The following is a 111,211-nucleotide window of genomic DNA, read 5'->3' as shown; positions in this document are numbered from 1 at the left end:
CATTTCCCAGCCACAGGTCGGCGCACGGCAGCGGTTGTCCGGTTTGCGACAGAACATCACCAATCAGCGGCCAGCCTAACGTCTGCGCCCACTGCGCAACTTTCTTACCTTCTTCAGCGCTCATGCGGCCCGCAATGACTACGCCGCGTTTTTGTCGCCAGAAAAACCAGTCGCGCTGTTTGTCGCTTTCCAGCCGACGCGCTTCTCGCAGCCAGGGTTTATCGTCCTGCCACCAGTCGCCGAGGCGCTGCTGCCAGGCAATCCCCGTTTCGTCCATATCGCCATACAGCGGTTCCGCAAACGGGCAATTGATATGAACCGCCCCGCTATGCAGGGTTGCTAACGCATTATCAATAGTGGACACCAGCCAGCTTGCCGGAATGTCCTGAGTCGGACGCGGTAAAGAGAGCGTTTGCGATGGATGCGAGGCAAACATTCCGGCCTGACGAATCGCCTGGTTCGCGCCACAGTCGATAAGCTCTGGCGGTCGGTCTGCCGTAAGTAAAATTAGTTTTTCACCGGTCAGGCCCGCTTCAATCAACGCGGGATATAAATTCGCCACCGCGGTACCGGACGTCACAATCACTGCGACAGGCTGACGGCTAACTTTTGCCAGACCTAAGGCCAGATGACCAAGACCACGCTCGTCAAAATGGGTGTGGTGGATGAATGCGGGGTTTTCCGCTGCCGCCAGCGTCAACGGTGTAGAACGAGAGCCAGGGGCAATGCAGACATGCCTGACGCCGTGGCGAGTGAGTGCTTCCAGAATGACCGCCGCCCAGCGTCGGTTAAATGCGCTTACTGACATGAGATTGTCCGGTATCAATATTGCGACACAGTATAAAGAATCGAATAAATGGATTTTTGATATGAGTCGGTAATGTGTGACTCATTAGGCTTCCATCTGTAATAAAGTACGTAAACCCGCCGCTTTGTTGTCTATTTCTTGCCATTCCTGCTCAGGATCTGAACCACGTACGATCCCTGCCCCGGCATACAGGCGCACCACGTTTGCGCTAATTTTCGCCGAACGTAGTGACACGCAAAACTCACTTTGGCGCCGTGAAAGATAACCCGCAGAACCGGCATACCACTCACGTTCAAAGGGTTCATTTTGTTGGATGAATTCACGCGCCAGCTCTCGCGGAATACCGGCGACAGCCGCCGTGGGCTGGAGTTGCATCAGGCAAAGCGTATCGTCGGCCTGATTCAGTTCCGTCCAGATGCAACGGCGCAGGTGCTGCACTTTACGCAGCCTGAGCACCTGTGGCGGCAGCACGTCGAGAGTTTGCGTACAGCCTTGCAGGCGCTGGCAAATATCTTCAACCACCAGCATATTCTCACGCTGGTTTTTATCATCTTTCATTAGCCATTCACCCAACTGCCAGGCCCGATGATCCTCTGGATGATTGGCCACGGTTCCGGCCAGCGCCTCGGTGCGTAACGCCGTATCACGTCGACGCCACAGGCGTTCTGGCGACGATCCAAGAAATGCACACTCTGCCGAAAAGGCCATAAAGAAATGGTAGCAGTTCAGGTTTAAGCGACGGCTGGAAGCCATCACGGCCGCGGCATTAACCGACTGAGAAAACTGTAAGTCGGTCGCCCGTGCCAGCACAACCTTATCGAGGTCTTCTCCTGCGATTGTTTGCGTGGCGAGTTTTATCAGATTTGTCCAGCCAGCTTTATCCGGCCAGTTCTGTTCTCCCGTCAAATTCAAGCGCAATGCAGGAAGCGGTTTTACAGGAGCAAGCGATGAGATAAAGGCAATCGCATGTGCAGCGTCTTCACGTAGCGACACGTCGCTATAGAGATGTAAGCGTAAGCTCGCCACTCCGGCGCAACGTCGCCACTCCAGCCGCGGCAGCAGCAAATTGCCACGCTGTGGCTCAAAGGCATTCAGGCCCCAGATGCGCAGGTCGGGATGGTTATCATGCTGACGTAAAAACTGCTGAGCTGATTCCAGTGAGGAAAATGCGGCGACGGCTCCCAGTACGGCGGCCTCTTCGTCGCCGTTACGCTGCTGCCAGTAAAACTGGGGCCAGACGGGTTGACTGGCCAGCCATCCTAAAGCGTCAAACGCATCATTCAGTGGGAAAGGTATATCGTAAATACGAATTCCAGGTGCTGCTGGCATCTCTTGCGATAAATGACGCATCAGACTTTCCAGCGCAGTAGTGATTGAATGCACGCGGACCTCTCCCTGTTAAAAACCTCACATTATACGGGGTACTGAGCAGAAAAAGCAGTACCCCCAGTTAGGGAGTACGTACAAATGCGATGACAGAACGGAATTTATCGCCGTGCTAACAATAATCCCATCACTAAACCGACTGTGGCGCCAACGCCAATCCCGCGCCAGGGTTTTTCGTGCACATAATCATCCGCCCGACAAACAGCTTTTTTCGCACGGTAATAGTAGCTGTCAGAAGCATGGCTGACGCGATTTCTCACCTCTTCTAACGCCCGTTCTGCCCGCGCTTTTAACTCAAGGTATTTTTGATCTGCTGGGTCGCCAGAAGAACGCAGCACCTCTTCCAGCGTTTCACTTAATAATTCCAGATCATCATCGATACGTGATTCATAAGAATGAAAAGACATTATATTCTCCCTTTCAATTGACGTACCCGCTAACTATAGACAACCTGGACTATTTGTGCCTGTTTACGCCTGATGTGCTTCCCGCGCCATTCCAACGTGTGGAATACCGTCTTCGTCATAGATATCCGTTACCGGAACAAAGCCAAAGCGCGCATAGAACGATTGCAGATGCGCCTGCGCGCCCAGATATAACGCCTTGTGTGGCCAGTGTTGCGCGCAGGATGCCAGCGTCTGGGCCATCAGCTGTTGCCCCAGTTTTTCACCGCGCAGCGCTTCGTTTACAATTACCCGACCAATCACCACCGGCTCCAGCTCGTCATCGCTTTTCAGAATCCTCGCATACGCCACCAGCTCATCGTTATGCCAGCCCAGAATATGGCGATTCTCTCCAACCAGGTCATCGCCATCCACATCCTGGTACGGACACTGTTGTTCAACTACAAACACCGCGCATCGCAACTGAAGTAGTGCGTACAGTTGTTGGGTACTCAGCTTTGCATGGTGGAGATCTTGCCAGTGAATCATTGTCTGCCCCTATGTTGTGATAACCTGAACACCCTGCCTTATTGATGGCGAAAAGTGTAACGCGAAGATGGAATTACTATTTTTAGGCACGTCAGCGGGAGTCCCCACTCGCTCACGCAATGTAACGGCAATTTTACTGAATCTGCAACACCCGACTCAGGCGGGGCTGTGGCTTTTTGATTGTGGTGAAGGGACGCAGCATCAAATGCTCACCACCCCTTTCAATCCAGGAAAACTCGATCGTATTTTTATCAGCCATCTGCACGGCGATCACCTGTTTGGTTTACCGGGACTACTGTGCAGTCGCTCAATGGCCGGCAATGTCCAGCCTCTGACGCTTTACGGGCCAAAAGGGTTGCGAGAGTTTACCGAAACCGCATTACGTCTGAGCGGCTCCTGGACCGATTATCCGATGGAAATTGTGGAAATCACCGCAGGTGAGATTGTCGATGACGGCCTGCGTAAAGTCACGGCGTACCCGCTGGCGCATCCGCTGGAGTGCTACGGTTTTCGCATTCAAGAGCATGACAAACCCGGTGCGCTTGACGCTAGCGCCCTGAAGGCGGCAGGTGTTAAAGCGGGCCCGTGGTTTCAGGATTTGAAAGCCGGGAAAACTATCGTGCTGGAGGATGGACGTACGATCCACGGCGCCGACTTCCTCGCCCCGGCCACCAGGGGAAAATCAGTCGCTATTTTCGGTGACACAGGACCCTGCGCGTCCGCCATTGAACTGGCTCGAGGTGTAGATGTCATGGTACACGAAACCACGCTGGATGCCTCAATGGAGGAGAAAGCGAACAGTCGCGGGCACAGCTCAACCCGACAAGCCGCACAGCTGGCGCTGGATGCCGGAGTGGGACGCCTGATCATGACCCACGTTAGCTCACGCTATGATGAAAAAGGCTGTCAGCGTTTGCTTGAAGAGTGCAAAGCGATTTTTCCAGACACGGAACTGGCTCACGATTTCGCCATTTTCAGCGTTTAACGCTTTATTTTTCCGCCTCAGTGCCGATAACAGTGGAAAGGCTGGCTTTCACACTGAGGACAGGATGAACAATTTCCAGAAAGATATTGATGACAGGACAAACCTAACCCTGTCTAACCGTTTTGAACTGCTGCTATTTCGCCTCGGCAAATCTGTTGAGGAGCAGAAATCAGAGCTATTTGGCATCAACGTATTCAAGCTGCGTGAAATCGTGCCGATGCCGACCTTTACACGTCCGGCTGGTATGAAGGCCCCGCTGCTGGGTATGGTTAATATTCGCGATCAGGTGATCCCGGTGATTGACCTGCCCGCCGTCGCGGGCTGTAAACCAGAGACCGGACTCAACATCCTGTTGATCACAGAATATGCCCGCAGCGTCCAGGCGTTTGCGGTGGAGTCAGTGGAAAACATTATGCGCCTGGACTGGCAACAGGTGCATACCGCCGAGAAAGCCGTCAATGGTCGCTATATCACCAGTATCGCTTGCCTGGACGACAACAAAGAGACCAACAACCTGGCGCTGGTGCTCGACGTTGAGCAGATCTTGTACGACATCGTACCGGCGAACCACGACCTGCGCGCAACCGATCTGAAAACCAATAAATTCAACATCACGCCGGGTGCGGTGGCGATTGTGGCAGATGATTCAAAAGTGGCCCGCGCAATGCTGGAAAAAGGGCTTAACGCCATGGAAATCCCGCATCTGATGCCTGTAACGGGCCAGGATGCGTGGGAAAAAATACAGCAGCTTTCCGCAGAAGCACTGGCGGAGGGCAAGCCTATTAGCGAGAAGATCGCCCTGGTACTCACCGATCTCGAAATGCCGGAGATGGACGGTTTTACGCTTACCCGCAAAATAAAAACCGACGAACGCCTGAAGAAGATCCCGGTCGTTATCCACTCTTCGCTTTCCGGTAGTGCGAACGAAGATCATGTTCGCCGAGTAAAAGCGGATGGCTACGTGGCCAAATTCGAAGTCAATGAGCTTTCTTCAGTGATCCAGGAAGTGATGGATCGCACAGCAAAAGGCATCAGCGGTCCGCTGGTGAGCCGTCAGCTATTGAACTGACCGTATTTCACGCATAAAAAAACCCGCCGAGGCGGGTTTTTTCGTTACTGCATGTAGCCTTACATCAGCGGAGTCGCTAACTGCACAATGCTGATCAGCGGTTGCGGGTAAATACCCAGCACCAGTACCAGCAGGGCAGAAATCAGCACCACGATACCGCCCGCGCTGTACTGCCAGTTGGATGGCGCATCGCGGTTCAGCTGTTGCGGTGCGCTCAGGTACAGGCTCACGGCAACACGCAGGTAGTAGTACAAACCAATCGCCGAACCGACCACCACAGCGGCAACCAGCCACCACAGGTTAGCCTGCACACCGACAGCCAGTACGTAGAACTTACCGATAAAGCCCAGCGTCATCGGGATACCGGCCAGAGACAGCATCATTACCGTCATCACTGCCGCGAGGATCGGACGATGCCAGAACAAACCACGGTAGGAGAACAGAGAGTCCGCATCCGGGCCGCGGTACGGGCTGGACATCAGGCTGACCACACCGAACGCGCCGAGGCTGCTGAACAGGTAACCGGCCAGGTAAACGCCAACCGCTTCCATCGACATCTCGCCGCTCTGCAGAGCAATCAGCGCCACCAGCAGGTAGCCGAGATGAGAGATAGAAGAGTAACCGAGCAGACGTTTAATATTGGTCTGGCTCAGCGCCATCAAGTTACCGAAGATGATGGAAGCAAAGGCAATCACGCCCAGTACAATACGTACCGCTTCGCTATCCCCTACCGGTGCGTACAGGAACAGACGCATCACCACGCCGAAGATAGCGATTTTGCTCGCCGTCGCCAGGAAGGTGGAAACCGGAGCCGGAGCGCCCTGGTAAACGTCTGGCGTCCACAGGTGGAACGGAACCAGCGAAAGTTTAAAGCCGAGGCCAACAATCATCAGACCGAAGCCCGCCAGCAGCAGCGGTTCGTGCAGCATGCCGTCGCCGAGGCTCTTACCGAGCGCAACAAACGACAGATTGCCAGACTGCGCGTACACCAGCGCCATACCGAACAGCAGGAAGGAAGACGCTGCGGCAGACAGAATGGTGTATTTGATACTGGCTTCCAGCGAACGTTTCTGACGGAACGCATAGCCAACCAGACCAAACAGCGGCAGAGAGATCAGCTCAATACCAAGGAACAGCGCCGCCAGATGGTTAGCATTAGCCAGCAGAATACCGCCGAGTGCGGCAATCAGCACCAACAGGTAGAACTCTTCCCGGTTGTCATCGTAGCCTTCCAGCCACGGGTAAGCGAAGGTACAGGTGGCAAGACTCGCCAGCAGCACCAGTCCGGTGTAGAGCATGGCGAAACCGTCAACCCGCATCAGCGGGGTGACGTCCATGGCGCCCGCCTGGCCAACAAACCAGAGCGAAACCAGCGCGGCGTTAAGCCCAATGACCGATAACGTGGCATTGAGGAAGTGATTGCGTCGCCACGCAATGGAGAGCATCACAACCACCACCGTCAAGCCGACGATCAGCAGCGGTAGCAGCGCAATCAGGTGTTGTGGAGTTATTGTCATGGCGATTTACGGCCTTGTAGTAGTAACGGAATTAACAAACCACTGCTGGATGTTGCTCATCGCAGAATGCGAGGTATCCAGAATCGGCTGCGGATAGAAGCCAAGCAGTACCAGAAGCACGACCAGCAACAGGATGATAAACAGCTCACGCAGCGACATCCCTGGCAGTTCAACACTGGCAATCTGGCTCTTCGCTTTACCGAAGTAAGCGCGATGCAACATCGCCAGCGAGTAAACAGAGGCAAACACCAGACCAAAGGTCGAGATCACGGTAATGACCGGAACCACCTGGTAGCTGCCGAACAGGATCATGAATTCGCCAACGAAGTTACCTGTACCCGGCATACCCAGCGTACACACGGCGAAGAACATTGACAGCGCAGGCAACCATTTCATTTTGCCCCACAGGCCGCCCATCATACGCATATCACGCGTGTGCAGACGTTCGTACAGCTGACCACACAGAATGAACAGACCGGCTGCGGACAGACCGTGCGCGATCATCTGAATAACCGCACCCTGGTAAGCCAGCTGGCTGCCGGTGTAGATAGCAATCAGTACGAAGCCCATGTGCGATACGGAGGTGTAAGCAATCAGGCGTTTGATATCGTACTGATTAAAGGCCATCCACGCGCCGTAGAAGATACCGATAACACCCAGCCACATTGCGATAGGTGCAAACTCCGCCGACGCGTTCGGGAACAGCGGCAGAGAGAAGCGCAGTAGACCGTAAGCCGCGGTTTTCAGCAAGATCCCCGCCAGGTCAACAGAACCTGCGGTCGGCGCCTGGGAGTGCGCATCCGGCAACCAGCCGTGCAGCGGAACCACCGGCATTTTCACCGCGAAGGCGATGAAGAAGCCCAGCATCAGCAGATATTCCACACCGTGGGACATCGGGGTATTCAGCAACTCTTCATAGTTGAAGGTCCACACACCGGTCGCTTTATAGTGCACAAACACCAGCGCCAGGATGGCAATCAACATCACCAGACCACTCGCCTGGGTATAAATGAAGAACTTGGTCGCCGCCGTGATACGCGTTTTACCGTCAGAGGCTTTATGCCCCCACAACGCGATCAGGAAGTACATCGGCACCAGCATCATTTCCCAGAAGAAGAAGAACAGGAACATGTCGATGGCAAGGAACACGCCGATCACGCCGCCTAAGATCCACATCAGGTTCAGATGGAAGAAGCCCTGGTATTTTTCGATTTCATTCCAGGAGCAAAGTACCGCCAGAACACCGAGCAGACCGGTCAGCACTACCATCAGCAGCGACAGACCATCGATAGCCAGATGAATAGAGATGCCAAAACGTGGGATCCACGGCAGGACAAACTCAGACTGCCACTGCGGAATGCCAGCGGATTGCGTCAGTGAATAGCCGCCCTGCAACCACAGTTGCAGGCCAAGCGCCAGCGTCAATCCCATGGTAATCAGCGCGATCCAGCGCGGCACCTTCACGCCAAAGCGTTCGGTCTGCCAGCACAGGAAGCCACCGATAAAGGGAATTAATATTAGCCAGGGTAGTAACATGGCGATCTTTATTCCTTGTTAAAGTCCCATCAGGACCTGATTTTCAACGAATTCTCAAACAGAAAATTCACTTCGGATTGCGGCTTTTTTTGCCCGGTGGCGCGAACGCTTACCGGGCCTACAGATTCCCGTAGGTCGGATAAGCGCGAGCGCCATCCGACATCAATCCCACAATCCTCAAACTCAACGCAGTACCATCAACAGTGCCAGCACAACGACGGCGCCGATGCTCATTGATGCGACATACCAGCGCAGATAACCGTTCTCGCTCAACAACAGGCCTTTACCTGCAAAGCGGGAAAGGATCGCCGGAATGTTCATCATTGAGTTGAGCGGATCGCGTTTCAGCAACCAGGCAACACCCAGGAACGGCTTGACGAACACTTTGTCATACAGCCAGTCGAAGCCCCAGGCGTTATACCACCAGGTACCCAGCAGGCGGCCCGGCGCACTGTTGGCAATCGATGTCACAAGCTGGCGTTTACCCAGCCACAGCCATGCTGCGATCAGGATGCCCGCAATCGCTACGATACCGGAGGTAATTTCCAGCGTCATGACGCGACCATGCTCAAGCTCGGTCGTCGCAGGCAGTACACCCTGCAGCGGCGGCACAATCAGCGCGCCAACGAAGGTGGACAGGATCATCAGCACAATCAGCGGCAGATGATGGGTAATCCCCTTCCCTGCATGAGCGTGAATTTGTTCTTTACCGTGGAACACGATGAAAATCATACGGAAGGTATACAGAGAGGTCATGAACGCACCGACCAGACCTGCGACCATCAGATTAATATGACCATTCGCCATTGCACCGGCCAGAATCTCATCCTTACTGAAGAAGCCAGCGGTAATCAGCGGCAGAGCCGACAGCGCCGCGCCACCGATCAGGAAGCAGAGATACACCAGCGGAATTGACTTACGCAGTCCGCCCATCTTGAAGATGTTCTGTTCGTGGTGGCAAGCCAGGATAACCGAGCCGGATGCCAGGAACAGCAGCGCTTTAAAGAAGGCGTGCGTCATCAGGTGGAAAATCGCCGCATCCCACGCCTGTACACCGAGAGCCAGGAACATATAACCAATCTGGCTCATGGTGGAGTACGCAAGAACGCGTTTGATGTCGGTCTGTACCAGCGCAGCAAAACCCGCCAGCACCAGAGTGATGGCACCGATAATCCCCACCAGGTGCAGGATTTCTGGGGTCATCAGGAACAGGCCGTGCGTACGTGCAATCAGGTAGACACCGGCAGTAACCATCGTCGCAGCGTGGATAAGCGCAGAGACAGGCGTCGGGCCGGCCATCGCATCAGCAAGCCATGTTTGCAACGGCAACTGCGCAGATTTACCGACCGCACCGCCCAGCAGCATCAGGGTTGCCCACATCAGCATGTTGTTACCATCTGCAAAGTGCGCAGGCGCCAGTTCCACCATTTCGCGGAAGTTCAGCGTGCCCAGCTCGTTGTAGAGGATGAACAGCGCGAACGCCAGGAATACGTCACCAACACGGGTTACCACGAAGGCTTTCATTGCCGCAGCGCCATTCTTCGGATCGGTATAGTAGAAACCAATCAGCAGATAGGAGCACAGGCCCACGCCTTCCCAGCCGAGGTACATCAGCAGCAGGTTATCCGCCAGCACCAGAACCACCATGCTGGCGATAAACAGGTTGGTGTAGGCGAAGAAACGAGAATAGCCCTCTTCTCCGCGCATATACCAGGAGGCGAACATGTGGATCAGGAAACCAACGCCGGTCACCACGGAGAGCATGGTCAGCGACAGGCCATCCAGCACCAGGTTAAAACCGATGTTGAAGTCGCCGACTGACATCCAGGTCCACAGCGGCTGGCTGTAAGCCTGCTGGCCATTGGCAAAGAAATCAACGCCAACAAACGCAGTCACCAGAGCGGCCAGACCGATCGACCCGACACCCACGGTAGCGGACAGATTTTCTGACCAACGACCACGGGAAAACGCCAGTAATACAAAGCCAATAAATGGCAGAATAATGGTTAAGGCAAGCATGTTCATCCACGCATCTCACTTACTGAATCGATGTTCAGGTTCTGGCGACGGCGATGAAGTTGCAGCAACAGCGCAAGTCCAATGCTCGCTTCCGCAGCCGCAAGGCTGATGGCGAGAATGTACATCACCTGACCATCGGTCTGGCCCCAGTAGCTTCCGGCGACCACAAAGGCCAGCGCGGAGGCGTTAATCATGATTTCCAGCCCGATCAGCATAAACAGCAGATTGCGGCGGATAACCAGACCAGTCAAACCCAGGACGAATAAAATCGCAGCGAGGATCAGTCCATGTTGTAAGGGGATCATGCGTGCTCCTCCGTTTTTCTTTTCGCGCGGTCATCAGTGCGATTGCTCAGCACTTCACCTGAACGCTCTTCGCGCCCCACGTGGAAGGCCACAACCAGGCCCGCCAGCAGCAGCATCGAAGCCAGTTCGACCGCCAGTACATACGGTCCGAACAGGGAAATACCGACTGCTTTCGCGCTAATTGGCGTCCCGTCGATGCCCTGATCGTTTACGCCCAGAATCGCGTAAACAATGACCACCAGCATGATGGCCGACAGAATCGCCGGACCAATCCACACCTGAGGTTTCAGCCACTGGCGTTCCTGTTCAATTTCAGAACCACCGAGGTTTAGCATCATTACCACGAATACGAACAGCACCATGATAGCGCCCGCGTAGACGATAATTTCCAGTGCACCGGCGAAGTAAGCGCCTAACGAGAAGAACACCCCGGAAATCGCCAGCAGCGAAATAATCAGATACAGCAGTGCGTGTACCGGATTGGTGTGGGTGATCACCCGCAAGGTTGCGAGAATGGCTATCAGGCCACAGATATAAAAAGCGAACTCCATTGCCCCTCTCCTTACGGTAACAGGCTCTTGACGTCGATAGGCTTAGCTTCGTTCTCTGCTTCGCCCTTATCTTTGCCGTCGATTGCCATACCTGCCATCCGGTAGAAGTTATATTCCGGGTATTTGCCCGGACCGGAGATCAGCAGATCCTCTTTCTCGTAAACCAGGTCCTGGCGCTTGTACTCACCCAGCTCGAAATCTGGAGTCAGCTGAATAGCCGTTGTCGGACAGGCTTCTTCGCACAGGCCGCAGAAAATGCAGCGTGAGAAGTTAATGCGGAAAAACTCCGGATACCAGCGGCCATCTTTGGTCTCTGCTTTTTGCAAAGAGATACAGCCTACCGGACACGCTACCGCGCACAGGTTACAGGCAACGCAGCGCTCTTCACCGTCTGGATCACGAGTCAGAACGATACGACCACGAAAACGGGGCGGTAGATAGACCGGCTCTTCCGGGTACATCTGCGTTTCGCGTTTCGCGAACGCATGCAGGCCGATCATCCAGATACTGCGTACCTGGGTGCCGAAACCTACGAACAATTCTTTTAAGGTCATGGTCTTTGTGTCCCTTATTGCGCCTGCCAGAGAATGACAGCCGCCGTTACCAGCAAGTTGACGAGCGTCAGCGGCAGACAGACTTTCCAGCCGAAGGACATTACCTGGTCATAACGAGGACGTGGTAACGACGCACGAATCAAAATGAACATCATCATGAAGAACGCGGTTTTCAGCGCGAACCAGACGAATGGCGGTAAGAACGGGCCATGCCAGCCACCGAAGAACAGGGTAACCATCAGTGCAGAAATGGTGACGATACCGATGTATTCACCCACGAAGAACAGACCGAATTTCATACCGGAATATTCAATGTGGTAACCGTCGGCCAGTTCCTGCTCGGCTTCTGGCTGGTCAAACGGGTGACGGTGACACACCGCCACGCCCGCGATGGCAAAGGTGACAAAACCAAAGAACTGCGGAATAACGTTCCAGATATCAGCCTGGTTGTTGACGATGTCGGTCATGTTAAATGAACCGGCCTGCGCCACCACGCCCATTAGGGAAAGTCCGAGGAACACTTCGTAGCTCAGGGTCTGCGCAGACGCACGCATCGCACCGAGCAGGGAGTATTTGTTGTTACTGGACCAGCCGGCGAACAGCACCGCGTATACCGCGAGGCCCGCCATCATCAGGAAGAACAGGATCCCGATGTTCAGGTCAGCAACCACCCAGTTCGGACTCACTGGCACGATGGCGAAAGCCAGCAGCAGCGAGGTGAAGGCGATCATCGGTGCCAGGGTAAAGATGACGCGATCCGAGAATTTCGGGATCCAGTCTTCTTTAAAGAACATCTTGATCATGTCCGCAACCAGCTGGAGCGAACCGCCCCAGCCAACACGGTTCGGTCCGTAACGGTTCTGGAACAGACCCAGCAGACGACGTTCGCCAAAGCTCATGAATGCCCCGCAGGTGACCACCACCAGCAGGATCACCACAGCTTTGAGAATGCTCAGCAGGATCTCAATCAGATCGGGTGTAATCCAACTCATTGTTGTGCCTCCTGCAGATCCTCAAGACGCGCACCTGCCAGAACCGGCGCGATGCCAGGCATGCCCATCGGTAAACCAACCTGCCCTGCCGTTAATCCTTCAGCGATTTCAACCGGCAGCGTAACCGTGTTGCCATCGTAGCTGAAAGAAACGCGCGTACCGGCATTAACACCCAACTTCGCGGCATCAGCCGGGTTGAGTTTGATGTACGGCTGCGGCATACGGGTCTGGAAGACCGGCGCACGCTGGGACATTTCGTCACTGCCAAACAGGTGATAGTAAGGCGCGATACGCCACTGACCATCCTGAGCCTGGAAGCTCGCCGGAACGGTAGTGAAGTAATCCATACCATCCGCAGAAGCTTCGATCAGGCGCACGCCCGGATCGCCATGACGCAGTTTACCGCCCACTTCATCCTGGAACTTGTTCCACGCCTGTGGGGAGTTCCAGCCCGGAGCCCAGGCAAACGGAATTTGTGAACGCGGTGCAGACGGCTGGTTGTTCCCTTCCATAGAGAAAGCGAACATAGTGTCTTTGTCCTGCGGTTGACGCGGTTCGTGTACGCTGATGTTGGCGCGCATTGCGGTACGCCCACTGTAGCGGTGCGGTTCACGCGCCAGCTTCTGTCCACGGATACGGAAGCTTGCGTCCGGCGCGGCATCTTTAATGCCCGCCAGCTGCGGCAACTTCTCAACAACCGCGTCGATAACGTGGTCGAGCTGCGTCCAGTCCACTTCACGGCTCTGCACGGTGCTGTGCAGCGAGTGCAGCCAGCGCCAGCTTTCCAGCATTACGGTGTTGCTGTCGTAGTAGGATGGGTCATAAACCTGGAAGAAACGCTGGGCGCGGCCTTCGTTGTTAATCACCGTACCATCGCTTTCGGCGAAGCTTGCAGCGGAAAGCACCAGATGGGCGTTTTCCATAATTGCCGTACGCTGATGGTCAACGACCAGTACCAGCGGCGCTTTCGCCAGCGCGGCATCAACGCGAGCGGCTGAAGCATGGCGATGCAGGTCATTTTCCAGCACCACAACAGCGTCAGCGCGGCCTGTTTCCAGCTCGGTCAGCGCATCGTCAAGGGAACCACCGCCAATCATGCCGAGGCCCATGCTGTTAACCGAGCGAGCAATCATAGTGATGCCGACGTCTGCGCCACGGCCTTTCAGCGCCTTCGCCACGTTGGCAGCCGCCTGAATCACTTCGGCGCTACCGGCGTTGGTGCCAGAAATAATCAGTGGTTTCTTCGCCCCGGCTAGTGCCTGAACGATAACGTCAATTTTGTTCTGCAGGTCACGGTCGATACCGTCAACCGCCGGCGCGTTGTTATCCAGCGCGTGGGCGATAGCGAAACCTAAACGCGCCTGATCTTCAACCGGTGCGCGATAGGTCCAAGCGGCGATATCGTCCAGACGGGTGTTATCGACGTTGGTAACGAATAGCGGATGCTTAGCACGCTGGCCGATATTAAGGATTGCTGCGATCTGCCAGTCAGCCACTTTCTGTGCCGCCGCCATTTCACGCGCTTTACCTTTCACCGCCTGACGCACCGCCAGCGCAACGCGTGCGCCGGTCTGGGTGACATCTTCGCCCAGCACCAGAACCGCATCATAAGATTCGATTTCGCGCAGAGCCGGAGTATGAATCCCGCCGTCACGCAGTACGCTCAGCGCCAGTTGCAGACGATCCAGTTCGCCCTGAGCGATACCGGTATAGAAGTTATCCGCACCGACCAGTTCACGCAGCGCGAAGTTACTTTCAACGCTGGCGCGCGGGGAGCCGATACCAATCACTTTCTTCGACTGACGCAGAATATCTGCCGCACCCTGCATCGCCTGCTCGGCGTTCAGCGTGATCAGGTCATCGCCACGACGCTGTACCGGCTGACGCGGACGGTCTTTCAGGTTCACGTAACCATAGCCGAAACGACCACGGTCGCAGAGGAAGTAGTGGTTAACGGTACCGTTATAACGGTTTTCGATACGACGCAGTTCACCGTAGCGCTCGCCCGGGCTGGTGTTACAGCCAATGGAACACTGCTGGCAGATGCTCGGCGCAAACTGCATGTCCCATTTACGGTTATAACGCTCGGAGTGCGTTTTATCGGTGAAGACGCCGGTTGGACAAATTTCAACCAGGTTGCCAGAGAATTCGCTTTCGAGCGTACCGTCTTCCGGACGACCGAAGTAGACGTTGTCATGTGCGCCATACACGCCCAGATCCGCACCATCGGCGTAATCTTTGTAGTAACGTACACAGCGATAGCAGGCGATGCAGCGGTTCATTTCGTGAGAGATGAACGGCCCCAGGTCCTGGTTACGGTGAGTACGCTTCGTGAAGCGGTAGCGACGGAAGCTGTGACCGGTCATGACGGTCATATCCTGCAGGTGGCAGTTGCCGCCCTCTTCACAGACCGGACAGTCGTGCGGGTGGTTAGTCATCAACCACTCCACGACGCTTTCGCGGAACTGCTTCGCTTCTTCGTCATCAATAGAAATAAAGGTGCCTTCGGTGGCCGGTGTCATACAAGACATCACCAGGCGACCACGCGTGTCTTCCGCGTTCTGATATTGCTTCACCGCACACTGGCGGCAAGCACCGACGCTTCCCAGCGCCGGGTGCCAGCAAAAGTACGGAATATCAAGGCCAAGAGACAGACAAGCTTCCAGCAGGTTGTCCGCTCCGTTGACCTCATATTCTTTGCCGTCTACATGAATCGTAGCCATAGTCAGCATGCTTCCAGTTGGCTCGGTCGTAACCGAGCGTTAATCGAATTTCTTATCGCGACACAGGGCTAACCCTGTGATCACCAGCGCTCTTTCAGCAGGTTCGGCTGAATACCACCAATAGCGTGGGTATTGCTGAAGGTCTGCTTGATGCCAGCTTCGAATTCTTCGCGGAAATATTTAATGGCGCTCTGCAGCGGTTCCACTGCACCCGGTGCGTGTGCACAGAAGGTTTTACCCGGGCCGAGGAAACGACACAGTTGCTCAAGTGTCTCGATATCCCCAGGCTGGCCTTCGCCACGCTCAAGCGCGCGCAGAATTTTCACACTCCACGGCAGACCATCACGGCACGGCGTACACCAGCCACAGGACTCGCGGGCAAAGAACTCTTCGAGGTTACGCACCAGAGGAACCATGCCAATCTCGTGATCGACAGCCATTGCCAGTGCGGTGCCCAGACGGCTACCTGCTTTACCAATGCTTTCGAATTCCATCGGCAGATCGAGGTGTGCTTCGGTCAGGAAGTCAGTCCCCGCGCCGCCAGGTTGCCAGGCTTTGAACTTCAGGCCATCGCGCATGCCGCCCGCGTAATCTTCGAGGATCTCACGCGCGGTAGTACCGAAAGGTAGTTCCCACAGGCCAGGGTTCTTCACACGACCGGAGAAGCCCATCAGCTTGGTGCCCGCGTCTTTGCTCTTCGAAATGTTCTGGTACCACTCCACGCCGTTCGCGAGGATAGCCGGTACGTTACACAGGGTTTCGACGTTGTTTACGCAGGTCGGCTTACCCCATGCGCCAGAGCTTGCCGGGAACGGCGGCTTGGAGCGTGGGTTAGCACGGCGACCTTCGAGGGAGTTGATCAGCGCGGTTTCTTCACCGCAGATGTAACGCCCTGCCCCAGTGTGGACAAACAGTTCGAAGTCGAAACCGGTGCCCATAATGTTTTTGCCTAGCAGACCGGCTTCGGTCGCTTCGGCGATAGCGCGACGCAGATGCACGGCTGCTTCGATATATTCACCGCGCAGGAAGATGTAACCACGGTACGCTTTCAGCGCAAACGCGGAAATCAGCATGCCTTCCACCAGCAGGTGCGGCAGCTGTTCCATCAGCAGACGGTCTTTATAGGTGCCCGGCTCCATTTCATCGGCGTTACACAGCAGGTAACGGATGTTCATGGATTCGTCTTTCGGCATCAGACTCCACTTCAGACCGGTGGAAAAGCCCGCGCCGCCGCGCCCTTTCAGGCCAGCGTCTTTTACCTGATTAACGATTTCGTCCGGTGACAGCCCGGTCAGGGCCTTACGCGCACCTTCGTAGCCGTTCTTGCTACGGTATTCGTCCAGCCAGACCGGCTGTTTGTCATCACGCAGACGCCAGGTCAGCGGATGGGTTTCGGGAGTACGGATAATGTCTTTCATTTATACCGCTCCAGCAGTTCGGGAATGCCTTCCGGGGTCAGATGAGCGTGAGTATCCTCATCGATCATCATGTTTGGCCCTTTGTCGCAGTTCCCCAGGCAACAGGTCGGCAGCAGCGTAAAGCGACCATCAAAAGTCGTCTGCCCCGGCTTGATGTTGAGTTTTTTCTCAAGCGCGGCCTGGATCCCCTGGTAGCCGTTGATATGGCACACCACGCTGTCGCAATAGCGGATCACGTGGCGACCTACCGGCTGGCGGAAGATCTGGCTATAAAACGTAGCAACACCTTCTACGTCGCTTGCCGGAATACCCAGCACATCAGCGATCGCATAGATCGCCCCATCCGGCACCCAGCCACGCTGTTTCTGAACGATTTTCAGCGCTTCAATGGACGCCGCACGCGGGTCTTCGTAGTGGTGCTTCTCGTGCTCAATCGCTTCACGCTCAGCCGCACTCAGCTCAAAAGCCTCGGTTTGTGGTTGTTGATTCTCGTGCATAATTAGCGGTCCACATCTGACATAACAAAATCGATACTACCCAGATGGACGATTAGGTCGGACACCAGGCTGCCACGTACCGCTACCGGGATCTGCTGCAGGTGCGCATAGCTCGGGGTACGGATACGGGTACGGTAACTCATGGTGCTGCCATCGCTGGTCAGGTAGTAACTGTTGATACCCTTGGTCGCTTCCACCATCTGGAAGGACTCGTTTGCCGGCATAACCGGACCCCACGAAACCTGCAGGAAGTGGGTGATAAGGGTTTCGATATGTTGCAGCGTGCGCTCTTTCGGTGGCGGCGTCGTCAGCGGGTGATCCGCTTTGAACGGGCCTTCCGGCATGTTATTGAGGCACTGCTCAAGGATGCGCAGACTCTGGCGCAGCTCTTCAACTTTTAGCATCACGCGGGTATAGCAGTCGGACACACCGCCGCCAACCGGGACTTCAAAGTCAAAGTTTTCATAGCCAGAGTACGGACGCGCTTTACGCACGTCGAAATCAATACCGGTCGCACGCAGCGCAGCACCGGTACAACCCCAGTCCAGCGCTTCTTTCTTACCGTAAGCGGCAACACCCTGCGAACGGCCTTTCAGGATGGTGTTACGCAGCGCGGCTTTCTCGTAAGAATCCAGACGTTTTGGCATCCAGTCGAGGAAATCACGCAGCAGTTTGTCCCAACCGCGCGGCAGATCGTGTGCCACACCGCCGATACGGAACCAGGCCGGGTGCATACGGAAACCGGTGATCGCTTCCACGACGTCGTAGATTTTCTGACGGTCGGTAAAGGCGAAGAATACCGGGGTCATCGCGCCGACGTCCTGAATGAACGTGGAGATGTACAGCAGGTGGCTGTTGATACGGAATAGTTCAGACAGCATGACACGAATCACGTTGACGCGATCCGGCGTGGTGATGCCTGCCAGTTTCTCAACCGCCAGTACGTAAGGCATTTCGTTAACGCAGCCGCCGAGGTACTCGATACGGTCGGTGTACGGAATGTAGCTGTGCCAGGACTGACGTTCGCCCATCTTTTCAGCGCCACGGTGGTGGTAACCGATGTCAGGTACGCAGTCGACGATTTCTTCGCCATCAAGCTGCAGCACAATACGGAACGCACCGTGGGAAGACGGGTGGTTAGGACCGAGGTTGAGGAACATGAAGTCCTCATTTTCGGTGCTACGCTTCATGCCCCAATCTTCAGGTTTGAAGGTCAGCGCTTCCATTTCCAGATCCTGTTTGGCTTTAGTCAGCTCAAACGGGTCGAATTCGGTTGCACGCGCCGGGTAGTCTTTACGCAGCGGATGACCTTCCCAGGTATGCGGCATCAGCAGACGCGTCAGGTGCGGGTGACCTTCGATATCGATGCCAAACATTTCCCAGGTTTCACGCTCATACCAGTTGGCGTTCGGGAACAGTTTGGTGAAAGTCGGTACGCGCAGATCGTTTTCAGACAAAGCCACCTTGAGCATGATATCGCGATTGCGTTCAATGGAGATCAGGTGATAGAAAACGGAAAAATCCGCGGCGGGTAACCCTTCGCGGTGCGTACGCAGACGTTCGTCCATGCCGTGTAAGTCAAACAGCATGACGTAAGGTTTCGGCAGTCTCTTTAAGAAATCGCCAACTTCCAGTAATTGTTCACGCTTGACCCAAACAACGGGTACCCCGGTGCGAGTCGCCTGAACGGTAAAGGCATCCGGCCCAAAACGGTTGCGCAGTTCGCCAATGACCGGGTCATCAAGGTGATCCCGTGTTTGCCATGCGGCGTCTTGCGCGGTTAAGTCGGTCATATTGTTCACCATTGCAAATGGTCCGTGGTGGTCGGCAGTGCTTCGCGCTATTTATGTAGTGATAAGCGAAGGAAGTGCTGCTGCCGACAGGCGCAAATTAAATCTCGTCTGGTGTACGAAGATTCGTTACAGCAATACGTTCGCCGCGTTTACGCTCGCGTTCTGACTGCATATTGGCGCGATAAACGCCCTGATCGCCAACCACCCAGGAGAGCGGACGGCGTTCTTTGCCAATGGAATCTTGCAGCAGCATCAGAGCCTGCATATACGCTTCTGGGCGCGGCGGACATCCCGGGATGTACACATCGACCGGAATAAATTTATCAACGCCCTGCACCACAGAATAGATGTCGTACATCCCGCCGGAGTTGGCGCATGCGCCCATGGAAATAACCCATTTCGGTTCCAGCATCTGATCGTAGAGGCGCTGAATAACTGGCGCCATTTTGGTAAAGCAGGTTCCGGCTACGACCATCAGGTCAGCCTGACGCGGCGATGCACGCAGTACTTCCGCACCAAAACGGGCCACATCGTGCACGGCGGTAAACGAGGTCACCATCTCAACGTAGCAGCAGGAAAGGCCAAAGTTATATGGCCAAATTGAGTTTTTACGGCCCCAGTTAACCATGTCATGCAGTTTGCCCATGAACACGTTTTTGTTAACTTCTTGTTCCAGGGGGTCGGTTACGATCTCCTGTTTTTGCAGGGGGTAACGGTCGTTCTCACCGTTAGGATCTATGCGGGTGAGCGTATAATCCATCTTAATGCCTCGCGGTTAGCGTTGACGATTAGCGATACTGTTCGTTTCCGGGTTCATACGCTCGCGGCGTGAACGCGCGGGCGTCCAGTCCAGCGCGCCAATACGCACCAGATAAACCAGACCTGCCAGTAACACAAAAATAAAAATTGCAGCTTCCACAAAGCCAATCCAACCGCTTTCACGGATAGAAGTTGACCATGCGAACAGATACAGCGCTTCAACGTCGAAGATAACGAAGAACATGGCTACCAGATAAAACTTGGCAGACAGGCGCAGGCGGGCGGTGCCGACCGAGTCGATACCTGATTCAAACGGCACGTTTTTAGATCTCGCGCGTGCGCGACCCCCTAAAAACCAGCCGCCGACGAGCATCAGGCAACACAGGCCAATGGCAACGATAAGAAAGATAGCGAATGCCCAGTGATGAGCGATGATTTCAGTGGATGTTGACATACTCATTGCTTACTCATCAAAAGTAGCGCCAAATTCTCTGCTCTTTTCGGCAGATGAACGCCACATCGATTCATGGGGAGGAATAAAAAAAACCTTACAATCACTGTGAAAAATCATTTTATACAGCTAATTGATGGGGTTTTTTACTCCTTTCTATAACCTTTTGTCAACTTTAACAAAAGTTTCCTCACATTATTTTACACTAATCCAACTTCATTAACATAAAGTGCTCTTTAGACCCATTTCGATTGCATCATCGGTCATTTTTAATGTTGTTGAATCGTGTCCGTAGTGAAGTAAAAAAGATAATACACGTCTATTTTGACAGGAATTCACCCAGATGCCTCCCCCTAAATGGGAGTATTTTCTTGATCTGTGACACGCTTTTGTTAATTCACCATAAAAAACAGCAACAATTTCTCTAGTTTTTTAACATGGAAACATTTAGCAACGCGGCTGATTATTTTTCACCCTATTGTCAGTCTGTTTTTTTACCTGCTGATTTTGTTAAGTTTTAGTATATGAATGAACAGAAAGCAGTAATATTTGCATAAAAAAAGAGCCGCTGGATGTTTTTTCATCATCAGTGGCCCTTTTTTACACTTACATTTTTAAACGTTTTTCTGTGACGCTTTACTCAAAGTCGCCTTCAACAATCAGCGAGTCATCTCCCCCTTCAGGGGTAAACTGATTGTATTGCCAAGGATTTTGATATGTCTGCATCGACTTAAAGATAGCCTGAGCTAATTCATTTTGCGTGGCCGGATCGCTGCACAACAGATACTCGGTATCAGGCAGAGGTGGCAATCCGTCCGACGCACCCAGTACGCGTAAATCCGGGCTCATCATTTCTACAGGACGCGCAGTAACGCCAAGCCCTGCTTTTACCGCCGCGCGGACCGCAGGCAATGTTGAAGCGACATAAGCCAGACGCCACGGGATCTGTGCGGCATTCAACGTCGCCAGCACGATATCGCGAAACGGGCTGGGATCGTCCAGCAGAACTAACGGCACCGGTTCGCCTTTTTGCAGGATATATTCGGCTGCGCAATACCAGTGTGTCGGTGAAGTTCGCAAATTCAGGCATTCAAAATCGTCAGGGCGATTCGTGGTTACCACTAAATCCACTTCTTGCGACTTAAGCATCTCCACCATGTAAGCATTGCGTTTCACTCTTACATCAAGGGCAAGTTTCGGATAAACCGAACTAATGCGGTTAAGCAGAAATGGGAGTATGGTGTCGGCGGATTCATCAGAAGCACCGATAGTTAACACCCCCTGAAGATTGTTAAACATCAATGATGAGCATGCCTCATCATTAAATCGCAGTATTTTCCTGGCGTAACCCAACAGTTGGATACCATGTTCGGTCAGCAGTTTGTTGCGTCCATGACGCGCGAACAACTCTTTCCCCACAAGTTGCTCAAGGCGCTGCATTTGCTGACTTACCGCAGACTGAGTTCGACATACTGCAGCTGCCGCAGCCGCGAAGGTATTTAGGTCGGCAACAGCAACAAAGGTTCTCAGCAGATCGAGGTCGAGGTTAATTATCGGACGATTTGCATTTATCATAGTTTTTCACTTACTCGCGGGTCATACCGGGTTAATGCTGTGCATTCAGAATCAAACAACTCCATTTGTAATGTGCCTCCCTTCAGTTTCGCTTAGTGTAACCAAGTGAAAATAAGGATGTATTTGGTTTAACAAACGAAACAATGCTCTTTCTGAGCTATTTTAAAACCCGTGATATTCATCGGAATATAGCAACGAGAAAGAGCCGTATTTTTAGCTGCCGGATGATTCTGACTAATGGAAAACATGTAAATTTTGTAAATTTAAAAAATAGTTAACGAACAATAATTTACACATTAAAAACTAACTTTTCAGTATGTTATGAACAACCAACAAACATTTGAATTATCGTAAAACTCGTACTACACACCATTTCATAGGAGTTATCTTAACCTAAAACCACTATATTTATAAGTGTTATTGCGAATAATTCCGGGCGAATTGGTGTTATGTCAGTACAACGGTTTTCGTATTATTAGCCCAATCAATTTGATGTCGTTTAAATAATAAATAATAATTAATTAAGAATCTCTCAATTCATTAATTATGCTTAACAATGGATTCACACCGCATCACGTAGGGATCAGACCGATAACAGAATTCGTGGATGAAACCTCAGTATTTTCGAATCGCGCCGTATCGCACAGATATCGGCTGCATTTGTTTTATAGGGCTAACTTTTTTCGACCAGACAAATCACCATACCAATACCAACAAAGCAAAACATAAATCATAAAAAACACAACAATCCAGATTATTACACTGTAATAATTGTATAATTTAGTTATTAAAAGTTAATTATCGCCCTCCTGCTTTCCAAAATCTTCTACTAAAGACCCTTCAAAACTCACCGTCGTGGGAGTACATTGTGCTGGGCTGACTTCCACGGCAGGGAGTGGCATTCACAGCTAAAAAGGTCAACGTTCATGTCCCCCATTGAAAAATCCAGCAAATTAGAAAACGTCTGTTATGACATTCGCGGCCCGGTTCTGAAGGAAGCAAAGCGCCTGGAAGAAGAAGGCAACAAAGTTCTGAAACTGAACATCGGCAACCCTGCGCCTTTCGGGTTTGAAGCACCAGATGAAATTTTAGTGGATGTGATCCGCAATTTGCCAACTGCGCAAGGATATTGCGATTCCAAAGGCCTTTATTCAGCCCGCAAAGCAATCATGCAGCATTACCAGGCCCGCGGGATGCGCGATGTAACCGTAGAAGATATCTATATCGGTAACGGCGTATCCGAATTGATTGTGCAGGCCATGCAGGCATTGCTGAACAGTGGGGACGAAATGCTGGTTCCTGCACCTGATTATCCACTGTGGACGGCGGCGGTTTCGCTCTCTGGTGGTAATGCCGTGCATTACCTGTGTGATGAATCATCAGACTGGTTCCCGGACCTGGATGATATCCGCGCCAAAATTACGCCGCGTACGCGTGGGATCGTCATCATCAACCCCAACAACCCAACCGGCGCTGTTTATTCTAAAGAGCTGCTGATGGAGATTGTTGAGATTGCTCGCCAGAACAACCTCATCATCTTTGCAGATGAGATTTACGACAAAATTCTCTACGATGACGCCGAGCACCACTCGATAGCGGCAATGGCCCCGGATCTGCTGACTATTACCTTTAACGGCCTGTCAAAAACCTATCGTGTTGCCGGTTTCCGTCAGGGCTGGATGGTACTGAACGGACCGAAGAAACATGCCAAAGGGTATATCGAAGGCCTTGAGATGCTGGCTTCTATGCGCCTGTGTGCGAACGTCCCTGCACAACATGCCATTCAGACCGCGCTGGGCGGATATCAGAGCATCAGCGAATTCATCATGCCTGGCGGACGTCTGTATGAGCAACGTAACCGCGCCTGGGAACTGCTCAATGATATTCCTGGCGTCTCTTGCGTAAAACCGCGCGGTGCACTGTATATGTTCCCGAAAATTGACGCCAAGCGCTTCAATATTCATGACGACCAGAAGATGGTGCTCGACTTCCTGTTGCAGGAAAAAGTACTGCTGGTTCAGGGGACGGCATTCAACTGGCCATGGCCGGATCATTTCCGCATCGTTACGCTGCCGCGAATTGATGATATCGAAATGTCGTTGAGTAAATTTGAGCGTTTCCTGTCAGGGTATCGCCAGCTGTAACCACGCAAAGTGCTACCGGGTTTGCATCCGGTAGCACTCTCTGCGCAAAATACCGTTACTGAAGTCACTGAGTAAGGGTCGTTATGAAGCAGAGCCACTTTTTTGCCCACCTCTCCCGTCTGAAACTCATTAACCGCTGGCCGCTGATGCGCAACGTGCGCACCGAAAACGTGTCCGAACACAGTCTGCAGGTTGCTATGGTTGCTCATGCGCTGGCCGCGATCAAAAACCGTAAATTTGGTGGTCAGGTAAATGCTGAGCGTATTGCCCTGCTGGCGATGTATCACGATGCGTCAGAGGTGTTAACCGGCGATCTTCCTACCCCAGTGAAATATTTCAACTCGCAGATTGCTCAGGAATATAAAGCGATAGAGAAAATTGCCCAGCAAAAACTGGTCGATATGGTTCCCGATGAGTTACGTGATATTTTTGCACCGCTCATTGATGAACATGCCTTAAGTGAAGAAGAAAGATCGATTGTTAAACAGGCCGATGCCCTGTGCGCCTATCTGAAGTGCCTGGAAGAACTCTCCGCCGGTAACAACGAATTTCTGCTGGCGAAAACACGTCTGGAAAAAACGCTGGAGTCACGACGCAGCGAAGAGATGGACTACTTTATGGACGTGTTTGTCCCAAGCTTTCACCTTTCATTAGATGAAATCAGCCAGGATTCACCGCTTTAAACGATTTTGCCGGATGGCGTCTAACGCCTTATCCGGCCTACAGATAACGTGATATCCGTAGGCCTGATAAGCGCAGCGCCATCAGGCGTTTACTGCGGCGGTCAAAACGGGAACAGCATAGGGATCATCACCACGCACACTGCCATGACAATCACCGTAAACGGTACGCCAATCTTCACGAAGTCGCTAAAGCTGTAGTTACCCGGCCCGAGCACCAGTGTGTTTACCGGTGAAGACACTGGCGTCATAAAGGCTGCGGAAGCCGCCATCGCAATCACCATCGCAAACGGATACGGCGAAACGCCCATCGACTTTGCCGCCGCCAGCGCAATCGGCGCCATCAGTACCGCCGTCGCGGTGTTAGAGATAAATAGCCCAATGGTCGCGCACAGCACGAACAGGCAGCCCAGCATCATATACGGGCCGTACCCACCACCAACGTCCATTAGCCCTTTCACCACCAGATCGACGCCGCCCGTTTTCTGTAACGCCAGCGCAAAAGGCATCATCCCGACAATCAAAATAATGCTTGGCCAGTGAATGGCTTTGTAGGCGCTTTCGGCATCGATGCAGCGGAATTTTCCCATCAGCAAACAAGCGATAATCGCGGCAACCGTATTAGGGATTTCATCGGTAAGCATTAACGCGACCATCAGTACCAGACAGAAAATCGCATGCGGCGCCTGGCTGTGCGCCGGAGAAGCTTCACTGACTTCCACAGGCATATTTAGCACCACAAAATCGCGCCCTTTTTGTCCAAGCAGCGTGATCAGCTTCCAGTTGCCCACCACTAAAATGATATCGCCCATCAACAGCGGCTCATCAACCACCGCCCCGGCCAGCGCCGTACCATCGCGCTTCAGCCCAACGACATTCAGCCCGTAACGCGTACGAAAAGCGATTTCCCGTACCGTTTTGCCGATCAATTCCGACTCAGGGATCAGAGAGATTTCGGCCATGCCCACATCAAGCGCCTGCTCGGAGAAGTATTCTCCACGCAGCACCATCGGTTCCAACAGTTGCTCAGCGCAAAATTCACGCAGGTCGACATCGGCCGCAGACATATCAATCAGCAATACGTCACGAGCACGAAACTCAGAAACCCCGTTTACGTCAACGATCACGCGACGAAAGCGACGCCAGCGCTCCACGCCAATCACGTTTGCCCCGTAGCGCTCACGCAGTTTCAGGTCGTCCAGACGCTGGCCTATCATAGGAGAACCCGGGCGAATCGCCAGGCGACGCGCGCGCCCGGTCAGGCGATATTCTTTAATCAGATCGCGAAAGGTCCGGCGCTTCCAGCCGTCGCCCGGCTGCCCGGAGTCTTCACCCTTCAGCATAAAACGCATCACCAGCATATAAATTATGCCAAGTACCAACACCACCAATCCCAGTGGGGTTACGCTAAAAAAGCTAAAACCATTAAGTCCTTCACGTAACAGTTCACTGTTGACGACCAGGTTTGGCGGCGTTGCCACCAGCGTCATCATGCCGCTTATCAAGCCGGCAAAACTTAGCGGCATCATCAGGCGTGAAGGGGAAATTTCCATGCGCATGGAAACACTTAAGACAACTGGAATAAAGATGGCGACCACACCGGTCGAACTCATGAATGCACCGAGTCCAGCTACGGTTATCATCAGCAACACCAGCATTTTGACTTCACTGCTACCGGCGACCTTCACCAGCCAGGCGCCCATTACTGTCGCCACACCGGTACGCACGAGGCCGTCACCGATAATGAATAAAGCCGCTATCAAAATAACGTTAGGATCGCTGAATCCGGAAAAAGCTTCTGTGATGCTCAATGTTCCACTCAGAACAAAGGCAATAATGACCAGCAAAGCGATCGCGTCCATACGCACTCTGCCAGTTGCAAACAAGACGACGGCAATCGCCAGCAATGAGAGAACCCATATCAATTCACCGTTCACAACATATCCTTGTTAAATGAGAGGGATGGACTGATTCTGCCATAAAAAAGCCCCAACAATCTGGGGCTAAATCATGATCAGGTATTTCTTATAACGACCACATTTCCGTTGGGTTGTTTGGTCACAGAAATATGTTCCAGACTGGTCAGCGAAAAATCAACCTCGTTCAGACGCGGCGTATCCGCTGGCGCGTTGACTGCGATGACATGACACCCAGCTGCCAGTCCTGAAAGCACCCCGGCGGGGGCATCTTCCACCACGGCACATTCCTGCGGCGCCAGGCCCAGAAGCTGAGCGCCTAACAGATACGCGTCTGGCTCTGGTTTCCCTCTTTTTACCCGCTCGGCGGTGACAAACACTTCAGGAGCAGGAAGCCCAGCAACACGATGGCGCGCCCGTGCGACCGGCATAGAACCTGAGGTCACAATCGCCCATGGAATACCCGCTTTATTGAGATGGTTGAGTAAATCAACAGCCCCAGGCAACGCAGTGATCCCGGCGGTTTCCGTCGCTTCGATCTGCTCCAGACGGGTAAACTCCGCGGCGATCTCTGCCTCAGATTTGCCCACCATAAAGTGTCGCAGGGAGGTAATGGCCTGCTTGCCATGAATAAAGCCGAGCACCTCGGCGTGATCGAGGCCAAAACGATCGGCCCAGTTGCACCACGCACGCTCTACTGCGGGTAAGGAATCGACCAGCGTTCCATCCAGATCAAACAGAAAACCTTTGCACTGCACGCTCGCCCCCTCAGGCATTAATGATTTGGTTAATTTCATTCGCGCTCAGGTGATACTGGCGCGGGCAAGAGTGCCAGACGTTCAACATACGCTGATATTTTTCCCACATCGGGGTCTGGGCGTTGAAGCCATGCGTACCCGCATCAAAGTGGGTATAGCGACCTTCCACATTCACCATAAAGCGAACGTATCCGAGGAAACGGGCTTCCGTTGCGGCGTCAAAACCGAGGAAAGTCACGCGGCGCTCATCAATAGCCTGTGCATCCTTAAGATTAGTCCAGGACACATGTAATGCGTGATACATCTCCATAATATCGATAATCGTACGACAGGTTTCTTCCGTCAGTTCACCAAACTCACGATCCAGCTCACGCATCTGCAAGCCGTAACCGCGTTCAATAATCGTCTGCAAACGACGATAACGCTCGGCGTTAGTTGGGTCGAGCATAGTCATCATTTTGTACTGATTCGACAAAATCAGACGTTGAGCGTTGGTCATTTCCATTTGGGACTCCTGTATCACTACTACTGCGATGAAAAAAAAGAAGGCATCTTGTGCCTTCTTTTATATGCGTAATCAGGGGTCAATTACAAATCATCAAGGAAAGTTTTATCCAGTTGTTTGAAGGCGCGCTTAAGCGTGTCAGCCAGCGCCTGGTAATCCGGCTTTCCTTCTACCGGAGAGAGCGCCTGCCCGGCTTCTTGCAATTTACCCCGAACTTCGTAGAACCAGTTGAGTATTGAAGGCGGTAGCGGCGTTACGGAACGTTTACCCAGCCACCACATGCCCTGCATCGGCAGGCTGAGCGCAAACAGCGCAGTCGCCACGGCCGGTCCCAACTGTCCTCCTAGCGCAATTTGCCAGCATAAGGTGAAGACGGCGATAGGCGGCATAAAACGGATTGCGTAACGTGTCATACGGATCACACGGTTCTCTACAAACACGGGCGCGAGGCGCTTTTCCATTGGCCACGTCTTCGCGTAGTGCTGCCCCCGGCGAAACAAGCTAAAAAAATTGACGGAACGATTATCCGGTGTCGACATGGCGGTTACCTCAACTTCACATATAAAAATTAAAAAATTTGTGCAAAACAACAACTACAAGGGACATCGTTCAAAACATTTTGTCTTTGATACCCACATTCAGGTATCCTGTGCCGGCCTGTAAGGCCTTTAGTCCAAAATCATTGAGTCGTCAAATTGACACATAGTATGCCATTGGCTGAAAAATACGCAAAATGACATAGACTCAAAGGTATTTATTCCATCGTGCCCAAAAAGACCATGGCGCATGATGTTAATCATAAACGTCGGTGTCATCATGCGCTACGCTCTATGACTCCCTGACGTTTTTTTAGCCACGTATCATAAATAGGTACTTCCATGTCGAGTAAGTTAGTACTGGTTCTGAACTGCGGTAGCTCCTCACTGAAATTTGCCATCATCGATGCAGTAAACGGTGAAGAATACCTTTCTGGTTTAGCCGAATGTTTCCATCTCCCAGAAGCACGTATCAAATGGAAAATGGATGGCGGTAAACAAGAAGCGGCTTTAGGTGCAGGCGCCGCTCACAGTGAAGCGCTGAATTTTATCGTTAATACTATTCTGGCACAAAAACCAGAACTGTCTGCTCAGCTGACTGCGATTGGTCACCGTGTTGTTCACGGCGGCGAAAAATACACCGGCTCTGTAGTTATCGACGATTCCGTTATTCAGGGTATCAAAGATGCAGCCTCTTTTGCACCGCTGCACAACCCTGCACACCTGATCGGTATCGCTGAAGCGCTGAAATCCTTCCCGAATCTGAAAGACAAAAACGTGGCCGTATTCGACACCGCGTTCCATCAGACTATGCCGGAAGAATCTTACCTCTACGCCCTGCCGTACAGCCTGTACAAAGAACATGGCGTTCGTCGTTACGGCGCGCACGGTACCAGCCACTTCTTCGTCACTCAGGAAGCGGCTAAAGTGCTGAACAAACCGGTTGATGAGCTGAACATCATCACTTGCCACCTGGGCAACGGCGGTTCTGTATCTGCTATCCGTAACGGTAAATGTGTTGATACCTCCATGGGTCTGACCCCACTGGAAGGTCTGGTGATGGGTACGCGTTCCGGTGACATCGACCCGGCGATCATCTTCCACCTGCACGACACCCTGGGCATGAGCGTTGACCAGATCAACAAAATGCTGACCAAAGAATCCGGCCTGCTGGGTCTGACCGAAGTCACCAGCGACTGCCGCTATGTTGAAGATAACTACGCGACTAAAGAAGACGCTAAACGTGCAATGGACGTTTACTGCCACCGTCTGGCGAAATACATCGGTTCTTACACTGCGCTGATGGATGGTCGTCTGGATGCCGTTGTCTTCACCGGTGGTATCGGTGAAAACGCCGCGATGGTTCGTGAACTGTCTCTGGGCAAACTGGGCGTTCTGGGCTTTGAAGTAGACCACGAACGTAACCTGGCCGCACGTTTCGGCAAATCTGGTTTCATCAACAAAGAAGGTACCCGTCCTGCGGTGGTTATCCCAACCAACGAAGAACTGGTTATCGCGCAAGACGCGAGCCGTCTGACCGCCTGATTTCACACCGCCAGCCTAGCTGGCGGTGCTGTTTTGTAACCCGCCTGAAACGGGCGGTAACGAAAGAGGATAAACCGTGTCCCGTATTATTATGCTGATCCCTACCGGAACCAGCGTCGGTCTGACCAGCGTCAGCCTTGGCGTGATCCGCGCAATGGAACGCAAAGGCGTTCGTCTGAGCGTCTTCAAGCCGATCGCTCAACCGCGTGCCGGTGGCGATGCGCCAGACCAGACTACCAGCATCGTCCGTGCTAACTCTTCTCTGCCAGCCGCTGAGCCGCTGAAGATGAGCCACGTTGAATCTCTGCTGTCCAGCAATCAGAAAGATGTGCTGATGGAAGAGATCATCGCGAACTACCACGCGAACACTAAAGACGCTGAAGTTGTCCTGGTTGAAGGCCTGGTCCCAACCCGTAAACATCAGTTCGCGCAGTCTCTGAACTACGAAATCGCGAAAACGCTGAATGCAGAAATCGTCTTCGTTATGTCTCAGGGCACCGATACCCCGGAACAACTGAACGAGCGTATTGAACTGACTCGCAGCAGCTTCGGTGGCGCGAAAAACACCAACATCACCGGCGTAATCGTTAACAAACTGAACGCACCGGTTGATGAGCAGGGCCGTACTCGCCCGGATCTGTCCGAGATTTTCGATGACTCTTCCAAAGCGAAAGTGATCAAAGTTGATCCGGCTAAACTGCAAGAATCCAGCCCGCTGCCGGTTCTGGGCGCGGTGCCATGGAGCTTCGATCTGATCGCTACCCGTGCAATCGATATGGCGCGTCACCTGAACGCCACCATCGTAAACGAAGGCGATATCAATACCCGTCGCGTGAAGTCTGTGACTTTCTGCGCACGCAGCATTCCGCACATGCTGGAACACTTCCGCGCAGGTTCCCTGCTGGTGACTTCCGCTGACCGTCCGGACGTGCTGGTTGCTGCATGCCTGGCAGCGATGAACGGCGTAGAAATTGGCGCCCTGCTGCTGACCGGTGGCTACGAAATGGACGCGCGCATTACCAAACTGTGCGAACGTGCATTCGAAACCGGCCTGCCGGTATTCATGGTAAACACCAACACCTGGCAGACCTCTCTGAGCCTGCAGAGCTTCAACCTGGAAGTTCCGGTTGACGATCACGAGCGTATCGAAAAAGTTCAGGAATACGTTGCTAACTTCATCAACGCTGACTGGATTGAATCTCTGACCGCAACGTCTGAGCGCAGCCGTCGTCTGTCTCCACCAGCGTTCCGTTATCAGTTGACCGAGCTGGCGCGTAAAGCGGGCAAACGCGTTGTTCTGCCGGAAGGCGACGAACCGCGTACCGTTAAAGCGGCAGCCATCTGTGCTGAACGTGGTATCGCAACCTGCGTACTGCTGGGTAACCCGGATGAGATCACCCGCGTTGCGGCCTCTCAGGGCGTTGAACTTGGCGCTGGCGTAGAAATCGTTGATCCAGATGTGGTTCGCGAAAGCTACGTTGCTCGTCTGGTCGAACTGCGTAAGAACAAAGGCATGACCGAAACCGTTGCCCGCGAACAGCTAGAAGACAACGTCGTTCTCGGTACCCTGATGCTGGAACAGGACGACGTTGACGGTCTGGTTTCCGGTGCCGTTCACACTACTGCGAACACCATTCGTCCACCGCTGCAGCTGATCAAAACTGCACCGGGTAGTTCCCTGGTGTCTTCTGTGTTCTTCATGCTGCTGCCGGATCAGGTTTACGTTTACGGCGACTGCGCGATCAACCCGGATCCAACCGCAGAACAGCTGGCAGAAATCGCTATTCAGTCCGCTGAATCCGCGATTGCCTTCGGTATCGAACCGCGCGTTGCGATGCTCTCCTACTCCACCGGTACCTCTGGTGCAGGTAGCGACGTAGAGAAAGTTCGTGAAGCGACTCGTCTGGCGCAGGAAAAACGTCCTGACCTGATGATCGACGGCCCGCTGCAGTACGACGCCGCCGTTATGGCTGACGTTGCGAAATCCAAAGCACCGAACTCTCCGGTTGCAGGTCGAGCTACCGTGTTCATCTTCCCGGATCTGAACACCGGTAACACCACCTACAAAGCGGTACAGCGTTCTGCCGACCTGATCTCCATCGGGCCGATGCTGCAGGGTATGCGCAAGCCGGTGAACGACCTGTCTCGTGGCGCGCTGGTAGACGATATCGTCTATACCATCGCACTAACCGCGATCCAGTCTTCCCAGCAGCAGCAGTAATCTGCCGAGTGTGCCGGATCTCTTATCCGGCAACTCATCTACTTATCAAACCGGAAATAGCTGATATTTCCGGTTTTTTTATGTCTGTTTCCCCTTTGGCATAATCTGAAATATTTGCCTGAATGCGCTGCATCAATGAATAACTATTCTTCTGTTCGCATACTTACCCTCTTTTGCGTTGCAACAGGGATAGTCTTTCATGTCAGCAGTAACAGAATCACAGCCAGCCAAAAAATGGGCGATGCCCGACACGCTGGTGATTATTTTTTTCGTCGCCATTTTAACCAGTCTGGCGACATGGGTTGTTCCCGTCGGGATGTTCGACAGCCAGGAAGTGCAATATCAGGTTGATGGACAAACCAAAACCCGTAAGGTGGTTGACCCCCATTCCTTTCGTATTCTGACCAATGAAGCTGGTGAAGAGCAGTATCACCCGGTTAAGTTCTTTACCACCGGAGATGAGCGCCCAGGCCTGATGAACTTTCCGTTCGAAGGCTTAACCTCCGGCTCGAAATTCGGCACTGCGGTCGGCATCATTATGTTTATGCTGGTCATTGGCGGCGCATTTGGCATCGTTATGCGTACCGGCACCATTGATAACGGCATCCTGGCGCTCATCCGCCATACGCGGGGCAACGAGGTCCTCTTTATCCCAGTGCTGTTTATTCTCTTCTCCTTAGGCGGCGCGGTGTTTGGCATGGGGGAAGAGGCGGTTGCCTTTGCCATTATCATCGCGCCGCTGATGGTGCGCTTGGGTTACGACAGTATCACCACCGTTCTGGTTACCTATATCGCGACTCAGATTGGTTTCGCCAGCTCATGGATGAACCCATTTTGCGTGGTGGTCGCGCAAGGTATTGCGGGGGTGCCAGTGCTCTCTGGTTCCGGTCTGCGCATCGTGGTCTGGGTGGTCGCTACGCTAATAGGACTAACCTTCACGCTGGCCTATGCGGCACGCATCAAAAAGAATCCGCTTTTGTCTCGGGTACATGAATCCGACCGCTTCTTTCGCGAGCAGCAGGACGAGATCGTGGAACGACGCTTCACGCTCGGTGACTGGCTGGTACTGATGGTACTGACGGGCGTGATCGTGTGGGTCATTTGGGGCGTTATCGTCCACGCATGGTTCATTCCTGAAATCGCCAGCCAGTTCTTCACCATGGGCCTGGTGATTGGCATTATCGGCGTCGTGTTTCGGCTCAACGGCATGACGGTCAACATCATGGCCTCCTCATTCACTGAGGGAGCACGAATGATGATTGCTCCTGCCCTGCTGGTTGGTTTTGCCAAGGGCATTTTACTGCTGGTCGGTAATGGAGAGGCGGGTGAAGCCAGCGTGTTAAACACGCTGCTGCACAGTATTGCCAACGGCATTAGCGGTCTGGATAACGCCATAGCAGCGTGGTTTATGCTGTTGTTCCAGGCGGTGTTTAATTTCTTCGTCACCTCCGGCTCCGGTCAGGCAGCGTTGACCATGCCGCTGTTAGCGCCGCTGGGCGATCTGGTTGGCGTCAACCGTCAGGTTACCGTGCTGGCCTTCCAGTTTGGCGACGGATTCAGCCATATTATCTATCCGACGTCGGCATCTCTGATGGCTACGTTAGGTGTTTGTCGGGTGGATTTTCGTAACTGGCTGAAGGTAGGTGCTACGCTGTTGGGGCTGCTGTTTATTATGTCCAGCGTGGTGGTGATTGGTGCGCAGATAATGGGTTACCATTAAAAAGCGCGCGTCCGGCCTACTCGATTTCTCGACGCAGTAGGCCGGATGAACAGAGGTTACTCAGCTTCTTCCTGCTTTTCGGCTTTCGCACCTTCATTTTTGGCGTTGCGGGTCATCCACAGCGACAGGGCTTTCAGCGAATCCGGAGTGAACTCGTCGCAACGCGCGGTAATTTCTTCCGGCGTCAGCCAGCAAACTTCGCTAATTTCTTCTTCCTGTAGCGCGAACGGTCCGTGGGAAACACAGCTAAACAGCCCGCCCCATACGCGACAGTTCTGGTCTTCAAAGTAAAACTGACCATGCTCGGCAAACGGCACGCCCGCAATCCCCAGTTCCTCTTCTGCTTCACGGCGCGCTGATTCCAGCATCTGCTCGTCAGCCTGAACAACACCGCCTGCGGTGGCATCCAGCATACCGGGCAAAAAATCTTTTGTCTCAGTGCGACGTTGAACCAGAATTTTGCCCATACCATCATGCACAACGATATACGTTGCACGATGGCGTAAGCGTTGCGCCCGCATTTGTTCCCGGCTGGACTGTGCAATGACCTCGTTGTCTTCATTCACAATATCCACCCATTCAGTACTTGCCAAACGACGCTGTTCCACCATCAGGAAACCTTCTTTTTTCTGGCGCTCTTACGGCGCGTTTATGTTTGTGGGGTAAATTACGGATTAATCTCGACCTGCGCAATAACACTTTGATCATTGAGTGCCATTACGCTGAGAACATTATCATCCAGAATCCCGTAACTTGCCGCAAAACCCCCTTTAGGGATGCTTACCGAGCCGGGATTGAAATAATAGATATCCTCGCGCAGCTCAGCAACCGGCAGATGAGTATGCCCATAAACCAGAACATCGCCCGCATTGAGCGCCGGCATATTTTGCGGGCCAAAAAGATGTCCGTGCGTCAAAAAGAGTCGCTGGTTTTCTGTCAGAATTTGCTGCCACGGCGCAGTCATCGGAAAATGCAGGAGCATCTGATCCACTTCGCTGTCGCAATTACCACGCACCGCAATAATTCGCGATGCCTGTTCATTCAGCCGTTCTGCAACCTGCGCAGGTGCATAGCCTTCTGGAAGCGCATTACGCGGCCCGTGGTTTAAAACATCACCCAATATCACCAGCCATTGCGCGCCGCTTGCAGCAAACCGTTCGAGTACGCGTTCCGTGGCTGGCAACGAACCATGAATGTCCGATGCGAACATCAGTTTCATCACTCACTCCTCGTTGAAAAGTACCTTGTAATGATACTGGATTACGGCCCGTTTTTCAGCAGGAACGCTTCGCGGAAAGCGCGATAAAACGCTGTACTGAAGCGCGCTGCCACTGGAAGGTGGCGTATTCCGCAAGCGCTTCCGGAACCTCATCGCCATTCAGGACCAGGCGATTAAGCATTAGCGCTAAATCACAGTCAGCAATACACCATTCGCCAAATAAGTTCTGCTTACCGTGGCTCAGTAAACTTCCGGCAGTAGCGAACAATTTTTCCGCACTGGCTTTTCCCGCTTCGCTTAATGGTCCTTTCTTCACGCCAGCAAAAACGACATCCGTTGAGCGTTCTTCACGGATAGGCATTAAATCGCTGCGGATCCACGCCTGAACCTGGCGCGCCCGCGCCCGTTTTTGCACATCGTGCGGATAGATACGCTCCCACTGTGGCGGCGCGAAGCTCTCTTCCAGGAATTCCGTAATCGCTGATGATTCGCTCAGCTCAAAACCATCGATCTCAAGGACCGGTACGCGGCGCGTCAAGGCGTAACCTTGCCATGAAGGTTGCAAATGTTCTCCACTGTTGAGATCAACAGTTTTCAGCGTAAAAGGCAGCCCTTTCTCTTGCAGAGCGACATAAACAGACAGCACGTAAGGGGAGAAAAAATTGGCATCTGACCACAGCGTAATTGCAGGTTTGCTCATAATGTCCTCTGAAGTGTATTAGCTTGCCTTCAAAATATAGAGTCTTTCTCTCGCTGTCACTTGATGAAAACTCAAGCACGCCAACAGGCTCTATACTTGTTATGACCCGGTTCATGACAAAACGGATGCTGAAAATGATCGATCTCTATTACACGCCATCGCCAAACGGTCACAAAATCACGTTGTTTCTTGAAGAGGCGCAGCTGCAATACCGTCTGATTCATGTCGATATCAGCAAAGGTAGCCAGTTTCACCCCGATTTTCTGCAGATCTCGCCGAACAATAAAATCCCGGCCATTATCGATCATGCCCCGGTGGACGGCGGAAGGCCCATCAGCTTGTTTGAGTCCGGAGAAATTTTACTCTATCTGGCGGAAAAGAGCGGTAAGCTGCTCAGCGGTGAATTACGCGAACGCCACACCACGCTGCAGTGGCTGTTCTGGCAGGTCAGCGGTCTGGGTCCTATGCTGGGGCAGAATCATCATTTCAGTCATTACGCTCCGCAAACGATCCCTTACGCCATTGAAAGATACCAGGTTGAAACCCAGCGCCTGTACAACGTGATGAATAAACGTCTGGAATCGTCACCCTGGCTGGGAGGCGATCACTACAGCATTGCCGACATTGCCAGCTGGCCGTGGATCCACGCCCATCAGCGTCAGCGCATCGACCTAGACAACTACCCGGCGGTCAATAACTGGCATGAACGCATTCGTACACGTCCCGCGACTGAACGCGCCATGCAGCACGCACAAAGCGAGAAGCGATGACGCAATTCGGTTCTCGTGTATCATGCAAAGGTTCATACATGGAGGAAACCTGCAATGTCACAACCTGACGCTATTATTCGTATAAAAAACCTTCGTCTGCGCACTTTTATCGGCATCAAAGAAGAGGAGATCCTTAACCGCCAGGATATCGTCATCAACATTGCCATTCACTATCCGGCAGACAAAGCCCGTACCAGCGAAGATATCAACGACGCGCTGAATTATCGCACAATCACCAAGAGCATCATTGCCCACGTGGAGGGTAACCGCTTCTCATTGTTAGAAAAATTAACTCAAGATGTGCTCGATATCGCACGCGAACATCACTGGGTCACTTATGCTGAAGTGGAGATAGATAAACTTCACGCATTGCGTTACGCCGACTCAGTTTCTATGACGCTGAGCTGGCAGCGCTAAAACGTAACCCGGGAGGCGACATGCAGATTCTGATTACCGGCGGTACTGGCCTGATTGGACGTCATCTGATCCCCTGCCTGCTGGAACTGGGGCATCAGATAATTGTAGTGACACGTACCCCTGATAAGGCTCGTCAGATTCTCGACTCTCGGGTCACGTTATGGAAAGGACTGGAAGAGCGGCAACATCTCAATGACATTGATGCCGTGATTAACCTTGCCGGAGAACCTATTGCAGATAAGCGCTGGAGCGCACAGCAAAAGGAACGCCTGTGCCAGAGCCGTTGGGGCATTACGCAGAAACTGGTCGATTTAATCAATGCCAGCGAGACGCCGCCCTCAGTGTTAATCTCCGGTTCCGCTACCGGTTACTACGGCGATTTGGGCGAAGTTGTGGTTACGGAAGAAGAGCCACCGCATAACGAATTTACCCATAAGCTGTGCGCCCGCTGGGAGCAAATTGCCAGCACTGCGCAAAGCGACAAAACCCGCGTGTGTATGCTGCGTACCGGCGTGGTACTAGCCTCTGCTGGCGGTATTCTGGCGAAAATGGTCCCGCCGTTTCGTCTTGGCTTAGGCGGCCCAATCGGTAACGGACGACAGTATATGGCCTGGATCCATGTTGATGATATGGTCAACGGAATTATCTGGCTGCTGAATAATGATCTACGCGGTCCCTTCAATATGGTTTCGCCATACCCGGTGCACAATGAGCAGTTTGCCCACGCGCTGGGACACGCTCTAAACCGCCCTGCCATTCTGCGCATTCCCGCCACCGCTATGCGGCTGCTGATGGGCGAGTCTTCGGTGCTGGTCCTCGGCGGGCAGCGAGCATTGCCCAAACGCCTGGAAGCGTCCGGTTTTGCATTTCGCTGGTACGATTTAGAAGAAGCGTTGGCGGATGTGATCCGATAATCCCGTAGCTCTATTCACGGTCGCTGTTGTGGTGGTAAGGTTATAGGCCAGATTTCCGCAATGGCGACGTTATGGCGATAATTTCGACTCCCCGACTTACCCTCTCCTTATTTAAATTTTCTGACTGGTCATTTTTCCAGAGATTACGTGAATGCCCGGAAGTCATGCGCTATATGGGTGATATTGCCCCAGCGAAAGACACGCGTCTGTTATTCGCCAGACGTCTGGCTGCACAGCATACTTTTGTCATCCGCGAGCATAACAAATCAACGCCTCTCGGTGATATTGGCCTGCAAATCAGCCATTTATACCCACACGAGGCCGACCTCGGCTACGCCATTTTGCCAGAAGCTCAGGGGAAAGGGATTGCCAGCGAAGCCGTGACGGCAGTGTGCCAGTACGCTTTCGAGCGCACGGACGTCACGGCGATAAACGCTTACGCACTCGCGGAGAATAAGGGTTCTGTTCGTATTCTGGAAAAAACGGGGTTTGTGCGTACGCAGGTACTGGAAAAGGCGTATGAGATTGATGGCATCGCCTACGACGACTGGGTGTTTCGGCTGGAGCGCGACGCGCTAAAATTGTAAGCCCGGAAAACGTAACACCTCCGGGCAGGTGATTTACTTCAACGAACCTTTGAGGAACTGCTGCAAACGTGGACTTTGCGGATTACCGAATACCTGCTCCGGGTCGCCCTCTTCCTCAATTTTCCCCTGATGCAGGAAAATCACGTGCGTGGAAACATGACGGGCAAACCCCATTTCGTGAGTCACCACCACCATGGTTTTCCCCTCTTCGGCCAGCTGTTGCATAATGCGCAGCACTTCACCCACCAGCTCAGGATCTAGTGCCGATGTGGGTTCATCAAACAGCAACACTTCCGGCTCCATCGCCAGCGCACGGGCAATGGAAACACGCTGCTGCTGACCACCGGACAGATGCACCGGATATTTGCCCTGCGCGCGCTCATCAATGCCCACTTTAGCCAGATACTTCACCGCACGGTCGCGGGCTTCCTGTTTGCTCAGCCCCAACACCTGGATCGGCGCTTCCATGACGTTTTCCAGCACCGTCATGTGGCTCCACAGATTAAAGTGCTGAAAGACCATCGTCAGACGCGTGCGCAGCAGGCGCAGCTGATTTTTGTCCGCAACCTTGAGCTGACCGTCTTTGTCGCGCACCAGACCAATGTTCTGACCACTGACTACAATCGACCCGGCGCTTGGTTTCTCAAGAAAGTTAATGCAGCGCAGGAAGGTACTTTTACCGGAACCTGACGAGCCAATAATACTGATAACATCACCCGCGTTGGCCTGCAGCGACACCCCTTTCAGCACTTCATGTTCGCCGTAGTGCTTATGTAAATCGATAACGTTTAATTTATTTTCAGACATCGTGTTACTCGAATCATTTAGAGGATACATGCTGCAACCAGCGTTTTTCCGCTTTACGGAACAGACTGATCAGGACATACGAAATAATCAAATACAGTACAGCGGCAATACCGAAGGCGGTAAACGGCTGATACGTTGCCGAGTTGATATCGCGGGCGATTTTCAACAGGTCAGGTACCGTTGCGGTAAACGCCAGCGCCGTGGAGTGCAGCATTAAAATGACTTCATTGCTGTAAGCCGGCAACGCAATACGCAGCGCGGAAGGTAAAATAATGCATCGATACAGTTTGAATGACGAGAAACCGTATGCGCGAGCAGCCTCAATCTCACCGTGAGGCACAGAACGGATAGCCCCGGCGAAAATCTCAGTGGTATAGGCGCAGGTATTCAGCGTCAACGCCAGCACGGTGCAATTCAGCCCGCTGCGGAAAAACGCGTTGAGGAAGTCCGTGCCTTTGACGATCTCCAGCGTATACATCCCGGAATAAAACACCAGTAGCTGAACGTACAGCGGCGTGCCACGAAAAATATAGGTGAACAGCCAGATAGGAAACTGGATAAATTTATTACTGGAAACGCGGCCAATAGCCAAAAAGAGCGCAAGTATTCCGCCCATCACTACTGACGAAATCAAAAGCCACAGGGTGATAGCGACGCCAGTGTAGCGATATCCGTCGGTCCACAGCAGGGATTTCCAGTATTCCTGAATAATCTCGATCACAGGTCAGCCCTCTTTACACCCACGGAATAGCGGCGCTCAAGGTACAGCAGCACACCATTAGAAACAGTGGTAAACACCAGATAGATGACCCCGCACACGACGGCAAAATAGAACGGCTCCCAGGTACTCTTCCCGGCAAGCTGGGTCGCTTTCACCACGTCTTCCAGGCCGAGCAGCGACACCAGTGCCGTAGCCTTAAGAATAACCTGCCAGTTATTACCGATTCCCGGTAAGGCATAACGCATCATCGCCGGGAACATAATGCGACGAAATATTTGTGAGCTGGTAAAGCCAAACGCCGTCGCGGCTTCAATATGGCCTTTTGGTACAGCCATAAACGCACCGCGAAAAGTTTCGGTAAAGTAGGCACCGTAGATAAATCCAAGGGTGATAATGCCCGCAACCATCGGATCGATATCAATCTGGCCGATACCGATGGCATCGGTAATGGTATTCAGCGCGATTTGTAATCCGTAGAAGATGAGCAGCATTAAGACCAGATCGGGCACGCCGCGGATTAGCGTTGTGTACCCTTCGAAAATAAGCCCCATTGCCCGGCTTTGCGACAGCTTTGCTGCTGCGCCGACAAGACCTATCAGAACCGCCAGTACCACCGAGCTGAGTGCCAGCTCCAGCGTAACAATTGCGCCCTGTAAAATAACACCTGAAAAGCCATACAACATGCTGCCTGTCCTGTCGTGTGTGGTGGAGTAGTAAGCCTCTTTTGATATTTTGTCTCGTCACTTTATGCCTGATGGCGCTTCGCTTATCAGGCCTACAAGCTTTCGTCGTAGGCCTGATAAGGCGCAGCCGCCATCAGGCAATAAGTCGATCAAAAATCTACGGGCTTTATCAGCACCTGCGGTAATTAACCGCCGTAAACATCAAAATCGAAGTACTTTTTCGCCAGCTTCTCGTAAGTACCGTCAGCTCGCATTTCGGCAAAGGCTTTGTTCAGCGCTTCGCGCAGCTCGTTATCGTCTTTGCGCAGCCCCATACCGGTACCCACGCCGAACAACTTCTCGTCTTTCACAGACGGACCGCCGAATTTGTAATCTTTACCGACTGGCTGTTTCAGGAAGCCTTCGCTGGCCGCGACTTCATCCTGGAACGCGGCGTCAATACGCCCTGCAGTCAGGTCAGAATAGATATTGTCCTGCCCCTGATAAGAGACAATCTCAATACCTTTTGGCGCCCAGTGTTCGTTGCCGAACGTTTCCTGGGTGGTGCCCTGCAGCACACCAACACGTTTACCTTTCAGCGACTCAATGGTCGGCTGAATAGCTGAATCTTTAGCGACAACCAGACGCGAGTCGGCTGCATAAAGCTTGTCAGTAAAAGCGATTTCCTGCTGACGTTTTTCAGTAATGGAAAGCGAGGACATGATGGCATCGATTTTCTTCGCTTTTAGCGAAGGGATCAGCGCGTCCAGCGGGTTTTCCACGAAGGTACATTGCGTATTGATACGTTTGCACAGCTCTTTAGCCAGATCGATATCAAAACCGACTAATTCACCCTGGGCATTTTTCGATTCGAACGGCGCATAAGTAGGATCGGTACCGATACGAATTTTTTGCGGAATGGCTGCAAATGCTGCGGTAGCACTGGAGAAAGCCAGAACCAGAGAAAGAGACAACACCAGTTTTTTCATAACTATCCTCAACAGACTGTCTTTTATAGGGGATCTTTACAGGACCAGGTGCAGTTATCGTGCCATTAATCAGGCCGACAAGGCAAAGCATTCTACCCTGCCGGCGGTATTTATTTGCATGAAAAGCGCTTAAGTATGCACTCATGCTTATTAAGTCAGCGATAAAAGCACCAAAACAGTGCACTGAATGTATTATGCACCGTAATGGTTACCCGCAATGGTGCAGTCAATTCTCCACGCCGCTGTATTAATCGCCGTAGACATTAAAATTAAAATATTTGCTCGCCATTTTGTCGTAGGTGCCGTCTTTACGCAGTTCACCCAGCGCTTTATCAAAAGCGGCTTTCAGCTCGGTGTCATCTTTGCGCAAACCAATCCCGGTTCCGTCGCCAAAGTATTTTTTATCTTTCACCGAAGGGCCTGCAAAGTCGTAGTCCTTACCGGCAGGTTGCTTCAGGAAGCCTTCGCTGGCCGCGACCTCATCCTGCAACGCTGCGTCGAGACGGCCCGCCGTCAGATCAGAATAGATAAGATCCTGGTTCGCATAGGCCACCACATCCACGCCTTTACTACGCCAGTTGTCATTGGCATAGGCTTCCTGAGTAGAGCCTTGCAACACGCCAACGTGTTTACCCTTGAGGGAGTCCAGAGTCGGTTTAATTGGGGAACCTTTCGCGGCGATCAGCCGTGAGTCTGCTGCGTAAAGTTTGTCTGAGAATGCAATCTCTTGCTGACGCTTCTCGGTGATAGAAAGCGAGGAGATAATGGCATCAATTTTTTTCGCTTTCAGCGACGGGATCAGCGCATCAAAGTCGCTGGCAACCCAGGTACATTTGATCTGCATGCGCTTACACATCTCATTTCCCAGATCGATATCAAAGCCGACAAAGTCGCCTTTGGCATCTTTAGAGGAAAAAGGTGCATACGTTGTATCTGTACCAATACGAACCGTCTGCGGAAGTGCTGCGTAGCTGGCCGCGGTGGCGGAGAGTCCTACCAGCAAAGACAAAGCAAGAACCGTCTTCTTCATACATAACCCTCAAGTGGCGTAATTTTATTATGTTTTACGTTGTGTTGTGTGTTTGCAGACTTTTTCATGCAGGTCTTATGCCATTTTCGCGTCGATGAGGATATTCGACGTTAAATATGTTAATAAAACGTTGCAATAATGTCCTGATTTTGAAGATAGCAGGTCTGACGGTCGAACCGCAGCGTTTCGTTGAGTTTTAACGAATTAAATGTTGAGGATATGATCGCGGTTACAAAATTGCCCTGAAACAGGGCAACGGATGTTTCTTTGCACGCTGATGGAACGGCTTAGGCCCCTTGCCAGCGGGTGAACAGGTCCTGCGGAAGGGTAATATCAAACTGGTCAAGCACGCGATTAACCGTTTGATTAATCACATCATCGAGCGTTTGTGGACGATGATAGAACGCCGGGACAGGTGGCATAATCACCGCCCCAATTTCTGCCGCCTGGGTCATGAGGCGCAGATGCCCCAGATGCAGCGGCGTTTCGCGTACACACAGCACCAGCGGACGACGTTCTTTCAACACCACATCTGCCGCACGGGTAAGCAACCCATCGGTGTAACTGTGGACAATGCCGGAAAGGGTTTTGATTGAACACGGCAGGATAACCATGCCGGCGGTCTGAAAAGAACCAGAGGAGATACTGGCGGCGATATCGCGCGTATCATGATTCACATTTGCCAGCGCCTGCACGTCGCGCACAGAGAGGTCCGTTTCCAGTGCCAGCGTCTGCCGGGCAGCGGCACTCATCACCAGATGGGTTTCCACATCGGTAACGTCACGCAAAACCTGCAGCAGGCGCACGCCGTAAATTGCCCCGCTTGCGCCAGAAATACCAATGATGAGTCGTTTCATGTGTAATAGCCCTTACTTGCTCAGGGCCGACTTTGCAGGAAATTACGGTGAGTTGCAAGCAAGGGTGCAGGTTGCGCCCTTGCTTGCGAGCAAACATTAACCTTCGTTGTGCATTTCAAGGTTTTCCGCTTCGTTCTGACGCAATACCGCTTTAGCATCATCATTACGCAGGGAGTCGAGGAAATCGAGATATTGCTGGTCGACGTCTTTGGTGACGTACACACCGTTAAACACTGAACATTCAAACTGCTGAATATCCGGATTCTCAGCACGGACAGCTTCAATCAGATCGTTCAGGTCCTGGAAGATCAGACCATCTGCGCCGATTATCTGGCGAATCTCGTCCACTTCACGACCATGCGCAATCAGCTCCGTTGCCGTAGGCATATCGATGCCATAAACGTTCGGGAAGCGAATTTCCGGGGCGGCAGAGGCCAGATACACCTTCTTCGCTCCGGCTTCACGCGCCATCTCGATAATTTGTTCTGAAGTGGTGCCGCGCACGATGGAATCATCCACCAGCAGCACGTTTTTATCACGGAATTCCGCACGGTTAGCGTTCAGCTTACGACGTACTGATTTACGGCGCAGCTGCTGGCCCGGCATGATAAAGGTGCGTCCCACATAGCGGTTTTTCACAAACCCCTGACGGTACGGCTTACCGAGAATACGGGCAATTTCCAGCGCGATATCGCAGGAGGTTTCCGGGATTGGGATTACTACGTCGATGTCCAGATCTTCCCACTCACGGGCAATTTTTTCGCCAAGCTTAGTCCCCATATTCACACGGGCGCTGTAGACGGAAATCTTGTCGATAAAGGAGTCAGGACGAGCGAAGTATACGTATTCAAACAGACACGGATTGCTCACCGGGTTATCAGCACACTGACGGGTAAACAGCTGGCCTTTTTCGGTGATATACACCGCTTCGCCAGGAGCTACGTCGCGCAGGAATTCAAAGCCCAACGTGTCCAGCGCTACGCTCTCAGACGCCACCATGTACTCGGTACGGCCATCGCCAATATCGCGTTTGCCCATTACCAGTGGACGGATACCGTTAGGGTCGCGGAAGGCAACCATACCGTGACCGATAATCATCGCCACGCAGGCATAGGCGCCGCGAATCTGGCGGTTGGTTGCCGCAATGGCAGCAAAAATATTGTCGGCCTCCAGCGGGTAATGGCGGAAGTTATCCAGCTCGCTGGCGAAAATATTCAGCAGAATTTCAGAATCTGAAGTGGTATTGATGTGGCGGCGCTTTTCTTCAAACAGCTTTTTACGCAACTCATGCGCGTTGGTCAGGTTGCCATTATGGGCAAGCGTGATGCCATACGGTGAGTTGACGTAAAAAGGTTGAGCTTCGGAGGCGCTGGAGCTGCCAGCCGTTGGGTAACGCACATGACCGATGCCCATATTGCCCTGCAAACGCTGCATATGGCGCGCTTCAAAAATATCGCTCACCATTCCGTTTGCTTTACGCAAGCGGAAGCAGTTGTTGGCATCAATGGTGATGATGCCAGCAGCATCCTGACCACGATGCTGGAGCACCGTTAACGCGTCATAAATCGACTGGTTTACCGGCATAACACCGGCGATACCGACAATACCGCACATACGTCTTTTCCTCGTTCAGCAACGACCCAAAGTTTATACTTTGGGCAAGAAACTTGACGAGCTTTGCAGATAGTCAAAGAACCATCTGATGATGAAACTAAACTGCGGAATCAGCTGCGACTTACCCCAGTCTTCACTTTTCGACAGACCGGTAAAGGTATCGAGAAAGAACAGTATGGCGGCAACGATCAACGCTCCACGCAAAGCACCGAAGCAGATCCCCAACACCCTGTCGGTACCCGACAGTCCTGTTTTCTCTACCAGTTGGCCTATCACAAAGTTAACGATAGCGCCGACGATAAGTGTCGCGATGAACAGTATCGCGATAGCAATCCCATTTCGAACCAGTTCGTCTTCAAAGCCCGTAAACCAGACAGACAGGTAAGTGTAGTAATGGCTGGCGACAAAGAAAGCACAACCCCAAGTCACCAACGATAATGCTTCACGAACAAAGCCACGGATCAGGCTAACCAGACAGGAAAAACCAATCACCGCGATAATGGCGTAATCAATCCAGACCATATGTGTCCCACGATTTTACGCCCTGTCGTCCTGTTCGGGGCGCATTCTAACAGAAAAAGAAAACGTTTGCGTAGGGATTTCCTTTCCACGCGTAAATAAAAATGGCGCTGAAAAAATCTTCAACGCCATACCGTTTTATGCCTCTTCGGGCACTGCCGGATAGCGGTGAAAACACCGTATCCGGCCTGAATAAGAGCTGCGCCGTAAACAGCGCAATCCCTTAATCCCTTAATTAGGGGTGTACCCCATCACGACGCCACTCAGACCAGAGATCTTCTGCAGCTCGCCCAGCGAGTTCTTTAGCTTATCTTTGGAGGCGTCCGGCCCCACGAGAATGCGGGTTATTTTACCCTGCACCGGCGTTGACGGGGAAGTATATACCCGGAAGCCCGCGCCACGAAGTTTACCCACGATCTCATTGACCTTATCCGCATTTTTCAGCGCACCAAGCTGTACAACGTACCCTTTACCAGTCGGCGCTGGCGGTTCCTCAACAGCCGGTTTTGGCGCTGGGGCCGGCGCAGGCGTCGGAGCGACGGCAACAGGCTGCGGTTTCGGTTTAGGTTTCGGTGGTTCCACAGGCGCAGGGACAGGATCTAATTCCGCGCTGTTTGCCGTCGTCAAACGTGATGGATCCAACGATGGCGCGGCAGCATCACCCGCACGCACCTCTTCCGCCGCCCCTTCCGGCGGCTGAGTCGGCAGCGCCTGCGTTGCTGCAGGCATCATGTCTGGTTCATCGCGATCACCGGGTTTAGGCACCAGTGGGATCGCTGCAAATTCATCCTGATAATGCTTTTTCTGCCCGTCAAGCAGCCCGGGAAGCACAATTACCCCGAGCGCGACTAGCACAATTGTGCCGACTAATCGATTCTGAAACTTACTCGCCACCGCTTCTCCCCACGTCTATTACTTCCATGACATGTGCGACAGTGTGAAAGGATCCACACACCAACACGGTATCTTCTGGCTTCGCCTCAGCAAGTGCTGCAGACCATGCCTGCGCCACGCTGTCATAAGCGTTGCCTTTGCCCAGGTGCTCCAGCAGTTGTTCTGCCGTTGCGCCACGCGGCCCTTCCAGGGGCGCACAGTACCAGACGTCAACCACGCTTTTTAACCAGGCTAACGTACCGGCAATATCTTTATCATGTAGCATACCGATAACCGCAAGTACACGCCCGCTTTTCACTAACTTTTTCAGACGTCCGGTCAGATACTCTGCCGCATGCGGATTATGGGCAACATCGAAAATCACTCGCGGCGACTCGCTCACAATCTGGAAGCGCCCCGGTAAAATCGCGCGTTCGATGCCGTCACGAATCGCCTGCTCGCTAACGTTCAGCCCGCTTGCGCGCAGCGCGGCCAGTGCGGTAGCAGCATTAGGTTGTGGCACCTGCGGCAACGGCAAATGCGCCAACGTTCCATGAGCATCCGTAAACGACCAGTCGTTCTCAGTGACCGCATAGCGCCAGTCCACGCCGCAGCGTTGCAAAATCGCCCCGCACTCTTGCGCGACATCCGCGATGGTGTAAGGCATTTCAGGTTCGCCGACGATAGCCGGTTTCTCTGCACGGAAAATGCCCGCCTTCTCACGACCAATACTTTCGCGATCCGGGCCCAGCCAGTCAGTATGGTCAAGCGCAATACTGGTGACTACAGCGACATCGGCATCGACGATATTGGTGGCGTCAAGGCGGCCGCCTAATCCCACTTCCAGAATAACGACATCCAGTTGGGCCTGTTTAAACAGCCAGAGTGCCGATAACGTACCGTATTCAAAGTAAGTCAGGGAAATATCACCACGAGCGTCTTCAATCTCAGCAAACGAGGCGGTATGGGCTGATTCCGGCAGTTCACTCCCCTGCACGCGTACGCGTTCCGTGTAGCGCACCAGATGAGGCGAACTGTACACCCCAACTTTATAGCCTGCCGCAGTCAGCACAGATTCCAGCGTACGACAGGTCGTGCCTTTTCCGTTGGTTCCTGCCACCGTAAACACAAATGGCGCGGGTTTCAATACACCCAGTCTGCGCGCTACCTGGCTTACGCGTTCAAGGCCAAGATCGATGGTTTTACTGTGCAGGTTTTCCAGATAAGAAAGCCACGACGCCAGGGGCGACGCGGCTTGAGGAATACGTTTATTGTCCATGATGCCTGTAATTTTATTACGTAGATTAAAGCAAAAGGCAGCGCCAGTTGGCCCTGCCCTTTTTTACTCGTCGTCTTTCAAGCTGCAGGTGTGTTGGCTGCTCTCGCTCACCCGAATCACTTGCCCGTGCAAGCTCATCCGGGTTCACTCTCTTGCCGTCTTCCTGCAACTCGAAATCCATAGAGTAAGTTATCAGGCTTCTGATTCCTGATCGGGTACCGGAGATACCACCTCGCCTTCACGCGGCTCATCCGGATTCGGCGCAGGAAGATTCATCAGCTTCGCCAGGATGCTTGCCAGTTTCAGGCGCATTTCCGGACGGCGGACGATCATATCGATAGCGCCTTTTTCAATCAGGAACTCGCTGCGCTGGAATCCCGGCGGCAGTTTCTCACGTACGGTTTGCTCGATAACACGCGGACCCGCGAAGCCGATCAGTGCTTTCGGTTCTGCAATGTTGAGATCGCCCAGCATCGCGAAGCTTGCGGAAACACCACCCATTGTTGGGTCGGTCAGTACAGAAATATACGGTAAACCGCGTTCCTGCATTTTCGCCAGCGCAGCAGAGGTTTTTGCCATCTGCATCAGAGACATCAGCGCTTCCTGCATACGCGCCCCGCCAGAAGCGGAGAAGCAGATCAGCGGACAGTTGTCTTCCAGTGCCTGCTCAACGGCACGGACAAAACGCGCACCGACCACAGAGCCCATGGAGCCGCCCATAAACGCGAACTCGAATGCCGCAGCAACGACCGGCATACCATGCAGCGTGCCTTTCATCACCACCAGCGCATCTTTCTCGCCGGTTTCTTTCTGCGCAGAAGCCAGTCTGTCTTTGTATTTTTTAGAGTCACGAAACTTCAGCACGTCTTTCGGCTCAAGCTCGCTACCCAGTTCCACAAGAGAACCTTCATCTAACAGGCTATGCAGGCGATTGCGCGCCGACATGCGCATATGATGGTCACACTTCGGACAGACCTCAAGATTACGTTCCAGCTCAGCACGGTATAAAACCTGACCGCAGCTATCACACTTGGTCCACACCCCTTCAGGAATGCTTGCCTTGCGGGTGGGAGTAATGTTGCTTTTAATTCGTTCAATCCAGCTCATTGGTGACCTTTCTGCCTGAACCCTAGTCAGCTTTGTTATAAGGGGCGCATAATGCCATTTTTGCCCCTAACAGACCATGAATGTTGCACATTAAAACATAACAGCCCGAAACTTTGGATAAAAAAGTGGTCGAACCGCTGAGTTACTTTCTATTTTGCAGCCCGTGACGCAGCACGCTTATGGCGAATTACTTCAATCACCCCCGGCAATACGGAAAGGACGATAATCGCCACAATCAGTAATTTCAGGTTTTCCTGAACGATCGGCAAATCGCCGAACAGGTAGCCTGCGTAGGTGAATAACAATACCCACAGCAGCGCGCCTACGACGTTATACATCGCAAAGTGACGGTAGGACATATGTCCCATACCGGCAACAAACGGCGCAAATGTGCGCACAATAGGCACGAAACGCGCCAGGATAATCGTCTTACCGCCATGACGCTCGTAGAACGCATGGGTTTTATCCAGGTAGCTGCGGCGGAAAATTTTGGAGTTCGGGTTACTGAAAAGTTTTTCCCCGAACAATCGGCCAATCGTGTAGTTCACTGCATCGCCCACAATCGCCGCCACAATCATCAGTGCCACCATCAGATGAACATTGAGATCATTGGTCGGCAGCGCAGAAAGCGCACCAGCAACAAACAGCAGCGAGTCTCCTGGCAGGAATGGTGTCACCACCAGCCCGGTTTCACAGAACAGGATCAGAAACAGAATCGCGTATACCCAGATACCGTATTCCGCAACCAGCTCCGCCAGGTGCACATCAATGTGCAGGATAAAATCGATAAGAAAGTAAATCAGGTCCATAGTTTTGCCTTTATACGACTCAAATTAGTCCGCCAGAAATAGCGGGCCCATAGGCGGTTTTGGCAGGTCGAACCGGTCCGGGTAATCTACTGCAACCAGATACAGTCCTTCCGCTTTCGCCGTTGCCGCTGCCAGCGTTCTGTCCTTTGCCGCTAACAGTTCTGCTATCCAGCTCTCCGGCTGGTTGTTGGCGCCAACTTCCATCAGGCTGCCGACAATATTCCTGACCATATGATGTACAAAGGCATTCGCTTTAATATCCACCACCACATATGCACCGAAACGTTCGACGTTAATGTGCATCACGTTACGCCACGGTGTGCGCGACTGGCACTGTACCGCACGGAACGAGGTAAAATCATTTTCGCCAATCAGACACTGGGCTGCACGATGCATACGCTCAGCGTCCAGCGGTTCATAATAATGGGTTACCCCTTTACCCAAAACCGCAGGGCGCAACCGATGATTGTAGATGATGTAGCGATAACGGCGAGCCGTAGCGCTAAATCTGGCATGAAAATCATCAGGTACAGCTTTCACCCAGCGCACGGCGATGTCACCAGGTAAATTCGCATTTACCCCCAGTGTCCAGGCCGCATCTTTACGCTGAGCAGTGGTTTCAAAATGCACGACCTGCCCAGTGCCATGAACGCCCGCATCCGTGCGACCTGCACAAAAAACATTAATGCGTTCATTCGCCACCTGAGAAAGCGCTTTTTCCAGTTTTTCCTGAACGCTACGCACTTCGTTCTGGCGCTGCCAGCCATAATATTTGCTGCCGTCATACTCAATGCCCAGCGCAATTTTATGGGTTGACGGCTGTTGCTGGTCAGACATTAGTACAGGTACTCCTGCACCAGTTTTTCCGCAATTTTCACCGCCATTAACGCGCCGCCAAAGCGTACGTTGTCTGCCACAGACCAGAACTGAACTTGCTCCGGCATACCGTAATCGTTATGCACGCAGCCAATAGAAAGGTGCGGAGTACCTGACGCGTCGCCAACCTGGGTCGGGAAGTCGGTCTCTTCCGACAACACCACGTCTTCACCGCGCGAAAACGCGTCGCGTGCTTCTTCCGCCGCCAACGGGCGCAGAGCCTCAAAATTCACCATCTGCGCGTGGCCATAAAATACCGGGGACTGCACGATGCTGGCTGAAATAAGCAGACCGTCATCCTGCATAATTTTGCGCACTTCATCAACAATACGACGCTCTTCACGCACGCTGCCTTCGCGATCGGGCAGCAGCGGCAGCATATTGAACGCCAGCTGACGACCAAAGAAATCATCTTCGTCAATCGGGATGCCGTTAAGCAATTTCGCGCTTTGTCCGGCCAGTGCGTCTACGGCTTTTTTGCCGTGAGCGGAAGCCGAAATAATATTGGTCACCGTAATCCGTGACAGCCCGCCGTCATCAATCAATGGTTTCAGCGCAGACAGCAACTGGCTTGTCAGACTGTTTGGTACCGCAATCACATTGCGGTTACGGTAATCCGCCAGCACGAACGGGTTAACGTCCGGAACCACCAGCGGAACGTCTGGTTCAAGCGCGAACAGACCGCTGCTGTCAATCACCAGGCAACCCGCATTTGTTGCTTCTTCTACCCATGCGGCGGTGGCTTCAGTGCCCGCAACAAAAAATGCCAACTGTGCCTGCGTCCAGTCAAAGTCTGCAACGTCCTGCACTATGACCGATTTACCGTTAAAACGTAGATGCTCACCGGCGCTTTCATTACGCGCCAGCGCATAAATTTCACCGACCGGGAACTGGCGTTCAGCCAGCGTATCGAGCAGGGCTTCGCCTACGGCGCCCGTTGCGCCCAGAATGGCAATATTCCAGCCTTCAGACATGGTGATTTACTCCAAGAAATACGTAAGCGTCCCTGTCGCATTATTCGACAGGGAGCATTAAGAAGACATTAATGTGCCGGATGATGAACAGCGTTAAAACCCAGCTTACACAATAAGGCAGCAGCCGTTGCGTCGTCACACATCACATATAGAGACGACCACTCACGACGCTCAAGGTAATTTTTACGCAGTTTATCAAACTCACCCGGAATTCCAGCGACTTTACGCAGCGGCGCATCATCGCGGCGCACATCATACACTAAATGCGCCAGCCTTTTCAGCGTTGGCTGATCTAACGGGCCATGCAGGGTGATACGACCAAATTCCGGCGCGGGTAACAGGGTACTGAGCGCAACGTGCTGCTCGTGACCAATAAACTTACTATAGGCCTCAAAGACCTGCGTGGTGCCACGCGCTTTTCCTTCGAGGGTATACCCGGCAATGTGCGGTGTGCCGATATCGGCTTTCTCCAGCAACGCCACATTGAGATCCGGCTCTCCTTCCCAGACATCCAGCACAACGCTCAGCGACTGACCGGCATTCAACCGGTTCAGCAATGCTGTATTGTCGATGACCGGCCCACGGCAGGCGTTGATCAGAATAGTGCCCGGCTTCAGTCGGCTAATCAGCGCATCGTCCGCCATGTGCAGCGTTTTGTAGGGTCCGTCTTTAAACAGTGGCGTATGGAAAGTCAGCACATCGGCTTGCTCTACCAGTTCGTCCAGCGAGCGGAAATCGCCCTCGTCACCGCGATCGGCTCGCGGTGGATCGCACAGCAGCGTGCGGATCCCCAGCGCTTCCAGACGCGCCTGCAAACGCCCCCCCACGTTGCCCACACCCACAATGCCTACGGTGCGATCGCGTAACGCAAACCCGTCACGCTCCGCCAGCATCAGCAACGCTGAAAAAACATATTCTACGACCGCTATCGCGTTACAACCGGGCGCGGCGGAAAAACCGATCCCAGCCTGCGCAAGCCAGGCGTCATCCACATGGTCTGTGCCAGCGGTTGCCGTACCGACAAATTTAACCGGTTTTCCTCCAAGCAGTGATTCATTTACTTTCGTCACCGAGCGCACCATTAAAGCATCCGCATCATCCAGTTCAGCAACGGGAATCGGACGACCGGGAACCGCTTTGACCTCCCCCAAACGACTGAACAGTTCGCGGGCATAGGGCATATTTTCATCAACGAGGATTTTCACGTCTTTCGCACCTGTTTGAGAACGAGAGTTAACCGGGCAAGTGTGCCATAATCTCGCCGCCAGGCATACTGCGAGACCTGGTCAGCACAGATTTAAGGAACAGAGATGATGCAGCCCATTTCAGGTACGCCCGCACGCCCTCCCGGTGAAGGCCAAAATGCCCCTTCCGCTGCGGGTGAACAACCATTATCCACGCAACAACGTACTGTGTTGGAACGACTAATTACCCGTTTGATTTCACTCACCCAGCAGCAAAGTGCTGAGGTGTGGGCCGGAATGAAGCACGATCTGGGCGTCAAAAGTGATACTCCGCTGCAGTCACGTCACTTTCCAGCCGCTGAGCAAAACCTTAACCAACGGCTGGGAGTTGCTCAGCAAAATCATGTTAATCGTCAGGTGCTTTCGCAGCTCACTGAATTACTGAGCCAGGGAAATAATCGCCAGGCGGTGAGTGATTTTATCCGTCAGCAGTATGGGCAAACGGCGCTCAGCCAGCTCACGCCTGAGCAGTTGAAAAACGTGCTCACGCTGCTGCAACAAGGGCAGCTGTCGATACCACAGCCGCAGCAGCGCCCGGCAACCGATCGCCCGTTGCTCCCCGCAGAGCACAATACGCTGAACCAGTTAGTTACCAAACTGGCGGCGGCCACGGGAGAATCAGGGAAGATGATCTGGCAGTCGATGCTGGAGTTGTCAGGCGTAAAAAGCGGTGAGCTGATCCCTGCCAAACAGTTTACGCACCTGGTCACCTGGCTGCAGGCGCGCCAGACGCTCAGCCTGCAAAGCGCCCCGACGCTACAAACCCTCCAGGCTGCGCTGAAGCTGCCATTAGAGCCGAATGAGCTGACAGCAATAAAAGAGTACGCGCAGCAGACGTATCAGATCCAACCACAATCGATTCTGACCACGGTGCAGGTGCAGGACTTGCTCAATCAAATTTTCCTGCGTCGCGTGGAACGAGAACGCGAGCTCAGCGATCCGCGTCATCTGCAGCCCATTTACAGCCCGTTCGCGCCGATGATTGAAACGGTTAAATCTCTGTCGGCACGACCGGGACTGTTGTTTGTTGCATTGATGATTGCGTTAGCCATTTTCTGGCTGGTCGCTTAACCTTTACGCAGCGTAAGCAACGTTACAATAATCCCCACCACGGCGGATATCGCCCCGGCAAGGAACACTGAGGGATAACCGTACGCGGTGGCCAGCACCCCGGCGACCGGCCCGCTTATGCCGTAGGAGATATCCTGAAATGCGGCGTACCCGCCCAGCGCCGTACCGCGAACCTGCGCGGGTACTCGCTTCACCACCTCGACGCCCAAGGCCGGGAAGATAAGCGAACACCCGGCCCCGGTTAATGCCGCTCCAAGCAGTGCAACCCAGGCTGTTGGGGCCTGCCACAGCAGAATCAGTCCTGCGGTTTCCACCAGCAAAGAGACAACGGCAACCTTCACGCCGCCGAACCGGTCCGGCATCCAGCCAAACAGAATACGCATCAGCACAAACGCCCCGCCAAACGCGGTCAGGGTGAACCCCGCCATCGTCCAGCCGTTGCTGACAAAATAGAGTGAAATAAATGTACCGATCACCGCAAAGCCAACGCCCTGCAGCGCCAGGCCCAGGCCCGGTTTCCAGATAAGCCCTACCACGCTCCATAACGAAGGACGTTCTCCTGCATGTGCAGGCACTTTACGCACGGTGCCGTTGAATACCCATGCCAGCAGCGGTAATACCATCGAGGTTCCCGCCAGCGCCGCGAAGCCAAAGTGGCTGTGGATCAGAAGTCCCAACGGTGCACCGGCGGCCAGCGCGCCGTAAATCGCCATTCCGTTCCATGACATCACCTTACCGGAGCGTGTTGGGCCGACCAGCCCCAGCCCCCAGGTCAACGTTCCGGTGAGCAGTTGGCTTTCGCCAAAACCGAGGATCAAACGACCGACGATTAGCAACGCAAATTTTACGGGAACAGAAACGGGCAATAGCGCGGCTAACAGCCACGCCGCACCCGCCAGCCCACAGGCAAACATCCCCTGTAGCGCCGAGCGTTTGGCACCATATTGATCGGCTAACCGCCCGGCGTAGCCGCGTGTTAATACCGTCGCCAGAAACTGTACGCCGACGGCGATGCCGACCATGGTATTGCCATAGCCCAGTTCCTGGTGCACAAACAGAGGAATGACGGGCAAAGGTAAACCGACCGTCATATAGGTCAGGAAAACCGCAAAAGCGATGCGAAACAGCGAAAAGTTCGCCGAAGGTGTTTTTTCTTGTTGGGTTACAGCTGTCATGCGTTACTCCAAAATGCAGAGTAAGGCGAGGAATGCCCACGCCCCCTCTACCTGACTATCAGGATTAAGGTGCGTTGGATAACGTTAAACGCTTACGCATTATCAAGAGGATAATGTTGAAGCTGGAGTCTGCCTGCGAGTGCCCCCGACTGTCAACTGTGAAAGCACAGGTGCGTATATCAAAATGCTGACTTCTCTACAAACAAAAAGGGAAATACCGCATCAATGCCTTTCGCTCTGAACTTCCCGGTTACCTGCTCACGTTGATGCGGCGTCAGGAGTCGGAACATCATATCCCAAATCTCTTTCGGTTCAGCTTCCTGCGCGATATTGTGGTCTGGTGCTACTGTGTTCTCATTTTCATTCAGATACGAGCGTACATACAGCGGAAACACTGAAATATGAAATTCCTCGGCCTTAGACTTCGCGCGCTTACGTTTGACGCCCGCTTTTCCTTCACTGTAGGTATTTAAGCGCAAGCGTACAGCGGGTGCGCTTCTCGGAAACCCTGGCAATTCAAGACACTCCTTCACAGTGAACCACTCTTTTACCATCAGTTTCTTTCCTTTCTGCTGATGAAATAAAAATATTTTTTCTTTTCCGCGAAATTTCAAATTAATTCTGGCAATATTCCTACGATAAAAAGAAAGTAACGTTCTTTTGTCTTTCTAATTTATAACCTGAAAAATATCGGTGCCGATAACACATCTTCTTAGGATTACAGAATGGAACACAAAAGCCAAGACTGGCATCGTGCAGATATTAAAAGTGCACTGGAAAAAAGAGGTATTACGCTCAGAGAGCTTTCGCGTTCAGCGGGGTTATCTCCCGACTCTTTACGCAATGTATTTACCCGCAGTTGGCCTCGGGCGGAGCTGATCATCGCGCAGGCGCTTGAAACTACGCCGGACGTAATTTGGCCATCACGCTATCTCTCTAAATCAGAGAAACAAACCCCAAAAAAAATAACCATCAATTATAAATAAATTAATAAAAATTCATTCAACCAATTAATTTATATTAAAGGCTAATGTATTAAAGATATTAATAGCATAATCGGTCATTTTTATCAGTTTGAATCCTGTTAAAGAAATACACGTTGTTATTACATAATCAATTAACAGGAACATCGATGAGCTGGAATAAAACAACAGCAGTTAATCACGCTAAATCACACGCGGGGTCACATTCTCAAGGACGCTGTGCGGAATTTACCCGCAAAGCCATTCAGTCAGGAGGTATCTCCCTTGGGAATACCTACCATGCTAAAGATTATGGACCACTGTTAAAAAACGCAGGATTCAGTCCCATCGGCACATTTGAACAACCCCGAGCAGGAGATGTCGTCGTCATTCAACCTTATGAGGGAGGAAACCCAAGCGGACATATGGCGATATTTGACGGTCAGGCGTGGTACTCCGATTTTAGACAACGTGACATGTGGGCCGGACCGGGCTATCGGGCGGCAAAACCGTCATTTACTATTTACAGGAAACCATAATGAAATCGCTCTCGCTGGTTGCTCTGGTTTTGTTACTTTGCGGCTGCTCTGCGGCGCGCCACGACAGCTCCCGGGATGTAAAACTATTCTATCTCGCATGGATGTCCGCTTACACACAAGAGCGGGATACATCCGCACTCATGCAACGCTATGTGGCGAAAGACGTTATCAATCGTCTGGCTCTGATTGACAGCCTTTACGAGCAGGAAATACTGAATTCGGACTACTTTATGTACGTACAGGATTACGACCCAAAATGGATCCCACTGTTACGGGTCAAATCAGCGCTATCCTTTCTCGGTGGCGAAAAGATGGAAGTACAATTAGGTGGGCCGACAGGAGAGGCGCCTATGCAGTTGGAAGTCTATACGCGTTGGGAGGACGGTCACTGGAAAATTTACCGAGTGCGGGATCTGGGTAATCAATTTGAACAGCCAATTTACAGCGCCGGCGATATCGCACACGCCAAAGAATGGTCTCTGGAAATCGCACCGGAGTACGAAAAGTTGAATAAATAAAAAAGGGAGCCATCAGGCTCCCCTCTTGCATAATCTTTCAGTCTTACGCTTACAACTTACGCATAACCAGCGTAGCGTTGGTGCCGCCAAAACCGAAGCTGTTAGACATAACAGTCGTCAGCGCCTGCTCGGTCGGTTTGGTCACGATGTTCAGACCTGCCGCCTGCTCGTCCAGCTCTTCAATGTTGATGCTTGGCGCGATAAAGCCGTGTTCCAGCATCAGCAGAGAGTAGATAGCTTCCTGTACACCAGCCGCGCCCAGTGAGTGACCGGTCATGGCTTTGGTTGCGGAGATTGCCGGGCTGTTGTCGCCAAACACTTCACGAATCGCACCCAGCTCTTTCACGTCGCCTACCGGAGTAGAAGTACCGTGGGAGTTCAGGTAGTCGATCGGCGTGTCTACGCCGTGCATCGCCATCTGCATGCAACGTACTGCGCCTTCGCCAGACGGAGCAACCATGTCTGCGCCATCGGACGTTGCGCCGTAACCGACGATTTCCGCATAGATGTGCGCGCCACGTGCCAGAGCGTGTTCCAGCTCTTCGACCACGACCATACCACCGCCGCCAGCAATAACGAAACCGTCACGGTGTGCGTCATAGGTACGGGAAGCTTTGGATGGATCGTCGTTATATTTGGTAGACAGCGCGCCCATGGCGTCGAATTCACACGCCATTTCCCAGCACAGCTCTTCGCCGCCGCCAGCGAAAACGATGTCTTGTTTGCCCAGCTGAATTTGTTCTACTGCGTTGCCGATACAGTGCGCAGATGTCGCACAGGCAGAGCTGATAGAGTAGTTTACGCCGTGGATTTTGAACGGCGTTGCGAGGCAGGCAGAAACGCCGGACGCCATCGCTTTGGTGACCACATACGGGCCAACCGCTTTCAGGCCACGCGGGCTACGCATTGCGTCAGCACCAAACACCTGAAAACGCGGGGAGCCGCCGCCGGAACCTGCAATCAGGCCAACGCGCGGGTTGTTCTGGTAATCTTCTGCTGCAAGGCCGGCATCAGCCACAGCCTGTTCCATAGAAAGGAATGCATAGATGGATGCGTCGCTCATGAAGCGCACTACTTTGCGGTCAATGAGGCCAGTGGTATCCAGTTTTACGTTGCCCCATACGTGGCTACGCATGCCGGAGTCCTTCAGCTCCTGAGAGAAAGTGATCCCTGAACGTCCTTCACGCAGAGATGCCAGGACTTCCTGCTGGTTATTACCGATGCTGGAAACGATGCCCAAGCCAGTAATCACTGCACGTTTCATTCAATACCTCTGTAAGTCGCACTATTTTAAAGTTTCGAGTGGCACAATAGCGTACACTTGTACGCCGAACAAGTCCGATCAGCCATTTAATGTGGAAATTTGCGCAGCCAGGCACTCATCGCTAAGATCGGGGCACAGCCTGCCAGACGAGTAACTTACGTGAAACAATACGCTATACAACCTGCCAACCTTGAATTCAACGCTGAGGGTACACCTGTTTCCCGAGATTTTGACGATGTCTATTTTTCTAATGATAACGGGCTGGAAGAGACACGTTACGTCTTTCTCGGCGGGAATCATCTCGCCCAGCGATTCCCTGCGCATTCACGTCCCCTCTTCGTGGTGGCAGAAAGCGGGTTTGGCACCGGACTTAACTTCCTGACACTCTGGCAGGCATTTGCCGAATTCCGCGATACCTCCCCTGACGCTACCCTGGAAAGATTACATTTCATCAGTTTTGAAAAATTTCCGCTGACGCGTGAAGATCTGACCTTAGCCCATCAGCACTGGCCAGAACTTGCTCCGTGGGCCACGGCGCTACAAGAGCAATGGCCGCTGCCGTTAGCGGGATGCCATCGCCTGCTCCTTGATGAAGGACGCGTCACTCTGGATCTGTGGTTTGGTGATATTAATGAACTGACCAGCAAGCTCGATGACTCCCTGAATCAAAAAGTGGATGCCTGGTTTCTGGACGGTTTCGCGCCGGCAAAAAATCCGGATATGTGGACGCCAACGCTGTTTAACGCAATGGCCCGTCTGGCTCGCCCCGGCGGCACGCTGGCGACCTTCACCTCAGCAGGCTTTGTGCGTCGGGGATTGCAGGAAGCCGGGTTTACGATGCAAAAATGCAAAGGCTTTGGTCGCAAACGAGAAATGCTTTGTGGCGTAATGGATAAGACGCTGGCGCTCCCCTCCTCGGCACCCTGGTTTGCACGTACCGGAACAGATAAACGCGAAGCCGCCATTATTGGCGGGGGGATTGCCAGCGCATTGCTGTCGTTGGCGTTACTGCGCCGCGGCTGGCAGGTCACGCTCTATTGCGCCGACGACAACCCAGCCGGAGGTGCATCCGGCAATCGCCAGGGCGCTCTTTATCCGCTACTGAGCAAGCATGACGCGGCCATTAATCTCTTTTTCCCCTCCGCGTTTACCTTCGCCCGCCGGCTGTATGACGCCCTCCCCGTTGAGTTCGCGCATGACTGGTGCGGCGTGACGCAACTGGCGTGGGATGAGAAAAGCCAGCAAAAAATCGACCAAATGTTGTCCCTTGAGTTGCCCGATGCGCTCGCCGTCGGGGTTGACGCAGAGCAGGTTTTACAAACAACCGGCGTGAAAACCGGATGCGGCGGGATTCAGTACCCCGCCGGAGGATGGCTGTGTCCGGCACAATTAACCGCCGCCGTATTCGACTATGCCGCAACGCTGGGATTACACACCCGGTATCAACATACGCTGGCCTCGCTGTCTCGACAGACAGAAAACTGGAAATTGACGTTTGCCAGTGGAGCAACCGCCACTCACGCTGCGGTAGTTCTGGCTAACGGGCATCGCATTAACAGCGTTGAACAGACGCAGTCGCTACCGGTGTACTCCGTAGGCGGTCAGGTGAGTCACATTCCTACTACGCCTTCGCTTTCAGCGCTGCGTCAGGTGCTGTGCTATGACGGCTACCTCACGCCGCACAACCCGCAAAATCAGCAGCACTGCATTGGCGCCAGTTATCATCGCGGAAGTGAAGAAACGGTGTATCGTGCTGACGATCAGCAGCAAAACCGTCAGCGCTTAATAGATTGTTTCCCGAATGCCGCGTGGGCAAAAGAAGTAGACGTTAGTGGCAATGCCGCCCGCTGTGGAGTGCGCTGCGCCACGCGCGATCACATGCCAATGGTCGGCAACGTCGCGGATTATGACGCCACGCTCAGCCAGTATGCCACTCTTGCCGAAGACAGAGAGCACGCCGTAAACGCCCCGGTTTATTCCGATTTATTTATGTTGGGTGCGCTGGGCTCGCGCGGGCTGTGTACTGCCCCGCTGTGTGCAGAAATTCTGGCATCGCAAATGAGCGATGAACCTATCCCTATGGATGCCAGCACGCTGGCTGCGCTGAATCCGAATCGTCTGTGGGTAAGGAAGTTATTGAAGGGTAAAGCGGTGAAATAAGATACCATCTCATCATTGCCTGATGGCGCTACGCTTATCAGGCCAACAATCCCCGTCCACGTAGGCCGGATAAGACGCCTTCGCGTCGCCATCCGGCACAATCCACTGCAATTATTATTGCGTTGCCTTTTGAAATAAAGTGTCCCACATCTCTTTCACTAACGCCTGGTCACGCGGCGAGAGTTCGCCTGCGCTGATGGCTTTTTCCAGGCTGCTGGTCACATTGGCGTACAATGCCTCAGCGGAATGGTCCTCGCCAGCATCCAACTCAGCCACAGCCAGCGTCAGGTGTCCACGCAAATAGCCACTGGCAAACAACTCATCATCGCTGGCGTGCTCTACCATATCGTCGATTAATGCCAGAATGCGTGATTCAAACTCCGCGATCATCTTCTTTCCTCATTGTAAACGTGGCAGCAGCTTCAGTTGAGCGCTTCGGGCCACGGGAATTGTTCCGCCGTAAGTTCAGGCGTGTGATAATAATTCTGTAACGCGTTAATAAAACGCGCCGGACGTTCAGGGATCCCCTTTTCCAGGTACTCCATTACCTGAGCATGAACACGGCGCTGGAATACCACGCGGTCTGGTTCAAAGTCCCCTTCGAGGTTGTCGCAACTGACGTTAAACGGGTACCCCGCCGCCATGCAAAACAACCAGTCAAACGCCTGCGGCTTCACTTCCACATCTTCAAACTGGCATTGTGTCTTCGCGTCGCGTCCGTCCGGGCAGTACCAGTAACCAAAATCGACCAGCTCACGACGGGCTTTACCGGCGATGCACCAGTGTGAAATTTCGTGTAACGCACTGGCGTAATAACCATGCGCAAAAACGATACGGTGATACGGTAATTCCGCATCCGCAGGAAGATAGATCGGTTCGTCGTCGCCTTTAATCAGACGGGTATTAAATTCATCGGCAAAGCAGCCGTTAAAAATCTCAATTAACTGTTCGTAGTGATGCGTATTATTCATTAGTTCATCCCCAGCCAGTGGAGAATCTCCTGTCCATGATTATCATAAAGTAGCTTGGCGCTCATCACGGCGGAGACAATAACGATCATTGGCCGAATGAGTTTTTGTCCTTTGCTGAGCACCAGTCGAGAGCCCATCCGTGCGCCAATAAACTGGCCAATGAGCATCACAAAACCTGTCGCCCAAATCACTTTGCCGCCGAGGGCAAACAACAACAACCCACCGATATTCGATGTGGCATTTAATACTTTGGCGTGGGCCGTCGATTTCGCCAGGTTGTATCCGCACAGCATGACAAAGGCCAGCGCGTAGAACGACCCTGCCGCCGGACCAAAAAAGCCATCGTAAAAACCGACGCAGCCTCCCGCCACCAGCGCGAAAGGTAAACCGTGCAATCGACGCTGTCGGTCCTCTTCCCCCACTTTCGGCATCAACAGAAAGTAAAGGCCAATACATATAACCAGAACCGGCAGGATCTGGCGCAGAACATCTGACTGCACGTGCTGAACCAATAGCGCCCCGCTCATTGATCCGACAAACGTCATGAAGATATTGAGCTTCTGATCCGCCAGATTAACCACGCCACGACGAATAAAATAGAGGGAGGAAGAGATAGATCCCCCGCAGGCCTGCAACTTATTGGTCGCCAGCGCTTGCGCAGGTGGCATCCCGGCCGCCATCAATGCCGGGATGGTGAGTAGACCACCGCCTCCGGCCAGAGAATCAATAAAACCTGCCAGCATCGCCACAAAAAACAGCACACCTAGCAGCAGTGGCGACACCATAAACAGAGAGGCAAAATGATCCATTAGAGTACATGCTCGTCCAGTAGCGCCTGGCAGGAAGGCGGCAACGGCGGCGGTGTCTTCTTCTCAGGCTTGGTGGTTCCAGGTTTTGGAGGTTCGAACCAGCTTTGCAGCTCTGCGCCACAGCCGTCACCCGGTGGCGGTAACGGTTGATCTTCGCACTCAAGGCTGTCGGCAGGGCAACGTAACCGCACGTGCATATGCGCACGATGCTGGAACCATGGCCGCACTTTACGCAACCAGTCCCTGTCGGTCCCTGCATCCAGACAAAGTTGTTGCTTAATCGCCGGATTCACGAAAATACGCGTTACTTCATTATCTTTTGCAGCCAGCCTTACCAGGCTAAAAATCTCCGGTTTCCACAGTGATGGCACAACACGTTTGCCGTCCTGTGAGACCAGATCTAACGCCTGCGGCCGCAGCAGTTGCGACTGGGTCCAGCGCGTTTTCGGCAGTTGCAGGAAAATATCCACATCCAGTCCCGTCTGGTGGCTGGCGTGACCGCCATTGAATCGCCCACCGGCCGGCATACCCATATCACCGATTAACACCGTGCCCAGCCCCTGACTATTAGCTTGATTACTCAGACGCTGGATAAACCTCACCAGATCCGGATGGCCAAAGTAACGACGCTGATCGGTGCGCATCACCTGATAATGTTCTGACTGTACAGGCAGCGTATCTGCGCCAACAATACAGCCATTGGAAAACGCGCCGATAGACTGCGCGCTGCCCGCAACCGGATGGGTAATTTTCTGCCAGGGCGTCGCCGCCAGACAGGCGGTACTGGCAAACAGAGCCAGCGCCGCAAGTGCCGTTTTTTTCATCTCTTACCAGCGTGGAATATCGGTCTTCACGTCCGCATTTTGCGCCCGCTGACGCAGCAGGTGATCCATCAATACGATCGCCAGCATCGCCTCGGCGATCGGTACGGCGCGGATCCCAACGCACGGATCGTGACGACCTTTAGTGATCATTTCGACTTCTTCACCAAAGCGGTTAATGGTGCGCCCTGGAACGGTAATACTGGACGTCGGTTTCAGCGCCATATGAGCAATGATTTGTTGCCCGCTGCTGATCCCACCCAGAATGCCGCCCGCATGGTTACTCTGGAAACCTTCTTTGGTGATTTCATCTCGGTTCTGGCTGCCACGCAGCGCAACAACGTCAAATCCGTCGCCAATCTCAACGCCCTTAACGGCGTTAATGCTCATCAGCGCATGGGCGATGTCGGCATCCAGGCGGTCGAATACAGGTTCGCCAAGACCCGCAGGCACACCGCTTGCAACAACGGTCACCTTCGCCCCGATGGAGTCGCCCTCTTTCTTCAGCCCGCGCATCAGTTCGTCCAGCGCTTCGAGTTTATCCGGGTCCGGACAAAAGAACGGGTTAAGTTCCACCTGGGACCAGTCTTTGATCTCCAGCGGAATATCACCCATCTGCGTCAGGCAACCGCGAATCTCAACGCCGAACTTTTCCGCCAGATATTTTTTGGCAATCGCTCCGGCCGCCACGCGCATCGCTGTTTCACGTGCGGAAGAACGTCCGCCACCACGGTAGTCGCGCAGGCCATATTTCTGCTCATAGGTATAGTCGGCGTGTCCTGGACGAAAAACGTCCTTAATCGCGCCGTAATCCTGTGAACGCTGATCGGTATTTTCGATCAGCAGGCCAATGCTGGTGCCAGTGGTAACGCCCTCGAACACCCCGGAGAGGATTTTCACCTGATCCGGCTCACGACGCTGCGTAGTGTAGCGCGATGTGCCTGGACGCCGTCTGTCGAGATCGTGCTGCAGGTCAGCTTCTGTCAGAGAAATGCCCGGCGGAACACCATCGACAATACAACCGAGCGCCAGCCCGTGTGATTCGCCGAAAGTGGTTACGCGAAAGAGTTGCCCAATTGTGTTTCCTGCCATCACGGCTCCGTTATGAGTGTTGTGTATTTGCGCGTGTAATTAGTCTTTATAAATGCTGAAGTGCTCACGAGCAGCAACTAACTGCTCTTTGGTCAGCATGAATACGCCGTCACCGCCGTTGTCGAACTCCAGCCAGGTGAACGGTACATCCGGATATTGCTCTATCAGATGTACCATGCTGTTTCCGACTTCACAAATCAGAATACCGTTATCTGACAGGTAGTCTGGGGCGTTCCCCAGAATGCGGCGGGTAAGTTTCAGCCCATCACTGCCGGACGCCAGACCCAGCTCAGGTTCGTGACGATATTCGTTTGGCAGATCGGACATATCTTCCGCATCGACATACGGCGGGTTGGTCACAATCAGGTCATACTGGACTTTCAGCAGATCGCGGAACAGATCGGAACGGATCGGCGTGACGTGATGGATCAGGCCGTGTTCTTCAATATTGTGTTCGGTCACCGCCAGCGCGTCAGTGGAGATATCCACCGCATCAACTTCGGCTTCCGGGAAGGCATACGCGCAGGCAATGGCAATACAACCGCTGCCGGTACACATATCGAGGATATGCTGCGGCTGCTCATTAATAAGGCCCGCAAAGCGGTTATTAATAAGCTCGCCAATCGGTGAACGCGGAACCAGCACGCGTTCATCAACATAAAACTCATGCCCGCAGAACCAGGCTTTGTTGGTCAGATAAGCAACCGGAATGCGCTCGTTGACGCGGCGAATCACGCGTTCAACAATACGATGACGCTCGCTGGAGGTCAGACGCGCTGTACGCATGTCTTCCGGAATATCCAACGGCAAATAAAGTGACGGCAGCACTAGTTGTACGGCCTCGTCCCATGGGTTATCCGTGCCATGGCCATACCAGATGTTCGCCGCGCTAAAACGGCTGACCGCCCAACGCAACATGTCCTGAATGGTATGCAGTTCACTCACTGCTTCATCGACGAAAATTTTATCCACGTATTCCTCCAGGGCATGCTCGTATTAATTTCGGCGGCTAGTTTGCCACGAAGACGGCGATAAATCAGCATTCACACAGGGCCTGAGCGCGAAAATTGCGTTTTAAGCGATCGGATGCCCGCCGAGTCGGGTTAAACTAATGGAAAATAAAAGTTGAGACTCTCGAATGAAAAAGAAAACATCGCTCAGCGAGGAGGATCAGACGCTGTTTCGCCAGCTGATGACCGGCACGCGTAAAATTAAACAGGACACCATTGTTCACCGACCTCCACGTAAAAAAATTGCCGAGGTTCCGGTTAAAAGACTGCTACAGGAGCAAGCTGATGCCAGCCACTATTTCTCGGATGAGTTTCAGCCGCTGCTGAATACGGACGGTCCGGTAAGATACCTGCGTGCCGACGTCAGCCATTTCGAACTGAAGAAAATGCGCCGTGGCGATTACTCTCCGGAGCTGTTTCTCGATCTGCATGGGCTGACCCAGCAGCAGGCCAAACAAGAGTTAGGCGCGCTGATTGCCGCCTGTCGTCGTGAGCATGTATTTTGCGCCTGCGTGATGCATGGCCACGGAAAACATATTCTGAAACAGCAAACGCCGCTTTGGCTGGCCCAGCATCCGCACGTGATGGCTTTTCATCAGGCACCGAAAGAGTACGGTGGCGACGCCGCGCTGCTGGTGCTAATTGAAGTAGAAGAGTGGCTACCGCCCGAACTTCCGTGATGCAGAAAAACAGAAAGAGCCGCGTTTGCGGCTCTTTGCATTTTCGGATGACGGCTGCGCCTTATCCGATACCAACCTTTTTAAATCGCTTTTGCCATTTTCAGGTTACACGGGCTCATCTGCCAGTTAAAAGTACCCTTCCCGCTCTCATCAAGCGTTACGCTGGCAATCGCTGATGTGGTAAACATCGGCGGTGTTTCACCTGGGCAAAGCTCAGACACCAGATACCCCACTAAAGGCAAGTGAGAGATAACCAGTGCCGTGGCGATACCTTCATTGGCCAGAGCCTGTAAATAGGCACTGACTAGACCGACATCGCCGCAAGGAGTCAACTCCGGCAAAACATCCACACCGGTTGGCAGGTTCATACATTCCCCCACCACATCCAGCGTTTGTTCGGCTCGTAGGAACGGGCTCACCAGAACACGTTCGATATCCACTTTTTGACCTTTCAGCCAGTTCGCCATCAGGCGAGATTCGTCACAACCACAGGAGGTTAAGGGACGAACCGAATCACTGGCGGCATCGAGGGCCGCGTCGCCGTGACGCATGATAAAAACTTGCATATTGCACCGCTTTTGTTAACCAGAATCACCAATACCTTTATTCACAGCCCCTATTGGCTGTGATAACGATATGGTGGCCGGCATTGTGCCTTATCCATTCACCGAATGAAACGCTGTTTTTTACCTCAACGGCGTAAGTATAGTCAATCTCTGTTTACATTTTGAGCGCGAGCCATACATTCAGTGCGGATTCATCCTACCTTTGACCTCATGAATTCAGGTCAGTTTCCCCAATATTCCAGAATTTTTCACTGTGTGCCGCCATCTGCAATAACTGTTCACACGGCGCAAACCGCGAGCCGTATTGCGTGGTCAGCCGTTGCAGAGTCGCAACTACTTCTCCCGCGCCGAGTGAATCTATATACCGGAACGGGCCGCCGAGGAATGGCGGAAAACCAATACCAAATACAGCGCCGATGTCGCCATCACGTGCGCTACGGACTATCTTCTCGTCGAAACAACGAGCTGCTTCATTGAGCATTAACATGACGCACCGCTCTGCTACCTGCGCAGCGGTAAGTCGGCCCTGACCCTGAACGCCAATAAGCGTATAAATTGCAGGGTCGACCTGTTTTTTGCTTTTACGCCCTTTCACACCATAAAGATAGAAACCCCGACCATTTTTTCTACCTTTGCGATCGTCATTCAAAATTGAAGCAACAACATTTGCAGGCGCGCTAAAACGTTCTCCATATGCAGCCTCAAGCACTGGTATAATTTTAGTGCCCGTATCAATTCCGACCTCATCCAAAAGTTGGATTGGCCCAACTGGAAAACCAAACTTAACCAGCGCGGCGTCTATGGTTTCGACCCGCTCGCCCTCGGTCAACATACGAATCGCTTCGTTAATGTAAGGCGCTAAAATGCGGTTAACGTAAAAGCCGGCCTTATCTCTGACCACTATCGGCGTTTTGCCCTGTTTTTTCGCTAACTTAACGGTAGTTGCAATCGTCTGCTCGGAGGTCGTGGCATGTGGGATCACTTCGACCAACGGCATTTTTTCCACCGGACTAAAAAAGTGTAAACCAATCACTTGTTCAGGCCTGGTAGCATTCGCAGCAATATCGCCAATGGGCAAAGATGAGGTGTTAGAAGCAAAAACGGTATGAGGTGCGCAATTTTGCTCAACTTCTGCCACCATCCGTTGTTTTAGCGACAAATCTTCAAACACGGCTTCAATAATCAAATCGCGATGCGCAAAGCCACGGTAGTCGATCGATCCCGAAATCAGCGCCAGTTGTTTATCGCGTTCGCTGGCTTTGATATGACGGCGGCGAACCTTCGTTTCAAGCTGATCCCAGCTATACTTCAGCGCATGGTTGATTCCCTTAGCGTTTATATCTTTGATGCGCACAGGCAAGCCGCCTTTACAGGCCGTCACATAAGCAATACCGCCCCCCATCAGACCGCCGCCCAAAATGCCAACGCTGTCCAGCGGACCGGGCTTAGCATCGCTTCCCGGATCCTTTTTCACGTCGGTGTTGGCAAAAAAGATGTGCCGTAGCGCCTGAGACTGGGATGTCATCGCCAGCTCACCAAACGCGCGGGCCTCTGCGTCGTAACCACTACTGCTGCCTTGCGCTAGCCCGGTTTCGATGACCTCAAGAATACGTTCTGTTGCAGGGTAGTTACCTTGCGTTTTTTGCGCCGTCTTTTTACTGGCCATGCGGAACAACAGCGCCCGCCCCAGCGGCCCCGCCAACACTCGTTCTCTCACGGGCAGTGTTCGTTGCGCAGAACTGTCCTTTTTAGCCAGTTCAACGGCCGCTTCCAGCAAAATGGAATGCGGTACAACTTCATCCACTAAACCAACTTTCAGCGCCTGTTTTGCGCGTAATTGTTTTCCGGTGAGGATCATATCCAGTGCGGTACTGACGCCAATCAGGCGCGGTAGCCGCTGCGTACCACCGGAGCCGGGCAACAAGCCAAGTTGTACTTCCGGTAAACCCAGTACGGTTTTAGCATCATCGGTACAAATACGGTTGTGACATGCCAGCGCCATCTCCAGGCCACCGCCGAGGCATGCACCATGAATCGCGGCGATAACCGGGATCGGTAAAGCATTAATTTCCGCCATCATCTGCTGCCCCTGACGGGCCAGAGTTTCGGCTTCCTGCGCGCTGCGACAGCTACCAATCATGTTGATATCCGCCCCAGCAATGAAGTTATCGGGTTTAGCCGAAATAAACACCACACCACGCAATGCTTTGTTATCGCGGATTTGTTTCAGAATGGCCCGCACCTGAGAAGCAAACTCTGCTTTCAGGGTGTTCATTTTCTCTCCGGGCACATCAATGGTGACAACAGCAACGTTATCCAGACGTACGTTTAGTGTAAAAGCCGATGTCATTTCCATTATTCCGCCTCCAGAACCATTGCCGCACCCAGACCACCAGCTGCACAGGCTGTCACTAAACCAAAACCGCCGCCACGACGACGCAGCTCATGGAGGGTTTGAGTGATCATGCGCGCACCGGTGGCAGCAAAGGGGTGTCCATAGGCAATCGATCCGCCCAGCACGTTAAATTTACTGTCATCAACCTCGCCAGTGGCATGCCCCCTGCCCAGCACGTCGCGGGCAAAACGTTCGCTACCCAACAGCTGAAGATTCGCCAGCGTTTGCGCGGCAAAGGCTTCATGCATATCGATCAGGGTTAAATCTGCCATCGTCAGACCGGCTCTCTCCAGGGCAAGCGGTGTTGACCACGCCGGTCCCAGCAGCATGTCCTGCCAGACATCGATGGCGGTAAAAGCAAAACTACGCAAGTACCCCAGCGGCACCAGCCCCAACTCTTTCGCACGCGACTCTGTCATCATGATCACGGCGGCTGCGCCGTCCGTTAGCGGGGTACTGTTTGCCGCGGTGACGGTGCCGTGCTTGCGGTCAAACGCCGGACGTAGTTTGGCGTAATCGGCCAGCGTAGAGTTACCGCGAATGTTGTTATCTTCTGAAAAAGGATCTTTAAACGGTGGCGCGTAGGTAGTCATTACCTCATCTGCCAGCTTTCCTTCAGCCCATGCCTGAGCGGCACGCTGATGAGAGCGGTGCGCCAGAGCATCCTGCTGCTCTCGGGTAATACCATAGGTTTTGGCCATTTGCTCAGCCGTATCCCCCATACGCAAACCGGTAGAATACTCGGCGACGGCTGGCGGCACAGGCATCAGGTCACGTATGCGCAATCGGGAAAAGAGTTTAAGACGTTGACCGGTTGTCCGGGCCTTATTGACATCCACCAGCACCCGCGCCAGCTTTTTACTAACGCCAATAGGCAAGACTGACGAGGAGTCCGCACCACCCGCAATTCCAGCACGAATAGACCCCGCCATCAGGCTTTCCGCGACATTCGCCACCGCCTGGAAACTGGTCGCGCAGGCCCTGCTCACGCTGTATGCATCGGTATGTACATTCATGCCGGTTCCCAGCACAATTTCACGAGCAATATTTGGTGCTTCAGGCATTTGCACCACCTGACCAAAAACCAGTTGCTCGATCACATCGGCAGGAATTTCGCTGCGCGCCAGCAGCTCACCGACGACCATTTTACCTAAATCAACGGCGGGAATGCCATGAAACGCGGTAGCCTGACGAGCAAATGGCGTACGCAATCCACTTACAATGGCAATACGGTCGCCCTGGCGGGTAACCAGCGGTAAAGCCTGACTCATAACACTCCCCTGTAAAAAAATAAAATAAGTGGTCTGACCTGATCATAGTCTTAACCAATTTTTTACATTTAGCCAAGCGGGGAGAAAAGAAAGTGGGAGCTAAGACACAGTGAATAATCACTGACAGTTACGAAAAAGCCCTTGCTATCAGATAGCAAGGGCTTTTGCAGAGGGGATTAACGCAGGCCCAGCTGGAAAATCAGCGTTTCAGCTTCACAGGCAAAAACAAAGTCGATATCCAGACGCACACCTTCTGACACTTCAGTAAAGGTCGAAGTGATTTGGCAAGGCTCAGATTCCACGCCACGTGCCTTTTCAGTCAGAGCGGCCAGTGTTTCTTCTGCCTCTGCGCGATTCGCGAACACACGGCTGTAGGACGCGGTGCAATCGGAGTTGTCCATGATGGTGCCAACATCCATACAGCAGCAAACCGGGGTTTCATCAGCACTGCATTTACTCATTGTAGATTTCCTCTGTATTCGCACCTGAGGTGCCAGATAAACGATAGGGATATTTTACGCTCCCATTATTCGCCTCTCCAGTCGTTAATTGTACGAAATGCGATAAGTGACCGAAATCACACTTAAAAATGATCTAAAACAAAAATCGCCCAAACAGGTGAGTGCGCACCTCCGCAATTTTGCCAGCTGGATCGCGTTTCTCTGATCAAATTTGAAAATATTTATAAACATACTTGCAACATTCCAGCTGGTCCGACCTATACTCACGCCACTGGTCTGATTTCTAAGTCGTACCTCAGACCCTACACTTCGCGCTCCTGTTACGGTATGTAACATTGTTTGTATAAAAATAAATCTATGAGGTTATGGTCATGAGCCAGAAAACCCTGTTTACAAAGTCTGCTCTCGCAGTCGCAGTGGCAATTATCTCCACACAGGCCTGGTCTGCAGGCTTTCAGTTAAACGAATTTTCTTCCTCTGGCCTTGGCCGGGCATATTCGGGTGAAGGCGCAATTGCAGATGATGCAGGAAACGCCAGTCGTAACCCGGCACTGATTATGATGTTCGATCGCCCTACTTTTTCTGCGGGTGCAATTTTCGTTGACCCGGATGTAGATATTTCCGGTCGCTCGCGTATTGGCAATGACGCCAGCCAGGATAATATCGCCCCAACAGCCTGGATACCGAACGTGCATTTTGTTGCTCCGATTAACGATCAGTTTGGTTGGGGGGCCTCAGTCACCTCTAACTACGGCCTGGCTACGGAGTTTAACAATAATTACACAGCAGGCTCGATGGGCGGAAAAACCGATTTGGAAACGCTCAATCTAAACCTGAGCGGTGCTTATCGCCTGAACAATCATTTTAGCTTCGGTCTCGGTTTAAACGCCATCTATGCCAAAGCGAAGCTTGAACGCTATGCAGGCGATTTACCACAGCAGATCGTTGCAGGCTCCGGGGGTAGAATTCCTCCATCACTGGCTGCGCAATATCCGGCAGATACACAGATTGCGCGCTTGAAAGGTGACGAATGGGGCTTCGGTTGGAATGCTGGTCTTCTTTATGAAGTAGACAAAGATAACCGCTACGGTTTCACCTACCGTTCTGAAGTAAAAATTGACTTCAACGGTGATTACCGCAGCAATCTGCCATCAATGGATCGTATTCCTGCGCAGTTGCGTCCAGTGTTCGCCAGCCTGCCAGCAGGAACCAACGGCAGTACGATCGATGGTTCACTTGATCTGAACCTGCCGGAAATGTGGGAGTTTTCAGGTTATAACCGCGTTGCACCACAGTGGGCGGTTCACTACAGCATGGCTTATACCAGCTGGAGTCAGTTCCAGGAGCTGAAAGCAAAAGGCAACAACGGCCAAACCTTGTTCTATAAAGAAGAAGGCTTCAAAGACTCCTATCGCATCGCGCTCGGTACTACTTATTACTATGATGATACCTGGACGTTCCGTACCGGTATCGCCTTTGATGATAGCCCGGTTCCGGCAAACCGTCGTTCCATCTCTATTCCGGATCAGGACCGCTTCTGGCTGAGCGCGGGCACAACCTACGCCTTTAATAAGGATGCCTCGTTGGATGTTGGCATCTCTTATATGCACGGTCAGAAAGTGAAGTTCGAAGAAGGCCCATACTCCTTTGAATCTGAAGGGAAAGCCTGGTTGTACGGTATGAACTTGAACTACGCATTCTGATTTTCTTCATACGTAAAAAAGGTGAGCTTTTTAGCTCACCTTTTTATTTGCCCAATTCCTTACTCAGAATCGATCTCTTTTAAATCGTCCTGAATGTCTTTCGCGTTCGGGTTTTCTTCTGGTTTGAGTTTCCCACCGTTCGCAATAAAGTCATGGCGCTGGAAGTAAGCTTCACGCACCATAATGTAAGGATCGGAAGACTGACGCAGCAGACCGTCAGAGTCGAGCAATTGCGCGCGAGTTTCAATCCCTTCAACCGTCCATTTGCCTATCGACAACGGCCAGGTCAGCCAGGACAGTACCGGATACAGGGTATCGACCATATCGCCGCCGTCATCACGCAGTGTGAAACTACCGTAGAACGGAAGCTGCATATACGGCCCGTAACCCACGTCATAGTGGCCTAACGTACTGCCAAAGCGGTGTGGTTCAACGCGCTGCAACTTCGGATTAGCCATACCTGCCACATCGATAAAGCCGCCCATACCTAACAGGGTATTCAGGAAAAAACGGGTAAAGTGCACCATCCCCTGATAAGGATCGCCTTGCAGGAAATAGTTGACCATGACGGCCGGTTCTTCAAGGTTCCCCGTAAAGTTGCTTAAACCATTACGCGCCGGCTGCGGAACATAATCACGCCAGGCCACTGCTACCGGTCGAACAACATAGGGATCCAACACGTTAAAGTTGAAGTTGTACATGGTACGGTTGAACCCTTCAAATGGGTCCGAACGCCCCTGCTGCTCAGTACCGGAGCTCGCACACCCCACCAAAAGTGTGGTTCCCAGCGCAAGCGCCGACAGGCGAAGCTTCATAAGTATCTCCCTGTGTTTTATGGCTATCGCTGATTGCCATCCATGACGGAACGATGACGTATCCGCCTGTTTAGATGTGAGCGATTGTAACAGCACGTCAAATGATGTCTATATACCCTGTCTTACTGATTTGATCATAGCCTGGTAATACGCACTCCGCGGCGGTTCTATTCTAACTAACCCGATAAAAACAAACGTTACCATTTTTGCTATCTCAGACTTTCTCCCGCTGATTTTCAGACAAAAGCCGCTACGCTTTAGCAATACGTGCTTATTCAGGATTCGGCCATGAATGACATCAAGAAAGATAAGATTGATCGACACAGCGACGAACTCGAAGTGGAAAGCGATGAAAAACTAACAGGGAAAAAGATAGAGCTTGATGAGGACAGACTCCCCTCCCGCGCCATGGCGATCCATGAACATATTCGCCAGGATGGGGAGAAAGAGATGGAGCGCGACGCAATGGCCCTGCTGTGGTCAGCCATCGCAGCAGGACTGTCGATGGGCGCCTCGCTACTGGCTAAAGGGATTTTTCACGTACAGCTGGAAGGTGTGCCAGGGGGATTTTTACTCGAGAACCTCGGTTATACCTTCGGCTTTATTATTGTCATTATGGCCCGCCAACAACTCTTTACCGAAAATACCGTCACCGCCGTACTGCCGGTGATGCAAAACCCTACCCTCGGCAATTTTAGCCTGTTGATGCGCCTGTGGAGCGTGGTACTGCTGGGTAATATTATTGGCACCGGGGTTGCAGCATGGGCGTTTGAACATATGCCGATTTTTGATGAAGAGACCCGCGATGCTTTCGTCAAAATTGGCATGGATGTGATGAAAAACACTCCTGTGGAGATGTTTTCCAACGCCATCATTTCTGGCTGGTTAATTGCCACGATGGTGTGGATGTTCCCCGCTGCCGGGGCGGCAAAAATTGTGGTCATTATTCTGATGACCTGGCTGATTGCGTTAGGCGATACCACGCATATCGTCGTTGGCTCCGTGGAAATTCTCTATCTGGTCTTTAATGGCACGCTGCACTGGAGTGATTTTTTCTGGCCCTTTGCGCTACCAACGCTCGCCGGGAATATCTGTGGCGGAACGTTTATTTTCGCGCTGATGAGCCATGCGCAGATCCGCAATGATATGAGCAACAAACGCAAGGAAGAAGCCCGGTTACAAGCAAAGCGTGATGAGCAAACGCAGAAAAACCAGAAAAAACAGGCCTGAATGGTGACTGTTTGAGCAGTCGGGCGGCCTGAGACTTACCGTTGTGAGTAAAAAACGCTATACTCGTGCCGCTTCGTCCCCTTAGTTAAATGGATACAGTTATACAAAATCGTAACCAACTATAAAATATAAGTTTATCTGCAATTAACATAATTATTATGTACTCATTTATGTACACATGTTTTTGAGGCCATTCCTTGGCTCATCAAAATCGTTACATCACCGGGCAGTCATCAAACTCCGCGTTTCTGGCATCATTAATGATGTACGTGATCACTCCGAATATAGCGGGCGCAGAACTGTAACCATCATCATCTGCTGGCAGCGCTTCCCTTCTCCCGTTATCCAGATTAACCAGGTGGGGCTGAGGATGAGTCCGATATCGCTTGATCCTGAATTCCCCGTCGATTGCACATATCAGCAGTGAACCATCGCAGGCAGTAAGTGACGCATCCACAACAAGCAACGCTCCCTGGATTATCCCTTCCCTGAAATGTGAACGCGATGCCCGCATGAAATAAGTCGCAGCTGGCTGGCTGATTAACTGCTGATCGAGGGAGATTCGTGTTTCAACATAATCTGCCGCAGGTGAAGGAAAGCCCATGTTTACGCCCTTCTCTTGAATACCGGATAAAAACACAGTATAAATACTGTATATACATCCAGTAAAGGAGCAATGAGCAATGTTCGTGGAACTCGTTTATGACAAAAGGAATTTTGATGGTCTGCCCGGTGCAAAAGATATCATTCTGGGCGAGTTGACTAAGAGGGTTCACCGGATCTTCCCCGATGCTGATGTCCGGGTTAAACCGATGATGACACTGCCGGCGATCAACACTGACGCCAGCAAGCACGAGAAGGAACAGATAAGCCGAGCTGTTCAGGAAATGTTTGAAGAGGCGGATATGTGGCTAACTGAAGACTAAGCGCTCAAAAACCCTGATAAAAATCCAGGTTACCCGGGTGAGGAATTTCGACTAATATCCATTATAAAAATGTGAAAAGAAAAGGAAATTCGTCAACTCCATGCCCATTGAACCATTGCGTGTAATCGAAATTATCAGGCGAATACCTGACTGTGCAACTGAGCCATTTCTCTGCAAATGTGACGATGGTGAGCTTTATGTTGTAAAGGGCATGCCTAGCGTTCCTCGGGTACAACTTATTGCAGAATGGGTATCAGCACACATTGGTTTGGAACTGGGTCTCTCATTGCCTGATTTTGGTACGGCATATGTAGACCGGGCTTTAACTCAGTATGTGCCTGAATGGCGAAATGCCTTAAACGAGGGTTATGCGTTTGCAACAAAATTTATCCCGGGCGTAGCCCCTATAACTTTTACCCAAGCCCACACTAACGTTGACGAACAAGACCAAAAGAAAATCTATCTCTTTGATAGATGGATAAATAACTCAGATCGTACCCTGTCACCGCAGGGTGGTAATGTGAATATTATTTTTGATTACCGTAACAATAGATATTACCTGATTGATCATAATCTCGCCTTCGACCAAAATGATGATGAGGAAGCTTTTGACTATCATGTCTATGCACCGCGGCACCGTAAGTGGTGGTTTGATATTGTCGACAGACCACTCTCTGAAGATGAACTAATCCGCACTAAGGAAATCCTACCTTTATGCGTAGAGATCATCCCTGATGAATGGTTGCCAGAGACTCAAGAAGAACGAGAAGAGTGTTTTTCTCGAATTGAAAAGCTATTGAATCGTAACGAAACAGATGTATTTTGGAGTAAAATCAAATGACTACGCCATGTCTATACAGCATTGTAAGATATGCGCCGTTTGCTGAAACTGAAGAGTTTGCAAACATCGGCGTAGTCGTCTGCGCACCTCAAAAACACATATTCCTCTTCCGACTAACTCAAAGTAATGACGCCAGGGTTACGTCTTTCTTCAAAGATGACACTATCTTTCCCTTGGCTAAAGATGCTGTTGCCAGGGAGCTGGCCTTTGCTCAAGAGCAGACAAAAAACGTTAAAACGGCCGATGATGTCGCCAATTTCTTCAGCTATTTGACGGCTAAAAGGGAGTCAATTTTTCACTTCAGCTCAACACGCGTAGTTCTGGCTGAAAACCCAGAGCAAGAGCTACAAAGGCTGTATGCAAAATTTGTAAACCATACAGATTATAACAAAGAGCGTAGAGAAGAGATTCTTACCAGAGAGCTAAAAGGACGGCTGAATTCTTATGCAGAACTGCAAAATATTTTCCGTAAGGAAACATTCGGCGGGGATTTGATCAGGTTTTCAATGCCGTTCGTTGCCAAGCAGGAAGATGAAGTACTTTGTGCTATCAAGCCACTAGCGTTCGTCCAGCAGGAACCAGGTAAGATGATGGAACACTGCGACTCATGGGTATCAAGAGTTAAGCGAGCTGCTGATGAGAAATTGCTGAATCTAGCCAATGTTCTTTTTACTATTGATGGTCATAAAAATCCGAGTACCTCTGAAGCGAAAGCTATGGATGAGATTCGGAGAACGTTTGACCGTAACAACCTTGCACACTTTAGACACAATGATGAAAAGTCTATAATCGATTTTGCAAAAGCATCTATTTAATCGACCCGGCCTCTGCGCCGGGTTTTTATTTCGTATTTCAGATTAAACGCCTTGAACCGTCATATTACTTAAGTACAATCCGCCGTGACTGGCAATCATTCAATACTCGCACTATCGAACGTTCTCCAGTCGGCCGCAATCATGCTCTTGCATACGGTGTGGTTGCGGCATCCATATCATGACTGCACAAAGCTATTTTTTAGCCCCGTTAATTCTTTCTGCGTATTTTCAAGTTGCTTAATGACGTAGTTAAGCGCCAGCATCGTATCGAGCAGAAGTACATTGGTATCAAGAGCCAGTAAGCTTGTTCCGTCTAAGCGGTTCGGCACCTCCTTCACATACTCCTCATCAATCTCACGGATGTCCTGGGCGATTACCCCCCGGCGGGTACGACCTTTCTTGTCATCCTTATAGATGAAAGTACAGGGCAAGAATTTTTTGACGTTTTCATAGGACTGTAAACCATCGTTGTACTTGATGTCATTCTTAAGCTCTCTGGCAGACATTGCAGCTTTTGTAAAAATATACGACCCCCCCTGGCTCCCGGAGCCGTTACAAATTAAATCCCCGGTAGACATCGAGAACGTCCAGGTTCTGGCACCATAAGCACCGTTATTTGCAGCCTGCATCAGAACTGTTGAAGGCCATGCACTAGTGCCATTACCTACCGCGCCAAACCCCGTAGTTAACGCAAATCCACCACCATTGTTATATTCGAAAGAATTTCCGAAAACCGCGCTTGTCGCAGAGGAATCGTTAACTGGCGGTTGTTTGTACCCAGGACTGGCGAGCGCGGTTTCATACGTCCCGGGGGTTCCTCCGTTAGTGACTAACTTACCGTTTATCGTTACTTTGCTGGTGATCGTCCCACCTGTTTTATTGTTGACGGTACCAAACCGCGAATCATCGCCTGCGGCCACCGTTCCTGCAACTGTTCCAACGCTCATCGTGGCACTGTCTCCTAAATCGAGGTTTGTGCGAGCGCCTGATGCGGTTGTCGAACCGGTACCGCCCTGGTTCACAGGAACGGCCCCGCCGCTCTTGGTCGCCATATTGTCAGACAGATATTTCCATGACGGGCCAGTGAAGGAACTGCCATCGGGCAACTTAACTGTTGCGGTTGCGGGGTTACTAAATATCTGCTGCCAGTTCTGTTTGTCGTAGTTCAGCCCGCGCAGAGCTTCGGCGCTCTGAGTTACCAGGGCCGCAGTTACCATGTTCAGAGCTACCCGCGGAACAGCTGACCAGGCTGCACCGGCCTGAGTAGGTCCGGTAAAGTTACTGACCAGTGTCAGTGCTGCGCCGCTTTCCACGGATTTTACCGGGAGTGTATAGGGAATGCCGCCGACAGTAACAACTATAAAATCTCCGCCCGCCAGCTCTGTGGTGAATGACGTACCGTTACCGCTTACAACGGCAGATTTATTGGTGAGTGTAATTTTTCCTGCGGACATAGAATCTCCTGAACGTGCATAAAAAAACCCCGCCGAAGCGAGGTTTAATGATTTCGAAAATTTACTCTCTAAAACTACCACTTCCTCTGACAATGCTAATCATTGGGGAAGAGACACCGTATGTAATGGTTCTGATTGCCCCTGCAGGAATATAATATGTTAATGTTAATTCAACGGTTACATTCGGAGTTGTAACTCCTTTTACTGAAAACCTTACTGGTACAGTACCGCCATCACTTATGCGGGTTGTCTTTTTTGTGCCATTAATATTTATAGTTACATCAATATATGAACCACTACCCGACACCATGCCTGATAGCAGGATAATATCAAATATAACCGTTTTTGATAGCGAGTCAGTTGCGCTATCTGTGAAATAGTAGTTCCGGGATATTGAGCCAATTAACGCTACAGAGCCGCTACTCTGTTTTGTTTCTTCCTTAATATCGTTGAATACATTTGCATTTATAATATCTCCGATAAAACTTTTAGCCCTTACTTTTCCTGTAAACTCTCCATCACTTGCATATACAGTACCTCTGACTGTTACATTATTGAATTCACTATTTCCATTTTTATTGATATGCCATCCTACCGAGCCAGGTGTATAAACATTCGACTGTATGTACTGCCCAATCTTGGCGTTATCTATGCTGCCATCCTGAATAAACGCATCGCTGATAAATACCTGACCGTTGATTACAGCAAATGGTGAATACTGCGTGTCACCGCCACCGCTCATCAGGACGAACTGATTGGCGTTAAACCCGACGCGGGTGACTACCGGCTTACCCGCTTCTGCCAGCACCGCGATCGACATCCCGGCGTTATACATCACACCGTTTATTCGAACCCCGGTTTTGAGGGTGTAAATTGCAGATGCCCCGGTCGCATCAACCACGGCGGTGAGCTTATCTTCCAGCGCGGCCGTCACATCATTGAACTGCGCCTGCACCTGCGTGGACATTTCAGCCATGGCCTTATTAACATCTGCAATAGTCGTTTTGACCACCAGAATATCCGCGCGCACTTCGCCGTACTGCGCCCACTGATGCTCTACCGTTCCATGATTGGCCAGCGCATTCTGCAACGCAGCTTCCAGATTGGTATCAATGTCGCTTGTAAGGCGGTCGCCGTCGGCAGACGTCAGGAAATCATCAGCAATATCGCCCAGGTAATCGTCAGCGTTTGCGTTAGATACACCGCGAACCCAGCCGGTCCAGCCTGATTCATTACCCGTTCTGTCTACCAGTTGCGCACGGTACCAGAACTCCTGTCCCGCTTTTAAACCCAGTTGGGTGTATTCGGCAGACGGATAAGGCACATCCGACAGCAAAAGAGGATTAGAGAAATCACTGTTCGCGGTGTACTGAATTTCCGTTTTCAGCGTGTCCCCGGTATTAGCCGGGAATCCCCAGTTCAGGCGAATCCCCCAGTTGATCGGCGTTGTCGCAAAGCCGACAGGTTTCGGCGGATTTCCCACTTTACCCGTAAGATTTACTTCTGATGATGTCGCCCATACTGATGAAACGTCGCTGGCGTTCACCGCCATGACACGGACCAGATAGCGACCCGAGTAGATACCCTGCACTTCAAAGCCGAGAGAAGACGTTCGGGGCACACTAATCCAGTTGCCGCTGTCACGCCGCCATTCCGCCTCGTAAGCAACTGCACCCTGAACAGAATCCCAGGCAACGCGCATAGTGGTAATCGCAATGTTCTGGTTAACCGTAGAGTAACTGTCTACGACAATATTTCCTGGGGGAGCCTGAACCCCCGGTGGAATGACACTGACTGGCCGCTCGTCCAGTCTTGCGCCGGTATCAACAGCGGAATAGATATCAGGGTTGTAAGTCGTCCCGGTGACCTCGAAAGTACCGTCGTTGTTGTCCCGCGTTCCCGTAACACGGAAAAGCGCTATAAACAGATCGTCAGAGTCCACACCCCAGTTACATTCAGCCTCCGGCGTTTCGCTGTAGGGTGTGGTGACAGTGACTGTGTTTCCGTTAACGGCCTGGACGGTTCTGGCCTGAGCTGTGCCTGACGGAAGATTCAAAAACAGCCTGTTACCGGCTTTCACATCAGCAGCGCGATCGAGGGTTATGTTGCGGCCGTTAACCGCACTCACCCTGCCGCCGATAGTTCTTCCGGCCAGCTCGTTAGCAGCCACGCCGATCACCTCACCAACAGGGGGGACGTCCATGCCTGTGCTGAAGGTCACCACCTCGCCGATACCGTTGGTAAGCAGCGCCCAGCGCCCCCGCCGGTTTGCCTCTGACTGCCTGGTGCAGCCGATCGCAGTCATTTCGAGCTGACGATAATCGAAGCGCATGGCCAGATCGCTATCGTAAACAGGCTCAGGCGTATCTTTGTAGTGGTTGGCAGGGTCTGACCAGTTCACCAGCGCGGCAGTGTTTCGGGTGGTTTCACTCGGGTCCGCAAAGGTAAATTTTCCTTCAACAACGCTGGCGTGGTTGTAGATGTGCCACACATCCCGGGGCATATCGGCCAGGACATACATCTTATTGTCGCCCCAGTACGTCATGCCGCGAAATATACCCGCCAGATCACGAAGTACGGTCCAGGCGTCATTACGGTCCTGGATATAAACGTTGCAACGAAAACGAGGCTCCGTCCCGCTGCCGCCCTTGCCGTCTGGTACCAGTTGATCGCAATACTGGGCGATGCGATAAAGTTCCCATTTGTCTATCTGAGTCGCATCGATTCTTTGACCCAGCCCGAAGCGCTCGTTCAGGATGATGTCGTAATATATCCAGGCTGGATTATCCGTCCATGCCCATTTAAATACGCCCTCCCATGTACCAGAGTAAGTACGGGTTTCAGGATCATACGTGTCAGGTACACGGATGATTCGCCCTTTCGGATTGCACACAACCTGAGGAATGCCATTGGGGAACTGCTTTGCGTCAAACTCTACATACAGCAGAGCTGTGTTAACGTAGCGAAGTTTGGCGTCAATAATTTCAGTAACGGCCACAACGCGCATGATGTCCACGACATTCACGCTCGTGGAATCCGGCGTGATTCTGCGAACCCGCAACTGCCATCCAGTCGAGGCTTTTGGAAGATTGACGCGGTGGCTGCGCTCATAAAGCGACGTGGTTTTGTCATCAACAGCACCGTTAATCACCGTTTCATACGGCCCACCATCGACCGACAGATCGATAGCATACTCAACGCGGGTGCCGACTTTATCGCCGTTGTTTTTCTGGAGTAAAAGAGTTGGCCATCCCAGGCGAATTCGCAGCGCAGAGAGCTGCGTGTTGGATACCGCGCGAACGTACGGCACGGCCTGTTTCAGCTCGTATGAAACCTGAATCTCGTTTTCAATGCCGGGGAAGCCCTGAATGTAGTCCTGGTCCTGAGTACCGGAACGGAACTCATATTTTACATTATTGAAGTTATAACTTCCGTTGGCGTTCTGAAGGGGCGTATATGAAGATGAGTCACCAAGAAAAATGTTTTTACCATCAAGTCCGCCAGCGAACTCACCCTCTCCAAGAGCAATCAGCACCTTTGCCCTCGCAATGGACTGAATGCTGTCCGGTGCTTCCACGGGCGTTCTGGTCTGATTGCTGCCACCTTTACCGCGGCCTTTGATGATTGTCGTCGTCATATCGCGTCCATAAAAAAAGCCACCGTCAGGTGGCTTATAGTACGTGGTTTGGTTTATTGCTGATCTTCTGCATAAATCCCGGCTGAGATAATCGCACCGCCTATTTCCCTCTGTCCGTAAAGCAAAGGAACGGGGTTACCGGATGCCGTAGTATTGACGGGTCCGCCAAACGCATAGGAAGGCTTATTATCTGGGTCCTGTCGCATCCTCAGACCAGCAACCTGAGGGGAAAGCATTTGCACTACACCACCCACAGCCATAGAACCAGCTGCGGCATATAGCGCCATTTGTGTACCTGCTGCCCATCCTATTGGGTTCCACCAGGTAAAAGCCGCAATTGCGGCGGCAGTAACAATTTGAAAGAGGCCAGCCCTTTTACTGCCGCGTATTACAGGGATAATGCGAAGTTCATCGCCAGGTCCAAGAAGATCAAACTCTTCCTTTCCTATGTTTATTTGGTTTCGGAAGATGACAAAATCCAGCCCTTTCGCTCTGGTCTCGCGCAGGTAAGCATCAAAGCCATCAATGGTGTTAGAAAGCGCCCTGAACACTTCGCTGGCAGACGTTAGTGCGCGGCGATGCGTCCTGCCAAATCGCTGAGCCATTGAGCCGCTGAGTTTGATAACGGTTTTTCTTTCCATTACATCAAATCCTTATAACGCAGAATTTTGATGGTACGGTCACGGTAATAACCACCGTAGGGAATACGCTGGCTTAGCTGGCCATACATGTGATGCAGTAGCATGTTGCCATCAAGCAAAATCCCGGCATGGTTCGGGACGGTGGACTGTACCTGCATGATAACCATGTCACCGGGCTGAGCTGGACCGTCGTACTCACGGAAACCGCATTCCTGCCAGTTGTCCATATAGAGGTTTTCACCCTGCTCCCACCAGTGCCGATCTACGCTGTAGTTGGGCAGTTCAATGCCGTGTTCGATGCGGAAATAGTCCATAATGAGAGACCAGCAGTCTGCATGCCCGAGTACAAACTGGCGCCCTGTGAGGGGACGGTCTCCGCGAGGCATGACGGTGCGAATGTCGCCCTCAGGCCACGATGCAATAATCCAGGGCAGTTCCGTGGCATCACACATCAGCATGTCGAGTTCACTCGGCTGGGTTGTTGCCCCGTCGCCGGGGTGACTGTGGACGATCGCCACCACAGTTCCCTGCTCTTCGGCGGCCGCATAATCCTCAGGATTGAGTTCAAATTGCTCAGTCGGCGACTCAGCATTATTTTTGCAGGGGATGTATTTCTCCACCCGCCCCTTCTGAATAACCACGCCACAGCACTCCTCGGGGAAGGATGCGGCGGCATGCGCCAGAATGGCGCTAACTGTTTTGTCGCGCATGATTATCCTCTCAGAAGTGAAGCGCCGGGGAACCCGCCATAATCCAGCTGTTCATTCTCTCCGAAGCGAGGTTTACAGCCCGTTGACAGCAATCCGGAGCAAACATCCTGTGAAGGATCGTCCACCCGATTGCCGTCTTTATCGAACCAGCCGTTTTGCCCGGCGTAGGTGCAGCCGTTCCCGGTTTTGTACCAGCCACGCATGCACCACGTGCACATTGGCTGAATTTGCCGGGTCGGAATGAGTTGCCCGCGCAGATCGGCTGGACTGGAAAGCTCAAATTCTACAGTTTCATCGTCTGATCCTGATTTACGGTCGATGTAATAAACCTGTTTGCGCTCCTCGTTGGGATTCGCAGTCGGGTTCCCATCAGGGAAGTTTCTGGCGTCCAGATAGTGTGCGAAGGTGTCATGGATGATCACCTTTGCTTTAGCCATCCCCTGAAATATTCGGCACAGCGCGCCAATCGTGCCGCTGATGTTTGCAACGGTGAGAGACGGTCGTGAACACTGGCCGTCACTGCTGACAGATATGCCGGTCAGTTCATACGGCCACGCGCCATACTCCTGCCCCTGCCACCACACCGACTTCGGCTCAAGTTTTGACTCGTCGCCGCCTGCGGCGATGATTTCCGCCTCGGTATGCGGGATTGTCTCGTTGTGAAAGCGAAGAATACCTGCACCGAAAGCTGAGCCGTCCACCTCGATCAGGCGGACGCGCTTACCCGGCTCCAGTTTCTGGACATCAGATGAAATACTCATGGGTGGTATGCCTGTGTGAATGTGCTGCTGAGGGTGTATTTTTTGTTGCCGTGTGTAGATATCTGAAAGGATTCCGCGCGCCATAAGCCTGATGGCTCAAGCGGCGACTTCCAGATAAATGATTTCCACCCGGCATGTCTGTTGAGAAAGTTTTTAATGGCCTGAATGTAAGCCTCATCGCCGGTAAAACTCACGCTCCATTGAGATGTTACCGGGTTGATACCATCCCCTGCCACCTGCGTATAGCCATCGCCAAACTGTGCCTTTCGGGTACGAAAATTTGTATCAACCTGAGAGGCAACCTTTGGGCACCAGCTGAAGGTTTCTACTGTCATGGTTAAACTCCCTTGATTAATCGCCACAGAGGCGAGCCCGGCATGCTGGCCTGTTCGTTAATGACGCCAGTGATGGCATCCTTAAGCTGCCTGCCTGCTGCTCCAGCAGTACCCTGACTGGCCGCCTGGGATGATCCGCCCTGAATATTGATATCGCCGAAGTTAACTGAAGGCATACCACCGGAGACCTGAGGAGTGCCAACAGCCCGAACGCCAAGCGAACCATCAGCGGCGCGCGTAAGCGGCATAATGGCTTCCGGACCAGCTTCGGCAAAAACCCCTGCACCTTTGGCAAAAGCAAACAGCTGAGGCGTCTGAAAAACGCCATTGCTGTAAGCGCTCAGGGACGGAGAGTCGTAAACATTACCCTTCGCATTAAAGGTAAAGTTCGCGCCAGCATTCTGAATAGCGGTACCGCTGCTGGCGGTAGCGGCTGACGAGGCACCAAAACTGAACAGTGAACCAATTGAGCTAACGCCATTAGCAACAGCCATATTCACCAGGACGTTCTGGATAATCTTCAGTACGCTGACGCCCCAGTCCTTCCAGCTATCAACGTTGCCATTGAGCATGTCGGTGATCGTGGTGACCGCGCCGCCCATAGCCTGCTTCATGCCGTCAGCGGCCATGGAAGAATAATCAGTAGCTTCATCCACCCAGTTCGCATAACCCTCAGACAGTCCCGTCATCCAGTCGTCACGCTGCGCATCAGAAGCTGCGTAATATCCCTCCTGGTCGCGCAGGCGCTCATCGAGATAGCGCTTATTAAGTGCCAGTCCCTGCTGATAGAACGTCTCATCGATTTCACCAGCCTGACGCTGGCGGAGAAGATCGGTATTCTTCTGCTCGAACTCCTTACGCAGATTGAACTGCTCCTGAAGTCTTTCACGGAACCTGGTACCCTGCCCGTAACCCAGCAGTTGCCCTTCATTAGCTGCTCGGGCGCTGGCGTTACTGTCGGCGAGGTTGGCTTCGTAATTTCGCAGTTGCTCACGTAATTTAACCTGGTCAATCAGCGCAGCATTCTGCAATAACGTCTTTTTCTGGGCTTCTGTCAGAGAAGCAAGCTCGCCCTGGCTGACCTGGTATTTAACCTTCGCCAGTTCAGTATTCTGGCCTTGCAGGGCAATCTGCTCTTTTTGCTGTTTGATCAGCTTGTCATAGGCATCAGCTGTTTTTTCCGCCTCGGATTTCCCGCCCTTATGGCGGCTTGAGTCACGAATAGCTTGCAACTGCCTGGCTGACTCAACTTCCATGCTGACATACTTCTCACGCCAACCAGCAGGGAGATTAAGGTCAGATGCATCGAATTCCGCCTGCTTGCGGGTTTTGTCCAATCCCTTAAGACCGGACAACTCAAGCTGTCGCTGCGCCTTGTCTATAGCTTGCTGCTGCTTATTATCAAGTGCAGGAAGTACAGGCCCTGCATATTTTGGTGGGGACACTGCTGTAGACTGTCTGGAAACCTTGTTCAGACGGTCATACATCTCTGTAAGAGAACTTACGGCGCCAGCCATTTCTACTGTTTTATTTATAGCCTGATCAGTTATGTCGTTTATTAACTGTTGTGTTTGCTTTCTTTTATTGAGCATTTGCTCAAGTCGGCCTTCTTCAACCGCAAGTTCTGAAGCAAACTCTGCTGATTTCTCAACCGCATCGTTATACAGCCATGTTCCATCTGAAGCAGAATTGGCTGCTAATTTTGCGTTATAAAGTTGATTGGATAATTCAGCAACTTTCTGCTTCTGCTGTTCAATCGCACTATTTTGAGCATCCAGTGAAATATTCGCCTGTCCAAGGTTGGCGGATATCTGCGTCTGAGACATTGATTTCAGATTATCTCGTACCTGCTCGATTGTGTCCGCATATTGGATTGCAGATTCCCTGGCTTGTTCTTGGCGTTGATACATCGTGTACCACGCCCCAGCACCCAACATTAAAATTCCTGGCAAACCACCAACTAACGACAAAAGCCCCGTAGCGCCAGACTTGAATAAATTCATTACCGATGTTGATCGGTTGAGTGCTTCTTGCGACGCTGATACTGCTTTATTTGACTGAACGAGAGTGGAATTGGCGGCTATCATTTCACGCCGTTTGGCAATAGAATTTTGTGTAGCTGTCGCTTCTGCATTTGTGTTTTTTGCAAGTTCCAACTCGGATAGCGAGAGCTGATAAGCACGCTCGGCAGCAATCGCATCTGCTGCCGCCTTTCGTTGTGATTGGGTAGCAGATTCAGCCCTTGCAGATGCGAGCGCAATTTCGTTCTTTCTGGCATCTATTAATTGCGCCGTTTGGTTCCCAAGATCGCCAAACATCCCTCCAAGATAGCGAGCTCCACCTATTGCAGCCAAAGCTCCGGCAGCCGTAGCCACAGTGTCGATATTGTCAGAAACTGTATTCAATACAGCAACAAGAGCACTTGTCGCACCAGTAGCTTCATTAGCTCCACCTACCCATGCCATGAAAGCATTTTCGACTTTCGTCGTGGCAGCAGAAACGGTCTGCGGCATTGCCTCAAATTCACCACGCATAGTGCCAAGTTGACTTATCAGGGCCGGGACAACTTTATCTGCGGTTAGCATCCCCTGATCGGCCATTGCCTTCAGATCTTTACGAGCTACACCCATCCCAGCGGCCAGCGCACGGATAACTCGATCACCGTTTTCGTTAACAGAGTTGAATTCCTCGCCCCGCAGAACGCCCTGAGCTAATGCCTGACTAAACTGGGTGATAACAGAACTTGCCTCTGCCGTGCTGGCGCCGGATAGCTTTAGTCCAGTAGAAATGGCCTCGGTTACATCCAGAACTTGCTGCGAACTGTATCCGTATTCACGCATTGATGCGGCGGAACGCGCAAAAAGACTCGCATTATCAGAGAAGGCGGTTCCGGTTCGTTGGCTAATATCCATCAGCGCCCGCTGAGACTCCGTGAAATCATCAGACGATTGGGAAGCCTGCTTTAGCCTGGCATTAACAGAGCTCCATTCATCGGCCAGCGATATAAGATGACCAGTCGCAAATGTTCCAGCAAATGCACCTGCCATTCCCAGCGCTGAGGCCTTCGCGGTGTTTATTTGACTAGTTACCTCAGCTAAGGCACGCTGAGTTTCACGCGAAGCTGCGGCCGCTTGGCGTCCTCCAGTCTGCATTACCCGGTAATAGTCATTCCCCATTCTTGAAGCACGAGAAATTTCAGACTGAAATGACTGAGAGTTTGCAGATATTTTGATGATCAGTTCGCGCAACGTAGCCATATTTTCACCCATAAAAAAAACCCGCTTGATAGCGGGTCGTGAGTTATAAACTGTCTTTTCTTTTGTGAGCGACTTGTATTAATAAATCTATTTGCGCATCTTGTTTTTTATTTATCTCTTTAAGGGCTTCAACTTGTTCATTTGCCCTTGTGCTAAACCGTATTAAATAAAAAATCACAATTAGATTTATCAACCAGCCGAATATTCCAAACACTACTACCAGTGGTTCCATAACGCCTCCTTTTCTTAAGGAAAGAGCGTATCGCCACATTGATGACATGTGAAGCAATTATTGTGTCGCAGCTGTAAGAGCAGCCTCAAGCCCTGCAAACGGGTCCTTCGGTGCTGATTGCTCATCACCACCCCAGCGCAGGATCGCATCGTCCAGCGGTACTTTTGCCCCCTGCGAGCCGTAGATGGCAGAGACGAGCTGGGCTGCCTGAATGTCACCACGGATATCGCCAACCGGACTTTGCCTGTCGTACTCAATCCACATCAGAAGCTCGCTTGCCGTCATATTCTGCCGAAGCTCTGAGAGCGTGCGCCCCATCCGGAGCGCAAGCGACATCAGAAACTTTACGCCGGGGGTTGAGACTTTTCCCGCGCTTCGTCCGCATTGTTGATCAGGTCAAGCGCCTGTTTGAGCAGGCGTGAATGGACGGGGCCGTAGATTTCACGCACCTGCTCTTCTTCGTCTACGCTGAATACCGGCTGCTTATCGGTGTCACACAGAACGTCAATGAAGAGCACCACGTCAGCGCAAAGATTACGGTGTGCCTTTTCCGATACCGACACATTTTCATCATCAGTACCCGCTTTCACCACCTCCTGCCAGCGCAGCCAGGCTTCACCTGACGGCTCACGCAGAACCACTTTGACGCCCTCCCACTCAGGAACGGCGACCGTCTTATGACGAAATCCCGACATCTTAGCCAGGGCGAGATTTTTAATATTCTTCATGCGACCTCTCAGGAGCCAGACTCGATGTTTTCAGGCTTACCTTTCAGGCGCAGGGAGAACGTTGCCGCAACTACGCCGTTGGTACCGGAAGACCAGGTGTGCTGGCGGATTTCAGCCAGGAACTTAAAGCCCTTGCCGGACGGGAAGATAACCTGGAAAGCGTAGGTCGTATCGTTGTCATACGCTTCACGCAAGGCGTCCTGCGCCGGGTTTTTGTAGAAGTTGCCGGACAGAGAGATTTCTGACGGAGAAGGCAGGCCGTTGATGTTCTCCTGCTCGGTAGAGCAAAGCGTGGTTACGTCGATATCCTGCTTCTGGCCACCAGTGAACTGAATTTCTTTGATGGTGCAACTCAGATCGAGGAAGGTTGCGGTATCCATCGTTTCTTTGGTGGCTGGCGCAGAGGAAATAAGGATCTTCGTCAGCTGCGATTTTTCATAAAGTGCAGACATAGCTGTCTCCTGGTAAAAGAAAACCCGCCATTAAGCGGGTTCGTTGGGTGAATGATTTATCAAGGTGTAACTTTAAAATCCAGGGTGGCACGGTATAGCCGATAATATGGCTCGTATCCGGGGATTTTTACCACCTCTGTAGGGTTTAACGACTTAAGCGAAGCAAGCGCCAAATCTCTCAGAGATCGTGATTCAGTGATCGTTGTGGCATACACATCGACCTGAACGGAAACCCTGCTCTCTGCCTGGCCACACATCACGTCAGCGGAAACATCATCGACGATGGAAAAGATAATCCAGGGTGGAGTGACCGACGGTTTCCCGTCACTACCTAATGGCGCAACATAGGGATATACCCGTCCTTCTGCCAGGGGAGAAAGCAAGGCGTAGATATTATCTTCATTCACTTGCTCAATACCTCATCAATAGCCTGACTCATCCTGGCAATGGCGACGCTGGCGGCCTCTTCCTCGCGCGTATCGTAAGCGGGTCGCACAAACGGATGTGCAGGCATGTTCGCGGTGCCCATTTCTACGAATCGCCAGTAAAAGGCGTTTCTCGGGTTATTCGCCTTCATCGTGTTATCGCTGTTGCCGGTGCGCGGGTTAACGCCACGAATATGGACGCCGGAAGAAATTTCCCCGCGGCGACGGCTTTTTTGGGTCACCACCACCACGTTTTTTTTCAGTTTCCCGGTGCGCACCGGTGCACGGGCGATCACTTCTTCCTTAAGCACTTCGGCGCCGGCGCGCGTGGCATCACGCAGAACCTTGTTGTTTTCAGCGCGGCTAAGCGCCTCCAGGTCTTTTGCTATGTCATTTAACCCAGAAAAATCGAGGCTCGTCTCAATCATTTTTCGGTCCCCTGTTTGCAAAGAATTTCAAGCTGGGTCCCTTTAGGGTCAGGTATGGGCGGCCCTACCACATTCAACGTTTGGCCCTTATATGGACCAGAGAGCACCTTCAACCTGGAGGTAGCATAAATACTCGATCCGCTTTTAAATCTCACCCATACCCTTATTGTTGCTTCAGCATGCTCAGCACCAGATGCCATCATTTCCCGCCCGCTTCTTCCTTTCACTTCAGCAGAGATGGTTTTCCCATCTTCCCATTTTTCAACCGGCTGGCCGGAAGGCGTTCTGGAGGTTGTGAAGTTCTGAATGGTGACCCTGTGCCGTAATCGTCCTGCCTGCATATCACCTCCTACGTGCCTGGTACTTTGCGGTGCTGTTCAAAAATTGATTTGACGCCGAACGGGATAGTATTAACGCTGTCGCCGCTCACAGGTTCCCTGTTTTCATACCAGTGCGACACCAGGAGCATCAGGGCCAGTTTGATATCATCTTCTATCACCAGTCCATCAGGATCGTCGTCTGGAACAGCGTTATCATAAAGACGGCAATTAGTCATTTTTTCCGCATGCTTCAGAGAGGCGTTGAGGTAGAGCGTTAACATCACATCTTCTGTGTCATCATCGCTGTCGATACGGCACTGGTAACGAAGCTCTTTTACAGAGGGCTTCATTTTCCCTCACCCCGCTTATTGCTGGTTTTAGGCTTAACTGGTGTTTCAATTTCAGGCTGTTCAGTGCCGTCGAGAATCCCCATCTGAGAAGCAACCTCAAGAGCACGGTCAGGAAGTGTGCCAGCCTCATATTCACCAGCAGGAATGTTTCTGACCTGAATGCCATCAGGTGACCATTTCAGGTCTTTTTTCAGCAGCATCATGACCTCCATAAGAATGGGGCCGAAGCCCCATCAGATTATGCGCCAGCACCGATCTGCAGCAGTTTGATGGCCTGAGAATCGGCCAGCATTCCGCCAGTACGTTTGGTGGTGTAGAAACCAACGAATGGTTTGTTGGTGTACGGGTCGCGGAGGATGCGGGTACCAATGCGATCAACGATGGTATAGCCGCGTTTAAAGTTACCGAACGCAATGGCTTTCGCATCAGCAGCGATATCCGGCATTTGCTCATTCTCAGCAACGCCATAACCCGCCAGAGAGGAAGGCTGGCCCAGCTCAAGGCCCGGACGCCAGAGATAGTTACCCTCTGAGTCCTTCAGAATGCGAACCGCAAACAGACTGTTGTTGTTCATCATGAACTTAGCGCCGTTGCGGTGCACCTTGCGCAGGGTGTAGACCAGCTTGATAATCGCATCGGCCGTCACACCCGCCGCCGCACCGGAAAGAATGTGCTGCAGGGTGCCAAAAGCACGGGTTTTATCGTCATCCAGAGAAGAGGCATAGGCCAGAAAGCCTTTCGGTTTTTTCGTACCGTTGCCGCTGGTGAAAGCGATTTCTTCCTGTTCGGAGAACTCAACCGCCAGTTCGCTGTTGATCCAGTCCTCTACATTGAAGAAGGCATCATCCAGCATCGTTTGGGTTGCCTGAGGGTTTCCGTAGATTTCACCCATGAACGGTTCAATCTGACCGAGTTTAGATGCAGCAGTCTCAGGGCGGGCATCAGTTTCACCAACCCAGCCGGAAGCCGTACCGCCGAGATTAACCAGTTTTTTATAGTTAGCGCCGCCGACTGTGATGGTTGTCGCCTCCTGGCGCATCACCACTTCATCTTTCAGAAGATTAAGGATCGTTCGATCCAGTTCTTCCGGCACGGCATAGCCACCATCTTCATCCACACCGACCTGCAGAGCTTTGCGTTCAAGTTCGCGCAGCCCGTCATCTTTACCCTTACGCATAAAGCCAATGAAAGCGGTTTTATGTTCGCTTGCGGCTTTGCTCTGAGGACCACCGGCTGGACGTTTAACCTGCTTCAGTTCCTCTTCCAGCGCAGATTTAAGCTCATCCAGTTCAGACAACTTGCCGTTTAAGGTTTCAACCTCCCCCGCTAACTTGCCCTTTTCCTGTTCAACTGCTTCCAGGCGCTTATCGTTCTTTTCTTTGAACGCATCAAACTTCGCCTGCAGTTCCTGCGCGACCTGCTCTACGTCTTTAACGTCAACTGACATAATTAACTCCTGATTAAAATTTGATGTTTTTAAGTGCATCCAGTGCGGTACTCACTTCATCAACATCACGCTGTGAAAGTGAGCTATAACCCCCGGCCATGAATGCTTTAGCCTGGGTGCGTGAGAGCCCAACATCGCGCAGGACTCGTTCAATACTTTTTTGAGAAGGGATTTCTCCGCGGGAAAATGCGCTTTTGACATCACTTACACGCGCTTCATCGTTCGACGGAAACGTGACGAGACTGACTTCCCACAGGTCGATCTCTTTGAGAAGGAACACGCCCTTAACACGGTCGTATTCCCAGTCTTTCAGCATGTAACCAATAGAAAGGCCGGTTAAAGAACCGGCCTTCATGTGGGCGTGTGCGCGTTTCGAAAGGGGATCGTCATCAATGAGTAACCGGCCTTTAACATAAAGGCCAACCTCATCCTCTTTCATCTCGGTGTAAATACCGATGGGTTCATCCATACGGTGCTGCCAGAGTAATGCAGGGAGAGCATTCTTTTCTTTCCATGCCTGAAGGGAGGCCGAAAAAGCGCCTGGCACAACAACATCATCGTAGCTGTCCTTTACGCCAAAAACAGAGCCATAGCCTTCAAACTCCCCGCTGTCGCTGACAGACTTTAGCTGTAGCGGAATATCCAGCCGCTGTTTAGTCATCGGCATTATGTTGTTCCTCGGTTGTTTTGTTCTTGCTGCTGTCTGACGGTTTCGTCGTCATGTTCATTGGCGTAAGGTAAATATCTCCGCCTGCGCGTGGGTTAAGTTCTTCAAGTTCCCGGCAGTCATTTGGTGAGTAAATACCCCAGTTAATGCCTGTTGAATACGCCTCAAATCGCGACTTCATATCCCCGCGCAGCAATGCGCCGGCATTGAATTTTGCGTAGTACACACCCTGCTTTGATTCCTTCACCAGCCCGATGTTGATTCGCTGCTCAATGCGGGTCATATACGGAACGAGTGAATAATTGATAAACCCCATGCCGAGGTTTTCAATATTGTTAAACGTCGAGCGGTCAGTGTTCTGCACCATGTGCATCGGCACACGGAACAGGCGGCATATTTCCTCCAGCTGGAATTTCCTGGTCTCAAGGAACTGACTGTCTTCCGCATTGAGCGCCATCGACTTCCAGTCCAGTCCCATTTCGAGAATCATTGGTCGGTGCGCGTTGCTCAGCCCGAGGTGACGGTCCTCAAAATCCTTTTTCAGCCTTGCGTAAGCAGCGTCAGTGAGCGTTTGCTCAGTGCGGAGTACGCCGGAGGTAACCGCGCCATTTGAGAACAACCGCGCCCCATGTTCCTCTGTTGCCATTCCCAGAGATATTGCTTCTCTTGCATAGGCTATAGGGTTCAGCCCCACCAGCCCGTCAAAGGTAAGCGTTCTGACATGCCAGATATCATCCTGCCCAAGCACGTCTGTTGAGCCATCGGGGAATGTTACCTGGTAAACCGGTTGCCACTGGCTGTTAAGCTTTGGTTCAACACACCCAGGGTCAATGGGAAGAAGCTCCACCACCTCGCCAAGCGCTTTAACTTTGTAGGCGTAAAAATTACCGCGAAGACAAAGACAGACAATGACCAGTTCCCAGAACTCCTGGGGGGTCATGTAATCATTTGGCTTCATCGTCAGTAATTTATGCAGCCTTTCGGAAGTCGCTTTTTGTTTACTGTTTCCGGTTATCTTGTACAGGTTACAGGGCAGCATGCCCATCGACTCAGCAAGAACACGGATGCAACCGAAAACCGCTGTAAGCCGCATGGCTTTCTGGCTGCTTACCCTTTTCCCTGTATAGGTGTCGTAAGTCATTCCCACTGCTTCAGCGAGTTCTGCCGCAGTAGTGACAGGGGCATCACTTTTTTTGAACATTCCGGGGAAAAACATCAGTCAGTCCCTCCTCGCAATGTTTTCCCGGCCAGCGAAAGCGTGCGGGAAACCAGCCATGACCAGATAAGGCAAAGCATACCGGCACTGATTAAACCTCCTGGCGGATAAATCATCCATACACCAAACGAAAGCAAAATAGCGCCCATCACCCCGATCAGCGGGGCGAGAATCATCAGGATCATAACTGCCTCTTTATAATGAACGGACGCCGTAACTTTCCAGATGGTCAGAGAGGCTGTCCTGTTGTTCGCCGCCGTTTACAAGCATGCGGCTCATTGCGGTAAACAAGGCGGCAGGCCCGTCTATTTTCGCTTCTGGCGTGGATTTGTTCGGAAAGATATTGTCGTTTTTGTCAGGTTTGACGGTGACATTAGACATCATCCAGTTCATTACAGGATGATTGCTGTGATGAAAACGCCCGCCGTAAACCAGCGATTCAACCTCTTTCATTGACTCAGAAAAGTTTCTGACCGTCTGCGGAACCTCCACCAGCGGCACGCCCTCTTCTGCCAGAGCCAGGCTAAACTGCGTTGCGCTCCACGGGTCGAATCCGGTTTCCTTCAGGTTTTCGCCACTAATCCATTCCAGAAAATCAGCTTTAATCTGCGCATGATCGATAACATCACCATCGGTCAGTTCCAGCTTCCCAAGCTCAGCCCATTTGCGATACATCTGCGCCATTTGAGCGGAACATTTTTCCAGCCGCCCTTCGGGTAACCAGAATTTAAAGTCTGCATGCGCGTGACCGTTGTCTGCCCGCCAGAGTTTTACTGCTGCGCAAATATCAATCTTGTGGGCCAGATCCACGCCAGCCCACATCGGGTAGGTTTTCAGCTCATGACGGGGGGCTATAAACTCACATTTTTCCCACTTGATCATGTCCATCCAGGCTGACTCAGCGGTCACCCAGATATTCATGTGTTTGGTGAAAAAGTTAACCCTGGCGGAAACTTGTTCTTTGGCCTTCTTAGCCAGACGGCGAAGGTCATCCCAGCGCTTACAGATTCCGAGTCCGGGGTTAGCCTTTTGCCACACCGTTTCATCAAACGGATCATCATCTTTATCCAGGGTGAAGATGATGGCGAAAAAGGTGTCATCCTTCACCGCGCCTTCCACTTCGCTGTTATAGCCACGCAGCACCTTAATGGCATAATCGCGCAGCTCGTAACAAATCCCTTCTTTGTTAAACCCGGCTGTCGTTATGCCAAACAGAAGAGACTGCAATCGTGCGCCGGTTGCAGTCTCCAGAACGTCCCAGACATCACGGGTTTTATGCGCATGAAGTTCGTCGACGATGCCACAATGGATGTTGAGACCATCAAGATTGTTGGCATCAGAAGATAGCGGTTCAAACTTGGATGCTGTCTGCTCCTGGTAGATCGCCAGTTTGTTGAATTCAAACAGTCGCCCCAGTGTGGGTTTCGCTTTTTTAACCATGTTTTTCGCATCTTCAAAAACGATGCGAGCCTGATCCCGCGTTGTCGCTGCGGAATAAACCTCTGCCCCGCCCTCACCATCGGCACCTGCCATATAAAGACCAACGCCAGAGGATAATGTCGATTTAGCATTTTTACGGGCAACTTCGTTATATGCCGTACGAAACCTGCGGACCATCACCGGACGACCGCTGCCATCATTACGCAGCACAACTTCGCCTGTTTCTTCATTTACCAGAGGTATAACAAAACCGAAGATGTTGATCAGAATGAAAACATGCCAGCCCATCAACTCAATCGGCTGGCCTGCCAGTGCTCCTTTAACATGAGGCACGAATTTATAGAAATTGAGGATGTGCTGTGCGCGGGGCTCGCTGAAATAGATGCCACGTTCTTCACCGTGCTTCAGATCATCCAGAAATCGCTGACAGGAAAGACGGACAAATTCACAGGCAATAACCTCCCCGGCAACGACGCGTTCGGCGTAACGTATGCCATCAGTAACTTTTGCCATCAGTCCCTCGAATTTAGAAATTGACTTAACAGATCATCATCGTCTGGTTTGTCTTTACTGACCTTAGACCTGCTGGAAGGAGTCATACCAAACTCCGCTAACATCGCGCGAAGTCGCTTCCAGGCATCAGCTTTCATCATGGCTGCCGGATGCGGCTTGATCATGCGTATTTCACGCTCTTTCCCTTCATCAGCATCATCATCGCTGTATACCGCATAGGTATAACCTTCCCGATCCAGCGTTTCACAATGATGGCGGTATTCCGTATATGCCTCTACCAGCAACTCCAGAGCCCTGGCATCCAGCTGAGATATGACGCCAATGGCATCAAGTTCTTCGGCCATCCGCTTAAACCAGTACTTCCCCTGCTTGTCGAAATGCTTGGGAACTGGGGGGACCCCTTTAGGTGGCTGCGGCTCGTTTTTGTTGATTGGTCGTTTGGAAGGGTTACCCCTCACCAAACGCAGATGGGTAGGGGTTTTCGGCGGTCCTGACATAATCGAAAACTCCTATTAATCATCGGCTGGGGGACCCCAAAAAAAGTTTTCTAACCTGCGGCGATGTGAAGAAAGGCTAGGCGGCGGTCCTTTGGGCGCCCGGTTACAGGGATTTGACCTCCCCCTCCCCTCCACATCCGTTGATGGTAATCATTATCATTTGAAGCGTTCACGCCCTGTTTTCGAGCGGTGGCAAGGCCAGCACAGGCTTTCAAGGTTCGAATCATCATCGGTACCCCCATGAGCCTTAGCCTTGATATGGTCAACGGTTGTGGCCGCGACAGCGCGTCCAGTACGCAGGCAGTTCTGACACAGATGGTTGTCACGCTTCAGGATACGGGCTCGTTTGATATCCCACTTACTACCGTAGCCACGCTCATGGCGACTCTTACCCTGCTGGTGCTGTTGCCAGCCCTCATTGCGATGCTGCTCACAGTAGCCTGAACGGTCAGTAGTCGTACCGGGACAACCTCTCTTGCGACATGCGCGAGGGATTAACGCTGGCATGGTTCAATCCTCACGGAACCGTAAAGCGTATGCCGCTTCACTTCACCATTCTCTGTCGTCATATAACCACGCTCATCAGGAACGGCTGCGATTACTTCGCCCTTCTCATCGTCAGCAGTGAAGACATGCTTAACCTCAATACCATCGAGAAAAACAGCGTATCGCTCTACAACGAGATTAATCTTCCTGCCGGGATCGTCATCTAATACAGTGAGACGCATATGACCTCCACAGGCTTCCTTAAGTGAATGAGATGCCAAAACTAACCAGCACGGCTTTCTTTTCCTCTATACGGCGATCAAGTTCAGCCACTGCATGTGGGCGAATAGCCTCAAGAAAGGCATTATCCTGATAGGTAGACTGGATTGTTACACCAAGCCCGGCACCGCTTTCCAGCATGCCTTTCTGTCGCTGTAGCTCTTTCATTTCGTTATAGATGCAATTCGCGTTACTTAGGTTCTCTACGTTCACGACCTGGCTCCTTCATGCAGTTAGCCTGCACTGATTTGTTGTGCGCCAGAATGTCCCGCTTCGTCTGCTTATCCAGCACGGCAATATCGTGCTCAGTGAGGTAGATGATGCTCACCCAGTCACAGGCCGTGTCCGTTACTTCAGGTTTTGCGGGTAAATTTTTCGCGCAACTCGCGATCAACATCGTCATCAGGAAGATGACTAACAGTCTGCTGTACATCCCTGGCTCCTTTTGTTGTTTCTACCCGGCGTTCGGCTACCGCTTCTGTAGCTGCTGCACGCTCTTCAGTGCGTTGCTGGTCCGCTTTTGTTTCTGCGATACTGGTACCGCGAGATTTACCCAGACCAAAGGCACCTGCAATTGCTGCCAGCGCGGCAACAATCAGGCCGATAATCATTTCAAGTCCCATAGTGACCTCACACCAGTGCGGCTTTAGCTTTGGCGTAACGTTCACGGCGGTCTTTAATGCCGTTCTGCCCGCCGTTAATAATCTGCGTGACGCGTTCCACATCCCCCGAATAGAGGAGACAACCGCGTAACGTGAAGTACCATGCCGCCGAACGGGCCGCGTGTCGCTCTTGCGTCAATAGTTCCGGAGTGCTCACAAGGTCAAGCTTCAGCGCCGTACCGCATTTGGTGTAGTTCTCACGACCAGTGATTTGCAGCAGGCCACGACCGCGATATTTCCAGCCATCACCCTGACTGTTATTCCCCATGCGGTCACCATAAACCAGATTGGCTATTTGTGGCTGGTGAGCGACCTGTTTACCATCGACACGCCCCAACATTTCGCACTGATACGTCGTCAGGCGCTTACCGAAGGTTTTCTTCAGCCCTTCAACCGAGTAGTTAAAGTTCTCTACCAGCGAGGTAAAGCCATTGGATTCATGCCCAACTTGTGCAATGAACATGGCCTGATCGTTAACTGCTGTGATTCCAAACTCTTTCATTGCAGCATCAATGTGCGGAAACCAGCGTGCAGAAAGTCCGGCGCTGATACCAGCCGCCTGCATAAATTGTGATTGGTTCATTATTGCCTCAGATGATCTACCAGACGTGCCACATTGCCTCTGACGGCGACCAGCACGGACAGGAAAATAATGTTGGCCCCGATAGTGGCCCACGATGAATAAGGGTAGATGCCACACAGATACGCCAACGGAACGGCGCTGTAGATGACAGTAAGCAGCCACGCTAAGCGAGATATCCATGGTCGATGTCGGGAATCACCGCGACGGTAAAACATCAGGGTTAGCACTACCCCAGCGCAAAGCAGCGCGTTGATTGTTGCCGATGGGTCATTTAGTACCACCTGAACCTCCCCGGCGCGTTATCAGCGCCACCAGCGAGCCGATATCCTGATTGTTCAGGAACGTCAGGATTTTGACGGCTAAAGCAGAAACGATTACGGCACCGATGGCATCCAGCGGTTTATCGCTATATCCCGTAAGAGCTGACAATTTAGCCCCAACTAACCCAGCGCAGAGCATTCCGGCAATATATGACACGATGAAATATGCCAATCGGCGTGAAGTGCTCAAATCAGCAGCTGATGCTATGTAGAAAACAGAACCAGCAAATGCACCGAACACAACGCCATAATCCGTTCCGGTTAACAGTCCGTAAACACTCGCCCCAGTTAAAGCGCCACCAGCTAAGCCTGTGCCGGTTATTGGTTCGGACATCTGTCCCCCTCAATTACTGTGAATCCTCTCAGAAACGAGGGGAAAGGGTTCAGGCCGCAAGCTCATGCGGTCACGGTTAATCTGCAGTTTTTAGCCTGGACCTGAAATGAAAAAACCCCGCCGATTGGCGAGGTTCTGAAATATTTAAGTTCGCGTCTAAGTGACCACTCTTAACAGCTTATTCATATTTTTACGTACGTAAACTATTTTTATGCAGCCGCAACAATTTTTCCTTCAGGAATAAATGACACCTCGACATCCATTTCAAGTTTCACTTCAAGCATCATCAGCATTCCTTCAATTATTCCTTCTCCCTTTTGTAGTTTTTTTCCTATATGACCATCAGAGCAATTATGCTTTTTTGCCAGCGACATGAATGTCATTCCGAACAGGTAATAGTCCACCAGCAAATCATGAAGCTCACTATTGCCTTTGTTCAGTCGGGCCATACAGCCACAGATAACCATCGCGTCATCATCACAGCACTGAACGCGGGATTTGGTCTTTGCTGGTATGAGTCCTTTAAAGCCAGCCGCAATATGAGCCCATGTAACGTCTTCACTGTTGTTTGCTGCCCAAGCGCCCCAGCGCTCCATTACCATTTGGATATTACGCTGCATGGTTCACCTCTTTTATCTGACCAGTAATCATTTCAATACTGTTGTTGCATTCGTTTCCCCAGCGGTCCCATCCGTTCCACTCTTCCCGAGCGAATATTTCGATTCTTTTCACATCACCGTATAATTGTTCCAGTCGGTTCCTTACTTCCCACGGCTTTGCGCTGTGTTCCCCAAGGCAGGTATGCACCACCTGTTTTACTGCTGCGCTGGCGCGTTGTAAGCCCGTTCCCCTGGTAGCAATCAGCACATCCTCTGTATTACTGCGGGTATGGTTGCCACCGTTCATGCGGGTTTCACGGTCCAGCATTTCAAGCAGATCGTTGAAGTCCACCAGCTCTCCAGCGCTCAATGCCTTATTGAAGCGATCAGCAGCGTTCTGGTTCAGCTTCACCCACGTAAAGCCTTTCATCGTTCTGACACGGAATCCCCATGATTCAGCCAGTTCTACAGCCTCGCGGTTATGGGTCCCGGTGTACCACATCGCCAGCACAGCGTTTTCAGCAGCCAGTGACCAGACGGGAAGGCGTTTAAGTTCTTCCATGCTTATCGTGCTGTAATGATTACAGGCCGCACCGTTGCTGATTCTGTTGCCGTATTCCCACGGTGGATCACAGTAGATAAGGTCGTATGTCATGCTGCCCTCTGCTTTTTCAGTTCGCGGGTTTTACGTCGGTAGGTAGCCGCAATATCTTCAAGCTCTTCTCGTGAGTAGTGCTTCGCCTCGTGTGGCCCTTCCAGCCATTCCACCAGCTCAGGACCAAACCATTCGATTAGTGTTGCTCTGTAACGCTCGTGTACCGTCTTGTTTTTAGCGGTAAAACGCCCAGCGCCACCGTTGCAGGCTTTGCACTGGCGATAGGCGTTCTTCTCTTCAAAACGCAGTTCAGGACGTGATCCAACACTGAGGAAGTGACCACAATCCCACTGGCCGCCGAAAATCATCGGAGGATGATATGTGCCGCAAGACGGGCAAGGCTTACCCTCATCGCGTTCGCGGATAAAAGCGTTAAACGCCGTTTGGGCCTTACTGACAAAGTACCCACGAGGCTGGAGTGCCTTCTTACGAATCTTCAGGCTGACCTTTCTCTCTGCTTCCGCCTTCCTGGCTTTCAGCGAACGGTTGTAGTCAATCGCACAGCGAGGGCAGCACACTTTCTGCAGATTACGATCTGGGGTGAATGTCTTTCCGCACTGAGCGCATACCTTGGGCTTGTACACCTTTAGCTTTTGTCTGGCTGGCTTCTTCACTGCTTCATCCCCCTGTGGAATACCCATTCGAATACCTCGGAGCCATTTAGCAGCAGATCGTTAAAGTCACCCTGCGCAGGCCAGCGGACGGATACAGTCTCCAGATCGTTCTTCGCATGCAGGTTGGCAGCAGCACATTCAAATGCGGCAGCATGCCCGGCTGCGTTAGAGTCAGCATCAGCAAAAATAATCAGGTTCTTTACCCCGACAGGAACGCGGAACTTCTTCATGAAAGCGGTGTTCATCGTTGCCCAGGTATGACACTTGGTTATCTGATGGCAGGCCAGAGCGGTTTCGATACCTTCAGCAATACCCAGCGTGGAGGATACTGGAAACATGCGGATAGCAACTGATTTAGCAAACTCCAGGTAACTATCTTCCTGCAGCTTCATCATCTTCTTGGCTGCGCCGCCTGTTTGCGCTTTCTTGTCCCCGTCAAGCAGAGTGCGGTGCAGGTAGCAAAGCTCGCCTTTATCGTCCGTCGCCAGCGCGTAAATAGCCTGGAGGTTTTTACCGTCTACCGGCTGTTTGTCGCAGAATCTGACGCTTTCGGCTGGAAGGGTGTTAAGCCCTCTCCCCTTCAGGTAACTGTCTGCACTGCTCCCACGCAGAGGGATGAGCTTTGCAAATTTACGGCTTACCTTCTCACGCTGCTGCGCCAGCGATGTGCGTACCGGGTTTACACTGGTACGGTCTGAGGTGTATTCATTGCCGATCAGCCTGTCTATCTCTGAGGCAAGAACCTTAAATTCTTTTCCTGTTTTTGCTGTCAGCAGCGCCCAGCCATCGCCTGAGCCACACACGCAGATGTATGACCCGGTACCGTTTTTATTGTCACAGCGGAATTTCCCCTTACGACCACACAGAGGACATTCCCCTTTAAGATGGTTTTTCCCGGTAATTCCAGGAAGGCCGTAGTGTTTGTATATCTCAGCCCAGCGACCAATTGCGGCTTGTTTAGTATTCATGCGGCTTCCCCTTGTTTCTCTTTACGCTTCGCGAAGGCGATCAGTTTTGATTTGATGAAATTCGTCACTTCAGGTGTGATTTGCTGCGGGGTGTGATGTAACCCTCTCGGCCATACACCGAATTTTTGGCGATAGGTATGCGCACACCATCCGTCACTGACAGGGCGTCCCTGTGCTGCGCGGGTGCGCTGATAGAAAAGAATCTGAGACCACCATGATTGCTTCTGCTCTGGGGTATATTTAACTTCCGCTTTGCTGACCTTTGTCAGTCCACGGGATTTGTCTGTTTCAACGTCTTCCCCGGCCAGCGGTTTAAACCCACATTTCGGGCAGATATAAATTCCGGCAGGTTTCACGTAATGGCACTGGCTGCACTCTTTCGGCAACTTCTCCGGCTCGTCGGTTTTGGTAACACGCTGCGGCGCTTCTTCCATGCCGTCAGATGACGAAGGTAGATAGTCGTATTCAATGTCATCTGGATAACCCAGCTTGTTGACTGTGCCGCTGTGGTCGAAGATGAGGCAGTGATCTTTGCCAGGGGCCGCGCGTAATCCACGCCCGAGCGTCTGAATCCAGCGAATTTCACTTTTAGTCGGTCGGGCAAAGATGATGCACCGAACATCACTGTCGAACCCGGCTACCAGTACACCAACGTTGATGATGATTTTGGTAATGCCCTGCTCGAAGCGACGAATAGTCAACTGACGTTCATCATGGGGGGTGCTTGCCGTCATGACTTCAACGGTAACCCCGGCGCGGGAAAACTCCATCGTGACATAGTTCGCATGGGCCACATCAACGCAGAAACAGATTGTTGGGCGATCCTGCCCGTTCTCCAGCCAGTTTTTCACGATGTCGCCAACCAGTTTGGCTTCACTCATAACCTTACTGAGCTGGCCTTCCTTGTAGTCGCTGCCATAACCTGCAACGTACGACGTTTCCACCTCAGAGAGATCGGGGTGTGATGGCGCGTAAAATTCGTATTTACTCAGTGCACCAATTGAGATCAGTTCCTTCATCGTTGTTGGCTTAATCAGACGCTGATAGTAGTTGCCCAGGAACTTGGCGAAAGGCGTACCGGAAAGACCGACCACCTTCGTTTTCGTGTTGCGGGTCAGGTTATCGATAACCTCCAGCAACTTTTTGCGCTTCAGGTGGGCTTCGTCAACAATCAGCAGGTCGATGTTGTCAGGGAATTCACGGCGAATGAGTGTATCGGCGCTGGCAATCTGAATAAGCGCTGTCGGGTTATATGACGGGTGATCACGCCAGACATAACTGATCTCTTCGCCAGGAAGACCATATTCCATGAATCGGGTGGCGGTCTGGTCAAGCAGTACCGTATACGGGGCCACGAACATTACGCGCATTTCGCGGCTGACAAAGCCATCAGTGATCAGCGCGGCAATAGCTGTTTTGCCGAAACCAACCGGGGCATAGAGCATGAACGAATTATTCTGCTTCCATGCACCGCGCAGCATGTTGAGCGCGACGATCTGTTTCTCGCGAGGCTGGATGTTAAGCATTGGTTGATACCTCCCCGAAAGCTTTAGCAACCAGATCGGCAATGACAAACTTCTCGCGCTGACGCTGAACGGACAACGTAACCGTTTTAGTACCGTCTTTACGCATGCGGCCTTTGAGAAAACCGCCGTGAATGTGACGAATAAAATATTCAGAGTTAGCCAGGCGCGGAATGCTGCGAACACGGCCAAGATTGCTGACTTCATAAGCTTTTGAATAAAGCTCAACTGGAACAGGGGCCCATTTTTCGTTAGCGGCTGAATAAATCATTTTATCTCCTTTTGGATGGCTAAACGTCTGGATTCCCAAACGACGTTTTAACCCCATACAGTGATCTATCTGTTAGATCGATCTCTTCTGGTAAAGCTGTTCCAGCCCTTCGGGCTAAAACCCAACACCGCCCCCTTTCCCCCAACCCAGTATCAAAAATTCATACCCTGGGTGGGAGCGAGGTATATCCCATGACCGCTGGGGTATATCTCGTGCAAAACTCTCGCAATCGGCGGTTTGCCGTTCGTCGCGCTGCGTTCTGCTGCCGGAAAGACACCGGTTCTGCGTCGAACGTCTCCTGGTACGCCTGCGCATACGCCATCGCGATTTTTTCCCGCATACCTGCCGGGAGTGTTGCTAACTGCTGTTTAATCCACGGGGCGTCCTCACGAGAAAAAACCGTGGGCATAGTCACGTGAAAATATTCGTCCTGATACATAAGCCCTCCTGCGTCACGTTTGTGAGCCGGGCATAGACTGATTAGTCTGGAGGTCTGGAAACCTCATCTGGGGCACAGAAGACCCGGAATAACAGCGTCAGGTGTTCCTGCCATTTGGTCATAACCTGATAGCTGTTCTCTTCAATCTGAGCGCGTTCAGCGGCGTCGATGACTCCGTCTGCTGTAGCTTTACGGATGTACTGAGAGTGCCTGCCGATCCACTCGATGGATTCCATCAGGCGCTGATTGATGTCGGCGTTATCAACATCATCAACATCTGCCAGCGGCACAAACAGACCGTTTGAGTTCCTGGCAACGGCATTTGCGATATGGTTTGATCCACCAGCCGCCTGCAAGACCATCGCCCATCCCAATGGGAAGATTTGATCGCCAGTAGTACGAAGTCGGTTATGCAGAGGATCGGTTGCAGGTGTTACGTCATCAGACTTGTACACACCAAGAATTTCTGCAGCTTCTTCATAGCCACCAGGTAAATCGGCGATAGTTCTTCTTATCGCGGCCACCAGCCATGCTGGCTGTTTTTCAACTTTCCACTCAGGTTGATTACCCACGACTCACCTCTTAATGCTGTGGTTACTTTCATGCTGCGGTTTTTTTATGATCAAGTTCAGGCCAAATCTTTTCCCAATCATCTGGGTGGAGGTTTTTCCTGCTAACTGAGCCGCCAGAATGCGTTTCGATAGAAACAGATAGAGCAGCTCCCAACTTTTGTTTTTTGCTTATGGCTTTACGCAAGTACTCAAGAGAGGTTTCACATCGTGATGCAAACTCTCTCTGTTTTTCGAGCGACAAAGCGTTTAGGTAATTTCTTAACGTTTCCATCACGCCTCCTGTGCTTGGAAAGAAAATATACCTTTAAGTAAACACAAGTCAATACCCAGGAGTCATTTACCTCAAAGTAAATTTAAGTAAGATGAAATCATGAAAACTGAAACGCCTGACATCTTCGAGTTACGACGCCTCAAACTTCAGGAGTTGGTAACTCGCTTTAAGACCCAAAGAGAGTTTGCTGAAAAGGCAGGACTTGATCCGACTGTTGTTTCTCGGATGCTTTACCCTGTTGGTAAACCTAATAAGCGGAATATTGGGGAGCAGGCTGCTAGGCAGATTGAGGATGCTTTGAAAATCAGCCGGGGATGGATGGATGGTCTTGGTCCAACTTCAAAAATGGATGTTGATGTACCCACTCACAAAGTCGACAATTATCGTGTAGAAGTTCTCGACCTTACTGTGAGTGCTGGTCCTGGATGTTTTATGCTCTCTGAATTTGTTGAGGTTCTACACGCCATTGAATTCACCACCGAGCACGCTCGTTCACTTTTCGGAAATCGTTCTCAGGAAGATGTAAAAGTGATGACTGTCGATGGCGACAGCATGTGCCCAACTATACAGTCTGGAGACAGGTTGTTTTTTGATGTTTCGGTAAGAAACTTCAAGGTAGATGGTGTTTATGCGTTCGTATTCGGACAGCACTTCCATGTGAAGCGCTTACAGATGCAGGGTTTGCAGCTTGCAGTTTTATCAGATAACCCGGTGTACAAAGACTGGTACGTAACTGAAGAAAACCAAGATCAATTGTACATAATGGGGAAAGCATTACTACATGAATCAATAGCTTACAATAAACTGTAATTTTAGATGTCGGAAGTTGAAACAGACTGAGCAATTTCTAAAAAACAAAATTTAACCCGGCCCCAGCGCCGGGTTTTTATTGTCCTTTTCTCACCATAGCAGCGGCATCCCGTAAAACACCTTTGTGGATCACATTACCCACAGCGCGACGCTTAGCCTCTAGGCTATCTACAATCGCATCTCGACTTATCACCACACCGTTGATTATCAACTCGACAACTGCACCGCCAATTTCGCCAGCGATGAATGCCGCACGGTCTTCTTCCAGCTCATCACGTTCCATATCAGGCCCTCTCTGTTGCTTTTCTGAGCATATCACGCATCTCCGAAATAAATAAATTCCAATTAAAAGCAATCAATTGCCATGTAAGTAAATAAAAATATACCTTTAGGTATTTACACAAAAATTACTCACGGGTATATTCAAATCATCATCAGCGAACAAACCGAAACCAATCACCATTGCAAACGGAGTTAGCTGAAGCAATACCGCACTTTGGGAGATTTCAGATGAGTGACTCAGGAAAAAGGTTTGAGTTTTTGGTGAATGGCGCTCCGTTGGCGCTGCTCAACACTGAGACTGCCGTAGCAGCAGACTATCTGTTGTTCCTGGAAGGAGTTATCAAAGCCCTCCTGAGTGATAGGGAGAGCCTCGAACGAGAAGCAAATAAAAGTGGCCGCACTATCAATGGGCACGGGTTTAGTTTTATCGGCTCAGTGAATATCCCACAAGTCTCGGATGAACAAATCAACCCTGATCTGTGAGGCGCGACCAACGGTTTTGATTATTTGCTTTCCGGTTTCGTCGTTAATTTCCATATCCCATTTTGGGTATTTTTCTCTCGGATATGCCTCGGCGAAAACAAGCTTAATGCGCTCCTTAATGTCTTCTTCGGTAAGGCTGCAACCAGAGTTCAGTAAGCAGCGCAATATGACATCTGATCTTGTCATGTGCAATTCCTTCGATGTTGTAGGGGCTTAGAAGGATACCACCGAGCCTGATGTGGTGAAAAGACAGGCAACGCTCTTTAACAATCAGCAAAGTCGGAACAGCACACCAAACCTGTTTAGACCCCTGCGCGTAAATGCGACGTATCACCGGGTGCGATCCGGTCGGTGAGAGGGTTAGCCACGTAATCATTCGTGCGTGAATGGGCAACACTGGCAGGGGAAGTTTGCAAGCGCAAAATGATTTATTCCAGCCCCTTCTGTATGAGGGGGTTGGGCTGAATCCACCAGTAGTAAGTAACGATTACGGAGATGATTATGTTGAAAAAACAACCTTCTGTATGTGCCGGAGACTATTCAGAGGAAGATATGTATGAGTGGATACAGCAAAAGGCAAAATCTATAGAGCAATTAAAATCTGCCCGCGCCAGTAAAGAATTCCTTCAGCGTGAATTGGACACTGTTGATAAGCTTATTTTAAGCCTGACCTCTGATGCTGCCCTGGAATATTCCACACATAAACAGGCAGCAACTCATCCTGACGTAGATGAGAGAACCTCGCGTGATGTTTCGGTGCTGATTTACCTGCTGGAGAAGCCTACAGGCGATGCTGCGAAGGATGCGGAAAACGCAGCGCTGGCTGATATGTACAGCACTGCATTGAAAAGTGGAAAAGTCGTTGGATTTATTTCTGATGACGCGCCAGGCGTTATTGAAGCCCGCAAGGCACTTGGACAAATTAGCTAGTTTTTTTCAGCATAATTTGAAGTTGCGCGTACAGGTTTTCCATATCCTCTTTCTTTATCAGCCAGCGAACATGTTCCTGCACTGAATATGGGTCTGTTTCACCTCGAATATTAGTATCGTAAACGAACCCATTCATTACCTTGCTTCCTTTAATTTCGCTGTCAGTGAATGTAATCCCAATTACACGCTTCATTCTTTGATCCTTCTTGGCTGTGTGAGAGAAACCAAGATACCACCGAGCCTGAAGTGGTGAAAAGACAGGCGTCTCATTAGCTAAACATAGTTCCCTTTGGGGTGTGGTGAATTGCAGTCCACCGAGACAAGCCGAAGATAAGCACCGGCCACCACACCACCAAAGTGAGCTAATCACTAATTTCTAATAGTTGCTGTGCCTTGGCGGTTATCTGGTCTTCAACCAACTAACCGGAGGATGAAGATAATGTTCTGACAGATAGCCGCCCTTTTTATTCAATGTGTCCGCTTCCGGTGTCGGCTGGGACTCCCTACCCAGCGCGGGCTCAACTCCTGCCGGATACCTAATCATATGGTGACTTATATGACCTTCCGTAACGTTAATTTTTACTACGGCGACCTGATGCGCGTCACTCGTGGTGTGCAGGCTGTTCGTAATCCAAAAACAATCGCTAATTTCTGGCGGCGTAGCTGGTTATGCAGGTTACTCACTCAAAAAGGCGATCCTCGTTTATAACTGGAGATAACTATGTCAGAAACAAAGAACACCACACCATTCAGCCAGCAACTGGCTTATATCAATAAAGGCACACTGGATGCTGAACTGACCGAAGCGCTGGCCGAAGTGATTAAAGCAGTCCGTGAGACTGGCAAGAAAGGTGCGGTTACGCTGACGCTCAATTGCGCCATGCTGAATACCCGTGATGAAAACACCATGAAGGTAACTCCAAAGGTCTCCCGTACCATTCCTGAACTTGACCGCGCTGATACCATCATGTTTGCAACCGCCGATGGCGATCTACTGCGTGACGATCCTGCGCAGACACAGCTTGATTTAAAGGTTATCGAACCTGCACCACAAACAGCACCTATCAAGCTGGCCCAGTAATACCCACCGAACCAACTATTCCAATCTGATAAGGAAATATTCAATGTCTCAAATTGAAGGCTCTGCCGTGCTCGATATCCGTGATCTGGTCTCTGCAACTCTGAAGACTGAAACGGACATCCCCTCTGTCGTTGTTCCAGACGGTTTCGAAGTCAAATCCCTCGAAAGTCTGCAACTGGCTCCGTCGCGTATTCGTCAGAGCGCTAACCTGATTTCTCCGGGTTCTCTGATCGCTTACATCCAGCGATTCCGTGATGAACGTACTGTAGTTTTTGCGGATAAAACCAAAACACGCATTGTCGCCGTGCTGGATTTCCACCAGAACGCAGACAATCCGAGCTGGGCTGCACACAAAGCTGTTTATGACTGCCCGTTCTCCGACGAATGGAAATCATGGACTGCCAACGATGGCAGCAAAATGGACCAGATCAACTTCGCTGAATTCCTGGAAAACAATATTCAGAATGTTGCGCCGGTTAGTGATTCATACCAGGGCCCGTCCGGTACTGAACTACTCGAAATGGTTCTGGCATTCCAGGAGACTCGCAAATCTGAGTTTAAGTCTGTTAAACGCCTTTCTGATGGTACCTGCCAGTTCCAGTTCAGCGATGAAAAATCAGGTTCTGGTAATACCAAAATGCCGGAAAAAATCAGCCTGGCAATTTCACCATTCCACAACGGCTCTCCTTACCAGGTCGATGCACGTATCCGCTACCGTCTGCGTGATGGTCAACTGGTCCTCTGGTATGAGCTGATCGAACCGAAGAAAGTTTGTTGAGCACGCATTCCAGGAAATCGTCACCGATATGGAAAGTCAACTCGGCGAAGACCTCCCTATCTACGAAGGCTCTGTTTAATCCCACCGTGTGTTGTTTTATGCGCCTGCCCTGCGGGCGCATAGCAAAGCACTCTCCCACTACATGAAGGAGTAACCATGCCCAGTTTAGGCCAGCTCTATAATGATAAAGACGCCGGGTTAACTACCCGCAAAACCTACAATGTTCCGCTGGATAAAATTTACGCCGAAGAAGGCTACAATGTTCGTGAACTTAATCGGGCGCATGTTGAAGAATTCCGCGATGCGTTTATTGCCGGTGAATACATCCCGCCGCTGGCCGTGGAAGTTACCGAGCGTGGTGTGAAGGTTATCGATGGCCATCACCGTTATCATGGTGCGTTGGCAGCTATCGAAATGGGCCACGACATTGTGCGCCTGGAATGCAAAGATTTCGTAGGTAGTGAAGCCGACAAGATCGCATTCATGGTAACCAGTTCGCAAGGATTGGCGCTTACTCCGCTTGAACGTGGCGCGGCATATCATCGCCTTCAGAATCAGGGCTGGAGTCCTTCAGAAATAGCGGCAAAAGTTAAACGTTCTGAGTCTGATATTCTGCAACACCTTCAACTTCACGAATGTACCCCGTATATCAAAAAGCTCGTGCGTGATGGTTCTATGAATTATGCCATCGCGATCGGTATCTCCCGCGAGCATGGTGTGTACGCAGACCGAGAAGCCTCCCGGCTGATGAAGAAAGCAGAAGCCGCAGGTAAGAAAAAAATCACTAAAAGCATTGCCAGTCCTCAGTTTAATGCAGGAAAAGCCAGGAAGTTCCTGGAGCTTATTTCTTCATGTGCAAAGGACTCTGGCGAAGCGCTGACCATTGAAGTGCCACCAGCAATGCAGGCTGAAATAACCTCAATTCTTCGCGAATTTCGTCACGAGGCTGATGGGGTGACCTCATGAAAAAAATTCCTGAACTGGTGATGTGGACCCTGCTCTTTTCTTCTCTGTCCGGAATCGGTTTAACCGCAGGGTTCTATTGCTTCATCGCCACGGCACGACTGATAGCGAGGGTGATTTCATGAATATCGAATACCAGGATAAGGGCGCGGCGGCAAACATCATCATCACCAGCACAGTTTTTGAGTTTCGTCGTCATGTTCGCGTCGTTGATACGGTGCTGATGTGTACGCAGGGTGTTATTGCCGAGCGTTGCGGATTCTTCCTGATGAAGACTGTGATCTCAGGTCGCTCTAAAGAAATGCTTCGAGCCAATAAGACGGCGAGGCGGGAGGCGGCGCGATGACGGTTTTTGAATACATCCAGGCTCATCCAAACACCACCAGCGGTGACATCGCCAGAGGGCTGAACAAGAAGACACCCGCTGTATCAGGCGCAATATCCCAGCTTTATACCACTGGTCGCGTTGTGAAATCAGGGATGTGCAACGGTGTCCCTACTTACCGCGTTAACGATCTCCCTTATGGGTGTGGTAACGCAATGCTAATTCAATTCAATCAACTACTGATGGAGTGTCGCCGTGAAGCAGTCTGATTTACCAAGATGCCCTACGTGCGGAAATATGCCCGAGTACTCGCTGAAACCCAATCATCTTGGCTGGGTTTGGGGTGGTATCAGATGCCCGTATGACCATTACAGCGTGAAGCTCAACGGACCGGCCAGTAGCCGGGCAAAGGCAGAAGAAACTCTGGCTCCGCAGTGGATTGAATTAGTCGCCCAACTTCGCAAAGGAGCCGCGCTATGAGCAATCAGCTTTTTATCAAATGCCTCAAAGACACT

The 111,211-nt window shown here is 51.8% G+C and carries 128 protein-coding genes and 1 pseudogene (2 of these 129 only partly in view); 34 read left to right on the top strand and 95 right to left on the bottom strand.

Features of this window, described 5'->3' with window-relative positions; translation table 11 throughout:
• The 4 genes from menD to OGV71_RS13685 form a co-directional block, all read right to left on the bottom strand.
• A protein-coding gene (gene menD, locus OGV71_RS13700) for a 2-succinyl-5-enolpyruvyl-6-hydroxy-3-cyclohexene-1-carboxylic-acid synthase (RefSeq protein WP_204583401.1) crosses the window boundary here: on the bottom strand, positions 1–808 show its start. The gene continues 863 nt to the left of window position 1, outside the view; 808 of the gene's 1,671 nt are visible here — the first part of the coding sequence; the start codon lies at positions 806–808; the stop codon falls past the left edge of the window.
• 84 nt (positions 809–892) lie between these two features.
• Positions 893–2,191, bottom strand: coding sequence for an isochorismate synthase MenF (gene menF, locus OGV71_RS13695; protein ID WP_286533525.1), 1,299 nt, complete (start codon positions 2,189–2,191; stop codon positions 893–895).
• Positions 2,192–2,295: 104 nt separating this feature from the next.
• Entirely contained in the window at positions 2,296–2,601 is a 306-nt protein-coding gene (gene elaB, locus OGV71_RS13690; protein WP_003027683.1) for a stress response protein ElaB, read from the bottom strand.
• Between the two features lie 63 nt (positions 2,602–2,664).
• A complete protein-coding gene (locus OGV71_RS13685) occupies positions 2,665–3,126 on the bottom strand; it encodes a GNAT family N-acetyltransferase (RefSeq protein WP_204583400.1) in 462 nt (153 codons plus the stop codon).
• A gap of 67 nt (positions 3,127–3,193) precedes the next feature.
• Here OGV71_RS13685 and rbn point away from each other — a divergent pair, with 67 nt between their 5' ends.
• Positions 3,194–4,111 carry a ribonuclease BN gene (gene rbn, locus OGV71_RS13680; protein ID WP_003845091.1) on the top strand — a complete coding sequence of 306 codons (918 nt, stop codon included), beginning with the start codon at positions 3,194–3,196 and terminating at the stop codon, positions 4,109–4,111.
• A gap of 64 nt (positions 4,112–4,175) precedes the next feature.
• Positions 4,176–5,180, top strand: coding sequence for a chemotaxis protein (locus OGV71_RS13675; RefSeq protein WP_286533522.1), 1,005 nt, complete (start codon positions 4,176–4,178; stop codon positions 5,178–5,180).
• A gap of 59 nt (positions 5,181–5,239) precedes the next feature.
• Here the strand turns inward: OGV71_RS13675 and nuoN are convergent, their stop codons facing one another.
• From nuoN to lrhA, 14 genes are all read right to left on the bottom strand, one after another.
• Positions 5,240–6,697, bottom strand: a complete 1,458-nt coding sequence (gene nuoN, locus OGV71_RS13670) for an NADH-quinone oxidoreductase subunit NuoN (protein ID WP_003027689.1) — start codon at positions 6,695–6,697, stop codon at positions 5,240–5,242.
• 6 nt (positions 6,698–6,703) lie between these two features.
• Positions 6,704–8,233 carry an NADH-quinone oxidoreductase subunit M gene (nuoM, locus tag OGV71_RS13665; protein ID WP_003027692.1) on the bottom strand — a complete coding sequence of 510 codons (1,530 nt, stop codon included), beginning with the start codon at positions 8,231–8,233 and terminating at the stop codon, positions 6,704–6,706.
• A 183-nt stretch (positions 8,234–8,416) separates the two neighbouring features.
• Positions 8,417–10,258, bottom strand: a complete 1,842-nt coding sequence (gene nuoL / locus OGV71_RS13660) for an NADH-quinone oxidoreductase subunit L (protein WP_003027695.1) — start codon at positions 10,256–10,258, stop codon at positions 8,417–8,419.
• Positions 10,255–10,557: an NADH-quinone oxidoreductase subunit NuoK gene (nuoK, locus tag OGV71_RS13655; protein WP_000612644.1), complete on the bottom strand. Its 303-nt coding sequence runs from the start codon at positions 10,555–10,557 to the stop codon at positions 10,255–10,257. The genes nuoL and nuoK overlap by 4 nt, the downstream gene beginning before the upstream one ends.
• A complete protein-coding gene (gene nuoJ, locus OGV71_RS13650) occupies positions 10,554–11,108 on the bottom strand; it encodes an NADH-quinone oxidoreductase subunit J (protein WP_003028059.1) in 555 nt (184 codons plus the stop codon). The genes nuoK and nuoJ overlap by 4 nt, the downstream gene beginning before the upstream one ends.
• An 11-nt stretch (positions 11,109–11,119) precedes the next feature.
• Positions 11,120–11,662 carry an NADH-quinone oxidoreductase subunit NuoI gene (gene nuoI, locus OGV71_RS13645; protein ID WP_003028062.1) on the bottom strand — a complete coding sequence of 181 codons (543 nt, stop codon included), beginning with the start codon at positions 11,660–11,662 and terminating at the stop codon, positions 11,120–11,122.
• A gap of 14 nt (positions 11,663–11,676) precedes the next feature.
• Positions 11,677–12,654 (bottom strand): NADH-quinone oxidoreductase subunit NuoH, encoded by a 978-nt coding sequence (nuoH, locus tag OGV71_RS13640; protein WP_003028063.1) that lies wholly within the window; start codon positions 12,652–12,654, stop codon positions 11,677–11,679.
• The gene (nuoG, locus tag OGV71_RS13635; RefSeq protein ID WP_003839358.1) at positions 12,651–15,377 is read right to left on the bottom strand and encodes an NADH-quinone oxidoreductase subunit NuoG; all 2,727 of its coding nucleotides are present in this window, start codon (positions 15,375–15,377) and stop codon (positions 12,651–12,653) included. Before nuoG ends, nuoH begins: the two co-directional genes overlap by 4 nt.
• 80 nt (positions 15,378–15,457) lie before the next feature.
• On the bottom strand, positions 15,458–16,795 hold the full coding sequence (nuoF, locus tag OGV71_RS13630; protein WP_003839356.1) for an NADH-quinone oxidoreductase subunit NuoF: 1,338 nt from the start codon (positions 16,793–16,795) through the stop codon (positions 15,458–15,460).
• Positions 16,792–17,292, bottom strand: coding sequence for an NADH-quinone oxidoreductase subunit NuoE (gene nuoE, locus OGV71_RS13625; protein ID WP_003028069.1), 501 nt, complete (start codon positions 17,290–17,292; stop codon positions 16,792–16,794). Before nuoE ends, nuoF begins: the two co-directional genes overlap by 4 nt.
• Positions 17,293–17,294: 2 nt before the next feature.
• Positions 17,295–19,097, bottom strand: a complete 1,803-nt coding sequence (gene nuoC / locus OGV71_RS13620) for an NADH-quinone oxidoreductase subunit C/D (RefSeq protein WP_003028072.1) — start codon at positions 19,095–19,097, stop codon at positions 17,295–17,297.
• An 85-nt stretch (positions 19,098–19,182) separates the two neighbouring features.
• Positions 19,183–19,845 (bottom strand): NADH-quinone oxidoreductase subunit NuoB, encoded by a 663-nt coding sequence (gene nuoB / locus OGV71_RS13615; protein ID WP_003028075.1) that lies wholly within the window; start codon positions 19,843–19,845, stop codon positions 19,183–19,185.
• A gap of 15 nt (positions 19,846–19,860) precedes the next feature.
• The gene (nuoA, locus tag OGV71_RS13610) at positions 19,861–20,304 is read right to left on the bottom strand and encodes an NADH-quinone oxidoreductase subunit NuoA (protein ID WP_003028077.1); all 444 of its coding nucleotides are present in this window, start codon (positions 20,302–20,304) and stop codon (positions 19,861–19,863) included.
• Between the two features lie 627 nt (positions 20,305–20,931).
• Entirely contained in the window at positions 20,932–21,870 is a 939-nt protein-coding gene (lrhA, locus tag OGV71_RS13605; RefSeq protein ID WP_071697029.1) for a transcriptional regulator LrhA, read from the bottom strand.
• A 926-nt stretch (positions 21,871–22,796) separates the two neighbouring features.
• Between lrhA and alaA the strand changes: the two genes are divergently transcribed.
• Together alaA and yfbR are read left to right on the top strand one after the other, a co-directional pair.
• Entirely contained in the window at positions 22,797–24,014 is a 1,218-nt protein-coding gene (gene alaA / locus OGV71_RS13600) for an alanine transaminase AlaA (RefSeq protein ID WP_003028082.1), read from the top strand.
• A gap of 83 nt (positions 24,015–24,097) precedes the next feature.
• Positions 24,098–24,697: a 5'-deoxynucleotidase gene (yfbR, locus tag OGV71_RS13595; protein ID WP_003028083.1), complete on the top strand. Its 600-nt coding sequence runs from the start codon at positions 24,098–24,100 to the stop codon at positions 24,695–24,697.
• A gap of 101 nt (positions 24,698–24,798) precedes the next feature.
• On the opposite strand, the gene OGV71_RS13590 is transcribed toward yfbR, so the two are convergent.
• The 4 genes from OGV71_RS13590 to yfbV all read right to left on the bottom strand — a co-directional run bounded on the left by OGV71_RS13590 (position 24,799) and on the right by yfbV (position 28,412).
• Positions 24,799–26,631, bottom strand: a complete 1,833-nt coding sequence (locus tag OGV71_RS13590; RefSeq protein ID WP_003028084.1) for an SLC13 family permease — start codon at positions 26,629–26,631, stop codon at positions 24,799–24,801.
• A 77-nt stretch (positions 26,632–26,708) separates the two neighbouring features.
• Positions 26,709–27,386 carry a sugar phosphatase gene (locus OGV71_RS13585; protein ID WP_085951580.1) on the bottom strand — a complete coding sequence of 226 codons (678 nt, stop codon included), beginning with the start codon at positions 27,384–27,386 and terminating at the stop codon, positions 26,709–26,711.
• The gene (locus OGV71_RS13580; protein WP_003028086.1) at positions 27,379–27,873 is read right to left on the bottom strand and encodes a YfbU family protein; all 495 of its coding nucleotides are present in this window, start codon (positions 27,871–27,873) and stop codon (positions 27,379–27,381) included. The genes OGV71_RS13585 and OGV71_RS13580 overlap by 8 nt, the downstream gene beginning before the upstream one ends.
• 83 nt (positions 27,874–27,956) lie before the next feature.
• The gene (yfbV, locus tag OGV71_RS13575) at positions 27,957–28,412 is read right to left on the bottom strand and encodes a terminus macrodomain insulation protein YfbV (protein WP_003028087.1); all 456 of its coding nucleotides are present in this window, start codon (positions 28,410–28,412) and stop codon (positions 27,957–27,959) included.
• Between the two features lie 339 nt (positions 28,413–28,751).
• Between yfbV and ackA the strand changes: the two genes are divergently transcribed.
• The 3 genes from ackA to yfcC all read left to right on the top strand — a co-directional run bounded on the left by ackA (position 28,752) and on the right by yfcC (position 33,895).
• Entirely contained in the window at positions 28,752–29,954 is a 1,203-nt protein-coding gene (ackA, locus tag OGV71_RS13570) for an acetate kinase (protein WP_003028092.1), read from the top strand.
• Positions 29,955–30,030: 76 nt separating this feature from the next.
• Positions 30,031–32,175, top strand: coding sequence for a phosphate acetyltransferase (gene pta, locus OGV71_RS13565; protein ID WP_003028094.1), 2,145 nt, complete (start codon positions 30,031–30,033; stop codon positions 32,173–32,175).
• A 199-nt stretch (positions 32,176–32,374) separates the two neighbouring features.
• On the top strand, positions 32,375–33,895 hold the full coding sequence (gene yfcC / locus OGV71_RS13560) for a putative basic amino acid antiporter YfcC (RefSeq protein ID WP_071697026.1): 1,521 nt from the start codon (positions 32,375–32,377) through the stop codon (positions 33,893–33,895).
• A 56-nt stretch (positions 33,896–33,951) separates the two neighbouring features.
• Here yfcC and yfcD read toward each other — a convergent pair whose 3' ends face one another.
• The 3 genes from yfcD to yfcF are packed head-to-tail and all read right to left on the bottom strand — an operon-like array spanning position 33,952 to position 35,814.
• Positions 33,952–34,506 (bottom strand): NUDIX hydrolase YfcD, encoded by a 555-nt coding sequence (gene yfcD, locus OGV71_RS13555; protein ID WP_071697025.1) that lies wholly within the window; start codon positions 34,504–34,506, stop codon positions 33,952–33,954.
• A gap of 56 nt (positions 34,507–34,562) precedes the next feature.
• On the bottom strand, positions 34,563–35,114 hold the full coding sequence (gene yfcE, locus OGV71_RS13550; RefSeq protein ID WP_046670104.1) for a phosphodiesterase: 552 nt from the start codon (positions 35,112–35,114) through the stop codon (positions 34,563–34,565).
• A gap of 55 nt (positions 35,115–35,169) precedes the next feature.
• A complete protein-coding gene (yfcF, locus tag OGV71_RS13545) occupies positions 35,170–35,814 on the bottom strand; it encodes a glutathione transferase (RefSeq protein WP_003839339.1) in 645 nt (214 codons plus the stop codon).
• 134 nt (positions 35,815–35,948) lie between these two features.
• On the opposite strand from yfcF, the gene yfcG reads away from it, so the two are divergent.
• The 4 genes from yfcG to OGV71_RS13525 all read left to right on the top strand — a co-directional run bounded on the left by yfcG (position 35,949) and on the right by OGV71_RS13525 (position 38,502).
• Positions 35,949–36,584 carry a GSH-dependent disulfide bond oxidoreductase gene (gene yfcG / locus OGV71_RS13540; RefSeq protein ID WP_003845076.1) on the top strand — a complete coding sequence of 212 codons (636 nt, stop codon included), beginning with the start codon at positions 35,949–35,951 and terminating at the stop codon, positions 36,582–36,584.
• A 54-nt stretch (positions 36,585–36,638) separates the two neighbouring features.
• Positions 36,639–37,001, top strand: a complete 363-nt coding sequence (folX, locus tag OGV71_RS13535) for a dihydroneopterin triphosphate 2'-epimerase (protein WP_003028107.1) — start codon at positions 36,639–36,641, stop codon at positions 36,999–37,001.
• A 20-nt stretch (positions 37,002–37,021) separates the two neighbouring features.
• Positions 37,022–37,915: a TIGR01777 family oxidoreductase gene (locus OGV71_RS13530; RefSeq protein ID WP_003028110.1), complete on the top strand. Its 894-nt coding sequence runs from the start codon at positions 37,022–37,024 to the stop codon at positions 37,913–37,915.
• 71 nt (positions 37,916–37,986) lie between these two features.
• The gene (locus OGV71_RS13525; protein ID WP_016150708.1) at positions 37,987–38,502 is read left to right on the top strand and encodes a GNAT family N-acetyltransferase; all 516 of its coding nucleotides are present in this window, start codon (positions 37,987–37,989) and stop codon (positions 38,500–38,502) included.
• Positions 38,503–38,535: 33 nt separating this feature from the next.
• Here the strand turns inward: OGV71_RS13525 and hisP are convergent, their stop codons facing one another.
• From hisP to pdxB, 15 genes are all read right to left on the bottom strand, one after another.
• Positions 38,536–39,309 (bottom strand): histidine ABC transporter ATP-binding protein HisP, encoded by a 774-nt coding sequence (hisP, locus tag OGV71_RS13520; protein WP_003028114.1) that lies wholly within the window; start codon positions 39,307–39,309, stop codon positions 38,536–38,538.
• Positions 39,310–39,322: 13 nt separating this feature from the next.
• Positions 39,323–40,030, bottom strand: coding sequence for a histidine ABC transporter permease HisM (gene hisM, locus OGV71_RS13515; protein WP_003028116.1), 708 nt, complete (start codon positions 40,028–40,030; stop codon positions 39,323–39,325).
• Positions 40,027–40,713, bottom strand: a complete 687-nt coding sequence (locus OGV71_RS13510; protein WP_003028118.1) for a histidine ABC transporter permease HisQ — start codon at positions 40,711–40,713, stop codon at positions 40,027–40,029. The genes hisM and OGV71_RS13510 overlap by 4 nt, the downstream gene beginning before the upstream one ends.
• A 185-nt stretch (positions 40,714–40,898) precedes the next feature.
• Positions 40,899–41,681 carry a histidine ABC transporter substrate-binding protein HisJ gene (gene hisJ, locus OGV71_RS13505; RefSeq protein ID WP_003028120.1) on the bottom strand — a complete coding sequence of 261 codons (783 nt, stop codon included), beginning with the start codon at positions 41,679–41,681 and terminating at the stop codon, positions 40,899–40,901.
• 247 nt (positions 41,682–41,928) lie between these two features.
• Positions 41,929–42,711, bottom strand: a complete 783-nt coding sequence (argT, locus tag OGV71_RS13500; protein WP_003028123.1) for a lysine/arginine/ornithine ABC transporter substrate-binding protein ArgT — start codon at positions 42,709–42,711, stop codon at positions 41,929–41,931.
• A gap of 287 nt (positions 42,712–42,998) precedes the next feature.
• The gene (locus OGV71_RS13495; protein WP_003028125.1) at positions 42,999–43,568 is read right to left on the bottom strand and encodes a UbiX family flavin prenyltransferase; all 570 of its coding nucleotides are present in this window, start codon (positions 43,566–43,568) and stop codon (positions 42,999–43,001) included.
• A 96-nt stretch (positions 43,569–43,664) separates the two neighbouring features.
• Entirely contained in the window at positions 43,665–45,182 is a 1,518-nt protein-coding gene (gene purF, locus OGV71_RS13490; protein ID WP_003028127.1) for an amidophosphoribosyltransferase, read from the bottom strand.
• Positions 45,183–45,215: 33 nt separating this feature from the next.
• Positions 45,216–45,704: a colicin V production protein gene (cvpA, locus tag OGV71_RS13485; protein WP_003028129.1), complete on the bottom strand. Its 489-nt coding sequence runs from the start codon at positions 45,702–45,704 to the stop codon at positions 45,216–45,218.
• 228 nt (positions 45,705–45,932) lie between these two features.
• Positions 45,933–46,595 carry a cell division protein DedD gene (gene dedD / locus OGV71_RS13480; protein ID WP_204583399.1) on the bottom strand — a complete coding sequence of 221 codons (663 nt, stop codon included), beginning with the start codon at positions 46,593–46,595 and terminating at the stop codon, positions 45,933–45,935.
• Positions 46,585–47,853: a bifunctional tetrahydrofolate synthase/dihydrofolate synthase gene (gene folC, locus OGV71_RS13475; RefSeq protein WP_204583398.1), complete on the bottom strand. Its 1,269-nt coding sequence runs from the start codon at positions 47,851–47,853 to the stop codon at positions 46,585–46,587. Before folC ends, dedD begins: the two co-directional genes overlap by 11 nt.
• A gap of 192 nt (positions 47,854–48,045) precedes the next feature.
• Positions 48,046–48,960, bottom strand: a complete 915-nt coding sequence (gene accD, locus OGV71_RS13470) for an acetyl-CoA carboxylase, carboxyltransferase subunit beta (RefSeq protein ID WP_003839317.1) — start codon at positions 48,958–48,960, stop codon at positions 48,046–48,048.
• Positions 48,961–49,109: 149 nt separating this feature from the next.
• Positions 49,110–49,769 (bottom strand): DedA family protein, encoded by a 660-nt coding sequence (locus OGV71_RS13465; protein ID WP_003028140.1) that lies wholly within the window; start codon positions 49,767–49,769, stop codon positions 49,110–49,112.
• A 24-nt stretch (positions 49,770–49,793) separates the two neighbouring features.
• A complete protein-coding gene (gene truA, locus OGV71_RS13460) occupies positions 49,794–50,606 on the bottom strand; it encodes a tRNA pseudouridine(38-40) synthase TruA (protein ID WP_003028142.1) in 813 nt (270 codons plus the stop codon).
• Positions 50,606–51,619, bottom strand: coding sequence for an aspartate-semialdehyde dehydrogenase (locus OGV71_RS13455; protein WP_003028144.1), 1,014 nt, complete (start codon positions 51,617–51,619; stop codon positions 50,606–50,608). The genes truA and OGV71_RS13455 overlap by 1 nt, the downstream gene beginning before the upstream one ends.
• Positions 51,620–51,687: 68 nt before the next feature.
• Entirely contained in the window at positions 51,688–52,824 is a 1,137-nt protein-coding gene (gene pdxB / locus OGV71_RS13450) for a 4-phosphoerythronate dehydrogenase PdxB (RefSeq protein WP_204583397.1), read from the bottom strand.
• Positions 52,825–52,932: 108 nt separating this feature from the next.
• Here pdxB and flk point away from each other — a divergent pair, with 108 nt between their 5' ends.
• Positions 52,933–53,934 carry a flagella biosynthesis regulator Flk gene (gene flk / locus OGV71_RS13445; protein WP_003845068.1) on the top strand — a complete coding sequence of 334 codons (1,002 nt, stop codon included), beginning with the start codon at positions 52,933–52,935 and terminating at the stop codon, positions 53,932–53,934.
• Here flk and OGV71_RS13440 read toward each other — a convergent pair.
• The gene (locus OGV71_RS13440) at positions 53,931–55,109 is read right to left on the bottom strand and encodes an MFS transporter (protein WP_204583396.1); all 1,179 of its coding nucleotides are present in this window, start codon (positions 55,107–55,109) and stop codon (positions 53,931–53,933) included. The genes flk and OGV71_RS13440 overlap by 4 nt on opposite strands.
• A gap of 179 nt (positions 55,110–55,288) precedes the next feature.
• Positions 55,289–55,663, bottom strand: a complete 375-nt coding sequence (locus OGV71_RS13435; RefSeq protein ID WP_032949704.1) for a hypothetical protein — start codon at positions 55,661–55,663, stop codon at positions 55,289–55,291.
• A 171-nt stretch (positions 55,664–55,834) separates the two neighbouring features.
• Between OGV71_RS13435 and OGV71_RS13430 the strand changes: the two genes are divergently transcribed.
• The 3 genes from OGV71_RS13430 (at position 55,835) to OGV71_RS13420 (ending at position 57,128) form a co-directional block, all read left to right on the top strand.
• A complete protein-coding gene (locus OGV71_RS13430; protein WP_124021816.1) occupies positions 55,835–56,095 on the top strand; it encodes a helix-turn-helix domain-containing protein in 261 nt (86 codons plus the stop codon).
• A 146-nt stretch (positions 56,096–56,241) separates the two neighbouring features.
• Positions 56,242–56,610: a CHAP domain-containing protein gene (locus OGV71_RS13425; protein WP_003028155.1), complete on the top strand. Its 369-nt coding sequence runs from the start codon at positions 56,242–56,244 to the stop codon at positions 56,608–56,610.
• On the top strand, positions 56,610–57,128 hold the full coding sequence (locus OGV71_RS13420) for a YqhG/Tai3 family protein (protein WP_286533517.1): 519 nt from the start codon (positions 56,610–56,612) through the stop codon (positions 57,126–57,128). The genes OGV71_RS13425 and OGV71_RS13420 overlap by 1 nt, the downstream gene beginning before the upstream one ends.
• A 49-nt stretch (positions 57,129–57,177) precedes the next feature.
• Here the strand turns inward: OGV71_RS13420 and fabB are convergent, their stop codons facing one another.
• Positions 57,178–58,392, bottom strand: coding sequence for a beta-ketoacyl-ACP synthase I (fabB, locus tag OGV71_RS13415; protein ID WP_003834815.1), 1,215 nt, complete (start codon positions 58,390–58,392; stop codon positions 57,178–57,180).
• 159 nt (positions 58,393–58,551) lie between these two features.
• Between fabB and mnmC the strand changes: the two genes are divergently transcribed.
• Positions 58,552–60,552, top strand: a complete 2,001-nt coding sequence (gene mnmC, locus OGV71_RS13410; RefSeq protein WP_204583395.1) for a bifunctional tRNA (5-methylaminomethyl-2-thiouridine)(34)-methyltransferase MnmC2/FAD-dependent 5-carboxymethylaminomethyl-2-thiouridine(34) oxidoreductase MnmC1 — start codon at positions 58,552–58,554, stop codon at positions 60,550–60,552.
• 114 nt (positions 60,553–60,666) lie between these two features.
• Here mnmC and OGV71_RS13405 read toward each other — a convergent pair whose 3' ends face one another.
• From OGV71_RS13405 to prmB, 6 genes are read right to left on the bottom strand one after another with little or no spacing between them, the layout of a single operon-like run.
• Complete coding sequence (locus tag OGV71_RS13405; protein WP_003028163.1) at positions 60,667–60,942, bottom strand: YfcL family protein; 276 nt, start codon at positions 60,940–60,942, stop codon at positions 60,667–60,669.
• 32 nt (positions 60,943–60,974) lie between these two features.
• Positions 60,975–61,523 (bottom strand): elongation factor P hydroxylase, encoded by a 549-nt coding sequence (locus tag OGV71_RS13400; protein WP_003834819.1) that lies wholly within the window; start codon positions 61,521–61,523, stop codon positions 60,975–60,977.
• A complete protein-coding gene (locus OGV71_RS13395; protein ID WP_003028167.1) occupies positions 61,523–62,332 on the bottom strand; it encodes a sulfite exporter TauE/SafE family protein in 810 nt (269 codons plus the stop codon). Before OGV71_RS13395 ends, OGV71_RS13400 begins: the two co-directional genes overlap by 1 nt.
• Positions 62,332–63,156: a penicillin-insensitive murein endopeptidase gene (gene mepA, locus OGV71_RS13390; protein WP_003028168.1), complete on the bottom strand. Its 825-nt coding sequence runs from the start codon at positions 63,154–63,156 to the stop codon at positions 62,332–62,334. Before mepA ends, OGV71_RS13395 begins: the two co-directional genes overlap by 1 nt.
• Before the next feature lie 3 nt (positions 63,157–63,159).
• Positions 63,160–64,245 (bottom strand): chorismate synthase, encoded by a 1,086-nt coding sequence (gene aroC, locus OGV71_RS13385; RefSeq protein ID WP_003028170.1) that lies wholly within the window; start codon positions 64,243–64,245, stop codon positions 63,160–63,162.
• Positions 64,246–64,284: 39 nt separating this feature from the next.
• Positions 64,285–65,217 (bottom strand): 50S ribosomal protein L3 N(5)-glutamine methyltransferase, encoded by a 933-nt coding sequence (gene prmB, locus OGV71_RS13380; protein ID WP_003028173.1) that lies wholly within the window; start codon positions 65,215–65,217, stop codon positions 64,285–64,287.
• Positions 65,218–65,383: 166 nt separating this feature from the next.
• Between prmB and smrB the strand changes: the two genes are divergently transcribed.
• On the top strand, positions 65,384–65,935 hold the full coding sequence (gene smrB / locus OGV71_RS13375; protein ID WP_003839296.1) for an endonuclease SmrB: 552 nt from the start codon (positions 65,384–65,386) through the stop codon (positions 65,933–65,935).
• Positions 65,936–66,015: 80 nt separating this feature from the next.
• Here smrB and sixA read toward each other — a convergent pair whose 3' ends face one another.
• The 4 genes from sixA to OGV71_RS13355 all read right to left on the bottom strand — a co-directional run bounded on the left by sixA (position 66,016) and on the right by OGV71_RS13355 (position 70,628).
• Positions 66,016–66,501, bottom strand: coding sequence for a phosphohistidine phosphatase SixA (sixA, locus tag OGV71_RS13370; RefSeq protein ID WP_003028179.1), 486 nt, complete (start codon positions 66,499–66,501; stop codon positions 66,016–66,018).
• A gap of 208 nt (positions 66,502–66,709) precedes the next feature.
• Positions 66,710–68,857 carry a fatty acid oxidation complex subunit alpha FadJ gene (gene fadJ, locus OGV71_RS13365; RefSeq protein WP_204583394.1) on the bottom strand — a complete coding sequence of 716 codons (2,148 nt, stop codon included), beginning with the start codon at positions 68,855–68,857 and terminating at the stop codon, positions 66,710–66,712.
• Positions 68,857–70,167: an acetyl-CoA C-acyltransferase FadI gene (gene fadI / locus OGV71_RS13360; RefSeq protein ID WP_204583393.1), complete on the bottom strand. Its 1,311-nt coding sequence runs from the start codon at positions 70,165–70,167 to the stop codon at positions 68,857–68,859. The genes fadJ and fadI overlap by 1 nt, the downstream gene beginning before the upstream one ends.
• A 176-nt stretch (positions 70,168–70,343) precedes the next feature.
• Positions 70,344–70,628 carry a YfcZ/YiiS family protein gene (locus tag OGV71_RS13355; protein ID WP_003028186.1) on the bottom strand — a complete coding sequence of 95 codons (285 nt, stop codon included), beginning with the start codon at positions 70,626–70,628 and terminating at the stop codon, positions 70,344–70,346.
• 371 nt (positions 70,629–70,999) lie between these two features.
• On the opposite strand from OGV71_RS13355, the gene fadL reads away from it, so the two are divergent.
• The gene (gene fadL, locus OGV71_RS13350; RefSeq protein WP_032941151.1) at positions 71,000–72,331 is read left to right on the top strand and encodes a long-chain fatty acid transporter FadL; all 1,332 of its coding nucleotides are present in this window, start codon (positions 71,000–71,002) and stop codon (positions 72,329–72,331) included.
• A gap of 59 nt (positions 72,332–72,390) precedes the next feature.
• On the opposite strand, the gene mlaA is transcribed toward fadL, so the two are convergent.
• Positions 72,391–73,146, bottom strand: a complete 756-nt coding sequence (gene mlaA, locus OGV71_RS13345; protein WP_003028190.1) for a phospholipid-binding lipoprotein MlaA — start codon at positions 73,144–73,146, stop codon at positions 72,391–72,393.
• Between the two features lie 288 nt (positions 73,147–73,434).
• Between mlaA and OGV71_RS13340 the strand changes: the two genes are divergently transcribed.
• Complete coding sequence (locus OGV71_RS13340; protein ID WP_003028193.1) at positions 73,435–74,376, top strand: formate/nitrite transporter family protein; 942 nt, start codon at positions 73,435–73,437, stop codon at positions 74,374–74,376.
• 214 nt (positions 74,377–74,590) lie between these two features.
• On the opposite strand, the gene OGV71_RS13335 is transcribed toward OGV71_RS13340, so the two are convergent.
• Positions 74,591–74,980, bottom strand: a complete 390-nt coding sequence (locus OGV71_RS13335) for a HumD family translesion DNA polymerase (protein WP_024199385.1) — start codon at positions 74,978–74,980, stop codon at positions 74,591–74,593.
• Between the two features lie 79 nt (positions 74,981–75,059).
• Between OGV71_RS13335 and OGV71_RS13330 the strand changes: the two genes are divergently transcribed.
• The 3 genes from OGV71_RS13330 to OGV71_RS13320 all read left to right on the top strand — a co-directional run bounded on the left by OGV71_RS13330 (position 75,060) and on the right by OGV71_RS13320 (position 76,958).
• Positions 75,060–75,302: a DinI family protein gene (locus OGV71_RS13330; protein WP_121581643.1), complete on the top strand. Its 243-nt coding sequence runs from the start codon at positions 75,060–75,062 to the stop codon at positions 75,300–75,302.
• Between the two features lie 100 nt (positions 75,303–75,402).
• Positions 75,403–76,143, top strand: a complete 741-nt coding sequence (locus tag OGV71_RS13325; RefSeq protein ID WP_121581645.1) for a HipA family kinase — start codon at positions 75,403–75,405, stop codon at positions 76,141–76,143.
• The gene (locus OGV71_RS13320; protein ID WP_021578624.1) at positions 76,140–76,958 is read left to right on the top strand and encodes a DUF3037 domain-containing protein; all 819 of its coding nucleotides are present in this window, start codon (positions 76,140–76,142) and stop codon (positions 76,956–76,958) included. Before OGV71_RS13325 ends, OGV71_RS13320 begins: the two co-directional genes overlap by 4 nt.
• Before the next feature lie 176 nt (positions 76,959–77,134).
• Here the strand turns inward: OGV71_RS13320 and OGV71_RS13315 are convergent, their stop codons facing one another.
• The 38 genes and pseudogenes from OGV71_RS13315 to OGV71_RS13125 all read right to left on the bottom strand — a co-directional run bounded on the left by OGV71_RS13315 (position 77,135) and on the right by OGV71_RS13125 (position 105,044).
• Positions 77,135–78,412, bottom strand: a complete 1,278-nt coding sequence (locus OGV71_RS13315) for a tail fiber domain-containing protein (protein ID WP_286533512.1) — start codon at positions 78,410–78,412, stop codon at positions 77,135–77,137.
• 61 nt (positions 78,413–78,473) lie between these two features.
• Positions 78,474–82,049 carry a TipJ family phage tail tip protein gene (locus tag OGV71_RS13310; RefSeq protein WP_286533510.1) on the bottom strand — a complete coding sequence of 1,192 codons (3,576 nt, stop codon included), beginning with the start codon at positions 82,047–82,049 and terminating at the stop codon, positions 78,474–78,476.
• Between the two features lie 53 nt (positions 82,050–82,102).
• Complete coding sequence (locus OGV71_RS13305; protein WP_001549121.1) at positions 82,103–82,690, bottom strand: tail assembly protein; 588 nt, start codon at positions 82,688–82,690, stop codon at positions 82,103–82,105.
• The gene (locus OGV71_RS13300; RefSeq protein WP_044701246.1) at positions 82,690–83,400 is read right to left on the bottom strand and encodes a C40 family peptidase; all 711 of its coding nucleotides are present in this window, start codon (positions 83,398–83,400) and stop codon (positions 82,690–82,692) included. Before OGV71_RS13300 ends, OGV71_RS13305 begins: the two co-directional genes overlap by 1 nt.
• Before the next feature lie 2 nt (positions 83,401–83,402).
• Positions 83,403–84,161, bottom strand: coding sequence for a phage minor tail protein L (locus tag OGV71_RS13295; protein WP_286533508.1), 759 nt, complete (start codon positions 84,159–84,161; stop codon positions 83,403–83,405).
• A complete protein-coding gene (locus OGV71_RS13290; protein ID WP_286533506.1) occupies positions 84,158–84,496 on the bottom strand; it encodes a phage tail protein in 339 nt (112 codons plus the stop codon). Before OGV71_RS13290 ends, OGV71_RS13295 begins: the two co-directional genes overlap by 4 nt.
• Positions 84,497–84,498: 2 nt before the next feature.
• Positions 84,499–87,753, bottom strand: a complete 3,255-nt coding sequence (locus tag OGV71_RS13285; RefSeq protein WP_286533800.1) for a phage tail tape measure protein — start codon at positions 87,751–87,753, stop codon at positions 84,499–84,501.
• A 43-nt stretch (positions 87,754–87,796) separates the two neighbouring features.
• Positions 87,797–87,985: a YebO family protein gene (locus OGV71_RS13280; protein ID WP_059291502.1), complete on the bottom strand. Its 189-nt coding sequence runs from the start codon at positions 87,983–87,985 to the stop codon at positions 87,797–87,799.
• A 57-nt stretch (positions 87,986–88,042) separates the two neighbouring features.
• Positions 88,043–88,321, bottom strand: a complete 279-nt coding sequence (locus OGV71_RS13275) for a phage tail assembly protein T (RefSeq protein ID WP_023305929.1) — start codon at positions 88,319–88,321, stop codon at positions 88,043–88,045.
• Between the two features lie 8 nt (positions 88,322–88,329).
• Positions 88,330–88,713 (bottom strand): phage tail assembly chaperone, encoded by a 384-nt coding sequence (locus OGV71_RS13270; protein WP_023330763.1) that lies wholly within the window; start codon positions 88,711–88,713, stop codon positions 88,330–88,332.
• Between the two features lie 32 nt (positions 88,714–88,745).
• Positions 88,746–89,165: pseudogene (locus OGV71_RS13265) on the bottom strand (phage tail tube protein); the annotation flags it as partial.
• A gap of 59 nt (positions 89,166–89,224) precedes the next feature.
• Positions 89,225–89,572 (bottom strand): tail completion protein gp17, encoded by a 348-nt coding sequence (gene gp17 / locus OGV71_RS13260; protein ID WP_032665935.1) that lies wholly within the window; start codon positions 89,570–89,572, stop codon positions 89,225–89,227.
• A complete protein-coding gene (locus tag OGV71_RS13255) occupies positions 89,569–90,018 on the bottom strand; it encodes an HK97-gp10 family putative phage morphogenesis protein (RefSeq protein ID WP_032665934.1) in 450 nt (149 codons plus the stop codon). Before OGV71_RS13255 ends, gp17 begins: the two co-directional genes overlap by 4 nt.
• Complete coding sequence (locus OGV71_RS13250) at positions 90,015–90,359, bottom strand: phage head closure protein (RefSeq protein WP_044701262.1); 345 nt, start codon at positions 90,357–90,359, stop codon at positions 90,015–90,017. Before OGV71_RS13250 ends, OGV71_RS13255 begins: the two co-directional genes overlap by 4 nt.
• 8 nt (positions 90,360–90,367) lie before the next feature.
• Positions 90,368–90,688 (bottom strand): head-tail connector protein, encoded by a 321-nt coding sequence (locus OGV71_RS13245; protein ID WP_044701266.1) that lies wholly within the window; start codon positions 90,686–90,688, stop codon positions 90,368–90,370.
• On the bottom strand, positions 90,685–90,891 hold the full coding sequence (locus tag OGV71_RS13240; protein ID WP_064351955.1) for a hypothetical protein: 207 nt from the start codon (positions 90,889–90,891) through the stop codon (positions 90,685–90,687). Before OGV71_RS13240 ends, OGV71_RS13245 begins: the two co-directional genes overlap by 4 nt.
• 35 nt (positions 90,892–90,926) lie before the next feature.
• Complete coding sequence (locus tag OGV71_RS13235) at positions 90,927–92,135, bottom strand: phage major capsid protein (protein WP_268046934.1); 1,209 nt, start codon at positions 92,133–92,135, stop codon at positions 90,927–90,929.
• Positions 92,136–92,148: 13 nt separating this feature from the next.
• On the bottom strand, positions 92,149–92,802 hold the full coding sequence (locus OGV71_RS13230; RefSeq protein WP_016150486.1) for an HK97 family phage prohead protease: 654 nt from the start codon (positions 92,800–92,802) through the stop codon (positions 92,149–92,151).
• A complete protein-coding gene (locus OGV71_RS13225; RefSeq protein ID WP_129256093.1) occupies positions 92,789–94,018 on the bottom strand; it encodes a phage portal protein in 1,230 nt (409 codons plus the stop codon). The genes OGV71_RS13230 and OGV71_RS13225 overlap by 14 nt, the downstream gene beginning before the upstream one ends.
• Entirely contained in the window at positions 94,018–94,203 is a 186-nt protein-coding gene (locus OGV71_RS13220) for a hypothetical protein (protein ID WP_008323320.1), read from the bottom strand. The genes OGV71_RS13225 and OGV71_RS13220 overlap by 1 nt, the downstream gene beginning before the upstream one ends.
• A gap of 10 nt (positions 94,204–94,213) precedes the next feature.
• Positions 94,214–95,971 (bottom strand): terminase large subunit, encoded by a 1,758-nt coding sequence (locus OGV71_RS13215; protein ID WP_286533490.1) that lies wholly within the window; start codon positions 95,969–95,971, stop codon positions 94,214–94,216.
• On the bottom strand, positions 95,971–96,468 hold the full coding sequence (locus tag OGV71_RS13210) for a phage terminase small subunit P27 family (protein WP_003841734.1): 498 nt from the start codon (positions 96,466–96,468) through the stop codon (positions 95,971–95,973). The genes OGV71_RS13215 and OGV71_RS13210 overlap by 1 nt, the downstream gene beginning before the upstream one ends.
• Positions 96,469–96,624: 156 nt before the next feature.
• On the bottom strand, positions 96,625–96,975 hold the full coding sequence (locus OGV71_RS13205; RefSeq protein WP_048217952.1) for an HNH endonuclease: 351 nt from the start codon (positions 96,973–96,975) through the stop codon (positions 96,625–96,627).
• Complete coding sequence (locus tag OGV71_RS13200; protein ID WP_104651372.1) at positions 96,963–97,196, bottom strand: hypothetical protein; 234 nt, start codon at positions 97,194–97,196, stop codon at positions 96,963–96,965. Before OGV71_RS13200 ends, OGV71_RS13205 begins: the two co-directional genes overlap by 13 nt.
• Positions 97,197–97,215: 19 nt before the next feature.
• The gene (locus OGV71_RS13195; RefSeq protein WP_104651373.1) at positions 97,216–97,446 is read right to left on the bottom strand and encodes a hypothetical protein; all 231 of its coding nucleotides are present in this window, start codon (positions 97,444–97,446) and stop codon (positions 97,216–97,218) included.
• The gene (locus OGV71_RS13190; RefSeq protein ID WP_104651374.1) at positions 97,424–97,630 is read right to left on the bottom strand and encodes a hypothetical protein; all 207 of its coding nucleotides are present in this window, start codon (positions 97,628–97,630) and stop codon (positions 97,424–97,426) included. The genes OGV71_RS13195 and OGV71_RS13190 overlap by 23 nt, the downstream gene beginning before the upstream one ends.
• Positions 97,587–97,856 (bottom strand): hypothetical protein, encoded by a 270-nt coding sequence (locus OGV71_RS13185; RefSeq protein WP_104651375.1) that lies wholly within the window; start codon positions 97,854–97,856, stop codon positions 97,587–97,589. The genes OGV71_RS13190 and OGV71_RS13185 overlap by 44 nt, the downstream gene beginning before the upstream one ends.
• Positions 97,857–97,863: 7 nt before the next feature.
• Positions 97,864–98,478 carry a glycoside hydrolase family 19 protein gene (locus tag OGV71_RS13180; RefSeq protein ID WP_181500232.1) on the bottom strand — a complete coding sequence of 205 codons (615 nt, stop codon included), beginning with the start codon at positions 98,476–98,478 and terminating at the stop codon, positions 97,864–97,866.
• A complete protein-coding gene (locus tag OGV71_RS13175) occupies positions 98,478–98,759 on the bottom strand; it encodes a phage holin family protein (RefSeq protein WP_072161075.1) in 282 nt (93 codons plus the stop codon). The genes OGV71_RS13180 and OGV71_RS13175 overlap by 1 nt, the downstream gene beginning before the upstream one ends.
• The gene (locus OGV71_RS13170) at positions 98,746–99,132 is read right to left on the bottom strand and encodes a phage holin family protein (RefSeq protein WP_001294158.1); all 387 of its coding nucleotides are present in this window, start codon (positions 99,130–99,132) and stop codon (positions 98,746–98,748) included. Before OGV71_RS13170 ends, OGV71_RS13175 begins: the two co-directional genes overlap by 14 nt.
• A gap of 209 nt (positions 99,133–99,341) precedes the next feature.
• Positions 99,342–99,752, bottom strand: coding sequence for an antiterminator Q family protein (locus OGV71_RS13165; RefSeq protein ID WP_088731892.1), 411 nt, complete (start codon positions 99,750–99,752; stop codon positions 99,342–99,344).
• Positions 99,742–100,386, bottom strand: coding sequence for an MT-A70 family methyltransferase (locus OGV71_RS13160; RefSeq protein ID WP_286533479.1), 645 nt, complete (start codon positions 100,384–100,386; stop codon positions 99,742–99,744). Before OGV71_RS13160 ends, OGV71_RS13165 begins: the two co-directional genes overlap by 11 nt.
• Entirely contained in the window at positions 100,383–101,027 is a 645-nt protein-coding gene (locus OGV71_RS13155; protein ID WP_275150329.1) for a recombination protein NinG, read from the bottom strand. Before OGV71_RS13155 ends, OGV71_RS13160 begins: the two co-directional genes overlap by 4 nt.
• Positions 100,997–101,968 carry a DUF7146 domain-containing protein gene (locus OGV71_RS13150; RefSeq protein ID WP_286533474.1) on the bottom strand — a complete coding sequence of 324 codons (972 nt, stop codon included), beginning with the start codon at positions 101,966–101,968 and terminating at the stop codon, positions 100,997–100,999. Before OGV71_RS13150 ends, OGV71_RS13155 begins: the two co-directional genes overlap by 31 nt.
• The gene (locus OGV71_RS13145) at positions 101,965–103,494 is read right to left on the bottom strand and encodes a DEAD/DEAH box helicase (RefSeq protein ID WP_181633369.1); all 1,530 of its coding nucleotides are present in this window, start codon (positions 103,492–103,494) and stop codon (positions 101,965–101,967) included. The genes OGV71_RS13150 and OGV71_RS13145 overlap by 4 nt, the downstream gene beginning before the upstream one ends.
• Positions 103,487–103,762 carry an NUMOD4 domain-containing protein gene (locus OGV71_RS13140; RefSeq protein ID WP_106777614.1) on the bottom strand — a complete coding sequence of 92 codons (276 nt, stop codon included), beginning with the start codon at positions 103,760–103,762 and terminating at the stop codon, positions 103,487–103,489. Before OGV71_RS13140 ends, OGV71_RS13145 begins: the two co-directional genes overlap by 8 nt.
• Before the next feature lie 480 nt (positions 103,763–104,242).
• On the bottom strand, positions 104,243–104,773 hold the full coding sequence (locus OGV71_RS13130) for a YmfL family putative regulatory protein (RefSeq protein ID WP_000528109.1): 531 nt from the start codon (positions 104,771–104,773) through the stop codon (positions 104,243–104,245).
• Between the two features lie 28 nt (positions 104,774–104,801).
• Positions 104,802–105,044, bottom strand: a complete 243-nt coding sequence (locus OGV71_RS13125; RefSeq protein WP_086529501.1) for a transcriptional regulator — start codon at positions 105,042–105,044, stop codon at positions 104,802–104,804.
• Positions 105,045–105,143: 99 nt separating this feature from the next.
• Here OGV71_RS13125 and OGV71_RS13120 point away from each other — a divergent pair, with 99 nt between their 5' ends.
• A complete protein-coding gene (locus OGV71_RS13120) occupies positions 105,144–105,854 on the top strand; it encodes a LexA family transcriptional regulator (protein ID WP_086529502.1) in 711 nt (236 codons plus the stop codon).
• Between the two features lie 76 nt (positions 105,855–105,930).
• On the opposite strand, the gene OGV71_RS13115 is transcribed toward OGV71_RS13120, so the two are convergent.
• Positions 105,931–106,137: a hypothetical protein gene (locus tag OGV71_RS13115; protein WP_086529503.1), complete on the bottom strand. Its 207-nt coding sequence runs from the start codon at positions 106,135–106,137 to the stop codon at positions 105,931–105,933.
• Between the two features lie 227 nt (positions 106,138–106,364).
• Here OGV71_RS13115 and OGV71_RS13110 point away from each other — a divergent pair, with 227 nt between their 5' ends.
• Both OGV71_RS13110 and OGV71_RS13105 read left to right on the top strand, forming a co-directional pair.
• Complete coding sequence (locus OGV71_RS13110; RefSeq protein ID WP_286497061.1) at positions 106,365–106,619, top strand: hypothetical protein; 255 nt, start codon at positions 106,365–106,367, stop codon at positions 106,617–106,619.
• Positions 106,620–107,120: 501 nt separating this feature from the next.
• Entirely contained in the window at positions 107,121–107,549 is a 429-nt protein-coding gene (locus OGV71_RS13105; protein ID WP_286533467.1) for a hypothetical protein, read from the top strand.
• Here OGV71_RS13105 and OGV71_RS13100 read toward each other — a convergent pair.
• Positions 107,542–107,742: a hypothetical protein gene (locus tag OGV71_RS13100; RefSeq protein ID WP_191604262.1), complete on the bottom strand. Its 201-nt coding sequence runs from the start codon at positions 107,740–107,742 to the stop codon at positions 107,542–107,544. The two genes, OGV71_RS13105 and OGV71_RS13100, sit on opposite strands and share 8 nt — an antisense overlap.
• 363 nt (positions 107,743–108,105) lie before the next feature.
• Between OGV71_RS13100 and OGV71_RS13095 the strand changes: the two genes are divergently transcribed.
• The 9 genes from OGV71_RS13095 to OGV71_RS13055 form a co-directional block, all read left to right on the top strand.
• A complete protein-coding gene (locus OGV71_RS13095; RefSeq protein WP_162875782.1) occupies positions 108,106–108,258 on the top strand; it encodes a hypothetical protein in 153 nt (50 codons plus the stop codon).
• A gap of 12 nt (positions 108,259–108,270) precedes the next feature.
• Positions 108,271–108,630 (top strand): YfdP family phage-associated protein, encoded by a 360-nt coding sequence (locus OGV71_RS13090; protein WP_096846331.1) that lies wholly within the window; start codon positions 108,271–108,273, stop codon positions 108,628–108,630.
• A 43-nt stretch (positions 108,631–108,673) separates the two neighbouring features.
• Entirely contained in the window at positions 108,674–109,408 is a 735-nt protein-coding gene (locus OGV71_RS13085; RefSeq protein WP_286533464.1) for a YfdQ family protein, read from the top strand.
• A gap of 156 nt (positions 109,409–109,564) precedes the next feature.
• Positions 109,565–110,374 (top strand): ParB/RepB/Spo0J family partition protein, encoded by an 810-nt coding sequence (locus OGV71_RS13080; protein ID WP_096846329.1) that lies wholly within the window; start codon positions 109,565–109,567, stop codon positions 110,372–110,374.
• The gene (locus OGV71_RS13075; RefSeq protein WP_046401721.1) at positions 110,371–110,496 is read left to right on the top strand and encodes a hypothetical protein; all 126 of its coding nucleotides are present in this window, start codon (positions 110,371–110,373) and stop codon (positions 110,494–110,496) included. Before OGV71_RS13080 ends, OGV71_RS13075 begins: the two co-directional genes overlap by 4 nt.
• Positions 110,493–110,717 (top strand): hypothetical protein, encoded by a 225-nt coding sequence (locus OGV71_RS13070; RefSeq protein WP_088731857.1) that lies wholly within the window; start codon positions 110,493–110,495, stop codon positions 110,715–110,717. Before OGV71_RS13075 ends, OGV71_RS13070 begins: the two co-directional genes overlap by 4 nt.
• On the top strand, positions 110,714–110,965 hold the full coding sequence (locus OGV71_RS13065; RefSeq protein WP_116328953.1) for a hypothetical protein: 252 nt from the start codon (positions 110,714–110,716) through the stop codon (positions 110,963–110,965). Before OGV71_RS13070 ends, OGV71_RS13065 begins: the two co-directional genes overlap by 4 nt.
• A gap of 28 nt (positions 110,966–110,993) precedes the next feature.
• On the top strand, positions 110,994–111,176 hold the full coding sequence (locus OGV71_RS13060; protein WP_239006183.1) for a hypothetical protein: 183 nt from the start codon (positions 110,994–110,996) through the stop codon (positions 111,174–111,176).
• Positions 111,173–111,211, top strand: partial view of a hypothetical protein gene (locus OGV71_RS13055; protein WP_070810430.1) — the 5' portion only. 195 nt of this gene lie beyond the right edge of the window; only the first 39 of its 234 coding nucleotides appear in the window; its start codon is at positions 111,173–111,175; the stop codon falls past the right edge of the window. Before OGV71_RS13060 ends, OGV71_RS13055 begins: the two co-directional genes overlap by 4 nt.

The sequence above is a fragment of the Citrobacter sp. Cf088 genome, assembly GCF_030334295.1.
GTDB lineage: Bacteria > Pseudomonadota > Gammaproteobacteria > Enterobacterales > Enterobacteriaceae > Citrobacter > Citrobacter freundii.
The sequence above is the reverse complement of the archived record's forward strand: the minus strand, read 5'-3'. Positions and strand labels throughout refer to the sequence as shown.

Excerpts from the sequence above, each read along its gene's own strand:
- OGV71_RS13255 (WP_032665934.1), bottom strand. The coding sequence starts at position 90,018 with ATGATTGAGACGAGCCTCGATTTTTCTGGGTTAAATGACATAGCAAAA.
- argT (WP_003028123.1), bottom strand. The coding sequence starts at position 42,711 with ATGAAGAAGACGGTTCTTGCTTTGTCTTTGCTGGTAGGACTCTCCGCC.
- OGV71_RS13320 (WP_021578624.1), top strand. The coding sequence starts at position 76,140 with ATGACTACGCCATGTCTATACAGCATTGTAAGATATGCGCCGTTTGCT.
- aroC (WP_003028170.1), bottom strand. The coding sequence starts at position 64,245 with ATGGCAGGAAACACAATTGGGCAACTCTTTCGCGTAACCACTTTCGGC.
- OGV71_RS13465 (WP_003028140.1), bottom strand. The coding sequence starts at position 49,769 with ATGGACCTGATTTACTTTCTTATCGATTTTATCCTGCACATTGATGTG.
- hisP (WP_003028114.1), bottom strand. The coding sequence starts at position 39,309 with ATGTCTGAAAATAAATTAAACGTTATCGATTTACATAAGCACTACGGC.
- yfbV (WP_003028087.1), bottom strand. The coding sequence starts at position 28,412 with ATGTCGACACCGGATAATCGTTCCGTCAATTTTTTTAGCTTGTTTCGC.
- OGV71_RS13160 (WP_286533479.1), bottom strand. The coding sequence starts at position 100,386 with ATGACATACGACCTTATCTACTGTGATCCACCGTGGGAATACGGCAAC.
- alaA (WP_003028082.1), top strand. The coding sequence starts at position 22,797 with ATGTCCCCCATTGAAAAATCCAGCAAATTAGAAAACGTCTGTTATGAC.
- OGV71_RS13235 (WP_268046934.1), bottom strand. The coding sequence starts at position 92,135 with ATGTCAGTTGACGTTAAAGACGTAGAGCAGGTCGCGCAGGAACTGCAG.
- OGV71_RS13405 (WP_003028163.1), bottom strand. The coding sequence starts at position 60,942 with ATGATCGCGGAGTTTGAATCACGCATTCTGGCATTAATCGACGATATG.
- OGV71_RS13120 (WP_086529502.1), top strand. The coding sequence starts at position 105,144 with ATGAAAACTGAAACGCCTGACATCTTCGAGTTACGACGCCTCAAACTT.
- OGV71_RS13675 (WP_286533522.1), top strand. The coding sequence starts at position 4,176 with ATGAACAATTTCCAGAAAGATATTGATGACAGGACAAACCTAACCCTG.
- OGV71_RS13200 (WP_104651372.1), bottom strand. The coding sequence starts at position 97,196 with ATGCGTCTCACTGTATTAGATGACGATCCCGGCAGGAAGATTAATCTC.
- OGV71_RS13495 (WP_003028125.1), bottom strand. The coding sequence starts at position 43,568 with ATGAAACGACTCATCATTGGTATTTCTGGCGCAAGCGGGGCAATTTAC.
- truA (WP_003028142.1), bottom strand. The coding sequence starts at position 50,606 with ATGTCTGACCAGCAACAGCCGTCAACCCATAAAATTGCGCTGGGCATT.
- nuoB (WP_003028075.1), bottom strand. The coding sequence starts at position 19,845 with ATGGATTATACGCTCACCCGCATAGATCCTAACGGTGAGAACGACCGT.
- hisJ (WP_003028120.1), bottom strand. The coding sequence starts at position 41,681 with ATGAAAAAACTGGTGTTGTCTCTTTCTCTGGTTCTGGCTTTCTCCAGT.
- OGV71_RS13155 (WP_275150329.1), bottom strand. The coding sequence starts at position 101,027 with ATGGGTATTCCACAGGGGGATGAAGCAGTGAAGAAGCCAGCCAGACAA.
- OGV71_RS13305 (WP_001549121.1), bottom strand. The coding sequence starts at position 82,690 with ATGGAAAGAAAAACCGTTATCAAACTCAGCGGCTCAATGGCTCAGCGA.
- OGV71_RS13080 (WP_096846329.1), top strand. The coding sequence starts at position 109,565 with ATGCCCAGTTTAGGCCAGCTCTATAATGATAAAGACGCCGGGTTAACT.
- fabB (WP_003834815.1), bottom strand. The coding sequence starts at position 58,392 with ATGAAACGTGCAGTGATTACTGGCTTGGGCATCGTTTCCAGCATCGGT.
- nuoI (WP_003028062.1), bottom strand. The coding sequence starts at position 11,662 with ATGACCTTAAAAGAATTGTTCGTAGGTTTCGGCACCCAGGTACGCAGT.
- nuoE (WP_003028069.1), bottom strand. The coding sequence starts at position 17,292 with ATGCACGAGAATCAACAACCACAAACCGAGGCTTTTGAGCTGAGTGCG.
- OGV71_RS13210 (WP_003841734.1), bottom strand. The coding sequence starts at position 96,468 with ATGTCAGGACCGCCGAAAACCCCTACCCATCTGCGTTTGGTGAGGGGT.
- OGV71_RS13165 (WP_088731892.1), bottom strand. The coding sequence starts at position 99,752 with ATGCAGCGTAATATCCAAATGGTAATGGAGCGCTGGGGCGCTTGGGCA.
- OGV71_RS13145 (WP_181633369.1), bottom strand. The coding sequence starts at position 103,494 with ATGCTTAACATCCAGCCTCGCGAGAAACAGATCGTCGCGCTCAACATG.
- OGV71_RS13205 (WP_048217952.1), bottom strand. The coding sequence starts at position 96,975 with ATGCCAGCGTTAATCCCTCGCGCATGTCGCAAGAGAGGTTGTCCCGGT.
- OGV71_RS13685 (WP_204583400.1), bottom strand. The coding sequence starts at position 3,126 with ATGATTCACTGGCAAGATCTCCACCATGCAAAGCTGAGTACCCAACAA.
- fadL (WP_032941151.1), top strand. The coding sequence starts at position 71,000 with ATGAGCCAGAAAACCCTGTTTACAAAGTCTGCTCTCGCAGTCGCAGTG.
- nuoK (WP_000612644.1), bottom strand. The coding sequence starts at position 10,557 with ATGATCCCCTTACAACATGGACTGATCCTCGCTGCGATTTTATTCGTC.
- OGV71_RS13315 (WP_286533512.1), bottom strand. The coding sequence starts at position 78,412 with ATGTCCGCAGGAAAAATTACACTCACCAATAAATCTGCCGTTGTAAGC.
- OGV71_RS13075 (WP_046401721.1), top strand. The coding sequence starts at position 110,371 with ATGAAAAAAATTCCTGAACTGGTGATGTGGACCCTGCTCTTTTCTTCT.
- OGV71_RS13510 (WP_003028118.1), bottom strand. The coding sequence starts at position 40,713 with ATGTTGTATGGCTTTTCAGGTGTTATTTTACAGGGCGCAATTGTTACG.
- nuoM (WP_003027692.1), bottom strand. The coding sequence starts at position 8,233 with ATGTTACTACCCTGGCTAATATTAATTCCCTTTATCGGTGGCTTCCTG.
- fadI (WP_204583393.1), bottom strand. The coding sequence starts at position 70,167 with ATGAGTCAGGCTTTACCGCTGGTTACCCGCCAGGGCGACCGTATTGCC.
- sixA (WP_003028179.1), bottom strand. The coding sequence starts at position 66,501 with ATGCAAGTTTTTATCATGCGTCACGGCGACGCGGCCCTCGATGCCGCC.
- OGV71_RS13090 (WP_096846331.1), top strand. The coding sequence starts at position 108,271 with ATGTCAGAAACAAAGAACACCACACCATTCAGCCAGCAACTGGCTTAT.
- OGV71_RS13585 (WP_085951580.1), bottom strand. The coding sequence starts at position 27,386 with ATGCCTGAGGGGGCGAGCGTGCAGTGCAAAGGTTTTCTGTTTGATCTG.
- OGV71_RS13170 (WP_001294158.1), bottom strand. The coding sequence starts at position 99,132 with ATGTCCGAACCAATAACCGGCACAGGCTTAGCTGGTGGCGCTTTAACT.
- yfbR (WP_003028083.1), top strand. The coding sequence starts at position 24,098 with ATGAAGCAGAGCCACTTTTTTGCCCACCTCTCCCGTCTGAAACTCATT.
- rbn (WP_003845091.1), top strand. The coding sequence starts at position 3,194 with ATGGAATTACTATTTTTAGGCACGTCAGCGGGAGTCCCCACTCGCTCA.
- OGV71_RS13295 (WP_286533508.1), bottom strand. The coding sequence starts at position 84,161 with ATGAGTATTTCATCTGATGTCCAGAAACTGGAGCCGGGTAAGCGCGTC.
- OGV71_RS13425 (WP_003028155.1), top strand. The coding sequence starts at position 56,242 with ATGAGCTGGAATAAAACAACAGCAGTTAATCACGCTAAATCACACGCG.
- OGV71_RS13140 (WP_106777614.1), bottom strand. The coding sequence starts at position 103,762 with ATGATTTATTCAGCCGCTAACGAAAAATGGGCCCCTGTTCCAGTTGAG.
- OGV71_RS13245 (WP_044701266.1), bottom strand. The coding sequence starts at position 90,688 with ATGAAGCCCTCTGTAAAAGAGCTTCGTTACCAGTGCCGTATCGACAGC.
- purF (WP_003028127.1), bottom strand. The coding sequence starts at position 45,182 with ATGTGCGGTATTGTCGGTATCGCCGGTGTTATGCCGGTAAACCAGTCG.
- ackA (WP_003028092.1), top strand. The coding sequence starts at position 28,752 with ATGTCGAGTAAGTTAGTACTGGTTCTGAACTGCGGTAGCTCCTCACTG.
- OGV71_RS13125 (WP_086529501.1), bottom strand. The coding sequence starts at position 105,044 with ATGGAAACGTTAAGAAATTACCTAAACGCTTTGTCGCTCGAAAAACAG.
- yfcC (WP_071697026.1), top strand. The coding sequence starts at position 32,375 with ATGTCAGCAGTAACAGAATCACAGCCAGCCAAAAAATGGGCGATGCCC.
- OGV71_RS13530 (WP_003028110.1), top strand. The coding sequence starts at position 37,022 with ATGCAGATTCTGATTACCGGCGGTACTGGCCTGATTGGACGTCATCTG.
- OGV71_RS13580 (WP_003028086.1), bottom strand. The coding sequence starts at position 27,873 with ATGGAAATGACCAACGCTCAACGTCTGATTTTGTCGAATCAGTACAAA.
- OGV71_RS13310 (WP_286533510.1), bottom strand. The coding sequence starts at position 82,049 with ATGACGACGACAATCATCAAAGGCCGCGGTAAAGGTGGCAGCAATCAG.
- OGV71_RS13085 (WP_286533464.1), top strand. The coding sequence starts at position 108,674 with ATGTCTCAAATTGAAGGCTCTGCCGTGCTCGATATCCGTGATCTGGTC.
- OGV71_RS13435 (WP_032949704.1), bottom strand. The coding sequence starts at position 55,663 with ATGGTAAAAGAGTGGTTCACTGTGAAGGAGTGTCTTGAATTGCCAGGG.
- OGV71_RS13395 (WP_003028167.1), bottom strand. The coding sequence starts at position 62,332 with ATGGATCATTTTGCCTCTCTGTTTATGGTGTCGCCACTGCTGCTAGGT.
- OGV71_RS13455 (WP_003028144.1), bottom strand. The coding sequence starts at position 51,619 with ATGTCTGAAGGCTGGAATATTGCCATTCTGGGCGCAACGGGCGCCGTA.
- accD (WP_003839317.1), bottom strand. The coding sequence starts at position 48,960 with ATGAGCTGGATTGAACGAATTAAAAGCAACATTACTCCCACCCGCAAG.
- OGV71_RS13230 (WP_016150486.1), bottom strand. The coding sequence starts at position 92,802 with ATGCCGATGACTAAACAGCGGCTGGATATTCCGCTACAGCTAAAGTCT.
- mepA (WP_003028168.1), bottom strand. The coding sequence starts at position 63,156 with ATGAAAAAAACGGCACTTGCGGCGCTGGCTCTGTTTGCCAGTACCGCC.
- fadJ (WP_204583394.1), bottom strand. The coding sequence starts at position 68,857 with ATGGAAATGACATCGGCTTTTACACTAAACGTACGTCTGGATAACGTT.
- OGV71_RS13300 (WP_044701246.1), bottom strand. The coding sequence starts at position 83,400 with ATGCGCGACAAAACAGTTAGCGCCATTCTGGCGCATGCCGCCGCATCC.
- nuoG (WP_003839358.1), bottom strand. The coding sequence starts at position 15,377 with ATGGCTACGATTCATGTAGACGGCAAAGAATATGAGGTCAACGGAGCG.
- OGV71_RS13065 (WP_116328953.1), top strand. The coding sequence starts at position 110,714 with ATGACGGTTTTTGAATACATCCAGGCTCATCCAAACACCACCAGCGGT.
- elaB (WP_003027683.1), bottom strand. The coding sequence starts at position 2,601 with ATGTCTTTTCATTCTTATGAATCACGTATCGATGATGATCTGGAATTA.
- OGV71_RS13220 (WP_008323320.1), bottom strand. The coding sequence starts at position 94,203 with ATGATCCTGATGATTCTCGCCCCGCTGATCGGGGTGATGGGCGCTATT.
- OGV71_RS13150 (WP_286533474.1), bottom strand. The coding sequence starts at position 101,968 with ATGAATACTAAACAAGCCGCAATTGGTCGCTGGGCTGAGATATACAAA.
- OGV71_RS13280 (WP_059291502.1), bottom strand. The coding sequence starts at position 87,985 with ATGGAACCACTGGTAGTAGTGTTTGGAATATTCGGCTGGTTGATAAAT.
- OGV71_RS13070 (WP_088731857.1), top strand. The coding sequence starts at position 110,493 with ATGAATATCGAATACCAGGATAAGGGCGCGGCGGCAAACATCATCATC.
- nuoC (WP_003028072.1), bottom strand. The coding sequence starts at position 19,097 with ATGGTGAACAATATGACCGACTTAACCGCGCAAGACGCCGCATGGCAA.
- OGV71_RS13340 (WP_003028193.1), top strand. The coding sequence starts at position 73,435 with ATGAATGACATCAAGAAAGATAAGATTGATCGACACAGCGACGAACTC.
- OGV71_RS13250 (WP_044701262.1), bottom strand. The coding sequence starts at position 90,359 with ATGCAGGCAGGACGATTACGGCACAGGGTCACCATTCAGAACTTCACA.
- OGV71_RS13525 (WP_016150708.1), top strand. The coding sequence starts at position 37,987 with ATGGCGATAATTTCGACTCCCCGACTTACCCTCTCCTTATTTAAATTT.
- flk (WP_003845068.1), top strand. The coding sequence starts at position 52,933 with ATGCAGCCCATTTCAGGTACGCCCGCACGCCCTCCCGGTGAAGGCCAA.
- OGV71_RS13400 (WP_003834819.1), bottom strand. The coding sequence starts at position 61,523 with ATGAATAATACGCATCACTACGAACAGTTAATTGAGATTTTTAACGGC.
- OGV71_RS13225 (WP_129256093.1), bottom strand. The coding sequence starts at position 94,018 with ATGTTTTTCCCCGGAATGTTCAAAAAAAGTGATGCCCCTGTCACTACT.
- OGV71_RS13355 (WP_003028186.1), bottom strand. The coding sequence starts at position 70,628 with ATGAGTAAATGCAGTGCTGATGAAACCCCGGTTTGCTGCTGTATGGAT.
- OGV71_RS13330 (WP_121581643.1), top strand. The coding sequence starts at position 75,060 with ATGTTCGTGGAACTCGTTTATGACAAAAGGAATTTTGATGGTCTGCCC.
- nuoL (WP_003027695.1), bottom strand. The coding sequence starts at position 10,258 with ATGAACATGCTTGCCTTAACCATTATTCTGCCATTTATTGGCTTTGTA.
- nuoA (WP_003028077.1), bottom strand. The coding sequence starts at position 20,304 with ATGAGTATGTCAACATCCACTGAAATCATCGCTCATCACTGGGCATTC.
- OGV71_RS13105 (WP_286533467.1), top strand. The coding sequence starts at position 107,121 with ATGTTGAAAAAACAACCTTCTGTATGTGCCGGAGACTATTCAGAGGAA.
- folX (WP_003028107.1), top strand. The coding sequence starts at position 36,639 with ATGTCACAACCTGACGCTATTATTCGTATAAAAAACCTTCGTCTGCGC.
- OGV71_RS13100 (WP_191604262.1), bottom strand. The coding sequence starts at position 107,742 with ATGAAGCGTGTAATTGGGATTACATTCACTGACAGCGAAATTAAAGGA.
- OGV71_RS13180 (WP_181500232.1), bottom strand. The coding sequence starts at position 98,478 with ATGAACCAATCACAATTTATGCAGGCGGCTGGTATCAGCGCCGGACTT.
- cvpA (WP_003028129.1), bottom strand. The coding sequence starts at position 45,704 with ATGGTCTGGATTGATTACGCCATTATCGCGGTGATTGGTTTTTCCTGT.
- OGV71_RS13290 (WP_286533506.1), bottom strand. The coding sequence starts at position 84,496 with ATGACAGTAGAAACCTTCAGCTGGTGCCCAAAGGTTGCCTCTCAGGTT.
- OGV71_RS13275 (WP_023305929.1), bottom strand. The coding sequence starts at position 88,321 with ATGTCGCTTGCGCTCCGGATGGGGCGCACGCTCTCAGAGCTTCGGCAG.
- yfcF (WP_003839339.1), bottom strand. The coding sequence starts at position 35,814 with ATGAGCAAACCTGCAATTACGCTGTGGTCAGATGCCAATTTTTTCTCC.
- nuoF (WP_003839356.1), bottom strand. The coding sequence starts at position 16,795 with ATGAAAGACATTATCCGTACTCCCGAAACCCATCCGCTGACCTGGCGT.
- OGV71_RS13185 (WP_104651375.1), bottom strand. The coding sequence starts at position 97,856 with ATGGGACTTGAAATGATTATCGGCCTGATTGTTGCCGCGCTGGCAGCA.
- OGV71_RS13285 (WP_286533800.1), bottom strand. The coding sequence starts at position 87,753 with ATGGCTACGTTGCGCGAACTGATCATCAAAATATCTGCAAACTCTCAG.
- nuoN (WP_003027689.1), bottom strand. The coding sequence starts at position 6,697 with ATGACAATAACTCCACAACACCTGATTGCGCTGCTACCGCTGCTGATC.
- OGV71_RS13420 (WP_286533517.1), top strand. The coding sequence starts at position 56,610 with ATGAAATCGCTCTCGCTGGTTGCTCTGGTTTTGTTACTTTGCGGCTGC.
- yfcG (WP_003845076.1), top strand. The coding sequence starts at position 35,949 with ATGATCGATCTCTATTACACGCCATCGCCAAACGGTCACAAAATCACG.
- OGV71_RS13325 (WP_121581645.1), top strand. The coding sequence starts at position 75,403 with ATGCCCATTGAACCATTGCGTGTAATCGAAATTATCAGGCGAATACCT.
- yfcD (WP_071697025.1), bottom strand. The coding sequence starts at position 34,506 with ATGGTGGAACAGCGTCGTTTGGCAAGTACTGAATGGGTGGATATTGTG.
- nuoH (WP_003028063.1), bottom strand. The coding sequence starts at position 12,654 with ATGAGTTGGATTACACCCGATCTGATTGAGATCCTGCTGAGCATTCTC.
- OGV71_RS13110 (WP_286497061.1), top strand. The coding sequence starts at position 106,365 with ATGAGTGACTCAGGAAAAAGGTTTGAGTTTTTGGTGAATGGCGCTCCG.
- yfcE (WP_046670104.1), bottom strand. The coding sequence starts at position 35,114 with ATGAAACTGATGTTCGCATCGGACATTCATGGTTCGTTGCCAGCCACG.
- OGV71_RS13215 (WP_286533490.1), bottom strand. The coding sequence starts at position 95,971 with ATGGCAAAAGTTACTGATGGCATACGTTACGCCGAACGCGTCGTTGCC.
- OGV71_RS13440 (WP_204583396.1), bottom strand. The coding sequence starts at position 55,109 with ATGACAGCTGTAACCCAACAAGAAAAAACACCTTCGGCGAACTTTTCG.
- nuoJ (WP_003028059.1), bottom strand. The coding sequence starts at position 11,108 with ATGGAGTTCGCTTTTTATATCTGTGGCCTGATAGCCATTCTCGCAACC.
- OGV71_RS13095 (WP_162875782.1), top strand. The coding sequence starts at position 108,106 with ATGACCTTCCGTAACGTTAATTTTTACTACGGCGACCTGATGCGCGTC.
- folC (WP_204583398.1), bottom strand. The coding sequence starts at position 47,853 with ATGGACAATAAACGTATTCCTCAAGCCGCGTCGCCCCTGGCGTCGTGG.
- mlaA (WP_003028190.1), bottom strand. The coding sequence starts at position 73,146 with ATGAAGCTTCGCCTGTCGGCGCTTGCGCTGGGAACCACACTTTTGGTG.
- OGV71_RS13190 (WP_104651374.1), bottom strand. The coding sequence starts at position 97,630 with ATGTTGATCGCGAGTTGCGCGAAAAATTTACCCGCAAAACCTGAAGTA.
- OGV71_RS13060 (WP_239006183.1), top strand. The coding sequence starts at position 110,994 with ATGCCCGAGTACTCGCTGAAACCCAATCATCTTGGCTGGGTTTGGGGT.
- OGV71_RS13335 (WP_024199385.1), bottom strand. The coding sequence starts at position 74,980 with ATGGGCTTTCCTTCACCTGCGGCAGATTATGTTGAAACACGAATCTCC.
- OGV71_RS13115 (WP_086529503.1), bottom strand. The coding sequence starts at position 106,137 with ATGGAACGTGATGAGCTGGAAGAAGACCGTGCGGCATTCATCGCTGGC.
- lrhA (WP_071697029.1), bottom strand. The coding sequence starts at position 21,870 with ATGATAAATGCAAATCGTCCGATAATTAACCTCGACCTCGATCTGCTG.
- OGV71_RS13430 (WP_124021816.1), top strand. The coding sequence starts at position 55,835 with ATGGAACACAAAAGCCAAGACTGGCATCGTGCAGATATTAAAAGTGCA.
- OGV71_RS13240 (WP_064351955.1), bottom strand. The coding sequence starts at position 90,891 with ATGATGCTGCTGAAAAAAGACCTGAAATGGTCACCTGATGGCATTCAG.
- OGV71_RS13270 (WP_023330763.1), bottom strand. The coding sequence starts at position 88,713 with ATGAAGAATATTAAAAATCTCGCCCTGGCTAAGATGTCGGGATTTCGT.
- smrB (WP_003839296.1), top strand. The coding sequence starts at position 65,384 with ATGAAAAAGAAAACATCGCTCAGCGAGGAGGATCAGACGCTGTTTCGC.